Raw genomic sequence first — 113,910 nt, 5'->3', positions numbered from 1 at the left:
ACTCCGGAGAGCACGCACGTCTTCGCGCTGTACTTAGCCCCTGCGTTGGTGCTCACCGGGCTGGGGATCGGCTGCGTCATGCCTCCCACCGCGAGCCTGGCGACAGCGGGCATCGCCGGTCACGAGGTGGGTGCGGCCTCGGCCGCTTACAACGCGGCGCAGCAGATCGGAGCAGCACTCGGCACTGCCTTGCTCAACAGCATCGCGACCAGCGCCGCCGCGTCCCACCCGGATGCGGGCAGCCACGCCGCGAGCGTGCACGGCTACACCACCGCGCTGACCTTCGGTTTCGGCATCCTCGCCGCTGCCGCGCTCATCGCCGCCCCGCTGACCGCCTCCCGCGCGCGTGCCGCCGTCAGCAGTTGAGTCCAAAGGAGACCTCATGTCCGATTTCCCGATGTCCCGAGCCGCGGGGTGCCCTTTCGACCCTCCTCCGGAGCTGGTCCGCCGATTCCGGGAAGCACCGGTTTCGCGGGTGAAGCTGTGGGACGGCAGCGAGCCGTGGGTGGTCACCCGCTATTCGGACGTGCGGGCGTTGCTCGCCGATCCTCGCGTCAGCGTCGATCCCGGGCAGCCCGGATTCCCGCACACGAACGCGGTCAGCCGAGCGCGCGATTCCCGGATGCGGACGTTGATGCAGATGGATGCGCCGGAGCACGTCGCGCAGCGGCGGCTGTTCGCGCCCGAGTTCACGGTGCGGAAGATCGCCGGGCTGCGGCCGCGGATCGAGCGGATCGTCGACGACCAGCTCAGCGACATGCTCGGCGGCCCGAATCCGGCCGATCTGGTGGCGGCGTTCGCGCTGCCGGTTCCTTCGCTGGTGATCTGCGAACTGCTGGGCGTGCCTTATGCCGATCGCGCCTTCTTCCAAGGAGTCGCGCAGACGCTGGTCATGGACCAGGCCGATCCGGCTCTCGCGGTGGCCGCCAGCGAAGAGCTGAACGCGTATCTGGAGGCCTTGATCACCACCAAGGTCGGCGAGCCGTCTGACGACCTGCTCAGCAGGCTGGCCGTCGAGCAATACGCGTCCGGTGGAATGTCGCTGCGGGAGATCGCTGTTGCGGGGCAGCTGTTGCTGGTGGCAGGCCACGACACCACCGCGTCGGTGATCGCGCTCGGACTCGCCGCGCTGCTGGCGAACCCGGAGCAGTGGGAGCTGATCCGGCGCAGCGGCGATCCGGCGCTGGTCGACGGTGCCGTCGAGGAGCTCCTGCGCTACCTCTCGATCACGCACACCGAGGCCCGTCGGGTCGCGCGCGCCGACGTCGAAGTCGGTGGTCAGCTCATCCGGGCGGGCGAGGGCATCATCGCGGTGAAGAGCACCGCGAACCGGGACCCCTCTGTCTTCCCGGAGCCGGACGTGCTCGATGTCGGCAGGAAAGCACGTCACCACGTCGCTTTCGGGTTCGGTGCGCACCAGTGCCTGGGCCAGTCGCTGGCCCGGCTCGAGCTGCAGATCGTCTTCGACGCGCTGCGTCGCGTTCCCGGGCTGCGGATGGCTGTTCCGCAGGCGGACTTGGAGTTCGAGGAGAACGCCGTCTTCTACCGGGTGCGGGAACTGCCCGTCACCTGGTGATCGAGGAGGAGGTGGCGATCACCATCGACGAAACGTCCTGCACGGTTGCGAGGCAGTGAGCCCGGCAGGTGAACGCCAGGCCATCTCGTCGGTTCGACGTGTGCACCGGGTGGACGTTGGAGCATCCACCTGGCGCAGTCACCCTGCGGTGGTTCCGGGCCCGGTTACGACCGCGTCTTCCCCGCAGCTCTTGGTCTCCGGTGGAGGAAGGGAACCTTCCTGTCACCACCGACCCGCTGCGAGCATGGGAACCTTCCTGTCATCACCGACCCGCTGCGAGCATGGGAACCTTCCTGCCACCAGACGTGGGCTGGCAGGAGAGCACCGGTCAGCGGGAGTGCTGCCAGGAGATCGGCTCCGGTCGCGTTGCTGCACCGGCGCGCACGGGCGGTGGTGACGTCGGGTTTCCGCCAGCTTCCGGCATCGGTGCTTCATACGGTCGATCGCTGTGAACGCTGATCCTGTCGCCAAGACGCTCACCGCCTCTCCGCTCCGCACCCCTGTCGTGCTGTTCATGTCCCTCGCGGCCGCTCTCGGCACGTCGACTCTCTACCCGCTGCAGCCCGCGATCGCGGAGGTGGCGGTTTCGCTGGGTTCCCGGGTCACCGCTGTCGGGTTCGCACTCGCCTGCGGGCCGGTCGGGTACCTGGTCGGGCTCAGCTTCCTCGTCCCGCTGGTCGACCGCTGTTCGCCGGGGCGTGTTCTGGCAGCGCAGTTCGGAGTCCTGGCTGCCGCGTCGGCGCTGAGCGCCGCGGTGGGGAACGTGTGGGTTCTGGGGTCGGTGATCGGCGTGGTCGGAGCTTGTTCGGCTGTGGGCGCGGGGCTCAGCTCGGTCGCGGGCCGGCTCGCTCCCCCGCATCGACGCGCGACGGTCCTGGGCGTGGTGACCGCTGGGATATCGGCTGGAATTCTCGCGGGCCGGATCGTCGGCGGGTGGCTCACCGACGAGATCGGCTGGCGCGGAATGCTTCTCGCGTTCGCCGCCGCCTGCGCGGTCGTCGCCGCGTGTTGCCCGGTGGTGCTCCCGGCCGCGCGGGGTGGGAGCGAGCGGGGCTACCTCGCGGTTCTGCGTTCGCTACCGGGCCTGTTCGTCCGGTACGCCGTGCTCCGGATCGCGGCGGTCCGCGGTGCTCTGTGGTTCTTCGCGTTCTGCGCGGTGTGGGCCGGGATCGCGGTGGCTCTTTCCGCGCCCCCGTTCTCCTACTCCGCGGAGCGGATCGGCTGGTACGCCCTGGCGGGTCTGGCGGGCATTCCGGCGACGCAGGTCGCGGGCACCTGGACCGACCGGGTGGGTGCCAGGCGCGTCATCCTGGCGGGCTTGGCGCTGGCCGGGGTTGCCGCGGCGGTCGCTGGGTTCGCGCTCGCGGACACCGCGGTGACGCTCGTCTGCCTTGCGATATTCGACGCCGGTCTCTTCGCCGCTCAGGTCGCCAATCAGAGCACCGTTCTCTCGATCGACCCGGCGGCACCGGCGCGCTTCAACAGCGCGTACATGCTGGTGTACTTCGTCGGTGGGAGTCTCGGCACCGCCTTCGGCGCGGCGGCGGCCGAATGGCTCGGGTGGCCGACCACGGCCGTGATCACCGCAGTGGTCATCGGGGTCGCTGGTGCGATCACCGCGACGGTGCGGGAGTAGACCGCGGTGCCGGGTGGGCGCCGGAGCGCCCACCCGGCGCGGGTCACGCCGCGGTGGCGGAGACGACCCCCTCGTCCGGTTCGCCGATGTCGAAGGGCTCACCTGCTTCGGCTCGCTTCACCAGGGAGGCGGGCGGGTCGAAGCGGGGCCCGTAGCGGTCGGCCAGTTCCCGGGCGCGGGCCACGAATCCGGCCAGGCCGCCGGGGTAGCCGTTCATGTACTGCACGACACCGCCGGTCCAGGCCGGGAAGCCGATGCCGAAGATCGAGCCGATGTTGGCGTCCGGCACCGAGCGCAGCACGCCTTCGTCGAAGCACTTGACGGTTTCCAGCGCCTCCACGAACAGCATCCGCTCCCGGAGGTCCGCGATGTCCACTTCGGACGGGTCGCGGTCGGTGCCGAAGTGCTCGACCAGGCCCGGCCACAGACCGGTGCGCTTGCCGTCGGCGTAGTCGTAGAAACCGGCTCCGCTGGAGCGGCCCTTGCGGTCGAACTCGTCGATCATCCGGTCCAGCACCTGCTCGGCCGGGTGCGGCGTCCAGGTGCCGCCTGCCGCCTCGACAGCGCGGCGGCTCTCGTCGCGGATCTTGCGCGGCAGGGTGAAGGTGAGCTCGTCGAACAGCTGCAGCACCGGCGCCGGGAATCCGGCCTGCGCCGAGGCCTGCTCGATCGACGCCGGGTGGATGCCCTCGGCGAGCATCGACACGCCCTCGTTGAGGAAGGTGCCGATGACCCGGCTGGTGAAGAAGCCGCGGCTGTCGTTGACCACGATCGGCGTCTTCTTGATCTGCTGCACCACGTCGAAGGCGCGGGCCAGCGCCTTGTCGCTGGTGTGCTCGCCGCAGATGATCTCCACCAGCGGCATCTTGTCCACCGGGGAGAAGAAGTGCAGGCCGATGAAGTCCTCGCGGCGGCGCACGCCCTCGGCGAGCCCGGTGATGGGCAGCGTCGAGGTGTTGGAGGCGATCAGCGCGTCACCGTCGACGACGTCCTGGACCTCGCCGTAGACCTGGTGCTTGAGCTTGGTGTCCTCGAAGACCGCTTCGATCACCAGGTCGCAGCCGGACAGCGGTTCCAGCTGGTCGGTGGGCGTGATGCGGGCCAGCAGCGCGTCGGACTTCTCGCGGGTGGAGCGGCCCCGGGAGATGGCCTTCTCCTCCAGCTTCACCGAGTAGTCCTTGCCCTTCTCGGCGGCTTCGAGGGAGATGTCCTTGAGCACCACCTGCATGCCGGCCTTGGCGCAGACGTAGGCGATGCCGGCGCCCATCATGCCGCCGCCGAGGACGGCGACCTTCTTGGCCTGCCAGGTGGGTTCACCGGACGGGCGGCTGCCGCCGGAGTTGATGTGCTGCAGGTCGAAGAAGAACGCCTTGCTCATGTTCTTGGCGGTCTGCCCGCACACGAGCTCCACGAAGTAGCGGCCCTCGATGGTCAGCGCGGTGTCGAAGTCGACCTGCGCGCCCTCGACCGCGGCGGCCATGATGTTCTTCGGCGCGGGCAGCGGGGCGCCCTTGAGCTGCTTGCGCAGGTTCGCGGGGAACGCGGGGAGGTTGGCGGCGAACTTCGGGTTCGACGGGGTGCCGCCGGGGATCTTGTGGCCGGGCTTGTCCCACGGCTGGACCGCGTCGGGGTTGGCCTTGATCCACTCCTTGGCGCGGGCCAGCAGCTGCTCGGGCGTGTCGACCAGCTCGTCGACGATGCCGATCTTCGCGGCCTTCTCCGGGCGCAGCCGCTGCCCCTGCAGCAGCACGTTGAGCAGCGCGTCGGCGATGCCCAGCATCCGCACCGAGCGGACCACGCCGCCCGCGCCGGGCAGCAGGCCGAGGGTCACCTCGGGGAATCCGAAGCGGGCCTTGGGGTCGTTCAGCGCGATGCGGTGGTGGCAGGCCAGCGCGATCTCCAGGCCGCCGCCGAGCGCGGTGCCGTTGAGCGCCGCCACGACCGGGACGCCGAGGGTTTCCAGCCGGCGCAGCTGCTTCTTGACGTTGGTGGTGGTCTCGGTGACGCGCGCGGCGTCGCCGGGGCGCGCCTGGACGAGTTCGCGCAGGTCACCGCCGGCGAAGAAGGTGCTCTTCGCGGAGGTGATGACGACCCCGGAGATGTTCTCGCGCTCGTTCTCCAGCCGCTGCAGGGTTTCGTCCATGCTGCGCTGGTAGCGCTCGTTCATGGTGTTGGCCTGCTGCTGCGGGTCGTCCAGGGTCAGCACGACGATGCCGTCGGCGTCGGAGGACCAGCGGATGGTGTTCTGCTCGCTCATGTGTGATGTGTCCTTCAGCCGATGCGTTCCACGATCGTCGCGATCCCCATGCCGCCGCCGATGCACAGCGTGGCCAGGCCGTAGCGCTGGTTTCGGCGCTCCAGCTCGTCGATCAGGGTGCCCAGGATCATCGCCCCGGTGGCGCCCAGCGGGTGTCCCATCGCGATCGCACCGCCGTTGACGTTGACCTTCTCGTGGCTGACGCCGAACTCCTTCATGAACTTCAGCGGGACGGCGGCGAAGGCCTCGTTGATCTCCACCAGGTCGATCTGGTCGATGCTCAGCTCGGCCTTGGCCAGGGCCTTGCGCACGGCCGGTCCGGGGCCGGTCAGCATGATCGTCGGGTCGGCACCGCTGAGCGCGGCGGCGACGATGCGGGCGCGCGGGCGCAGACCGGTGCGCTCGCCGAGCGCTTCGCTGCCGATCAGGGCGAGGGCCGCGCCGTCGACGATGCCAGAGGAGTTGCCCGCCGTGTGCACGTGATCGATGCGTTCGATCCAGTGGTACTTCTGCAGCGCCACGGCGTCGAACCCGCCGAGCTCGCCGATGTCGGCGAAGGACGACTTCAGCCCGCCTAGGCTGTCGGTGGTGGTGTTCGCGCGGATGTGCTCGTCGCGGTCCAGGACGACCTGGCCGTTGCGGTCGCTGACCGGCACCACGGAGCGGGCGAATCGGCCGTCGGCCCAGGCCTTGGCGGCGCGGGTCTGCGACTCCGCGGCGTAGGCGTCCACCGTGGTCCGGTCGAAACCCTCGATGGTGGCGATGAGGTCGGCGCCGATGCCCTGCGGCACGAACGCCGTGTCGTAGTTCGTCTCGGGGTCCAGCGCCCAGGCGCCGCCGTCGGAGCCCATCGGCACCCGCGACATGGACTCGACGCCGCCGGCCAGCACGGCGTCCTCCCAGCCGGAGCGCACCTTCTGCGCGGCGATGTTGACGGCCTCCAGGCCCGAGGCGCAGAAGCGGTTGAGCTGCACGCCGCTGACCGTCTCCGGCAGCCCGGCGGCCAGCGCGGCGGTCTTGGCGATGTCGCCGCCCTGGTCGGAGACCGGCGAGACGACGCCGAGCACGACGTCGTCGATCAGCGCGGGATCCAACTCGGGATGACGGCGCTGCAGCTCCTGGATGAGGCCCACGACCAGGCTGATCGGTTTGACCCCGTGCAGCGACCCGGTTTTCTTGCCGCGACCGCGCGGTGTGCGGATCGCGTCGTAGACGAACGCCTCGGACATGTGCGGCGTGCCTCCTCGTTGCGGCAGGTACTCCACTCAGAGTGTGACACCAATGCTGTCACAGTCAATGGCTGTCGCACCGCCATCTCGACCGGTTCCAGCCCGACGCGTGACAGCATGGGAACCTTCCTGTCATCCGCAGCCCGCACCGGCCGCGACTCCGCGCAGGTTAGTGTCGGCGGAGGAGGTGACGGGATGACGGACCAGCAGCAGCAGCGGCGGCGGCAGGCGCGGGGCGAGCGGCGCATCGAGCTGCTGCTGGACGCCGCGGCCGAGGTGTTCGGGGAAGTCGGCTACGCCGCTGCCACCACCAACGCGATCGCGTCCCGAGCGGGGTCCTCCCCTGGTTCGCTCTACCAGTTCTTCCCGAACAAGGAGGAGATCGCCCGGGCCCTCGCCGAGCGGTACCTGCGGCAGTTGCAGGAGGCGCACCGCACCGCGTTCGCCGCGGAGAACGCGAGTCTCCCGCTCACCGAGCTGATCGACTCCATCCTGGATCCGATGATCGACTTCAACCTGTCGAACCCGGGGTTCCAGGCTCTGTTCAACACACCGGACGAGGTGGCCCGCAAACCCCTGCACATCAGTGAAGCGGTGATCGACCGGCTGAGCGCGATCTTCGCGGCGCGCGCCCCGGGACTGCCGCGGGACCAGCGGATTCGCACGGCCCGACTGCTGGTCGGGGTGTTCCGGGGCGCGCTGCCGTTGATCACCTCGTCATCGGGCCCGGAGCGATCTGCCGTGCTCGGCGACCTCAAGCGGATCTTCCACGACCACCTGGAGCCCCTGATCGGCGCATGATCCGGGCAGTCCGCCCGCGAGCCCGGACATCACCCGACCGGGGCCGGGCCGGACTCGCTGATCCCGAAGCGGGTGTGAATCCGCTTCAGCGGCGCCGGGGCCCACCAGTTCGCGGCGCCGGCCAGCCGCATGAACGCGGGCACCAGAACCGCTCGGATCAGCGTCGCATCGACCAGCACGGCCAGCGCCAGCCCGACCCCGAGCATCTTCAGGAAGATCACGCCGGAGGACGCGTACGTCGCGAAGGACACGGCGAGGATGGCCGCAGCCGCCGTGATCAGCGGCGCGCTGCGCTCGATGGCCACCGCGACCGCCGTCTCGTTGTCGCCGGTCCGGTCGTACTCCTCCTTGATCCTGGACATCATGAACACCTCGTAGTCCATCGACAGCCCGTAGGCGATGCAGAACATCAGGATCGGGATGCTGGTTTCCAGCGTTCCGGTCGCGGTGAACCCGAGGATCCCGGACAGGTTGCCCTGCTGGAAGATCCACACCAGCGCGCCGAACATCATGGTCAGACTCAGCAGGTTCAGCAGGGTGGCCTTCAGCGGCAGCACCAGGCTTCCGGTCATCAGGAACAGGATGACGAACGTGATGCCGAAGATGACCGACAGCACCAGCGGCAACCGCTCCAGCATCGCTTGCCGGAAGTCCGACAGTTCGGCGGGATACCCGCCCACCTGCACGGCGAACGGCGGGGGGACGTCGCGGACGTCCTGCACGAACCCCAGCGGATCGGCCTCCATCACCGCCGTTTCGGGCACCACCGACAGCCAGGTCCCGGTGTCGCTGGTGAACCGGTCGTGCTCGACCGGGTCGGCCGGCCGGAACTCACCGTCGGCGTACCGGCCGAGCATCGTGTCGACCTGCGCCACTCCCTCCACTCGCGACAGCGCGGTGGCGTACGAGTCGACCTGACCGCGCAGCGCGTCCGGGGCACCGACGTCGGCTGCGATCAGGTGGACGGCGTCGGATTCCTCGATTCCGAAGTTGGCCCGGATCTCCTCCGACACCTGCCTGCTCGATGCCTCCGGTGGCAGGACCCGGTCGTCGGGCAGCCCGAACCGGAGGCCCAGGATCGGCGAGCCGAGCAGCAGCAGCACCGCGACCACCGCGCCGCCGAAGGTGGCCGGGCGCCGCATCACGGTGATCGCCGTGCGGTGCCAGAAGCCCTGTCCGCCGCGCGGACTGCGCCCGCGCACCCCGGCACCGATGCGGCCGCCGACCACGGCCAGCGCCGCGGGCAGGGTGAAGAGCACCCCGACGATGCTGAACAGCACCACGAAGAAGCCCGCGTAGGCGAACGACCGGAGGAAGGGGAACGGGAACAGCAGCAGGCCCAACAGCGAGATCGCCACGGTGAGGCCGCTGAACAGCACCGTCCGCCCGGCGGTCTGCATGCTGACGACGATCGCCTGGTGCGGCGAAACGCCTGCGCGCAGCCCTTCCCTGAAGCGGTTGATGATGAACAGGCAGTAGTCGACGCCGAGCCCCAGGCCCATCGCGAGGGTGATGTTGAGCGCGAAGGTGGAAACTTCGGTGACCGTGGCCGTCAACCGCAGCGCCGCCACCGTGCTCACCATCGCGAACACGCCGGTGCCCAGCGTGAGCAGTGCGGCCGCGAACCCGCGGAACACCAGGACGAGCAGCACGAACACCATCGGGAAGATCAGCATCTCGGCCCGGACGAAGTCCTGCCCCGCCTGCGCCCCGACCTGCCGGAAGACCTCCTCCCGCCCGCCGACACCGACCGCGATGTGGCTGTCGTCCTTGGTGAACTGCGGTGAGAGCTCGCCGAGGATGCCACGCGTCTGCGTGGCGTCGCCCGGCACTCGCGCCAAGACGAGCGCCTGCGCGCCGTCTGCGCTCTTCAGCGCCGGGCTCGCTCCGCGCGACCAGTAGGAGCCGGCTTCGGCCACTTCGGGGCGCGCGGCCAGCTCGCGGGTCAGCGCGAGTCCTGCCGCGACCACGGCCGGGTCGTCGACGTCCCCGCTCTTGGCCGTCACCAGCAGGGCCATGTTCGGCCCTCCAGTGCCGAACTCGCGCTCGAGCACCTCGGCGGCCACCAACGACTCGCTGCCCGGAGCTTCGAAACGGGACAGCGACAGCGCGCTCAGCGCGCCTGCGGCGCTGAGCAGGGCAACCGCGAAGATGACGAGGCTCGCGGCCAGCACCGGCCAGCGACGTCGGATCACGAACCGGCCGAGCCTCGCCAGCATCGGCTCGCGGGGCGGACTGCTGCCGGAATCAAGCATCACGGTCCTTCTCCCAAACAGGTCTGGAGGCGATTTCCACGACGACAGAAAACACGAGCAAACACTCGTGTTTGCAAAATGCGAGTAAACACTCGCAAATGTGAAGTCGGGGTGAAGCCAGCAGAGGAACAGGACCGCGGCGGAGGTGCGGGTGGACAGCCGGGAAGTCATCGACACCGCGCTAGGACGGGGCCGAGGGCAGTGGTTCCGGGTTCGGAGGCAGGCGGCGAAGCATCGACAGGACGTCTTGATCCGGTACCCGCACATCGCGGGCGACTCGACGGCGCCGGTGGCCGAGCACGCCGCGTCGTGCGGGGCGTGATCGGCCACCGAGGATGCCGCCGTCGCCCACGGCGCGGTGGTCTCGTGCCCGGCGCTGTAGAGCTGGAGCGAGAACTTGCCGTTCGCGGTGATGCCGCTGAAGTGGAAGCGCCCGTTCTCGTCGGTGACGGTGACCGGCCTTCACCAGATTCGACGTGCGCGGCGATCCCGGTTCGCCCTCGTCGGTGGAGGAAGGGATTGCCTCACCGGCGCAGGTCCGGCGGCGCGGGTGACAGGAAGGTTCCCATGCTCGCACCGGCTCGGTCGGTGGCCGCGCGGACGGAACCCGGCGGGCTCCGGGAGTGAGAGCTCGGCTTCACCACCAGCGCGAACGGGTCTCCCAGGGCGCGGCCCCGGGTAGGCTCCCGCGGCGGGGAGAGCCGGGTGAGCGGGGAGGCGGAGCATGACCAGGTCCGATGTGCGGAAGGGCTCGGCGAGGTCGAGGTTCTGGTTCGGGATCCTGATCACCATCGTCGCCGGGTGGCTCACCTTCATCTCGGTGCAGATCTACGCGAACCCGGACAACTTCGGCCGCGGCGCGGCGAGTCCCGAAGAGCTCCGCGGCAAGGTCGACGAAGCGCTCGCGGCATCGGACCCGGAGAAGCTACTCGCCGCCTTCGCCCGCGGGGCGGACGCCGACGGCGAATACGCCAAGGCCTACCTCGACAAGTGGAACGCGGTGGAGAAGAGCGGCACCACCGTCGACCTCGTCCGGGCCGGAGACGCGCAGGCCGTGGTGGCGCGGTTCACCGCGGGCGGCACCGCGCTCTGCTCGGGCTGGAACATCGCCTGGGACGGCGAGCGATTCGTGCTGGATCCGGCGCCCGCAATCCTGCCCAGCTCCTGCGGCTGACCGTCGCGCGCTTGCGAGGATGGGAACCTTCCTGTCACCTCAAGCGCCGAGCACCGCCCGGTAGCGGGTGCAGATCGCGGCCACCGCTGCTTCGTCCGGCATGTCGGCTTCGGTGAACATCGCCATCTGCAGGGCGGGCCCGTAGGCGTCGTACTGGTTCATCAGTTCGCGGGTGGCGGGCTGCACGACGAAGTGGATGTGCCCCGGCACGCCGCCCGAGTGCGACCACAGGCACGCGTAGACCTGCTCCGGGAGCAGTACTTCCTCGATCGCGGCGGTCACCCGACGCAGGAGCGGTCCGAGTTCGGCGCTCTCCTCGGCGGTCAGCTCCGCGATGTGCAGGACGTGGCGGCGCGGTTTGACCACCAGCGTGCCGACGCCGAGCGGGCCGATGCAGTGCTCCACCAGCCACAACCGGGTCGCGTGCACCCGGCCGCCCGGGAGGTGGGTCGCGCCGGAGGAAAGGTCGCAGGCCAGGCAGCCGGACTGCCCCTCCTGGTCGGTCAAAGGTCGTCCCCTCGTGGTCGCCGGGTCGCGGCCGCGCTGCGGCGTGACAGGAAGGTTCCCATGCTCGCAGGTCGGTGACAGGAAGGTTCCCATGCTCGCACCGGCGGACATCGCGGCGGCGAGGCCTTCACCGGCCCCGCCGTCGCCGTCGGGTCAGCCGCGCAGCAGTGACTCCACGCCCAGCCCGCGGATCGATGCGTCCAGGACCTGGACCGTGTGCGCCATGGCCAGGTTCTCGCCACGGCGCTCCAGCGCGGTGCGGATCTGCATCGAGCAGCCCGGGTTGGCCGTGACCAGCAGGCGCGCTCCGGTGGCCAGGACGTGGTCGGCCTTGCGATCGCCCAGTTCCCGCGCCGGTTCCGGTTGGAGCAGGTTGTAGACGCCCGCCGAACCGCAGCACAGTTCGCCGCGGCTGATCTCGCGGATCTCCAGGCCGGGGATCGCGCGCAGCAGTTCGCGCGGTTGGGAGCGGATGCCCTGGCCGTGCGCGAGGTGGCAGGCGTCGTGGTAGGCCACCTCGACCGGGAGCGGGTGGCGTTCGGCGACCGGGCCGAGTTCCACCAGCAGCTCGGCGATGTCGCGCACCCGGGCCGAGAACTTCTCGGCTTTCGCCGCGTATTCGGGGTCGTCCTGCAGGAGCCGCGGGTATTCCTTGAGCGTTGAGCCGCAGCCCGCCGAGTTGATGACCACGTAGTCCACGTTGGACCGCTCGAAGACGTCGAGCAGATCGCGCGCGAACTTCACCGCTTCGGCTTCCCGGCCAGAGTGCTCGCTGAGCGCTCCGCAGCAGCCCTGGGCGCGGGGGATCACGACGTCGCAGCCCTCGGCGGCGAGGATGCGGGCCGTCGCGGCGTTGACGTCGGGGAAGAAAGCGCTCTGTACGCAGCCGGTGATCATGCCGATGGTGGCGCGCCGCTTGCCCCGCGCCGGAACCCGGTGGCCGAGCTTGGGCGCGCGCTTGATCGGCGGCGCCAGCGATTCCATCGCCTGCAGGCCTTCGGGCAGCTTCGCCATCAGCCCGGACTTCTTGGCGAGTTTGCCGAGGCCCAGCCGCTGGTAGAGCGCCAGCGGCCCGCGCAGCGCGCTCAGCCGCCGCGGGTACGGGAACAGCGTGAAGATCGCGGTGCGCATGAGGCGCTCCCACTTGCCGCGCTCGTGCCGCCGCTCAACCTGCGCACGCGTTTCGGTGATCAGCGTCCCGTACTGAACACCGGACGGGCAGGCGCTCACGCACGCCATGCAGCCCAGGCAGGCGTCGAAGTGCCCGACCATGGTGTCGGTCAGGGGCTCGCCTTCCAGGCCTTCCTTCATCAGGTAGATGCGGCCGCGCGGCGAGTCCATCTCCTCGCCCCACAGGTCGTAGGTGGGGCAGGTCGGCAGGCAGAACCCGCAGTGCACGCAGTCGTCGACGAGTTCGCGCTGCGGCGGGTGGTGGGCGTCGAAGGCTCCTGGGCGGGCCGGGGTCTCGGTCATCAGATTCCTCCCACGAACCGGCCCGGGGCGAGCCGGTGCTCCGGGTCGAACTGGTCCTTGGTGCGGCGCATCAACGTCAGCAGCCCCGGCGCGACCGGCCCCCACGGGTCGATCTCGGCGAGAACGGCTCGCGGTGCGCGCTCCACCACCGCGTACTCGCAGCGGGCCCGCAGCGCGGTGACGAGTGCGGCGACCGCGGCCGGTTCGGTGTCGGCGGGCAGGCCCGCGTGGAGCACTCCGAGCCCGGCTGCGCCGCGAGTCGTCACCGGGAGCCCGTCTGCGGCGTCCTGGACAGCGGCCAGCAGGTGCGGCAGCTTCGCCGGTTCGGCAGCCACGCGCACGCCGGTTCCGGCCGGCTCGAACGGGTGACTCCCCCACCACTCCGGGGCTTGTTCCAGCACCCGCGCCCCGTGGCCGAGCGCCGCGGCCAGCTCGGCGGCCCGGTCGTGCGTCGCCGTCGGGCGGCCTTCGAGCTGCGCGCACACGGTGATCGGCCCATCGGGCCGGGGGCGGTCGAGCTCGATCGCGGTGGGCACCGCCTGCGAGTGCCGGATCTCGTCGGCCAGGGCACCGGCCGTTGCCGGGTCGGTGGTGGTGGCCGAGATCCAGCGGTGCTCGGCGGCCACCGGGTGGAGGCGGAACACCGCCTCGGTGATCACGCCGAGGGTGCCGAAGGAGCCGGTGTAGAGCTTGCCGATGTCGTAGCCCGCGACGTTCTTGACCACCTTGCCGCCCGCCGTGGTCACCGTCCCGTCGGCGCGCACCACGGTGATGCCGATGAGCAGGTCGCGCACCCCGCCGAAGAGGTGGCGGCAGGGGCCGGAGGTGCCGGTGGCGACGACCCCGCCCACGGTCGCGGTCGGCAGCGGCTGGTCGATCGCGAGCTGCTGACCGGCCGCGCGCACGGTTTTGCCGACCTCGGCGATCGGGGTGCCGGCCAGGGCGTGCACGACGAGATCGCCCGCTGCGTGCTCGACGATGCCGGTCGCCGCGGAGACGTCGAGCAGCAGGTCGACTGCCGTCGGCGCGGCTCCCCAGTCGAGCTTGCTGCCGGAGCCCTTCGGCACCACCCGCAGTCCGTGCTCGGCGGCCACCTTCATCGCCGCCGAGGCGCGTTCGGTGCTGTCCACCGTGGCCACCCATTGTGGACGGACACCGCACACCTCGTCCGGTTCGGCGCCGTCGCGCACGTTATCCGCGCCCAGCGCGGCGGCGAGCGCGTCCTTGGTCGTAGTGGGCATCAGAACTGGTCCGCCAATCCCGCTTCGGTCAGTGGGTGCACGCCGCGGCGGGGCCCGGGAACCTCGCCGCAGAGCCTCGGGGTCGGGAACACCTTGCCCGGGTTGCAGATCCCGGCCGGGTCGAAGGCGCAGCGCACGCGCTGCATGGTGTCCAGGTCGTCGGCGGTGAACATGCGGCCCATGTACTTGACCTTGTCCGCACCGACGCCGTGCTCCCCGGTGATCGAGCCGCCGTGCTCGATGCACAGGTCGAGGATCGCGCCGGAGACCTGCTCGGCGCGCTCGTTGGCGCCGGGCTCGGAGTCGTCGAAGAGCACCAGCGGGTGCAGGTTGCCGTCGCCCGCGTGGAAGACGTTGGCGACGCGCACCCCGGATTCGGCGGACAGCCGGGCGATGCGGCCGAGCACCTCGGGCAGCGCCGTCCGCGGGATCACCCCGTCCTGCACGATGTAGTCGGGGCTGATGCGGCCGACCGCGGCGAACGCGGACTTGCGGCCCTTCCAGATCATCGCCCGCTCGTGGTCGTCGGCGGCGACCCGGATCTCGAATGCCCCGTGCGCCCCGCAGTGCCGCTCCACCTCGGCGAAGGTGTGCTCGACCTCGGCGGCCGGACCGTCCAGCTCGACGACCAGCACCGCGCCCGCGCCTTCCGGGTAGCCGCAGTGCACGGCCTGCTCGGCGGCCTCGATGGCCAGGGCGTCCATCATCTCGATCGCGGCCGGGGTGACGCCGTCGGCGATGATCGCCGACACCGCCGCGCCCGCCTCGTCGGTCGACGGGAACCCGGCGAGCAGCGTCTGCACGGACTCGGGTTTGCGCAGCAGCCGCACGGTGATCTTGGTGACCACGCCGAGGGTGCCTTCGCTGCCGATGAACGCGCCGAGCAGGTCGTAGCCGGCGGTTTCCCGCGCAGGCCCGCCGAGCTCGACCACCTCCCCGTCGGGCGTGACGACTTCGAGCGCGAGGATGTGGTTGGTGGTGAACCCGTACTTGAGGCAGTGCGCCCCGCCGGAGTTCTCCGCGACGTTGCCGCCGACCGAGCAGACCTGCTGGCTGGAGGGGTCCGGCGCGAAGTAGTAGCCGCGGCCCTCCACGGCCCTGGTGACGTCGAGGTTGATCACGCCGGGCTCCACCACGGCGCGCTCGTTGTCCAGGTCGATCTCCAGGATCCGCCGCATCTTCGCGGTCACCACCAGCACGCCGGAGGAGTGCGGCAGCGCCCCACCGGACAACCCGGTGCCCGATCCGCGCGCCACGAAGGGCACCTGGTGCTCGGCGCAGATCCGCACGATGTCGCGAACCTGCTCAGCGGTCTCGGGCAGCACCACCACGGCGGGCACGACGCGGTAGCTGGCCAGGCCGTCGCACTCGTAGGTGCGCAGCTGCTGCGGATCGGTGATCACCATGTTCGGCGGCAGCGCGGCGCGGAACTGCTGCACGACTTGTTCCAGCGCGCGCTGCTCGGTCTCGGTGCTGGTCGACTGCATTGCTCAGCCTCCCGGAGATATTCCGCCTTGCGGAAAACCCGTTCCGTTCAAGGCGGAACCTTATGTTGTTCACAACATAGATACAAGAGGTGGACAAGACTGCCCGCACGATCTGATTGTGCCCCCGGCGGGCGCGCGAAACCCACCTGGCGCGCGCTCCGGCGACAGGAAAGTTCCCATGCTCGCACCAGGCCGACCCGCCGGACAGCGCCGACCGGACACCCTGACGCCGACGACATCGGCCGCACGGAGGCGACAGGAAGGTTCCCATGCTCGCATCCGGATCGATAGAAATGACCGGAAGATCCCTTACGCGCATTCTCGGGAAGTGGATGACAGGAAGGTTCCCATGCTCCACCCCTGAAGTGCCGAGAATGTCCGAGACGTTCCTTTGCGCACACTTCCGGAGGGTGCGGTGACAGGAAAGTTCCCATGCTCGCAGCCCAGAATGCCGGGAAGGACCGAAAGATCCGCTATGCGCATTGCTGCGGTTCGAATGCCGGGAAGGCCCCCTTGATGTCGCCAAATCCCCAGGTAGGCTGTTCCGAACATCATTTCCCGGCGGTCCGGCCCGGAGCGGCAGGACTCCGCGGAATCGGCCGGAACCGACAGCGCCCGAACAACGTCGAAGCCGATGAGACTCGGCAATCAGACGTTCTTACTCGAGGGGGACACCGTGGGTGGCGAGCTGAAGATGACGCCCGGCACGTTGTCCGGGCACGGCAGCGGCTCGGAGAGCTTGGCCGACAAGTTCGGGCAGCTGGCCCAACTGCTGGAGCAGGCGCGGACCGACGACCAGTGCTTCGGTCCGATCGGCAACGCCGTGGGCATCAGCGACAAGTACTTCGAGACGCTGCAGGGCTGCCAGGAGATGGCCCAGAAGGCCCAGCAGTTCCTCACCGAGACCAAGCAGGCGCTCGAAGACACCGTCAAGGACTACGACGAGACCGAGCAGCAGATCATCGAAATGCTGAACAAGGCCGGGGAAGGACTTGCGGGATGAGCGGGCCGGGAACCTTCGAAGAGCTGAACCAGGGCGATGCCACCCGCAAGAACTGGGCAGAGCAGACCCTGACCCGCGGCTCGTCCGCGGCCAACGCCGCCTACGGCATGCGGGACGCGGCGATCAACACAAACGGCGGCAACCTCGCGGACGGCTCAGCCGCACCCGAGTGGACCTCCGCGGTCATCTCGGCGCGCCAGGAGCAGATGGAGCTGCTGTCCAACCCCGGCCAGGCGCTGCTGGACAACGGCCTCGGCTTCCTGGTGTCGATCGTGATGACGCCGCTGATCGAGATCGCCGAGCAGGCCATCGGCGACCCGGAGCAGATGCGCGCCACCGGCAAGGGCTGGGAGCAGGTCGCGCAGTGGCTCGACGAGGTCGCCGAGCAGGAGCCCAAGCGCGCTGAGGCGACCGCCGAGACCTGGGTCGGCGAAGACGGCAACGCCTTCCGCAAGCAGATGACCGAGTTCGGCGAAGGCACCAAGGCGCTGGCCGAGGACGTCCGCGGGCTCAAGGAGACCCTCGACGGCATTGCGGACATGTTCGACATGTTCGTCCAGTTCGTCATCGACCTGCTCACCGAGCTGATCATCAGCCTGATCATCCAGTGGCTGGCCGCGCTCGCCGCGTCGTGGATCACCGCGGGCGCCTCGGTCGGGGCCGCCGGCGCCACGACGACCGCGTCGGTCGGCATCACCGGTGGCCGGATCGCCATGCAGGTCGCGAAGATCCAGGCCCAGCTCTACAAGTGGCTGAAGAAGCTCGAAGAGCTGCTCAACCGGATCCGCGAAACCGGCAGGCTCGGCCGGCTGCTCACCCGGCAGATCTCCAAGAGCAAGATCGAAACGGTGAAGGACCCCAACACCGGTGAGGTGCTGCGCGAGTTCGCCACCTCCAAGACCAGCAACGTCTTCATGAAGAGCCAGGGGCTGCACAAGACCGGTGAGGAGGCGCTGGCCGCCAACCTCGCGGGCAAGGCGATCGGCGGCGTCCTCGGCGGCTCGTCCAGCCTCGTCGGCGCCGGGGTCAACGCCGTTGCCGATACAGTCACGGGTCAGGCGGTCAAGGAGATCCCCAAGGCGATGTACGACGAGGCGGACCAGCGGATCAGCGGCGAGCTCACCCCCGAGGAGAGCAAGGCCGCGCAGGAGAAGGGCTTCTCATAACCGCGATGCGGACGGAATAGCGGATGACCTACAACTTGGAACACCTGGTCCTGAGCGCCAGATCTTGGTGGTGCAAGCCGGGCGAGCCCATCACCTGGGCTTTCCTGGATCCGTTCCACATTCCGCTGTTCGAGGTGGCCGGGCTGGACGAGCACGGCAAGCGCAAGCGCGGCTTGGCGGCCCGGGCGCTGTTCCAGGCCGGTGCGCTGTCGATGCGGGTCTCCGCCGTCTTCAACTCGGTCGACGAGCAGGCCGATGACCGGAACTCGCCGTCGGCCATCGTCTCCGCGCGCGACGCCGACTCCCTGGCCGTGCGAATGAGCGGCACCTCCGGTGACAAGTCGCCCGGTGAGAAGCCGGGGATCCTGGTGGCGACGCCGACCCGGCTGGCGCTGCTGGAGATCGCCGAATTCCCGGAAGGGTCCCGCGACTGGCTCGACAAGGGCATGGACAAGGTCATGCAGGTGACCGGCCCGGTCGGCAGGTTCGCCGACGACTTCGCGGGCGCCATGCACAGCACGGTCAACAGCAAGGGGCGGTTCTTCGACCACGGGGCGCAGGTCCAGACCCCCGAGGTCGTGGAGAAGGCCTGCATCGGCATGGACCAGGTCACCGGGTACGACGTCGGTGAGCGCACCTTCCGGAGGCCGGGCTACGACAAGGACGATCGCAGCGGGAACTACCTGCAGATCACCTTCGCGGACCAGTCCCGACTCGATCTCCGGATTCCGTCGAAGGCCGACCCGAACCGGGCGCTCCAGCTCGCCCGCAACACGCTCGGAGGATCGACTTGGTAGCCAGGCCGGCTGACGTGGTGAAGGTGGCCGAGCACGGCTGGCTGCAGCGCGGTGAGTCGTTCCACCGGATCTTCGAACGCCGACCGGGCTATCTGGCATCCACCGTGGCCGGTCGGACCAGCGTTCCGCACACACCGGTCAACCCGGTGCCGAAGTGCACCCAGGAGGTGTCGGAGACCTACTTGAAGCCCTCCGAACTCACCGCTCGCGGTGACCACTTGGGCGACGAGTGGGTGCACGACTCGGGAATTCGCGGCTGGGCGAGCGCGGCCGACGGCGGTCGGCTGGCCGTCCAGGTCGCCGATGTGCTGGCCGCGGGCAACGGCTACGCCTGGCTGGTCGCGACCGACCAGCGCATCGCGGTGGTCATCCCGGCGCGGTTCGTCGATCTGCCGCCGCACCAGATCCCGCCACCGGCACCGCTGCCCGGACTGAACACGTCGCTGATCACGTGGTGGCAGCAGCCGCCGAACGCGGTGGCCGGGATCCGCGACGTGCTGCTGGGGCGGACGATCGCCGGTGACCCGTTCGTCTCGATCGACTTCGCCGACGGCTCCAACCTGCTGCTCCGCCAGTGACGCTGCCTCCCCGGCGGGACGGGAACGGCGCTCGGCTGACAGGAAGGTTCCCATGCTCCACCGCGCTCGCCGGTGGATGGCAGGAAGATTCCCTTCCTGCACCTCCGCACGCCTGGCGTGACAGGAAGGTTCCCATGCTCGCAGTCCGGTGACAGGAAAGTTCCCATGCTTTCAAGGCGTCACAGGCGGCTGGGGACTCCGGCGGTGGGCGCAGCCGCCTGGCCGAGCCGGTCCAGCGCGCGCTGGACGTGGTCGCCCGGGTAGCGGAAGCGCACCCGGTCCGGGACTGCCAGTCCCGCCGCGCGGAAGCCGCGCAGTCCGGCCGCGACCACCGGCGCTGGGTACGCCGGGCGACCGTGGACGCGGCGCGCCCAGTCCGGCAGGACCGAGTACGCCAGGTGCCCGAGCGGCAGGTAGCCGAGGTTCACCGGGAGCAGCCACCACGGCGCGAACGGGCGGTGCAGGAACCGGTAGATCAGGTCGGAATCGTCGGTGCGGCGCAGCTGCGGTCGCATCCGCGCGAAGTAGGCCGCCATCTCCCGGCCGGATCCGGGCACTTCCGCGGGATCCAGCCCGACCAGTGCGGCCGACCTGCGCTGTTCGTCGAAGTACTGGTCCAGCTGGGCGGTGGTCAGCGGGAAGCCGGCGCGGCGCACCACCCCGGCGAAGGCCGTGACTTCCGCGCAGTGCACCCAGCGCAGCAGCTCGGGTTCGTCAAGCCTGATCTGCTCGCCGGTCCGGCGGTCGATGCCCCGCAGCTTGCGGTGCACGCCGCGAACTCGCGCCGCCGCCGTCTCGGCTTCGGCGGTGGTGCCGTAGGTCGTGGTGGCGACGAAGTCGCCGGTGCGCTGGAGCCGCCCCAGCGGGTCGTCCTGGAACCGCGAGTTCTGCACCACGGCGGCCACCGCTCGCGGGTGCAGCGCCTGCAGGTAGAGGCCGCAGATCCCGGCGATCCACATCGCCGGATCCGCGTGCAGGTGCCAGGTCACGGTGCGCGGCCCGAACAAGCCCTCGTCCACTGGTCAACCGCCCAGCACCAGCAGCGGGATCAGCTGCTCGGCGGCGGTCAGCGATCCGTGCTGGCCGCGCAGCGCGGCCTCGCCCGGCTCGGCCACCGACCGGATCACCTCGGAATCCCGCATGACCGCCAGCACGTCGCCGATGCGCGGGCGCACCGGGTCGGCGACCACCGGGCCGAACCAGCCCTCGTCGATCGCCTGCTCACCGGTCAGCACGAGGCCCTGATCGCCGATCCGCTCCTGCCAGGCGGCGAGCACGTCGCCGAGCGCACCGGGTTCGGCGTAGACGTGCCGGGCCCGCGCTTCGCCGCCGAGCATCCTGACACCTTCCCGCAGCACCGGATCGGTGTCGGCGTCGAAGGCGGTGGCGGGGTCGGCTTCGACCATGCCGTGGTCGGCGGTCACCGCCAGCACCGCGCCCGGCGGCAGCCGGTCGGCGAGCATCGCCACCAGGGCGTCGAGCTGGGTCAGCTGCAGCCGCCACGGCAACGAGCCCGGCCCGTGCACGTGGCCGAGCAGGTCGAGGTGGCCGTGGTAGCCGTAGCACAGTGCCGGGCCGTCGGCGTTGAGCGCGACCAGCATCTCCGCGGCCAGGTCGCCGAACGCGCGCTGGCCGCGGAACTCGGCGCCGCGCATCGCGGCGCGGGTCAGGCCGCTGCCCTCGAACTCGGCGGGCACCGCGGTCCGCACGTCGACCCCGGCCGCCGCGGCGCGGTCGAACACCGTCGCCATGGGCTGCGCCTGCTCCGGCGGCCAGCGATCCAGCAGGCTCCGGCGGTCACCCCGCGATGACCAGCTCAGCGGGTGCAGCAGCCCGCCGGACGGTTCGGCGAAGGTGTAGCCGACGATCCCGTGCTCCCCGGCGCACCGGCCGGTGCCCAGCGAGGTGATGCTGGTGACCGTGGTGGTCGGGAACCCGGCCGTCAGCGGCGGCCGGGTCAGCAGGCTCGCCAGGAACGGGGCGTCCGCGGCGTGGTCGCGCAGCAGGTCGTGGCCGAGCCCGTCGACCAGCAGCACCGCGGCGTTCCGGCACTCCGGGAAGCCGATGGTGTCGGTGAACCCGGCCACGCCCAGCGAGCCGAGCAGGGACGGCAGGACGTCGGGCAGCGCCCGCCCGTTGCCGTCGGGAGCGACGATCCAGTCCATGACATCGAACCTGCCACATGAAGGGGCGGCATCAAGCGTCTACGAGCAAGTCCATCGAGTATTCGAGCTCGAAGACGGGCGTCACGCCTGCGACGTCCAGTTCGCCGGCTTCTTCGTCCTCGTCCTCCGAGTAGTAGCGGACGTCGGCTCCGGGGAAGGCAGCGGAGACCTGTTCGACCGGCTGTTCCTTGCCCTCCTCGCTGAGGAACAGGTAGCCGTCGTTCTCCATCAGGACGTCGATGTCCTCCTCGACCAGCGGGCATTGCGCGTCCTCGCGGGTCAGCCACGCGCCGGAGGCGGCGCGGCCCCAGACCGACACGGTGCGGTTGAGCTCCGTCTCCGGTCCGTCGGGCTCGCTCCAGACCTCGTCGTAGATCTCAACCCGCGCACCGTCGTATGCCGCCATGGGGCGACTGTTGCATTCCCCTTCAGGGCTCGTGAAGGAATGACTCCCAGATGTCGTCAGCAGAGCACATCCGAGGCCAGCACGTTGATGTCGTCGCGGATCCGGTGCGGTGTGCTCGGTGACCCAGCGCCTGGCCGGAGCCATGCTCAGCGCCCAAGCAGGTGATCATCGACGTGCGTCTTTGGCCTGTGAAGCCCGAAGACGCACGTCCAACCAGCTGCCCGAACGCTTTCGACCACGGCAGCACCGCTGGTCGTCAGAACCCCATGGAGCGTCCGATGATCTCCTTCATGATCTCGGTGGTGCCGCCGTAGATGGTCTGGACGCGGGAATCCAGGAACGCCTTGGCGACCGGGTACTCCGTCATGAACCCGTAGCCGCCGTGCAGCTGCAGGCAGCGGTCCACCACGCGCTTGTTCAGCTCGCTGAGCCACCACTTCGCCATCGCGGCGTGCTCGATGTCGAGCTCACCGCGCACGTGGTCCTGCACGCAGCGGTCGGTGAACACGCGGCCGATCTCGACCTCGGTGGCCATCTCCGCCAGTTCGAAGCGGACGTGCTGGAACTTGCCGATCGGTCGGCCGAACGCGGTGCGGTCCTTGCAGTACTCCTTGGTCGCGCCCAGCACCTTCTCGGCGATGGCAGCCGAGGCGACCGCGATCGACAGCCGCTCCTGCGGCAGGTTCTGCATCAGGTAGATGAAGCCCTGCCCCTCCTCGCCGAGCAGGTTGGTGGCGGGCACTCGCACGTCGTTGAAGAACAGCTCCGCGGTGTCCTGCGACTTCAGGCCGATCTTGTCCAGGTTGCGGCCGCGCTCGAAACCGGGCATGCCGCGCTCGACCACCAGCAGGCTGATGCCCTCGTGCCCGGCGTCGGGATCGGTGCGGGCCACCACGATCACCAGGTCGGCGAGGATGCCGTTGGTGATGAAGGTCTTCTGCCCGTTGAGGATGAAGTCGTCGCCGTCGCGCACCGCGCTGGTGCGGATGCCCTGCAGGTCGCTGCCCGCGCCGGGTTCGGTCATGGCGATCGCGGTGATCGTCTCGCCCGAGCAGAAGCCCGGCAGCCAGCGCTGCTTCTGCTCCTCGGTGGCCAGCGCCAGCAGGTAGGGCGCGACGATGTCGTTGTGCAGCGGCGAGCCGAAGCCGGAGACACCCGCGTTGACCAGCTCCTCGTCGAACACGACGTTGAACCGGAAGTCGTCGACACCACCACCGCCGTAGCGCTCGTCGACGGCGAAGCCGAGCAGCCCCTGCGCACCGGCCGCCAGCCAGGCGTCCCGGCTGACCACCCCGGCGGCTTCCCACTCCTCGACGTGCGGCACGAGCTCCTTGTTGACGAACGTGCGCACCGTTTCGCGGAACGCCTCGTGCTCGGGCTCGAACAACTCCCTGCGCATCGGTTCACGCCTCCATTCGATCCGTGCTGGTCATGCGAGGAAGGGAACCTTCCTGTCAACCGCGCCCGCACCGCGGCGCGAGCATGGGAACTTTCCTGTCACCGCGCCCGCACCGCAGTGCGAGCATGGGAACCTTCCTGTCATCCGGCCCGCGGCGCGGCCGGAGGTGAGCATGGGAACCTTCCTGTCACCTCCCCGCCGCGCCCCAGGTCAGCGCTGTGAGCCGAAGGCGCCCGAGTCGAGCAGGTCCTGCGGGATCTTCCAGTCCCGCACCACGGCTTCGGTGTCCGAACCGGGTGTCGCCACCGGTCCCGGCTCGGGGTTCGGGGTGCGGCTGAAGCGCGGGGCCGGCGCCGGTTGCAGCACGCCGTCGCGGCGCACCAGGGATTCGCGGGCCGCCACGTGCGGGTGTTCCGCGGCTTCGGTCATGGACAGCACCGGGGCCACGCACGCGTCGGTGCCGTCGAACAGCTCGGTCCACTCTTGGCGGGTGCGCTGCCGGAAGGTCTCGGCGAAGACCTCCCGCAGCCTCGGCCAGTTCGCCGGGTCGTCGCGGTCGGGCACCACCTCGGCCACGCCCAGCCGTTGCACCAGTTCGGCGTAGAACTGCGGTTCCAGCGCGCCGACCGAGACGTACTCGCCGTCGGCCGTTTCGTAGACGTCGTAGTAGGGGGCGCCGGTGTCCAGCAGGTTCGTGCCGCGCTCGGTCTTCCAGCCACCGGTGCCCAGGAATCCGAACAGCATCGCGCCGAGGTGCGCGGCACCGTCCACGATGGCCGCGTCGACGACCTGCCCGCGGCCGCTCGTGCGCGCTTCCAGCAGCGCCGCCAGCACCCCGACGGCCAGGTACATCGCGCCGCCGCCGAAGTCGCCGAGCAGGTTCGCCGGTACCTGCGGCGGGCCGCCCTGGCGGCCGATCGCGTGCAGCATGCCGGTGAGCGCGATGTAGTCGATGTCGTGACCCGCGGTGGGCGCCAGCGGCCCGTGCTGGCCCCAGCCCGTCATCCGCCCGTAGACGAGTCGCGGGTTGACCACCCAGCACTGCTCCGGCCCCACGCCCAGCCGCTCGGTGACGCCGGGCCGCAGTCCTTCGAGCAGCACATCGGCCTGTTCGACCAGGGCGAGTACGGCTTCCGCGCCGCGCTCGTGCTTGAGGTCGACCTGCACCGACCGCTTGCCGCGGTTGAGCAGATCGCCTTCGCCGCCGGAGGCCGTCGGCCGGTCCACCCGCACCACCTCGGCTCCGAGGTCGGCGAGCAGCATCGCGCAGAACGGCGCCGGGCCGATCCCGGCCAGTTCGACGACCTTGACTCCGGCCAGCGGTCCACCTGTTCGCGTCACGCCACACCTCTCGACGGCCTGTGTCGCGCAGCACACGAAGCGCGACGCAGTTAGTGTTACATAGTTGGTGTAACAGACGTCAAGGTTTCGCGGGCAGGAGCGACGGCTCCGACCGGTTGATAGGCGAGCACGTCTCCGGTCGGCCCGTTGCGCTCTTCGATGACGACGATCTCGACCGGTTCGCCGTGCTCATCGCGAGCGAGCCCGATCGAGGCCCGGACCAGACCTGGCGCGTCCTGGCCGCGCAGCCGGGTGATCTCCCGGTCCACCAGCGCTCGAGCGTCTTCGGCGACGGGAATCCGCCGGGTCACCCACTTCTCGGCGACCGGTTCGGGGTGCCCGACTACCGCGACGATCTCGGTCAACGCGCGATCCCGCTGGATGCCGGGAGCCCGCTCGTCGACGGCGGCCTTCGGAACGGCCGCGACCTGCTGAACGTAGTGATCGCGTGCCGCGGCGGTGGTCCACAGCGATTGGAGGAACAGCGCGGGTTGCGCCGGAGCGCGCAGCACCGAGAACCGGAGCAGCCCGTCCGTCCGGGGCATCACCTCCAGGGCGCGGCGAGCGGCCGCGTCGGCCTCCTCCGCTGTGGGCAACAGCCACCAGCTGTCGATGCGGGCCTGCGCGTCGTCGTGGTGGGCGGCGGCGGAGACCGGCCGCGTCCGGATCTGCTGATCAGTCATGACACCACCTTGAAAGCTCGACGTTGGTAGAAGTCAATGGCATCGCGGAGGAAAGTGGTGGCATGCGGGAAACCGTTGGCGCATCGCTCAGAACCTGCCCCGGACAGCCAGCGGGCACTACTCCAGCAACGCCTCCAACGACGATTCGAACTGCGCCCGCCGGTCCTCCGGTGTCCGTGCGGCTGCGTACTGCAGGACGATCGGGCCGCGGCTGAAGGCGTCCGGGCCGAACCGCGCGGCGAACCGCGTCGCCGCGGATTCGTCCGCGAAGGACAGCACCGACACCACGTCGGTCGTGATCAGCTGCGCGCAGCCCAGCTGCGGGCAGCTCCGCTCCGAGTTGTCCCGCGGGTGCGGCACCGGCAGACCATCGCGCACGAACTGGTCGACGACCTGCTGCGCCGCCGATTCCGAGCCGCCACCGCAGGCCGCCGTCACCAGGCACGCGCCCAGCAGGACAGCGGTGAACCCCCGCATCATCCGATCCTCGCTTTGAACCGGGCGGCCCAGCGCCGCCTCACCGAACATTGATCGCGAACCGAGCGCAACCGGTTACCCGACGAACGGGTGAACCCAGTGAGCCGCATTCAGCGCGGGAGACGGCTCTCCCTTCGTCGGGTCCTGCGCACGAGCGCGGTCACCGCGAGGACCAGGAGCCACACGAACGCGATCCCGCAGAGCAGTGCGCCTGCGGGTGCTGCCCAGAGCGAGTAGGCATAGCGCTGATCCGCTGGAGCGGGCGTGGCCAGGCCGACATCGGTGAACGCCGAGGTCGTCGGCACGTCCCTCGGAGTGCTCCACGGCTCGTGGATTCCCACCACCCGTCCCGCGATCGCGGAAACGGGGATGCTGCCCCGCCCTTCCTGGTCGCGATGAACCCGGGAGTCCGCGGAGTTCGCCCGCCAGTCACCGAGGACGAAGACCATGCCCTCGGGCACGGCCTCCTCGAACGGCAGCTGCTCGGCCTGCACGCCCGACGGATCGTCGTGGCGGACGTAGTCCTCGGAGATCGACGTGCCGTTGACCTGGATCCGGCCGTGCTGGTCGCAGCAGGAGACCGCGTCCCCACCGATCGCGACGACTCTCTTGACGAAGGACTCGTCGAATGACCAGGACGACCCGTCGAAGACGACGACGTCACCGCGCTGCACGTCGCGACCACCGGCCACAGCGACGATCACTTCCTCGCCGGGCTGCACGGTGTGGCTCATGTCGGGAGCCGAGACCGGGTAGATCGCGTAGTTGGCCCACAGCACGGTCGACGCCCCGACGCAGACCAGCAGACCGACGGCCATGACTGCTGAAGCCAACGTCCACGAAACCCAGCGGGTGGGGCCGGACCTCGTCGAGCGTCGGCGGTCGTCCACCGCGACCATGTGCGCACCTTCCCTCAAAAGCGCCGCGCCGGCTGGTTCCTCGGCGATCCGACCGCCAGTCGAGGGAAGCACCACGAGAGCGCCCTGCCCTGGCCGGGATGACGAAGACGCGGTCCGCACCTGGCGGTCTCGCAGCTGTGAAACATCAGACTATCCAACACCTCCAGCCATTTTCGCCCGCCACCGCAGGGGAATTCGAGTCACGGAGCTCAGCACCGCGGAGGAGGCTGCGCGTCCCCCTGGGGTAACGCCCCGGCGCGGCGCTCGATATAGGCATCGCTGACGAGAGGCCAACCGTGATCGAAATTCGGGAAGCGCGCGCCGAAGACGCACCGAGCAGCGGGGTGGCAGCCGAGCCCCGGCTTGTTGCTGGGGCGCCTGTCGGGCAACCCGTGCTTCGTCGCGGAAGCGAACGGCGGCCGGGTCGTCGGGTTCGCCGAAGGACGCTTTCGCGGCTCGACGTTCGACGGGGGCCGCATCTACAACGAACGCTTCGGGGAGTTCGCCGAACTCCCCCCTCCGCACTGCAAGCTCGACTGGATCTGCGTTGCCGATGACGTGCGGCGGCGCGGTGCCGGCCGCGAGCTCTTGCACCGGTTCGCCTCCGAAGCCCTGCAAGCCGGGTGCTCGCACATCGCCCTCAAGGCCGACGAGTCTTCGGATAACTCGGGCCGCAAGGCGTTCTTCACCGGCTTCGGGTTCTACGCGCTGGATCCGGAGCTCCCGGACCACCTGCTGGGCACGGACCTGGCCTCCTTGGTCGAGCGGACCGGGTAGTTCGACGCTCTGGCCGCGACGAGGCCCGCGCGGGCGCGTCGGAGCAGGTCAAGGGCCTGCCGTATATGACAGCGTTGGTGTTACAGCAGTTGAGGAGTACCGTTGCGGGCATGCTCCGAACTGCGGACGAAGAGCTCACCATCGACGAACTGGCCGCCCGCGCCGGAGTCACCGTGCGGACCGTCCGGTTCTACTCCTCGCGCGGTCTGCTGCCGCCGCCCCGCTTGCGCGGCCGACTCGGCCTCTACGGCGGCGACCACTTGGCGCGGCTCGACCTCATCCGGGAGCTGCAGGCGCTCGGCTTCACGCTGTCGGCGATCGAACGCCACCTCGCGCGCCTGCCCGAGGACGCCTCCCCCGATGACCTCGCCCTGCAGCGCGCGCTCATAGCGCCGTGGACCGACGAGCACGCCGAAGACCTGGAGCGCCACGAGCTCGACCGGCGCGCTGGTCGGCACCTGGAGGACGAACTGGTCGACCAGCTGATCGACCTCGGCATCCTGCAGCGGATCCCGGGCTCCACCGCCTTGCGGGCGCCCAGCCCGGCGATGCTCGGAGTCGGGCTGCAGATCCTCGACCTCGATCTGCCGTCGGAGATGCTGGTGCAGGCGAAGGCGATCGTCGAGCAGCACACCGCGCAGATCGCCGCCGAGCTGCGCGAGCTGTTCGCCGCGAACGTGCTGCGCCCCTACGTCGAGCGCGGCCGCCCGGAGGACGAGCGGGAACGGGTCCGCGCCACGACCGACCAGCTGCGCCCGCTGACGATCCAGGTGCTGGTCAACGGGTTCCAGCGGGCCGTCAACGACGTCATCCGCGACCACGTCTGAGCCGCCCGGTACTGAAAGACCTTCCGTTTCAGCTGGTCAGGAGCCGTGCGCGTTTTGGGGTGTCATAGCACCGCAAAGCACTCACGGGCCGCCACCAGCGGAAACGGCCCGGGCCACCGCACCGGCACCGCTGCGCAGCGCGACGCGAACGGAAAGGATCGTTGAGCCTGCTGGGCGATTGAAGGCTCGGCCGCTGGCCAACCCGGCCTCCCGTGCGGTTTCATCGCGTGACGACCATCACGTCGCACCGGGTGCGTCGAGGGGAGCTCAGCCGCGATGAGCCATTCGGAAGCATGGGCGACCGCAGCGCTGGAGACGACTGTCCCGCAGTTGTTCTCGCGCAACGTCGCGCAGTTCCCGCAGCAGCCCGCGCTGACCGACGGCGATCGGACGCTGACCTGGGAGCAGGCCCAGCAGGAGGTCCAGGTGCTGGCCGCCGGTCTCGCCGCGCTCGGCCTGCAACGCGGCCAGACCGTGCTGATCATGGTGCCGAACCGGCTCGAGCACTGGCTGATCGACGTGGCGGCCACCCACCTCGGCGCCGTGCCCAGCACCCTCTACCCCACGCTCAGCCAGGACCAGGTGCACTACATCGCCCACCACAGCCGCGCCAGGATCGTGGTGCTCGACGGAGCCGATCAGCTGCGCCGCTGGTCGAAGACACTGCGCAACGCCTCCGCCATCGAGCACGTCGCGGTGCTCGACGAGCAGGTGATGGTCTCGGCCGACGAGCGGTTCCGGACGTGGGACCGGCTCCGGGCGCTCGGCGTGCAGCGCTTGCGCGAAGATCCCGAGCTGGTGCAGCGAGCCTCGGCGGCGACCAGCCCGGCGGACCCGGCCGCGATCCTCTACACCTCCGGCACCACGGGCGAGCAGAAGGGCGTGGTGCTGACCCACCGCAACATCTGCTTCGCCGCGGCGTCCCTGCACCAGGCCACGCGAGCCGAACGGCACGCGGCGCGGATCTGCTACCTGCCGCTGGCCCACATCGCCGAGCGCATGGTGGGGATCTACGCGGCCATCCACGACGTCGCCCACGTGCACTTCTGCGCCGATCCGAAGCAGCTGCCCGCGACGCTGGCCCGCGCCCGGCCGGCGCTGTTCTTCGCCGTCCCGAGGATCTGGGAGAAGCTCGCCGCCGCGCTCCGCGACATCCCGGCCGAGCAGCGCGCCTCGCAAGCGCGGCGGCTGCGCTCCCGGCTCGGGCTCGACCGCGCCACGTGGCCGGCCAGCGGCGCCGCCCCGATCGACCGGGAGCTGGTGGAGCTGTTCAGCACCATCGGCGTGGACATCTTCGAGCTGTGGGGCATGACCGAGACGTCCGGCTGCGCGACCACCAACCACGCGGGGGCCAACCGCCCCGGCACGGTGGGCCGCGCGGTTCCCGGAGTGGAGGTGCGGATCGGCGACGACGGCGAAGTGCTGGTGCGCGGCCCGCTGGTGTGCGCGGGCTACCTCGAACCGGACGGGGTGATCCGCCCGGCCGCCGATGCCGACGGGTGGCTGCGCACCGGTGACATCGGAGTCCTCGACGAGGACGGTTTCCTGAGCATCACCGACCGCAAGAAGGAGCTGATCATCTCCGCAGGCGGCAAGAACATCGCGCCCACCGCGGTCGAGAACGCGCTGCGCGCGCACCCGCTGCTCGGCCACGCGCTGGTGTTCGGCGACCGCCGCCCCTACCTGGTCGCGCTCCTGGTGCTCGACGAGGACGCGGCGCCGAAGTGGGCGCGCGAGCGCGGGATCTCCTTCACCTCCCTGCGCGAACTGGCCGAGCACCCGGCGGTCCAGTCCGAAGTGGCCACCGCGGTGGCTGCCGCGAACGCCCGGCTGAACCGGCCGGAACAGGTCAAGCAGTACCGGATCCTCGCCCACTCGTGGGGCGTCGAGGGCGGCGAGCTGACCCCGACGCTGAAGCTCAAGCGCCGCGTGATCCACGAGAAGTACGCCGACATCATCGACCAGCTCTACGCCACCTGACCGCGGCGCGGGCGGGAGCATGGGAACCTTCCTGTCATCCGCACGCCCGCGAGCGCGAGCATGGGAACCTTCCTGTCACCGAGATGCGAGCATGGGAACCTTCCTGTCATCCCGGCGCGGGCCTGCGCAGGGGAACTTCCCTGTCACGCCGGTGCGAGCATGGGAACCTTCCTGTCACGGCGGAGTCGGCGGTGAGTTCCGGGCGCAACCCGAGTCCAACTTCCGGAAGGACCGTTCGCGGGCCGTGGCCCGCGCGAACCGCAAAGGACTCCGATGACCATCGAACCGATCATCATCACGTCGGACATCGATCGCTTGCAGGGCTTCTACCGGGCGGTGTTCGGCGCCGAGGAGAGCTCGCGCGTGCCAGCCGAGGGCACCGTCTTCTTCCTCGGCCTGCAGGTCCGCGGCGCCGGGCTCGGGCTCGTCCAGGACGACGCGGCCGAACCCGGCGAGCCGGGCCGGGTCCTGCTCAACTTCTTCGTCGACGATGTCGACGAGGTGCTGGCACGGGTCGCGCCGGCCGGCGGCGAGGTGCTGGGGCCGCCCAACGACATGCCGTGGGGCCAGCGCGTGGCGCACGTCAAGGACCCGGACGGCAACGCGGTGAACCTCACCCAGCCGATCTGACGGCCCCGCAGCTCACTCCTGCTCGGACTCGGCCCACCTCGTCGGCTCGCCGGTGATCACCAGGCAGATCACCGTGATCAGCGCACCGACCACCAGGTACGCGGCGATGGGCCAGGACGCCCCGCCGGAGGAGCTCAGCAGCGCCGTCGCCACCACCGGCGACAGCCCGCCGCCGAGCACCGAGCCGCTCTGGTAGCCCAGGGACACCCCGGTGTAGCGGACCTTCGTGGCGAACAGCTCGGCGCAGAACGCCGCCATCGGCCCGAACACCGCCGCCGAACCGGCGTAGCCGAGGGTCATCGCCAGCACGATCAGCGCCGGGTTCGCGGTGTCCAGCAGCCAGAACATCGGGAAGGCGTACACCGCGAGGAAGATCCCGCCGCCGAGCATGACCTGGGTGCGGCCGAGGCGGTCCGAGAGGTGGGAGAACAGCAGGATTCCGGCGATCTGCGCGGCCGATCCGCACAGGCTGCCCAGCAGCATCAGGTCGCGGGTCGCGCCCAGCTTCTCGGTGCCGTAGGTCAGCAGGAACGTGGTCAGGATGAAGATGAACGTGTTGAAGCCCAGGTTGACCCCGGCCGACAGCACGATCTGCCGCCAGGAGCGCGCGAACGCCTCGGCGACCGGCAGCCTGGCGCGCTCGCCGCGCTGGCGGATCTTCGCGAACTCCGGGCTCTCGGCCAGCCGCAGCCTCACGTACAGGCCGACTCCGACCAGCACGAGGCTCACCAGGAACGGCAGTCGCCACCCCCAGGTGAGGAACTGGTCGCCGGAGATGGCGGTGGCCCCGGCGAACGCGCCGGTGGCCAGGAACATCCCGGTCGGCGAGCCCAGGAACGTCCACCCGCCGTACCAGCCGTGCCGGTGCGGCGGGGCGTGCTCCACCGCCATCAGCACCGCGCCGCCCTGCTCCCCGCCGAGGAAGAAGCCCTGGACCACGCGCAACGTCACGAGCAGCAGCGGCGCCCACACGCCGACCTGGTCGTAGGTGGGCAGCAACCCGATCAGCGCGGTGCACACACCGGTCACGCTCAGGGTGATCACGAGCATCCGCTTGCGGCCCACCAGGTCGCCGAAGTGGCCGATGACCGCGGCGCCCAGCGGCCGGGCGAGGAACCCGGCCCCGAAGGTGGCGAACGCCAGCAGCGCGCCCACCCACGGGTCGCCGGAGGGGAAGAACAGCTTGTTGAACACCACGGCGGCCGCGGTGCCGTAGATCAGGAAGTCGTAGAGCTCGATCGTGTTGCCGACCGCGCTGGCGAACGCGGCCTTGCGCACCGCGACGCGGTCCGGGCCCGCGGGTGCCGATGCCATCTGGTCTCCTGTCCATCGCCGAGGCCCCCGGGAGCGGTCGTCGCGACGCACGACGACCCGGGCCCGGGATCACAATGGCCAGTGATCCGCGAAAGGTCCACCACCTTTTCGCGCATCACCCCTCGGACGAGCGATGTCGAACAAGGTCGAATTGTCCTGTTCAGTGACCGTTCGTGCAGCAAACCTGCCTGGGCGAACCCCTTTCCGGTGGTCCAGCGCCGCGATGTGCGGCGCTTTGGACGACTGCGGCGATAAAGGGAAGCGGAATGCCTCTCCAAACCCAGGAGGACTGACGAGATGGTTGAAACACGGCTCACCGGCCGCATCTTCCTCGCCGCAGCCACCCTCGCGGGCACTGCACTCGCCCCGGCGCTGGCCAACGCGGAACCCGCGGCCGAAGCGAACTGGAGCACCCTGAACCTCACGGTCAGCAGCGCGAATCGCGACGAGGTCCCGCGGAACGCCGTGCTGAACTGTCATCCGGCGGGCGGTACGCACCCGCACGCCGCATCCGCCTGCCAGACGCTCAACGCGGTCGGCGGCGATCTCACCAAGCTCACCGAAGCGCAGAGCACCTGCAACTTCATCCACAAGCCGGTGACCTACACCGCGCGCGGCACCTGGCAGGGACGGCCGGTCACCTTCGAGAAGACCTACTCGAACAAGTGCATCGCGGACGCCTCCACCGGCAAGGTGTTCGCCTTCTGAGCAGTGCGCCGGGCCCCGCCGCCGCGCGGGGCCCGGCACCGCTCCGGCACGGGTCGTCACGTTCCGCACCCGGGTTACCGTGAGCCCATGGCATCCGACCGGGAAGAGCATTCGCGCTGGCCCAAACGGCTCTACGAGCAGGGCGACGAACCCGATCCCCGGTTCACCCTCGCCAACGAGCGCACCTTCCTGGCCTGGATCCGCACCGCGCTGGCGCTGATGGCGGGCGGCGTGGGCATCGAAGCGCTCAACGCGGTCACCGGCCACCCGAATCCACTCCGGACCGCGCTGGCGGTGGCGCTGCTGCTCGCCGGGGTGCTCTGCAGCGCAACGGCTTTCACGCGGTGGATGACCACCGAGCGCGCTTTGCGGCAGGGCCGCCCGCTGCCCGCGCCGCGCCTGGCACCGGTGCTCGGGTACGGGCTGGGCGTGATCGGGGTGGCCTCCTGCGTCCTGCTGCTGCTCACCGGGATCTGATCATGGCGCAACGGCCCGACGGCCCGTGGGATCCGGGCTTGCAGATCGAGCGCACCACCCTCGCCTGGTTGCGAACAACGCTCGCGTTCATCATCGGGCTGCTGGTGCTGCTGCGGCTCATGGGCCACGTGAACGTGCTGGCCGCGCTGGTCTGCGCGGCACTGGCGCTACCGCTCGGGCTGACCATCGGTTGGCTGCTCTGGCGCCGCCACCTCGACGGCGAACGCCGCCTGCGCGAACGAGCGCCGCTTCCCGGCGGAGCACTGCCGGCGGCGGTGACGGCGCTGGCCGTGGTGGCGGGCTGCTCCGGCCTGGCCTTCGTGCTCTTCGCCTGACTCCGGTGTGGACGGTCGCGCGAGCATGGGAACCTTCCTGTCAGCACAACCCGTCGCGCAGCCCTGCGAGCATGGGAACCTTCCTGTCATCCCGCCCGCGACTGCGGCTCGCCGACCAGGCCGGGCCAGGCCGACATCGCGCAGTCGATGATCGCGTGCGCGGTCTCGCGGGAGCAGCCGTCGCGGGCCTGGATCGACAAGCCCTGCAGGACGGCCAGGTAGAACGAGGCGATCGCCTCGAGATCGGCATCTTCCGGGACGTCCCCCTCGGCGACCGCGCGGTCCAGCCGCGCGCGGACCGCCCGGTGGTCGTCCCTGCGGCATTCGGCGAGGAAGTCCTGGACGCGCTGGTTGTCCGGCCCGCAGTTGGTCGCCGCGAGCACGACCATGCAGCCGCGCGGCGTGCCCGGGTCCACATAGGCGTCGGCGTTGTCGCGCAGCATCGCCTCGATCGCCTCACGCGCAGTCGGGTGCTTCCGCAGCGAATGCTCCCCCACCGCTTCATCGGCGCTGTTGTAGAGGGCGATCGTCTCGCGGAAGAGGTTCTCCTTGGAGCCGAAGGCGGCGTAGAGGCTCGGTGAGCTGATGCCCATCGCCGTCGTGAGGTCGGACAGCGACGTCGCCTCGTAGCCCCTTTCCCAGAACAGCTCCATCGCGGCCCGCAGTGCGGTTGCGCGGTCGAAGCTGCGCGGTCGACCTGGCGACGGCATCTCGTCCTCCTCGCGAACTCCGGCGCGGTCATCATCGCCGACCCGTTCTGCGTTGACGCCCCAGGGTAGCCCGTGCTAGCCATTTATATGTCGTTCGATACAGAATAATGAGGTGCTCATGACGTCTCTAGCGGGCAAGGTTGCTCTGATCACCGGCGGCGGGCGCGGGATCGGGGCCGGGATCGCCGAACGGCTGGCCGCCGACGGCGCCGACGTCGCGATCACCTACAACACCGGTGCCGAGCGGGCCGACGCCGTCGTCGCCAAGATCACGGGAACCGGTCGCCGCGGGCTGGCGATCGCCGCACCCGCCACCGACGCCGCAGCGGTGGCGAACGCGGTCCAGCGCACCGCCGACGAGTTCGGCCGGCTGGACGTCCTGGTGAACAACGCCGGGATCTACACCTACGGCACGATCGACGAGCTGACCCTCGACCAGTTCGACGAGATCGTCGCCGTCCACGTGCGCGCGGTGTTCGTGGCGGTGCGGGCCGCCATCGCCCACCTGCCCGAAGGCGGGCGGATCATCAACATCGGGAGCAATCTCGCCGAACGGGTTCCCGGCCCCGGCCTGAGCCTGTACTCGCTGAGCAAGTCCGCGCTGGTCGGCTTCACCAAGGGCCTCGCCCGCGACCTGGGCCCGCGCGGCATCACGGCCAACGTGGTCCAACCCGGCTCGACCGACACCGAGATGAACCCGGCCGACGGGCCCGACGCCGACGCCGAACGGGCGCTGACCGCGCTCGGCCGCTACGCCGCGCCCGCCGACATCGCGGCGACCGTCGCCCACCTCGCCGGGGAATCCGGTCGCAACATCACGGGCACCTCGATCACCGTCGACGGCGGCGCCAACGCCTGAACCCGGAGGAAACCGAAATGGCCTGGTTCTTGCTCATCGTCGCCGGCCTGCTCGAAATCGTCTGGTCGCTGGCGTTGAAGCACGCCGAAGGCATGACGCGGCTGTGGCCGGCGGTCGTGGGAATCGCGGTCGCCATGGTGAGCCTCGGCCTGCTGTCGGTCGCGCTGAAGCACCTGCCGGTCGGCAGCGCCTACGCGATCTGGGTCGGCATCGGCACGATCGGCGTCGCGGCCGTCGGAATGCTCGCCTTCGGTGAACCGGCGACGTGGCCGCGCCTGGCGTTCCTGGCGCTGATCCTGATCGGCATCGCCGGCCTCAAGTTCGTCGAAGCCTGACCTCGGGGCCTTCCTGCCGCCCCTCTGGTGACAGGAAGGTTCCCATCCTCACGTCAACGGCGCGGGCGGTGACAGGAAGGTTCCCATCCTCGCACCGCCCGCACCGGGGTCAGCACTCGATGACGTTGACCGCGAGCCCGCCGCGGGCGGTCTCCTTGTACTTGACCTTCATGTCGCGGCCGGTCTCGCGCATCGTCTTGATCACCTTGTCCAGCGAGACGAAGTGGTTGCCGTCGCCGCGCAGCGCCATCCGCGCCGCGGTGATCGCCTTGACCGAGGCCACCGCGTTGCGCTCGATGCACGGGATCTGCACCAGACCGCCGATCGGATCGCAGGTGAGTCCGAGGTTGTGCTCCATCGCGATCTCAGCGGCGTTCTCCACCTGGCGCGGCGTGCCGCCGAGCACCTCCGCCAGCCCGGCAGCGGCCATCGAGCACGCCGAACCGACCTCGCCCTGGCAGCCGACCTCGGCCCCGGAGATCGAGGCGTTCTCCTTGAACAGCACCCCGACCGCGCCCGCCGCCAGCAGAAACCGCACCACGCCGTCGTCGTTCGCGCCGGGCACGAACCGGGTGTAGTAGTGCAGCACCGCCGGGACGATGCCCGCCGCACCGTTGGTCGGGGCCGTCACGACCCGGCCACCGGCCGCGTTCTCCTCGTTCACCGCGAGCGCGAACAGGGTGACCCACTCCAGCGGGTCGTCCTGGCCGGTCAGCGCCGCGGCCAGCTCCGCCGCCCGCCGCTTGACCTTCAGCCCGCCGGGCAGCTCCCCGGTGTTGCGGCAGCCGTTGTCCACGCACTCCTGCATGACGTGCCAGATGTCCAGCAGTTCCTTGCGGACCGCGTCCTCACCGCGCCACGACAGCTCGTTGGTCAGCATGACGCCGCTGATGGACAGCCCGGACTCGGCGGTGCGGTCGAGCAGTTCCGCTCCGGTGCGGAACGGCAGCCGCAGCTCGGTCTCGTCCGGTTTGATCCGGTCGGCGCCGGTCTCCTCCTCGTCGACGACGAAACCGCCGCCCACCGAGTAGTACACCGCGCTGTCCAGCTCGGTGTCCCCGGCGAACGCGGTGAACCGCATCCCGTTCGGGTGCACCGGCAGGGACCTGCGTCGGTGCATCACGAGATCGCGGTCCGAGCTGAACCGGATCTCGTGCGTGCCGTCCAGGCGCAACCGCCCCGTCGCGCCGATCTCGGCGACCCGGTCCGCCACCGCGGCCGGATCGACCGTCTCCGGGTTGTGGCCCTCCAGGCCCAGCAGCACCGCCTTCGGGCTGCCGTGTCCGTGCCCGGTGGCCCCCAACGAGCCGAACAACTCCGCTTTGACCCTTGTGACCTGCGGAATCAAGTCGGCATCGAGCAGTCTCCGCGCAAATCGCTTGGCCGCTCGCATCGGCCCCACGGTGTGCGAACTGGACGGTCCGATGCCCACTGAGAACAGGTCGAAGACACTGATCGCCATTGATCGCCTCCGCTGCTGCCCGGCTCCGCTACTGCTCGATCAGTTCGGCGTACTGCTGAGCGGTGAGCACAGCACCGGTACCGGTGGCGCGCACCTCCAGCAGCCAGCCGCCGGCGAACGGCTCGGCGTTGACCAGCGCCGGGTCGTCCACGACGGACTCGTTGACCGCGACGACCTCACCGGTGACCGGGGCGAACAGGTCGCTCACGGACTTGGTGGACTCCAGCTCACCGCAGGTCTGCCCGGCCTCGATCTGGTCGCCGACCTCCGGGAGCTGCACGAAGACGATGTCGCCGAGGGCGTCCGCGGCGTGCTGGGTGATGCCGATGCGGACCAGCTCGTCGCGGTCCTCGATCCACTCGTGTTCTTCGGTGTAGCGCAGGTTCTCGGGCAGGGACATGGTGGGAGGCTCCATAGCGGTCTGGAGGGCGCGAGCGCGCCCGGAATGAGCTGGGCCTCCCCCTCTGTTTCGGGACCTGAGAGCTTCGCCGCTGATCAGCGGCTTGCACCGTGGGTGGCGCGTCAGCTGTGACGCGCGCTTTCCAGAGTTGCCTCGCCCGAACGGTCATGGGTGCCTGAGAGTTTGTGGGGAGTCTTGCTCCTTCGGCGCCCTGCAGTGCGCAGGGTCTCTCCCGCACGGGGTCGACGGCCGGTATGCGATTGTCGAATTGCTCCCGCAACGATAAACGGGCCCGCTCTGGTGTCACAATGCCCTCCCCGGCCGCCAGGCGGCCGCAGGTTCTCTGGAGGCCGGTGATGCTGGACGTCCGGGCGCTGGTCCAACGGGTCGGGCCGACCCTGCTGCGCGCGGTGGCGGTCCCGGAATCGACCCCGTGCGTCGGCGACGTCGTCATCGCCGAACCCGGTCAGCACCCGACGGTGGTCGACGGTGATCTCGTGCTGGGCGTCGCCGTCGCCGACCGCGAGCAGGCGGCGGCGCTGGTGCGCATCTGCGGCGATCAGGGCGCTGCGGCGGTGCTGCTGAAACCGCCGGTCTCCGATGACGAGCAGGTCGTCTCCGCCGCCGCGGAGACCGGTGTCGCGCTGGTCGAGGTGCGGCCGGAGACCGCGTGGGCGCAGCTGGTCTGGTTGATCCGGGCGGCGCTGGCCCGCACCGGCCTCGACGAGGCGGACGCGCGGAGCTCCGGGGTCGGCGACCTGTTCCGGCTCGCCGACGCGGTGGCCGACGTGGTGGACGCGCCGGTCACGATCGAGGACGCGCACTCGCAGGTGCTGGCCTACTCGGCCCGGCAGGACCTCACCGATCCCGCCCGGGTCTCGACGATCATGGGCCGCAGGCAGCCCGACGACGTGCTGGCCAAGTTCCGGGCGCGCGGCACCTTCCGCAAGCTCAGCAAGGGCAGCTCGGCGATCTTCGTGCCCGCCCAGCAGGACGGCACGCTGCCCCGGCTGGTCGTGCCGATCAGGATGGGCGGCGAGCTGCTCGGATCGATGTGGGCGGTGGTGCCCGACGAGGTCTCCGAGGAGCGCGCGACGGCGTTCGCCGACACCGCGCCGCTGGTCGCGCTGCAGCTGCTGCGCTGGCGAGCCGTCGCGGACGCCGAGCGGCGGCACAGCGCGGAGCAGGTGCGGCTGCTGCTCGAAGGCGGCGATGGCTGGCGGGTCGCGGCCCACGAGCTGGCCGTCCCGAACGAGCAGCACCGGGTGATCGCGATCGAGATGCCCGCCTCGGCAGGCCCCGCCGAAGGACACCGGTTGGCGCTGTGGGAGTGGATCACGCGCGGGATCGGGCGCCGACCGCTGGTCACCGAGATCGGCGCCATGCTCTACGCGGTGGTGCCCGACCGCGACCGAGGCGGCTGGCTGGAGCTGCGCACCGCGCTCGCTTCGCACGACATGTCGCCGCGGCCGCTGATCGCGGTCGGCACCGCGGTCGCGGTCGCCGAACTGCACCAATCGCGATCGCAGGCCGAAGAGCTGGTCAGCCTGCTGCGCACCGGCCACCTCCAGGAACGCGTGGCGGTGTACGAGGACTACTGGCACCTGCTGGTGCTCAGCCGCATGGCAGGCGCGGCGACCGATGCGGGCATCGGCTCGCTGGGGCCGCTGGCGACCCTGCGCGAGCACGACCGCACCCAGAGCACCGAATACCTGGCGACGCTGCGCGCCTGGCTGCGCCACCCCGGCGACCCACGGCAGGCGAGCCACGAACTGCGCGTCCACCCGAACACCTTCCGGTACCGGATGAAGCGCCTCACCCAGCTCGTCGACATCGACCTGGACGACCCCGACGTCCGCTCCGCCCTCCACGTCCAGCTGCTCGCCGAGCGCTGGGCCCAGCACGGCTGAGAGCAGGGGAACCTTCCTGTCATCCCGGTTCCGGCCGTCGGTTTCGGCGATGCGAGCAAGGGAACCTTCCTGTCACTGCGAGCCCGTCGGCCGCGGGTGCGGGCAGTGCGAGCAAGGGAACTTTCCTGTCATCGGTGGTGCGGAACCGCGCTTCGGGACCAGCCCACCGCGCGGCTTCGCGGCGGCGCTCGGTTTGTGCTGCGAGCACAAACGCGCCGGGGCAATCTCATCGCGTGGGAATGATGCGCCCCCGGCATCGGCGGCGGATCGTTGTGCGCAACACAGGAGACGAAAGGATTTCCCCGTGAAGATCGCCGTGCCGCGCGAGATCAAGAACAACGAGTACCGGGTCGCGATCACCCCTGCGGGCGTGCACGAGCTCAGCAGCCGCGGGCACGACGTCTTCGTCGAGACCGACGCGGGTGCGGGCTCCTCGATCCCGGACGAGGACTTCCTCTCCGCGGGCGCGAAGGTCCTGCCCAGCGCCGATGACGTGTGGGCCGAGGGCCAGCTCGTGCTCAAGGTCAAGGAGCCGATCGCCGAGGAGTACCCGCGGCTGCGCCGTGACCAGGTGCTGTTCACCTACCTGCACCTGGCCGCCTCCGCGGAGCTCACCGACGCGATGCTGGACTCCGGTATCACCGGCATCGCCTACGAGACCGTGCAGACCGCGAACGGCGCCCTGCCGCTGCTCGCGCCGATGAGCGAGGTCGCGGGCCGGCTCGCTCCGCAGGTCGGTGCCTACTCGCTGATGCGCCCCAGCGGCGGCCGCGGCGTGCTGCCGGGCGGCGTGCCCGGTGTGCACCCGGCCCGCGTCGTGGTGATCGGTGGCGGTGTCGCGGGCCTCAACGCCGCGCGCGTCGCGCTGGGCATGGGCGCCGACGTGGAGCTGCTGGACACCAACGTGGACAAGCTCCGCGAGATCGACCGCGACTTCCACGGCCAGATCCGCACCGTGACCTCCAACCGCTACACCGTCGAGCAGGCGGTGCGCGCCGCCGACCTGGTCATCGGCGCGGTGCTGATCCCGGGGGCGAAGGCCCCGACGCTGGTCTCCAACCACCTGGTGTCGGAGATGAAGCCGGGCAGCGTGCTGGTGGACATCGCGATCGACCAGGGCGGCTGCTTCGCCGACTCGCGTCCGACCACGCACGACGACCCGACCTACCGCGTGCACGACTCGGTCTTCTACTGCGTGGCGAACATGCCGGGCGCGGTCCCCAACACCTCGACCCACGCGCTGACCAACGTCACGCTGCCCTACGTGCTGCGGATCGCCGACCAGGGCTGGCAGCAGGCGTGCCGCGCGGACGCCGCGCTGGCGGGCGGGCTCAACACCCACGACGGCAAGCTCGTCAACGCCCCGGTCGCCGAGGCGCACGGCCGCACCAGCACCCCGATCAGCGACGTCCTGTCCTGACCGATCTCCCGGATGAACCCCGTCACCGCACGCCGGTGGCGGGGTTCGCCGCGTTCCGGACGGGTGCGGCTGACAGAAAGGTTCCCTTGCTCGCACGCCACCGGAGGGAAGGTCCCCTGCTCACGGGTCGGCGGGTGCGGCTGACAGGAAGGTTCCCTTCCGCAGTTCAGCGGGCCGACCGTGACAGGAAGGTTCCCTTGCTCGCGTCGCAGCCTCGCCGCGGGCAGGCAGAAGCGCCCGGACCGGATGGTCGCCGGTCGGGCGGGGAACGATCACGTGGTTGCACGGCGTGGTGGACGCTGAATGCGAAGAGGTCTCAAACAGCCGAACGGGGCGGCCCGCTCAACCAGCCTGGGGGTCACCGGGAGCAGGCCGCCACCGTCAGTGTAGGGCACGATCGCCCATTTGCCGACGCCGCGAGCACCCACTCGGCGGGCATTTTCGAGCCGAATCGATAACCACTCGATGGAGTGAGGTCGAGTCCCTGCTTGTGCAGGCGTGGCGCCCGACTGCCGATGTCACCCGTTGGGACCAGCCCGGCGGACCCGTTCAGCGGGCTGCCGCAAGCGCTACGACGGGAGGCGAAGTGGTGGACACGCCGTTACGCAAGGCCGTTCTCGACCGGCTCGACAACCTCGACCGGGTGGTGACCGACGATGACGCCGAAGTGCTCCTCCCCCTCGCCCGCGCCGAGCTCTACCGGCTCACCTCGGGGTTGCGGGCGCTGCTCGACGAGCACCAGCCCGGAGAGGACGGCAGGTGCCCCTCGTGCCAGGGAACGCTGCGCAGTCGGCCGTGGCCGTGCACGGTGTGGTTGACCGCGCACCGGCAGCTCATCGGCGACCACTCCGGCCGACCGGCCCGCACGACGCGGCTGGACGCGCTGCGGCGGAGGTTGACCCGCAGACCCGCTCAGGAGGAATCCGACGTGGAAGTCATCCCGCAACCGATCGTCTCCTCGGCCGGATCCGGCCCCAGCGACTGGGACACCAACGAGTTCACCCGACCCGATCTGACCGTCGGTCCGCCGCCCGAACCGCCGGTGGGCGGGCACCTCGAGACCGATCACCGCAAGATCTACCGCGCGGCGGTGATCGATCGCGGCATCCAGTGGCCGTAGCCGCACCCGTTGTGAGCTGGGCAGGAAAACCACCACTCCGCACCTGCACCCCGACTTCGTCCGGCAGGATGGACGGCGTCGGGTGAACAGGTGATGTTGGAGGGTGTGTGCACGACGGCAGCGGCCGGATCATCGTGCGAGGTCTCAGCAAGAGCTACGGGCCGGTGCACGCGGTCCAGAACCTCGATTTCACGGTGCGGCCAGGCACGGTTACCGGGTTCCTCGGCCCCAACGGGTCCGGGAAGACCACGACGCTGCGCATGATCCTCGGCCTGGTGACGCCCACCGCGGGCACCGCCACGATCAGCGGTCTGCCGTTCCACCAGCTGCCCAACCCCGCGACGGTGATCGGCGCCGTCCTCGACGCGCAGAGCTTCCACCCGGGCCGCACCGCGCAGAACCACCTGCGCTGCTACGCGGCGGCCATGAACGTGCCGGACGAGCAGGCCGACCGGGCGCTCGAACTCGTCGGCCTGGCACCCGCCGCGAAGCGCAAGCCCAGCGGCTTCTCGCTGGGCATGCGGCAGCGGCTGGCCCTGGCCACGGCGCTGCTCGGCGATCCGCAGGTGCTCGTGCTGGACGAACCGGCCAACGGGCTCGACCCGGAAGGCATCGCCTGGCTGCGCAACTTCCTGAAGGCCTTCGCCGCGAGCGGCCGCACCGTGCTGATGTCCAGCCACTTCCTCCGGGAGATCGAGCACACCGTGGACCAGCTGGTGGTCATCAGCCGCGGGCAGTGCGTCTACGACGGCAGCATCGAGCAGCTGCGCGCCGCCCAGCAGTCGCGCGCGCTGGTGCAGGCCGCCGACCCGGGTGCGCTGGCCGAGAAGCTGCAGGAGGCCGGCTACCGCATCGAGTACGTGCCGGACGGGCGGTTGGCGGTGCTCGAAGCGGATTCCCGCACGGTCGCCGACCTCGCGCTGAACGCCGGGATCGCGCTCTACGGCATGCAGGACGAGCGGATCGGCCTGGAGCAGCTGTTCTTCCAGCTCACCAACGGCCAGTACGCGGGCGTCCCGCAGGCCGTGCCCGGAGCCCAGGCGTGGGCCCGGCCGACCGGCCCGCAGCCCGACGACCAGCGCGGACTCGGGGGGCGCATGTGATGGGCGCGCTGATCAAGGCGGAGTTCCGCAAGACCTTCACGACCAATCTGTGGTGGGCGCTGCTCATCCCGGTCGCGGTGATCGGGTTCGGCGCCGGCTGGATGGGCACCAGCTTCGTCGGATTCCTCAACAGCATCCAGCAGCTGGACCGGCCGGTGCCGCTGGCACTGCTGTCGGTGGCCATGTCGGCGAACTTCAGCACCATCTTCGGCGCCCTGTTCGGTGCGCTGTGCGTCGCGGGCGAATACCGGAACAAGACCATCACGACCAGCTTCCTGACCAGCAATCCGCGCAGCGCGGTGCTCATCGCGAAGCTGGTCCTGGCGGCGGCCGTCGGCGCGGTGTACGGGCTGGTCAACGTGCTGTGCGCGAGCCTGGGCGGGCTCGTCGGCGCGAGCCAGGACATCGGGCAGTTCGGCGACATCGGCGACTGGCTGAGCGTCGGCGCCACCTGCGTGCTCGCGATGGTGCTGTGGACGCTGCTCGGAGTCGGGTTCGGCGCGCTCGTCGCGAACGCGGTGCTGGCGATCATCCTGCCGCTGGTCTACAAGTTCGTCGTCGAGTTCATCGTCTCGATGGCGCTGGTGAGCTCCAACGTCTCCGGCATCGGCCCGTACCTGCCGGGCTCGGCGGGCAACGGGATCGTGTCCAACCTGGCGGTGCCGCTGTTCATCGCGGCAGTGGCCGGACCGGACGAACCGGACGTGCCGCGGGTGGCCTTCGAGCTCCTGCACGTGTTCTTCGGCGGCCACTACGGGCACGCGTGGTGGGCGAGCATGCTCACCTTCCTGGCCTACACCGCCGTGTTCATCGCCGGTGGCTGGTGGGCCAGCCGCCGCCGCGACATCGCCTGAGCCGACGCGAGGATGGGAACCTTCCTGTCACCGGCACGCCCGCTGACGTGAGGATGGGAACTTTCCTGTCAGCCCACCGATGCCCTGGGCATGGGAACCTTCCTGCCACGGCACGGGCGCTGACGTGAGGAAGGGAACTTTCCTGTCACCGGCGCGGGCGCGGGGTGACAGGAAGGTTCCCATGCTCCACCGGTTGGTGAGGTCACACCGCGGGGTTGGGCGGACTGCGTGGTCGGTGGGTCGGCATAACCTTGCTGCGTGAGCGACTCCGGTAATCCCCGCCCGTCATCCGGCGGCTGGATCCGTCGCCTCTTCGCCGCTTGTCGACGGCACCCGGTCGCCCTGGCGCTGGCGATGGGCGCGTCGGTCACCGCCGTCGGCCTGGAGGCCCTGGTCCCGCTGCTGACCAAGCTGGCGGTGGACGACGCCGTCGCCAACACCACCGACCGGTTGTGGTGGATCGTGGTCGTCCTGCTCGTGCTCGGCGTGTTCCGCTTCGGCGCGGCGTTCGTCCGCCGCTACAGCGCCGGGCGGCTTGCGCTCGACGTGCAGCACGACCTGCGGCGCGCGGTGTTCGGTGCGATGCAGCGGCTGGACGGCGGCAAGCAGGACGCGTTGCGCACCGGGCAGGTGGTGTCGCGGTCGATCAGCGATCTGCAGCTGGTGAACTCGCTGCTGTCGATGGTGCCGCTGGCGGCCGGGACCGCCGTGCTGGCGCTGTTCGCGATCATCGCGATGCTGTGGCTGTCGCCGCTGCTCACCGTCGTCTCGCTGATCGTCGCTCCGCTGATCGCGGTGGTCTCCGCGCGCAGCAAGAAGCGGTTGTTCCCGGCGACGTGGTCGGCGCAGCAGCGCGCCGCCGACATCGCTCAGCACGTCGAGGAAACCGTCACCGGTGTCCGGGTGGTCAAGGGCTTCGGGCAGGAGGACCGCGAGGTCGGGCGGCTGGAGACCCGGGCGCGGCGGCTGTTCGGCGAGCGGCTGCGCGCTGCCCGCATGACCTCCACACCGGCGGCGAGCCTGGCCGCGCTGCCGTCGGCGGGCCAGGTCGGGGTGCTCGGGCTCGGCGGCTGGATGGTGCTGCAGGGGCAGGTCAGCCTGGGCACGTTCGTGGCCTTCGCCGGTTACGTCGCGATGCTCGGCGGTCCTGCTCGGATGCTGTCGAGCGTGGTGATCCAGGCGCAGCTCGCCCGTGCCGGTGTCGAGCGGATCCACGAGCTGATCGACTCGCAGCCCGAGGTGCAGGAGAAGCCCGGTGCGGTGCGGTTGCCGGAGGGCCCGCTGGAGGTGCGGTTCGACGAGGTGACCTTCGGCTACACCCGGGACCAACCGGTGCTCTCGGAGGCTTCGCTGCAGGTGCGGCCGGGTGAGACGGTGGCGCTGGTGGGCCCGGCCGGTTCGGGCAAGTCGACGGTCTCGCTCCTGCTGACCCGCTTCTACGACGTGCACTCGGGCAGCGTCGCGATCCGGCCAGCGGAGGACGGCGCCGCTGCCCACGACATCCGCGATCTGCGGCTGGACTCGCTGCGCAGCGCTGTCGGGGTGGTGTTCGAGGAGGCGTTCCTGTTCTCCGACACCATCCGCGGCAACATCGCCTACGGTCGCCCGGACGCTTCGGAGGCCGACGTGATCGCCGCGGCGAAGGCCGCGGAAGCGCACGAGTTCATCACCTCGCTGCCGGACGGCTACGCCACCGAGGTCGGCGAGCGGGGCCTCACCCTCTCCGGTGGTCAGCGGCAGCGCGTCGCGCTCGCTCGGGCGCTGCTGTCGAACCCGCGGATCCTGGTGCTCGACGACGCCACATCGGCCGTCGACCCGGCCACCGAAGCCGCGATCCACGACACCCTGAGCTCGGTGACCGCCCAGCGCACGACGCTGCTGATCGCGCACCGCCGCTCGACGCTCGCGCTGGCCGACCGGATCGCCGTGCTCGACGAGGGCCGGGTCGTCGACGTGGGCACCGAGGCGGAGCTGACGCAGCGCTGCGAGCTGTTCCGGGCGCTGCTGGCCGGTCCCGGCGACTCCATCGACGACCGCCGAGACGGCTCGCTGACCTCGAACGACGCGGGCATCACGCCGGAGCTGTGGCCGGAGCCGGACGAGTCCGAGAGCGGTGGATCGATGCCGCCGACGCCGGAGCTGGTCGAGGGCATCCGGAAGCTGCCGCCGGCGACCGACCGGCCGGACCTGCGCGACGAGGACCCCACCGCGCCTGACCCGGACTTCAAGCTCTCCAGGCTGCTGCGGCCGATCCGCTGGGGCCTGCTGCTGACCGTGCTGCTGGTCGCCGGTGACGCGCTGACCTCGATCGCGCTGCCGTCGCTGGTGCGCCAGGGCATCGACGGCGGCATCAGCACCGGCAGCGTCGACGTCCTGTGGTGGGCGACCGCGCTGGCCGGGCTGATCGTCTGCATCGGGTGGCTGGTGGTCAAGCTGCAGACCGTCATCACCGCGCGGACCGGAGAGACCCTGCTCTACCTGCTGCGGTTGCGCAGCTTCGCGCACCTGCAGCGGCTCGGCCTGGACTACTACGAGCGCGAGCTGGCCGGCCGGATCATGACGCGGATGACCACCGACGTCGACGCCCTGTCGACGTTCTTGCAGACCGGGTTGGCGACGTTCGTGGTCAGCGTGCTCACCCTGTTCGGCATCGCCGGTGCGCTGCTGGTCACCGACGGTTCGCTGGCCCTGGTCGCGATGGCGGTGCTGCCGGTGCTGCTGGTGGCGACGCTGATCTTCCGAAGGGTCTCCTCGGTCGCCTACGCCGAGGCGCGCGAGCGGGTCAGCACGGTCAACGCGGACCTGCAGGAGAACGTCTCGGGCATGCGGGTGGCGCAGGCGCACCGGCGCGAAGGCCACGCGGCGAAGGTGTTCGCGCAGCGCAGCGACGCCTACCGACGTTCGAGGCTGCGCGCCCAGCGCTACATCGCGACCTACTTCCCGTTCGTCGCGCTGCTGTCCGAGATCGCCCAGGCCGCGGTGCTCGGCGTCGGTGCCGCGCGGGTCGCCTCGGGTGACCTGACACCGGGTGTGCTGGTGGCGTTCCTGCTCTACCTCGGGTTGTTCTTCGCACCCGTGCAGCAGCTGTCCGGCGTCTTCGACGGCTACCAGCAGGCGATGGTCGGGCTGCGGCGCATCGGTGACCTGCTGCGCACCCCGACCTCCGTGCCCCAGCCGACCGATCCGGCACCGGTGCCCGAGCGGCTCAGCGGCGAGGTCGAGCTCCGGTCGGTGTCGTTCCGCTACTCCGGGACCGAGCAGTTCGCGCTGCGCGACGTCTCGCTGCGGGTGCGCGCCGGTGAGACGGTCGCGCTGGTCGGCGCCACCGGTGCGGGCAAGTCGACGCTGATCAAGCTGATCGCGCGGTTCTACGACGTCACCGACGGCGCGGTGCTGATCGACGGGGTGGACGTGCGCCACTACGACTTGGCGGCGTTCCACCGGCGGCTGGCGGTCGTGCCGCAGGAGGGGCACCTGTTCACCGGCGATGTCGCCGACAACATCGCCTACGCGCGCCCGGGCGCCGAGCCAGCCGAGGTGGAGGGCGCGGCGCGGGCGGTCGGGGCGCTGCCGGGCATCGCGATGCTGCCCAGCGGCTTCCGCCAGCAGGTCGGCGAGCGCGGCCGCGGCCTGTCCGCGGGCCAGCGGCAGCTGGTCGCGCTGGCCCGCGCGGAGCTGGTCGATCCCGACGTCCTGCTGCTCGACGAGGCGACCGCGGCGCTGGACCCGGCGACCGAGTCGATGGTGATCGCAGCCAGTGATCAGCTCGCCGCGCAGCGCACCACTTTCGTGGTCGCGCACCGGCTGGCGACCGCGGCCCGCGCGGACCGCATCGTGGTCGTCGACGACGGCCGGATCGTCGAGCAGGGGTCGCACGCCGAGCTCCTCGACGAGGACGGCCACTACGCGCGCCTGTGGCGAGCGGCGGACGCGACCGGCGACCGGCACGCGACCGCCGACAGGTCCAGCATCGCCTGACGGCGCTGCGAGCATGGGAACTTTCCTGTCACCCACCGGCCGGGGCACGCGGCGGTTACGTGAGGAAGGGAACCTTCCTGTCAGCCGAATCCCCAGCGCAGCTGGGCCGTAGCTGCGAGGAAGGGAACCTTTCTGTCATTCGCCCCGCCCCGGAACGCGCGGCGGCCGCGTGAGGAGGGGAACCTTCCTGTCAGCCCGCTCCCCCGGCGTGGCGAGCCCGGGCTGCAAGCATGGGAACTTTCCTGTCATCCACCGCGCCGGGCGGCGGTGCGAGCACGGGAACCTTCCTGTCACGGTCCGCGACAGCGTCGGCACTGCGAGATACTGGTGTTGCCGCTGGTGAGACGCGTCACCCGGCCGGTTCCGGGATCCGGGAAACCTGGTCACGGGTCGGGAACACAGCGTGTCGTTGAAACGTCATACTGGTTACGGGCGACAACCCAGATGGAGTATTGGCAAGCGACGCCGAATCGCGAACGAGGCATGTTGTGCGGCCGTTGATCTTTCACGTGAGCCGAACCGGGCCGATCCCGGCGCAAGCTGGGCTTTCCTGATCGATTTTGTGACCGAGGTCGTCAGCCGAACGGCCGTCCTGTGTGCCAACCTCGCGAATCGGACCGCTAGCCTGGTACCCGAGTGTGTCTGTAAATCACGAGCATATGGATCGAGGCGAACGCCAGCCGTGTCCAGCAGCCCTGCGTCACAGTTCGGCCCCAACGAGTGGTTGATCGAGGAGATGTACGAGCGGTACCTCCAAGATCCCACTTCCGTAGACTCGGCGTGGCACGAATTCTTCGCCGACTACCAGCCGGGCCAGGCAGCCACCGAGAACACCGCTGCTGCGGCCGCCGCTGCAGCGGCCCCGACCACCACCGCCACGCGCGCAGGTGGGACCAACGGCCAGGTCCCGACCGCCGCACCGGCCGCACCTCCGGCGAGCAAGCCGGCCGCTGCGCCCAAGCCGTCGCCGCAGCAGGCCGCGAAGGCCGCTCCGGTCAAGGAGCCGCAGGCCAGCGGTGACGTCAAGACGCTGCGCGGCGCGGCGGCTGCGATCGCCAAGAACATGGACCAGTCGCTGACCGTGCCGACCGCGACGAGCGTGCGCGCGGTGCCGGCCAAGCTGCTGTTCGACAACCGCATCGTCATCAACAACCACCTGAAGCGGAACAAGGGCGGGAAGATCTCCTTCACCCACCTGATCGGCTACGCGCTGGTCCGGGCGGTGCGGGACTTCCCGAACATGAACCGCCACTACGGCGAGGACGCCAAGGGCAAGCCCGCGGCCATCACGCCGGAGCACATCAACCTGGGCCTGGCGATCGACCTGCCGGGCAAGGACGGGTCGCGCAACCTCGTGGTCGCCTCCATCAAGGGCTGCGAGGACATGACGTTCCACCAGTTCTGGCAGGCCTACGAGGACATCATCCGCAAGGCGCGCAACAACGCGCTGACCGCGGACGACTTCGCGGGCACCACGATCTCGCTGACCAACCCGGGCCCGTCGGGCACCAACCACTCGGTGCCGCGGCTGACCAAGGGCCAGAGCGCGATCATTGGCGTCGGCGCGATGGACTACCCGGCCGAGTTCCAGGGCGCCAGCGAGAAGGCCCTGGTCGACATGGGCATCAGCAAGATCGTGACGCTGACGTCCACCTACGACCACCGGGTCATCCAGGGCGCGGAGTCCGGTGACTTCCTGCGCAAGATCCACCAGCTGCTGCTGGGCGAGGACAACTTCTTCGACGACATCTTCGCCTCCCTGCGCATCCCGTACGAGCCGGTGCGCTGGACGCAGGACATCCCGGAGGGCGCGGTCGACAAGACCGCCCGCGTGCTGGAGCTGATCGACGCCTACCGCACCCGCGGTCACCTGATGGCGGACATCGACCCGCTGAACTACCGGCAGCGGCGGCACGAGGACCTCGACGTCCTGTCGCACAGCCTGACGCTGTGGGACCTGGACCGGGAGTTCGCCGTCGGCGGGTTCGCGGGCAAGGAGCACATGAAGCTCCGCGACGTGCTGGGCGTGCTGCGCGACTCCTACTGCCGCACCGTCGGCGTGGAGTACATGCACATCCTGGAGCCCGACGAGCGCGAGTGGCTGCAGCAGCGGGTCGAGAAGCCGCACACCAAGCCGGACCCGACCGAGCAGAAGTACATCCTGTCGAAGCTCAACGCGGCCGAGGCCTTCGAGACGTTCCTGCAGACCAAGTACGTCGGGCAGAAGCGGTTCTCGCTGGAGGGCGCGGAGACCGTGGTGCCGCTGCTGGACGCGGTGCTGGACACCTCCGCGGCGCACGAGCTCGACGAGGTCGTCATCGGCATGCCGCACCGCGGTCGGCTGAACGTGCTGGCCAACATCGTCGGCAAGCCGATCTCGCAGATCTTCCGGGAGTTCGAGGGCAATCTGGACCCGGGTCAGGCGCACGGCTCCGGTGACGTCAAGTACCACCTCGGCGCCGAGGGCAAGTACTTCCGGATGTTCGGCGACGGCGAGACCAAGGTGTCGCTGACCTCCAACCCGTCGCACCTGGAAGCCGTGGACCCGGTGCTGGAGGGCATCGTCCGCGCCAAGCAGGACATCCTGGACAAGGGCCAGGAGGGCTTCACCGTCCTGCCGGTGCTGCTGCACGGCGACGCCGCCTTCGCCGGCCAGGGCGTGGTGGCCGAGACGCTGAACCTGTCGCTGCTGCGCGGTTACCGCACCGGTGGCACGGTGCACGTGATCGTCAACAACCAGGTCGGTTACACCACCGCGCCGGAGCACTCCCGCTCCAGCAAGTACTGCACCGACGTGGCGAAGATGATCGGCGCGCCGGTCTTCCACGTCAACGGTGACGACCCCGAGGCCTGCGTCTGGGTCGCGCGGCTGGCCGTGGAGTACCGCCAGGCGTTCGGCAAGGACGTCGTGATCGACATGGTCTGCTACCGGCGCCGTGGTCACAACGAGGGCGACGACCCGTCGATGACCCAGCCGAAGATGTACGACGCGATCGACAAGATGCGCAGCGTCCGCAAGGTCTACACCGAGTCCCTGATCGGCCGCGGCGACATGACCGTCGAAGAGGCCGAGAAGGCGCTGAAGGACTACGCCGCTCAGCTGGAGCACGTGTTCAACGAGGTCCGCGAGCTGGAGAAGCACCCGCCGACGCCGAGCCCGTCGGTGGAGTCCGAGCAGCAGGTGCCGCGCGGCCTGGCGACGGCGATCTCGCGGGAGACCGTGGAGCGCATCGCCGAGGCGCAGATCGACCTGCCCGAGGGCTTCACCCCGCACCCGCGGGTCAAGCCGGTGCTGGAGCGCCGCGCCAAGATGGGGCGCGAGGGCGGCATCGACTGGGCGTTCGGCGAGCTGCTGGCGTTCGGTTCGCTGGTGATGGAGGGCCGCGGGGTCCGGCTGACCGGCCAGGACAGCCGCCGCGGCACGTTCGGCCAGCGGCACTCGGTGCTGATCGACCGCAAGAACAACACCGAGTACACGCCGCTGCAGAACCTGTCGGAGGACCAGGCGAAGTACCTGGTTTACGACTCGGCGCTGTCGGAGTTCGCGGCGCTGGGCTTCGAGTACGGCTACTCGGTGGCCAACCCGGACGCCCTGGTGCTGTGGGAGGCGCAGTTCGGCGACTTCTTCAACGGCGCCCAGTCGATCATCGACGAGTTCATCTCGTCCGGTGAGGCCAAGTGGGGCCAGCGCTCCGACGTGGTCATGCTGCTGCCGCACGGCCACGAGGGCCAGGGCCCGGACCACACCTCCGGTCGCATCGAGCGCTGGCTGCAGCTGTGCGCCGAGGGCTCGATGACGGTCGCGATGCCGTCGACCCCGGCGAACTACTTCCACCTGCTGCGGCGGCACGCGCTGGACGGCATCCACCGCCCGCTGGTGGTGTTCACGCCGAAGTCGATGCTGCGGTTGAAGGCCGCGACCAGCCCGGTCGAGGACTTCACCGAGGGCAAGTTCACCTCGGTGATCGACGACCCGACGCAGCCGGACCCGGCGAACGTCCGCAAGATCGTGATGTGCACCGGCAAGCTGTACTACGAGCTGGCGGCGCACCGCGACAAGGAGGGCATCACCGACACGGCGGTCGTCCGGCTGGAGCAGCTTTACCCGCTGCCGCACCGCAAGCTGGGCGCGCTGCTGGAGCGGTACCCGAACGCCACCGAGGTCCGGTGGACCCAGGAGGAGCCGGCCAACCAGGGTGCCTGGCCGTTCCTGGGCCTGGCGCTGCCGGAGCTGTTCCCGCAGCTGGTCGGCAAGCTCCAGCGGGTCTCGCGTCGTCCGATGGCCGCCCCGGCCACCGGTATGGCCAAGGTCCACGAGGTCGAGCAGGCCGAGGTCGTGCGCAACGCCTTCGCCTGATCCACGGCTGCGAACGGGCCGTCGGTTCTTCGGAACCGGCGGCCCGTTTTCGCACGTCGGGGGCGTGGGTGACAGGAAGGTTCCCATGCTCGCAGCACCGGATCGCGGAGCCTGGTGCATCCGGGCGGCGCGGGCATGGGTACCTTTCTGTCACCCGGGTGCGGTGCGGTTCCCCGCGCCGCACCCGGGTTCGCGTTTCGTACTCTGCTGTTCTGGCCACCCCGATTCCACGGCCAGAACGCGAAAACCCCTAGGAGGAAGCGGTGTACTTCACCGACCGCGGCATCGAGGAGCTTGAGGACCGTCGCGGTGACGACTCGGTCACCTTGTCGTGGGTAGCCGATCGGATGCGCGCCTTCGTCGACCAGAACCCCGAGTTCGAGGACGCCACCGAGCGGCTGGCCACGTTCCTCGCCCGCGACGACGCCGACGACGAGTGACGGCGCGAGCAGCTGCCGGATGAGCCCCGATCCGACCACGAGAGTGGCGGCGGGGCTCTTTTCCGTTTTCGGGCCAGCGTCGTGCTCCTAGGCCGAGGCGCAGCACGTTGCGCCGGTCGTTGATGAGGACGACGTCGGTTCTCCCGTGGCGCACGCCCACGAACGGGTTCGAATGCATGACGGCGGCCCGAGCCGGCGAGAACGGCCGCCGCTGATCGCGACGCACCCGTTGCACGCCGTGATCCGCTCTTGCTAACCTCCAATCCGATTGTAAAATGCAATCGGATTTTGGAAGAGCCACGGGACTTCAGGAGATCGCTTCCCCATGCGCAAGCTCATCTCGTTCACCGGCATCAGCCTCGACGGCTACTACAAGCGCACCAACGAGGCTTTCGACTTCCCCAACGTCGACCAGGAGTTCTTCGACTTCTGCAACCGGCAGAACGCCTGCATCGACACGCTGGTGTTCGGGCGCGAGACCTACGAGCACATGGCCGCGCACTGGCCGAACGCCACCGAAGGCGACCCCGAGATCATCGAGTTCATGAACAGCATGCCCAAGGTCGCGGTGTCCTCGACGCTCGAGCGGGCCGACTGGAACAACACCACGCTGGTCCGCGACGACCTCGCCGGGGCCATCAAGGAGCTGAAGGACCGCCCCGGCAAGGAGATCGCGCTGTTCGGCAGCGTGCAGCTGACCGCGAGCCTGCTGGAGCTGGGACTGATCGACGAGCTGCGCATGATCGTCTTCCCGCTCCTCCTGGGCGAAGGCGTCCCGGTGTACTCGACGCTGGGCGGCCAGGTCGAGCTCGAACTCCTGCGGACCACGAGCTTCCAGTCCGGCAACGTCCTGCTGACCTACCGGCCCGCCTGACACCGGGTCGGCTTCGCGGCCGGGATGACAGGAAGGTTCCCATCCTCACACCGGCGGGCGAGCCGGTGACAGGAAGGTTCCCCTGCTCGCATCAAAGGTGGTGGCGGGTGAGGCTGCGGCGGAGCCGGTAGAGGTTGCGCGCGGCCGCGGGCTGGCCGTGGTTGGGGCTGGTGGCGGCGCTGCGCTCGTCGGCCCACTCCTCGTAGACCAGGACGCGGCTGCCATCGGTGCTGATGTGGAAGTGGGCCGCTCGCAAGCCCAACGGGAGGTCGGGCGGAGTCCCGAGCCGGGCCTGCGCCTCGGCCACCAGCCGCTCCGCGTGCTCCGGCCCGTCGGCCTCCGAGACGAACGCCGCGACGACCTCGCCGCCCGGCCCGTCGGCGACGATGCTGCCGCGCAGGCGGTACCTGACCAGTCCGGGCCGTTCGATGCCCGGGACCGCCTCGTCGATGCCGCGCACCAGGGTCGGCCGGTAGGTGCGGACGAACTCGCGGTGCGCTTCGTCGTCGGTCCACTGCGCGTAGTTCAGGACGGCCTCACCGTCCAGGCTGACGAAGCAGTTCAGCGACAGGAAGGCCTCCGGCCAGGGCGCGGCCTTCCACTCCTCGATCGTCGCGTCCACCGCGGCGCGCTGCCGCTCCGGCGTGCCCACCAGCCACGGGCTCACCAGGATCGTGCCGACATCGGTTCGGGTGATTTCCGGCAACACGATTCGGTCAGGATTCATCGGACGCTCCGCGTGATCGGCGAGGGGTTGCCCGACCATCCTCGAACTTCCAGTTTGGTGGAGGTCAAGCCCGCAATCGGGATGGCAGGAAGGTTCCCTTCCTCGCAGCGGCCGGTGCGCCGGTGACAGGAAGGTTCCCATCCTCGCCCCTGCCCCGGCCGCTGTGCAGCGCTGCTAACCAGCCAGTGCAGAAAGTCGAGATGGACGGCCCGCCGGGGTCGGGCCAGACTCCGTTTGCGACACAGCCATCGAGAGCGGAGGAACCGTGCGCGCACTGGTGAAGACCTCGCCCGCGCCGGGCTTGGAGCTGGCCGAGGTCCCCGACCCGACGCCTGGCCCCAACGACGTCGTGGTGCGCGTGCTGCGCACCGGGATCTGCGGGACCGACCTGCACATCGCCTCGTGGGACGAGTGGGCCGCCCGGACCGTGCCGACACCGCTGGTCGTCGGCCACGAGTTCGCCGGGGAGGTCGTGGCCACCGGCAGCGCCGTCACCCGGGCCGCGGTCGGCGACTTCGTCAGCGGCGAGGGCCACATCGTGTGCGGGAAGTGCCGCAACTGCCAGGCCGGGCGCAGGCACCTGTGCGCGAACACCAAGGGGCTCGGCGTGCACCACAACGGGGCGTTCGCCGAGTTCGCGGTGCTGCCCGAGCAGAACGTGTGGGTGCACCGCGGCGAGATCGATCCCGACGTGGCGGCGATCTTCGATCCGTTCGGCAACGCCGTGCACACCGCGCTCAGCTTCCCGGTCGTCGGCGAGGACGTGCTGATCACCGGCGCCGGGCCGATCGGGCTGATGGCCGCCGCGGTGGCCAAGCACGCCGGTGCCCGGCACGTGGTGATCACCGACGTCAGCGAGCACCGGCTGGAGCTGGCCCGCAAGATCGGCGTCGACCTGGCGGTGGACGTCTCCACGACGCGGCTCGCCGAGGCGCAGCAGCAGCTGGGGATGAGCGAGGGCTTCGACGTCGCGATGGAGGTCTCCGGTCAGCCCGACGCGCTGCGGGAGACCGTGGCGAACATGTCGCACGGCGGCCGGATCGCGATGCTCGGGCTGCCCGCCGCCGAGTTCCCGGTGGACTGGAGCGCCGTGGTGCTGAAGATGCTCACCGTCAAGGGCATCTACGGGCGCGAGATGTTCGAGACCTGGTACTCGATGTCGGTGCTGCTGGAGTCCGGGCTGGACCTGACGCCGGTGATCACGCACCGCTTCCCCTACACCGAGCACGCCGAGGCTTTCGAGACGGCTCGCAGCGGACGCTGCGGGAAGATCATCCTCGACTGGACAGCGAAGGGTTCCGCCTGATGTACACGATCGCCGAGGGGCTGCGCGCCGAGCTGGACGAGATCCGCGCGGCAGGCCTGTACAAGGACGAGCGGGTGCTGGAGTCGCCGCAGAGCGCCCGGGTGGGCGTCGCCGACGCGGAGGTGCTGAACTTCTGCGCGAACAACTACCTGGGGCTGGCCGACCACCCCGCGCTGCTGGGCGCCGCCGAGCAGGCCCTGTCGAAGTGGGGCTTCGGGATGGCCTCGGTGCGGTTCATCTGCGGCACGCAGGCCCCGCACAAGGAACTGGAGCGGCGGCTGTCGCAGTTCCTGGGCACCGACGACACGATCCTGTACAGCTCGTGCTTCGACGCCAACGGCGGGCTGTTCGAGACGCTGCTCGACGAGCGGGACGCGGTGATCTCCGACGAGCTCAACCACGCGAGCATCATCGACGGCATCCGGCTGTGCAAGGCCCGCCGCGGTCGCTACCGCAACCGGGACATGGCCGATCTGGAGCGGCTGCTGCAGGAGAACGCCGATGCGCGGCGCAAGCTGATCGTCACCGACGGCGTGTTCTCGATGGACGGCTACCTGGCGCCGCTGGACGAGATCTGCGCGCTCGCCGAGAAGTACCAGGCGCTGGTCGTGGTGGACGACTCGCACGCGGTCGGCTTCACCGGCCCGAACGGCGCCGGCACGCCCGAGCTGTTCGGGGTGACCGACAAGGTCGACGTCGTGACCGGCACGCTGGGCAAGGCCCTCGGCGGCGCCAGCGGCGGCTACGTGTCGGGTCGCGCGGAGATCGTGGAGCTGCTGCGGCAGCGGTCGCGGCCGTACCTGTTCTCGAACTCGCTGGCCCCGTCGATCGTGGCGGCCTCGCTGGCCGCGCTGGACCTGGTGGCCTCGCAGCCGGAGCTGCGGCAGCAGCTGCAGGACAACAGCGAGCTGTTCCGGCGTCGGATGACCGAGGAGGGCTTCGACCTGCTGCCCGGTGAGCACCCGATCATCCCGGTGATGATCGGCGACGCCGCCGAGGCGGCCCGGATGGCGGATCTGCTGCTGGCCGAGGGCGTCTACGTGATCGGCTTCTCCTACCCGGTGGTGCCCAAGGGCAAGGCGCGCATCCGCACCCAGATGTCGGCCGCGCACACCGCGGCTGACGTGGAGCGGGCGGTGGCGGCGTTCGTCGCGGCCCGCGCCAGGATGGTTAGCATCGACGGGTGATTGACCCGCGGCGGCTGCTGATCCTCCGCGCGCTCGCCGACCACGGCACGGTGCGCGCGGCGGCCGAACGGCTCTACCTGACGCCGTCGGCGGTGTCGCAGCAGCTGACCGCGCTGGAGAACGAGGTCGGGCAGCCGCTCCTGGTGCGCCAGGGGCGGCGGGTCCGGCTGACCGCCGCCGGTGAGCTGCTGGTGGAGCACGCCAAGGCGGTGCTGGCCGAGCTGGAGCGGGCCGAGGCGAGTCTCGCGGCGTGCGCGGCGGGCACCGTGGGCACTGTCGAGGTGGCGTCGTTCGCCTCGGCCATCACGCAGGTGGTGGCTCCGGCGATCGTGGCGCTGCGCGGGCGCGCGCCGGACGTGCGGGTGCTGGTGCGCGACGCCGAGGCGCACAACAGCCTGATGATGCTGCTGGCCGGGGAGATCGACATCGCGATCTCGATGGAGTACACCTCCACTCTGCACGCCGATGCGCGCCGGGTGACCCGCTTCCCGCTCTACGCCGAGCCGTTCGACGTCGTGCTCCCCGCCGGTCACGCGCTCGCGAACGCGCCGGAAGTGGCTCTGGGCGAGCTGCGCGAGGCCGAGTGGATCGCGCCGCTGCCGGGCAACCCGTGCCGTGCGGTGGCGCAGGTGTCCTGCGAGAACGCGGGTTTCGTCCCGGCCATCACGCACACCTCCGACGACTTCCGCGCGGTCGAGGCGCTGGTGGCGGCGGGCACCGGGGTGGCGCTGGTGCCGCGCACCGCGATCTCCGGTGATCTCGGCGCGGTGTCGCGGCCGGTGGCGGGCAAGGCACCGACCCGCCGGGTCTTCGCGGCTGTCCAGTGCGGGCGGGACGAGCACCCGCTGGTGCGCGTGGTGCTTGACGCGCTGCTGGAGCACCCGGGCGCGGAGTGAGTCAGCCGAGCAGTTCCTCGAACCCGCCCAGCGGGTTCTCCCTGGTGGGCAGGGCCGCGACGAACGGCAGCAGCTCGCGCTTGGCGACCTCGTGGATCCGGCGCAGCTCGGCGACCGGCTCGGGGTGGTCGTCCACCCGCAGGTCGAGGTGCGGGTGCGGTGCACCGGTGTTGACGTGCAGCGCGGCGCTCTGCTTCCCGCGCCGGTCGCCGCCGGCCCGCTGACCGGCTTCGAGGGCGGCGAGCAGTCGCTCGTGCAGCGGTTCGCCCGCGGTCGCTTCGAACCGCTCGGCCATGGCGTCCACGGTTCGCGCGTCCACCAGCATGTTCCCCGCGACGGCGTAGCCCGGGCCCACCCGGTGGCCGCGCCACGGGTGGGTCTCCGAGCCGGTGTGAGCGGCCGCGCGGCCGTGCCGGTCCACGACCGCGACCTGCCGGGCGTCCGCGCCCGGGTCCGATGCGATCAGTTCGTGCAGCGTCGCTTCGGCGGAGTGCGTGCGGAGCAGCTCCAACCCGTCTGCCCCGAGCAGCGGGTTGATCAGCGCCTGGGTCGCGACGGCTCCGGAATCGGCGTGCACATGGACGGCCAGCGACCCGATCGCGGGCATCCGCGTGCTGATCGCGATACCTGCGCAGCCGGCGGCCACGTCGTACGCGGCGATCGAGAACGTGCCCGCGTACAGGCCTTTCACCTGCGGTGTTGTCCGTAGGGCACGGCCCGCACGAGCGTCACTTCCGCCGTGCCGCCGTTCGGGACCGCGTAGGTGCGCCGCTCGCCCTGCTTGGCTCCGGAAAGCGCCGCGCCGAGCGGCGATTCCGGCGAGTAGACGTCGAGGTCGTCATCGGCGCCGCCACGCGCGCCGAGCAGGAACGTCTCGGTGTCGCCGTCCTCGAAGCGGACCGTGAGGACCATGCCGGGTTCGGCGATGCCGTCGTCCGGCGGCGCTTCACCGACCACCGCATCGCGCAGCAGCTCCTGGATCTCCCGGATGCGGGCGCGGCGCTGCGCCTCCTCCTCACCCTCGCTCTCGGTGCGGCGGGCGAGCAGGTCGTCGAGCTCCGCGCGCAACCGGGCATGGGCTTCCTTGGTCAGCCAGCGGGGTTGAGCAGTGGTCATCGTTTCCTCGGTTTCGATCGTTGGGTGGCAAGTCCTGGACGCGTTCGAATTCGCAGCACCTGGAGTGCATCGCGGCAGCTCGGAAGAGGAGCGCGGCGTTTCGGCGCGGGGTGCCGGAATCGGCGGGGCGCTCAGCGGGAGGCGGGTTTCGCTTCCGGCGAGCAGCAGCTCCGCATCGGCCGGGAACAGCCGACCGCGAACGACCGGTCGGGCACGCGGCGGTCACGACGGACATGTGCGATATCGCCGACCATGACCAGCCCTCCCGTGCATCGACACCGGCGTTCCACTCCGAGGATGGCCGAGCCCGGAGAAACGCCCATTGTCGTGTCCGGACAAAAACGTGATCGAAATTGTCCGGTCCGTCCAGCTGTCAACGGACCGGATTGTGCTTACGCGCGCGAGGCGGCGTTCACGTCCCGATGCTGAGGGCGAGCGTCGCGGTGGCGAAGCCCAGGAACAGCCCGGGAGCGGTGAGCGTGGCGTACTGGCGGGCGCGCACGTGGGCGATGATGGCGCCGACGTAGAACAGGACGAGCCCGACCGCCGCGGCGATGCCGATGAACCGCACGCCCAGCAGTCCTACCAGGAGGCCGAGCGCCCCCGCGGCTTTGAGCGATCCGAGCATCGGGAGCCACGACGCGGGCACTTGCACGGCCGCCGAGTTGGCCAGGACGAACTTCGCCCGGGCCAGATCGGCGGCGGCGATCCCGGCGTTGAACAGGATCGTGATCGACGTGACGATCAAATAGGCGGTGAGCACTGGTTCCCTCCTCCGCAGCAGCTGACTCCCCCAGCCTCTCCACCGACGCCGTTTGCGTCCAATACCTGCACCTATAACCTGGTGGCATGGATGTCGACACGCGGCTGCTGCGCTACTTCGCCGCAGTGGCGGAAGCGGGCAGCCTGACCCGCGCCGCGGAGCTCCTGTTCGTCTCCCAACCCGCGCTGACCAAGCAGATCAAGCAGCTGGAAGCGCTGCTCGGCGTCCAGCTGTTCACCCGCTCCCGCACCGGCATGGCCCTCACCGGCCCCGGCCGCACCCTGGCCGCGCGGGTGCCCGGACTGCTGTCCGGCTGGGACGAGGCGCTGCGGGAAACGCGGAGCTCGGCCAGCCGGGAAGCGCGGGTCCTGCGAGTCGGCTTCCTCGCCAGCGCGGCCAACGAGGCGACCCAGCGGATCGTCGCGGCGTTCGGCCGGCTCCGCCCCGGCTGGCGGGTCGACATGCAGCAGGCCTCGTGGTCGAACCCGACCGCCGGACTGGCCGACGGGGACGTCGACGTGGCCCTGCTGCGGCTGCCGTTCCCGGGCGAGGAGGCGCTGCGGGTGGCGGTCCTGCTCACCGAACCCCGCTGGGTGGCGCTGCCTTCGACGCATCCGCTCGCCGCGCGCGAGCAGATCGCGTTCCACGAGCTGCGCGACGAACCGTTCGTGGCGGCTCCCGAGGAGACTGGCTGGTGGCGGGACCACTGGCTGGGCGTGGAAGAGCGCGGCGGCCACCCGGCCCGCATCGGCGCCGTCGCCGACCAGCCCGACGCCTGGCTCAGCGCGATCGCCAACGGCTACGGCGTCGCGCTCGCCCCGGAATCCTCCGCCCGCTTCTACGCCCGCCCCGGCGTCACCTACCGCCCGGTCACCGGCGTCGGCCCGAGCCGGGTCGGCGTCGCCTGGGCACCGGCCGACGACGCCAACCCGGTCGTCCAGGACTTCGTCCGCTGCTGCCTCGACCACGCCCCCGGAACCGGCTGAGCGCAGCCGCGAGCATGGGAACCTTCCTGTCATCCCGAGGCCGACGATGCGAGGAAGGGAACCTTTCTGTCACCGGCGACCGGCTGCTCCGAGCGGGATCTTCACCGCCACCCGCTCGCCTGAGCATGGGAACTTTCCTGTCACCGGCGACCGGTTGCGAGCATGGGAACCTTCCTGTCACGCACCACACCTGAACAGGCGTTTCGCGCCGGTCAGGCGACCAGGAGCGTCCGGCCCGGCGAGGTGCGGGCCTCGACGGAGGCGTGCGCTTCGGCCGCGCGCTCCAGCGGGAACGTCCGGCCGATGGTCGGCTTGATCCGCCCGGCCGCGGCTTCCGCCAGGGCGCGCGCTGCCATCACGCGCAGTCCTCCGACATCCGGCTGCTTGTCGAGCAGCCCGATCACGGTCAGCTCGCGGCGCTTCGCCTCCGCCTCGTCGTACTCGGCGAAATCGCCACCGGGCGCGCCGTAGGTGAAGACCCGGGCACCGTCGTTGACCGCTCCGAACGCATCGCTGCCGGTCCGGCCGCCTGCCCCGTCGAGTACCACGTCGACGCCACCACCGGTCAGCTCGCGCACCTGCTCGACCCAGTCGGCGTCGGTGTAGTCGACCGCGTCCGCGCCGAACGAGCGCACCAGCTCCAGCTTCACCTCGCCCCGCGCCAGGCCGATCACCTGCGCACCGGCGGCGCGCGCCAGCTGCACCAGCAGCGATCCGGCTCCGCCGACCGCCGTCGTGACCAGGACGCGGTCCCCGGGCCGGATGCCGGCGGCTTCGGCCAACCACACCGCGGTGGCCCCGTCGTGCAGCAGCGATGCCGCTTCGTGCGCCGTCAACCCGTCCGGAACGGCGATCAGCGCTGCTTCGTCCACCGCCACGAGCTCGGCGTAGGTGCCGCTGTTCCCGGTGCTGGCGATGACGGTCCGCCCCAGCCAGCACGGATCGACGTCCGCCCCGACGGTCACCACTTCACCGGCCACACCGTCACCGGGCACGTACGGCGGATCGAACCCGAAGAAGTCCTCGCCCCAACCGCCGCGCAACTGGGTGTCGAGGAACAGGACGTCCACTGCGGACATCCGCACCACCACCTGTGCCGGGCCCGGTTCCGGAGCGGCCGCCTCGACCACCGACAGCACTTCCGGTCCACCGAACCGGGTCACTTCCACCGCACGCATCTCCGACTCCGTCCTCCGTAGGTGAGATCAGCCTCGAACTTCGACATAACTGGAAGTCAAGAAGATCCGGAAAACTTCCTCTGAACCACTCCCGTGAGTGGCGATGGTCGCTCTTATCACCATCACCACTCACGAGACCGGCACCGACCCAATCGCGCTTTCGAGTCATCGAGGTTGTCCACAACGGACGCAGTTGTCCACAGATTCACGGGGCCCTCTGGCGCCGATGGCGTTCCGCTCGGATCTTGGGTTCATGTCAACGAATCCGAAATGGTCCATCGACGCCCTCCGCTCGCACGAGGATCGCGAGCGGTGGCGGAAGCTCGTCGATGCGCAGTCCGGCGTCGTGAGCACCACGCAACTGGCCGACCTCGGCGTTTCCCGGAACGCGCTCCGAGCTCAACTCGCAGCGCAGCGGTGGCGGCGCGTCCTGCCCGCGGTGTACGCGGTCTTCACCGGACCGCTCCCGAGATCGTCTCTGATCTCAGCGGCACTGCTGTACGGCGGGCCGTGGGCAGTGCTCAGCCACCGCACCGCGGCCGAGGAGTGGGGAATGCTCCCGGCCGAAGCGGATGCCCCGGTGCACATCACCGTGCCATACGGCAATTCGGCGGTTTCACAAACACCCTTCGTCCACGTTCACCGGTCTCGCGCGTTCAAGCACATCGTCGCGCCGTCAGACCCACCACGCACGAACCGCGAGGACACCGTCATCGATGTGGCAGCCAGCGAACCCTCCGCAGAAGCGGCGCGGAACACGTTCATCCAACTCGTCGGCTCGAACCGGATCCCGATCGCGCTGGTGCACGACCAGCTCGAACGGAGGCCACCGTTCCGCCGCGCGAAGGTGCTCAAGAACGCGCTGGAGATGATGCTCGGAGGCGCGGTCTCGGCGTTGGAGGCCGAGTACCTGGTCCAGGTCGAACGTGCGCACCGCCTGCCCGCGGGCCTGCGCCAAGTGCCGTTCGACGTGGACGGAATCGTGCTGTGGGAGGACGTCGCTTACGACTCGGCCGGAGCACAGGTCACGGTTCGCCTCGACGGCCGCGAGTTTCACGCCACGGACCGGGTCGCCTTCCGGGACCGACGTCGTGACAACGCTGCGGAACTGGCTGGTCGCGCCCGCCTCGTGTACGGCTGGCACGAGGTTCACAACACTCCGTGCGCGGTCGCTGCCGAGGTGGCCGAGGTCCTCGTCCGCGAGGGCTGGCGCGGGAGTGCTGGACCGTGTCCGCACTGCCGGTGAACAACCTCGTGAGTGGCAATGGTTGCTCTTTCCACCATCGCCACTCACAAAGCCTGATCAGCGGATTCGCCGGCCCTTGCGCCAGACGGCGTGGGTGAGCGGCACGCCGGGGCGGTAGGCGAGCCAGGTCGTGCTCGGCGCGTCCAGGACGTGCACGTCCGCGCGGGCGCCTTCGCGCAGCACGCCGACCGCGCCTTCGCCGGAGTCGCGACGCAGCGCCTTCGCACCACCCAGGGTCGCCGCGCGGACCGCTTCTTCCACGGTCATCCGCATCTGCAGGACCGCCGTGGTCACGCAGTAGGCCATGGAGGAGGTGTAGGAGGAGCCCGGGTTGCAGTTGGAGGCCAGGGCCACCGTCGCGCCCGCTTCGAGCAGCGCTCGGGCATCCGGCAGCGGTTGGCGGGTCGACAGGTCGCACGCGGGCAGCAACGTCGCGACCGTCTCCGAACCCGCCAGCGCGTCCACATCGGACTCGCTGAGGTAGGTGCAGTGGTCCACGCTGGCCGCGCCGAGCTCGACGGCCAGCTGCACACCCGGCCCCTGCTGGAGCTGGTTGCCGTGGACGCGCAGTCCCAGGCCGCGCGCCTTCGCCGCCTCCAGCACCCGCCGGGACTGGTCGGCGTCGAACGCGCCGTGCTCGCAGAAGACGTCGCACCAGCCCACGTGCGGGGCCACCGCGTCGAGCATCTCCCCGCACACCAGGTCCACGTAGCTGTCCGCGTCGGTGCCCGGCGGCACCAGGTGCGCACCGAGGAAGGTCACCTCGTCGGCTTCGGCGGCCAGTTTCGCCGAGCGCAGTTCGTCGGCGACCGTCAGGCCGTAGCCGGTCTTGGTCTCCGCGCAGGTGGTCCCCTGGGCGGCGGCTTCGTCGAGGTGGGCGCGCAGGTTCGCCGCCAGCTCCTCGTCGGTGGCCGCGCGGGTGGCGTCCACGGTCACCGCGATGCCGCCCGCCTGGTAGGGCCGGCCCGCCATGCGGGCGGCGAACTCCGCGGTGCGGTCCCCGGCGAAGACCAGGTGGGTGTGGCTGTCGACCCAGCCGGGCAGGACGGCGCGGCCCGCCACGTCGATCCGCTCGTCGGCGTCGGGCGCCTTCGCCGCCGGGCCGACCCAGGCGACGCGGTCGCCGTCCAGGACCAGGGCGGCGTCGGCGAGCGTGCCGAGCGCCTCGTCGTTGGTGGTCAGCTCACCGATTCCGGTAATAACAGTGGTTGCCATCGCTAGCTGGTCCTCGCTCCTAGTACTCGCAGGTCGGCGATCGCGTCGCGGAGCTCCCGCGCGGTGTCGACGGCGCGGTGCGCCCGGTCGTGCACGATGCGCTCCCCGTCGGCGATCACTTCTCGCACGTCAGCGGCCCGCGCGACGGCCGGGACGGCTTCGGGTGCGGCACCGGCCAGGCGCGTCGAGCCGAGGTCGATCGCCACGAAGTCGGCGCGGGCGCCCACTTCCAGCCGACCGGCGTCGGTCCAGCCGAGGGAGCGGTGGCCGGCTTCGGCGGCCGCGTCGAGCAGGTCCCCGGCGGCGAAGTGGCCGCGGGTCTCGGTGGCCAGCCGCTGGTAGGACTCGATCGCCTGCACCTCGGCGAACGGGTCGATCACCGAGTGCCCGTCGCTGCCGATCGACAGCCTGCTCCCGGCGACCCGCAGCTGCGGGGCCGGGCCGATGCCGTCGGCCAGGTCGGCTTCGGTGGTCAGGCACAGGCACACCCCGGTGCCGCTGCCGCCGAGCAGCGCCACGTCACCGGCGCTCAGGTGGGTGGCGTGCACGGCGGTGGTGCCCGGGCCGAGCGCGCCGTGGGAGTCCAGAAGCTGCGTCGGCGTGCAGCCGTGCGCGGCCAGGCACGCTTCGTTCTCCGCGCGCTGCTCGGAGAGGTGGACGTGCAACGGCTTGCCGCGCGCCCAACCGACGACCTCCGGGATCGCCGCGTCCGGCACCGCCCGCACCGAGTGCACCGCAGCGCCGAGGCGAACCCGTTCGTCCACTGTGAACTCGTCCACTCGGGACACCCAGCCCGCCGCGTCCCGGTCGGAGAACCGGAGCTGCACGCCTTCCAGATCACGGCCGAAACCGCCCGCCAGGTAACAGGTGTCCAGCAGCGTCAGCCGGATTCCCACGTCCCGCGCGGCCTGCGCCAGCGCTTCGCCCATCGCGTTCGCCTCGGCGTAGCGGGTTCCGCCCGCGGCGTGGTGCAGGTAGTGGAACTCACCGACGCAGGTGATCCCGGCCAGCGCCATCTCCGCGTACACCCCGCGCGCGAGCCGGTAGTAGCTGTCCGGCTCCAGCGCCGCCGCGACCTGGTACATCTGCTCGCGCCAGGTCCAGAAGGTGCCGCGCGAGCCGGTGTGCCAGCCGCGCAGCGCCCGGTGGAAGGCGTGCGAGTGGGCGTTGGCGAGGCCCGGCAGCACCATTCCCGGCAGCTGCTCGGCACCTGCCGCCGGGACGTCGACCGCCACCGCGGTGATCCGGCCGCGCTCCACCTCGAACCGCACGCCCGGCTGCGGCCCCTGCGGTAACCAGGCCCATTCGCACCAGTACGTCGTCATCACTCACCCCACCAGACTCTCTCTTGGTCCGCAGCCGCGACGCCTGCGAACGCCTTCAGCTGCCGCGAGCGCGCAGCGCTCAACCCGCACTCGCAACCGGATCTCGGACGCTTCCTGGCTCCCGCAGCCCGGGGAACGTCTGAGATGCCGCCACCCGAACCGAGTCCGGGATCAATGGTCCAGGTGTTCCAGAACGCGCGCGAGCGCATGCGCACCTTCGGTGCAGTCGTCGTCCTCGGCGTGCTCCTCCGGGGCGTGGCTGATGCCGGTCGGGTTGCGCACGAACAGCATCGCGGTCGGGACCTCGGCGGCGAGGATGCCCGCGTCGTGCCCGGCGCCCGTGGCCAGCACCGGTGCGCCGTCCAGAAGTCCGCTGAGCCGGTCGCGGAACGCCGGGTCGAAGTGCACCGTGTCGCCGTAGGACTCCTCGACGACCTCCACCTCGCAGCCCTCGGCGGCGGCGAGTTCCCGCGCCGCACCGGTCAGGTCCGCCACCATCGATCGGGTGTCGGCGTCCTGCGGCGACCGCGCGTCCAACCACACGTCCACAGTGGAGGCGATCACGTTGGTGCCGCCCGGTGTCGGCACCAGCCTGCCCACCGTCGCCCGGCCGTCGGCGACCGATCCGGCCGCCCGGCGCGCGGCGACCACCAGCTCCGCGGCGGGCAGCATCGGGTCGCGCCGGTCGGCCAGCAGGGTGGCGCCCGCGTGGTTGCCCTGGCCGCTGAACCGGAACCGCCACCTGCCGTGCGACAGGATCGATGAGGCCACCGCGACCGGCCGGTCCAGGTCGATCAGCCCGCGCCCCTGCTCCACGTGCAGCTCGACGAACTGCCCGATGCGCCGCAGCGCCTCCTCGTCGCGCCCCACCCGGGACGGGTCCGCGCCCGCGGCGCTCATCGCCTCGGCGAAGGTCACGCCGCTCGGATCGCGCAGCGCGCGGGCTCGGTCGGCGTCGATCGTCCCGGCCAGCAGCCGCGAACCGAGGCACGGGACGCCGAACCGGCCGCCTTCCTCCTCCGCGAACACCACCACCGCCAGCGGTCGCCGCGGCCGGAAACCCCGCTCCTGCAACAGGTCCACGGCGCTCAGCGCGCTGACCACGCCCAGCGGCCCGTCGAAGGCACCGCCACCGGGCACCGAGTCCAGGTGGCTGCCGGTCACGACCGCGTCGTCGCCCGGTTCGCCCCACCACGCCCAGATGTTGGCGTTGCGGTCGGTGGTGACCTGCAGGCCCCGCCGCTCGGCCTGCTCGACGAACCACTCGCGCAGCTGCCGCTCGGCGTCGTCGAAGACGTGCCGCGAGAACCCGCCCCGCCGCCGGTCCGCACCGACCCCGTCGATCGCCGCCAACAACGCACCTGGTGAAACCACCTCGACCCCTTCCTGAACGCGGTCCCCCGGTTCCCGACCGGCCCGGGGCAGAACAACTGTCGAACCCGGCGAAGTGCGCGAAATCGCCGAAGCGGCCCCGCGGAGACGGGCGGAATCGCCACGTCCCCGCCGGGGCCGCACCGCATCACACCAGCGGCGTCCGGACGCCGCGTTCCGCCGCGACCTCCTCCGCGCGCGGGTAACCCGCGTCGACGTGGCGGATGACGCCCATGCCCGGGTCGTTGGTCAGCACCCGCGCCAGCTTGCGCCCGGCGAGCTCGGTGCCGTCGGCGACGGTGACCTGACCGGCGTGCAGCGAACGGCCCATGCCGACGCCGCCGCCGTGGTGCAGCGACACCCACGTCGCGCCGGATGCCGTGTTGACCAGCGCGTTCAGCAGCGGCCAGTCGGCGACCGCGTCCGAGCCGTCGGCCATCGCCTCGGTCTCCCGGTACGGCGAGGCCACCGAACCGCAGTCCAGGTGGTCGCGGCCCAGCACCAGCGGCGCCTTGAGCTCGCCGGAGGCCACCATCTCGTTGAACCGCTCCCCGGCCGCCGCGCGCTCGCCATAGCCGAGCCAGCAGATCCGCGCCGGCAGGCCCTGGAACGACACCCGCTCGCCTGCCATCCGGATCCACCGGGACAGGTGCTCATCCTCGCCGAAGAGCTCCAGGATCGCCCGGTCGGTCGCCGCGATGTCGGCCGGATCGCCGGACAGCGCCGCCCACCGGAACGGGCCCTTGCCCTCGCAGAACAGCGGCCGGATGTAGGCGGGCACGAAGCCCGGGTAGGCGAACGCGCGCTCGTAGCCGGCCAGCTGCGCCTCACCGCGCAGCGAGTTGCCGTAGTCGAACACCTCCGCGCCCGCGTCGAGGAAGCCGACCATCGCTTCCACGTGCTTGGCCATCGACTCGCGCGCCCGCTCGGTGAACTCCTCGGGCTTGGCCGCTGCGTAGTCGGCCCAGTCCTCCAGCGCCACGCCCAGCGGCAGGTAGGACAGCGGGTCGTGCGCGGAGGTCTGGTCGGTGACGATGTCCACCGGCACGCCGCGGCGCAGGATCTCCGGCAGCACCTCGGCCGCGTTGCCGATCACCGCGACCGAGTACGCGCGCCGCTGCTCCTTCGCCGCAACGGCCTTGGCGATCGCGTCGTCGAGATCCTCGGCCACCTCGTCCAGGTAGTTGTGCCGGACGCGGCGGTGCGCCCGCTCCGGGTCGCACTCCACGACCAGCGCCACGCCGTCGTTCATGGTCACCGCCAGCGGCTGCGCGCCACCCATGCCGCCGAGCCCGGCGGTGAGCGTCAAGGTGCCCGCCAGGGTGCCGCCGAAGCGCTTGGCGGCCACCGCGCCGAACGTCTCGTAGGTGCCCTGCAGGATGCCCTGCGTGCCGATGTAGATCCACGAGCCTGCGGTCATCTGCCCGTACATCATCAGGCCGAGCGCGTCGAGGCGGCGGAACTCGGTCCAGTTCGCCCAGTCGCCGACCAGGTTGGAGTTGGCGATCAGCACCCGCGGCGCCCACTCGTGGGTCTGCAGCACGCCGACCGGCTTGCCGGACTGCACCAGCAGCGTCTCGTCCTCGCGCAGGTCGGTCAGCTCGCGCACCATCGCGTCGAAGGACGCCCAGTTGCGGGCCGCCTTGCCGGTGCCGCCGTAGACGACCAGGTCATCGGGCCGCTCGGCGACCTCCGGGTCGAGGTTGTTCTGCAGCATCCGCAGCGGTGCTTCGGTGCTCCAGCTGCGCGCGGTCAGCGTCGTGCCGCGCGCAGCGCGCACGGGTCGGGCTTGGCTCATGACAACCCTCCGGGTCACAGGAACTCGGCGACGGTGTCGCGCACCGCGCCGGAGCGGATCAGTTCTTCGGCCGCGGCGATCTCCGGCGCGATGTGCCGGTCGGAGCCCGGGCCGGGCACGCGGGTGCGCAGCAGGTCCCGCACCGCGGCCGTGGCCGGGCCGGGTTCCAGCGGGGCGCGCAGGTCGAGGGCGCGGGCGGCGGTGAGCAGCTCGACGGCCAGCACGCTGACCATCGCGTCGATGCCGCGGCGGAGCTTGCGGGCCGCCGACCAGCCCATCGACACGTGGTCCTCCTGCATCGCGCTGGTGGGGATCGAGTCCACCGAGGCGGGCACCGCGAGCCGCTTGAGCTCGGAGACCAGACCGGCCTGGGTGTAGTGCGCGATCATGTGCCCGGAGTCCACGCCCGGGTCGTCGGCCAGGAACGCGGGCAGCCCGTGCGAGCGGGCCACGTCGAGCATCCGGTCGGTGCGGCGTTCGGCCATGCTGGCCACGTCCGCCAGCGGGATGGCCAGGAAGTCCAGCACGTAGGCCAGCGGCGCGCCGTGGAAGTTGCCGTTGGACTCCACGCGCCCGTCGTCGAGCACGACCGGGTTGTCGATGGCCGCGGCCAGCTCGCAGTCGGCGACGGCCTCGGCGTGGGCGACGGTGTCGCGCGCCGCGCCGTGCACCTGCGGGGAGCAGCGCAGCGAGTACGCGTCCTGCACGCGCGTGCAGTCCGGGCCGCGGTGGCTGGCCACGATCGGCGATCCGGCCAGCAGCGCGGAGATGCGCGCCGCCGACACCGCCTGCCCCGGGTGCGGGCGCAGCCGCTGCAGATCGGCGGCGAAGACCCGGTCGGTGCCCAGCAGCGCCTCGACGCTCATCGCCGCGGTCACGTCCGCCACGTCCAGCAGGGCCTTGATGTCGTGCGCCGCGAGCACCAGCATGCCGAGCATGCCGTCGGTGCCGTTGGTCAGCGCCAGGCCTTCCTTCTCCACCAGCGTCACCGGCTCGATCCCGGCCGCGGCCAGCGCCTCGGACGCCGGGCGCCGGACGCCCTCGGCGTCGAAGACCTCGCCCTCACCGGTGAGCGCCAGCGCCACCGCGGCCAGCGGCGCGAGGTCGCCGGAGCAGCCCAGCGAGCCGAACTCGTGCACCACCGGCACGATGCCGGCGTTGATCATCGAGGTCAGCGCGTGCGCGGTCGCCGGGCGGACCCCGGTGCGACCGGTGGCGACGGTGTGCAGGCGCAGCAGCATCTGCGCGCGCACCACTTCCGGTTCCACCGCCGGGCCGGTGCCCGCCGCGTGCGAGCGCACGAAGGCCTGCTGGAGCGCTGCGCGCCGGTCCGCCGGGATGTGCCGGACGGCCAGCGCGCCGAACCCGGTGGAGATCCCGTAGACCGGGCGCTGTTCGGCGGCCAGCGCCTCGACGTGCTTGCGGGTGGTGGCGATGCCCTGCTCGGCGAGCTGGGTCAGCACCACCCGGGCCCCACCGCGGGCGACCGAGATGACCTGGTCGCGGCCGAGCGGTTCCGGGCCGAGGTTCAGGGCGTTGTCTTCCATGCCTCCATACCAGCGCCCGGAGACGTTTCGCAGAAGCCCGGATAGAGTGACAACGTCTGGTATCCCAGACAGCCCGATGCGTTCGAGGAGGTGCTGTGAGCAGCAGCGACGTGCCCGCGCTGCGGCGGGGCCTGGCCGTCCTGCGGCTGCTGGCCGGGCGGGCCGGACCGGTGTCGGCCGGCGTCATCGCCCGCGATCTGGAGCTGCCGCGCTCCACCACCTACCACCTGCTGGCGGAGCTGGTGGCGGCCGGATTCGTCACCCACCTGCCCGAGGAACGCCGCTACGGCCTGGGCATGGCGGCCTTCGAGCTCGGCTCGGCCTACCTCCGCCACGACCCGCTGGAGCGGCTGGCCGGGCCGCTGCTGCGCCGCCTGGTCGACGAGGTCGGCGCCACCGCGCACCTGGGCGTTCTGCACGGCGGTGAGTCGCTGTACCTGATCAAGGAGCGCCCGTCGCAGCCGCAGACGCTGGTGACCGACGTGGGCGTGCGCCTGCCCGCCCAGCTCACCGCGTCCGGCCGCGCGATGCTGGCGCACCTGCCCGCGGCGCAGGTGCGCGCCCTGCTGCCCTCCAACGAGCGGTTCGTCCGCCGCACCGACCGAGGCCCGCGCAACCTCCCCGAGCTGCGCCGCCTGCTCGCGACCGAGCAGCGCCTCGGGTGGGCCGTCGAGGACGGTTTCGTGACGGCTGGTTTCGCCTCGGTGGCGAGCCCGGTGTTCGACCACGGCGGCCGCCCGATCGCGGCGATCAGCGTGACCTTCCGGCACATCTGCGAAGGCCCGTGCGCCGAGACCTGGCCCGACCTGGCAGCCCAGGTCCACCGCACGGCGGCCGAGCTCACCACCCGGATCAGCGGCCGCACCGCCTGACGGCACCGTGGCCGCCGCGCGGACCCCGGATCCGACCGTTGACAGGCACCGACGCACCGCCCGTCCGCCCAGCTGGACGCGGTGCTCGGCGACGCACCGGTCCTCAACGAACGCTGCAGAATCCGTCCGCGCGGACCAGGACGAACACGCCGCCCGAACGGAAGACCTGAGTGCTCGGTGCGGCCGCGAGGCGGGATCGGGCCGGGCCCAAGGCGGTGGGCAGTCACCTTGAGGGGTGACGCAATTTCAATTGAAATTGCGGAAGTTCACCCCTCACTCGGTGGCGACGCCTCTGTCCAGGGGCTCGCTGCCCGGTGGCCGGGCGTCCCGGGCCCGCACCCGACCCGGTGTCACCGGCGCTGACCTCCGAAGACGCCCGAAGGGCGCCTCCGCGTGGTGGAGGCGCCCTTCGAGGCTCGGGTTCACAGGCCCGCGGTGGCGATGAACTCCTTGGCCAGGTCTGCCGGGTTGGCCTTGTCCACTTCCAGGCGGCGGTTGAGGTCCGTCAGCTTCTCGGTGGTCAGCGCCTGCGACACCTTGTCCAGCGCCGCACCCTGCTCCGGGGTCAGCTTCCCCTTGTGCACCAGCGGAACCACGTTCTGCGCCGGGAACATGTTCTTCGGGTCGTCCAGCTTCACCAGGTTCTTCTCCGCGATCTGCGAGGACGTGGTGAACAGGTTCGCCACCTGGATCTGCCCGTCGGTCAGCGCGTTCACCGTGATGGTGCCCGCCTCGACCGGCCGGATCTCCTTGAACTTGCAGCCGTAGTCCTCGGCGATCTTGGCCTCCCAGCGCGACTTCCACTCCGCCGGAGCGCCCAGCACCAGCTCACCGCAGCGCGGCCCGAGGTCGGCCATCGAGCGCAGCCCGCTGTCCGCGGTGGCGGCGGTGACGGTCAGCACGTCGGAGTCCTCCGCCGGGGACTGCGCCAGCAGTTCCATCTCACCGGGCACGGTCTTCGCGAGCTGGTCGTAGACCTGCTGCGACTCGGTCGCGGTGGCCTGCGGGTCCAGGTACGCCAGCAGGTTCCCGGTGTAGTCGGGCACCACCGAGAGCTCCCCGTTGCGCACCGCGTTCACGTAGAACTCGCGGGCGCCGATGCGCGGTTTGGTCTGCACGTCGGCGCCGGTGGTCTTCAGCGCCTCCGCGTAGATGTGCATCAGCAGCTCGCTCTCGGCGAAGTCAGCCGAGCCGACCACGAGCGTCCCGCCCTGGTTCCCGCTGGCCGCCAACGGGTCCTGCGATCCGCAGCCGGTCAGCAGCAGCGCCGCCGCGGCAGCGCACGCCAGAAACCGCTTCATCAGTCCTTACCTCCTCGTCGGGCGGCGAGCTGCAGACCGCGCGGCACCAGCAGCCGGGTCGCACCGGCCAGCACCAGGTCGAGCAGCACCGCGAGGACCGCGATCACGATCGCGGCCGAAGCCATCTGTGCGTAGTCACTGATCTTCAAGCCGTCCAGCAGGATCCGGCCCAGCCCGCCGAGCCCGACGTAGGCGGCGACGGCCGCGGTGGCCACCACCTGCAGCATCGCGCTGCGCACCCCGCCGAGCACCAGCGGCAGCGCGGTCGGCAGCTCCACCTGCCACAGCCGCTGCGCGGCGGTCATGCCCATGCCGCGAGCGGCGTCCACCGCGTCGGCCGGAGCGCTGCGGATCCCGGCGTAGGTGCCGGACAGGATGGACGGGATCGCCAGGATCACCAGTCCGGCCAGCGCGGGCAGCTCACCGAGCCCGAAGCCCAGCACCAGCAGCGTCACCAGGCCCAGGGTGGGCAGCGCGCGCATCGCGTTGCCGACACCGACGACCAGCACCGCACCCCGTCCGGTATGTCCGATGTAGACACCCAGCGGGACCGCCACCAGCGAGGCCGCCGCCACCGACACCACGCAGTAGTAGAGGTGCAGCAGCGTTTGCGCCAGGATCCCGCCCGGCCCGGTCCAGTGCGCCGGGTCGGCCAGCCAGGCGATCAGCTCGCCGATCACGCCGCGCTCACCCCCGCTCGCGCCCACGGCGTGGCCAGCCGCCACAGCAGCACCAGCAGCAGGTCCACCACGAGCGCCAGCAGCAGCGTCAGCACGATGCCGATGACGATCTGCTCCGGGTAGTCGCGCTGGAAGCCGTCGGTGAACAGCCTACCCAGCCCGCCGATGCCGACCAGCGCGCCGACGCTGACCATGCTGATGTTGCTGACCGAGGCCACCCGCACGGCGGCGGCCAGCACCGGCACCGACAGCGGCAGCTCCACGGTGAGGAACCGCCGGGCGGGCCGGTAGCCCAGCGCGGTGGCGGCGGCGACGACGTGCACCGGCACCGAGTCGAGCGCGTCCTTGACCGGGCCGACCAGCAGCGCCGCGGTGTAGAGGGTCAGCGCGATGACCACGTTGACCGACGACAGCAGCGGCGTGCCCAGCAGCCCGGGGATGATCACGAACAGCGCCAGCGACGGGATCGTGTAGACGACGTTCGCGGTGCCCTGCAACGCGCCGCGCAGCCAGCGCACCCGCTGCGCCAGCCGCCCCAGCGGCAGCGCCAGCAGCACGCCGAGCAGCAGCGGAAGCAGGGCCAGGTAGATGTGCTCGGTGAGCTGTTCGAGCACCAGCTCCCGGTTGCTCGGGCTGCCGAAGTAGTCGATCACGGCAGCCCCTCGGGGCGGCGGTGCCGCTCGATCACGCCGAGCACGTGCTCGGCGGTGACCACGCCGACGTATCCGCCGTCGCCGTCGACCACCACGCCCAGCCCGGTCGGCGCCGACAGCGCGGCGTCCAGCGCGCCGCGCAGCGGAGCGCCCCGCGAGTACAGCGAACCACCCGCCACGAGCCGGTCTTCGCTCAGCGGACCGTCCACTTCGGTCTCCGGCGGCAGCCAGCCGCGCGGCCGGCCGGCGTCGTCGAGCGCCAGCCGCCACTGCTGCTGCCGGTCCACCCGGGTGCCGAGCTCGACGGTGTCCACCGGCTGCGGGCTCAGGCTGTCGGAGTCCACGAAGGACAGTCGGCGGTAGCCGCGGTCGCGGCCGACGAAGGCGGTCACGAAGTCGTCGGCCGGTTCGGCCAGCAGGTCGTCGGGCTCGGCGTACTGGGCGAGGTGGCCGCCCTGCCGCAGCACCGCGACCTTCTCCCCGAGCTTGATGGCCTCGTCGATGTCGTGGGTGACGAACAGGACCGTCTTGTCCAGCTCGTCCTGCAACCGCAGCAGCTCGTCCTGCAGGCCCTCGCGCACCACCGGGTCGACGGCGCTGAACGGCTCGTCCATCAGCAGCACCGGCGGATCGGCGGCCAGCGCCCTGGCCACCCCGACGCGCTGCTGCTGTCCGCCGGAGAGCTGCGCCGGGTAGCGCTTGGCCAGCTCGGGCTGCAGCCCGACCAGCTCCAGCAGCTCACCGGCGCGCTGCCGGGCCTCCTGCTTGCTGCGGCCGTGCAGCAGCGGCACGGTCGCGATGTTGTCCAGCACGGTGCGGTGCGGGAACAGTCCCGCCTGCTGGATCACGTAGCCGATGCCGCGGCGCAGCTCCGCCGGGTCGCGCTCGCGCACGTCGGTGCCACCGACGAGCACCTTGCCCGACGACGGCTCGATCATCCGGTTCACCATCCGCATCAACGTGGTCTTCCCGCAACCGGAAGGACCCACCAGCACGGTGATGGTGCCCGTCCGCACCGACAGGCTGAGCTCGTGGACGGCGACGGTGCCGTTCTGGTACTCCTTGCGCACGGCCTGGAACTCGATCAAGCGAGCCCCCTCACGTTTCGGTCCGTTCCGCGAGCGGCGCGAGCCGCTCGCTCTTCTCGGTGAGCAGGCTCGCCACTCGCGCCGCCGCGGGTTCTCAGCGTCCGTCCGGCGAGGACAGCCCCGACGCCGCGTACTGGACGTACATAAGGAGGGGATCCTGCGGTCCAGGCGGGCGCTGCGGATCCGCCACCCGCACCGCCCCGCGAAACGACCACTGGAAACACCCCCTAGTCGCGGTCCCCCTCAAACCCGGCCGACCCTAGCTCGATCGGACGCATCCTGCGATCGCCGAGACCTACGCGTGATCTTGTTCCGCCTGGTGGGAGCGCAGGCCCGGACCTGGCCACGTAAGCTGATTCACCCCATGACTGCTCCGCATGCCACTCCAGGTCCTTCCGACGCCGTGCAGGCGCTGCTCACCGACGCCGGCGTGCTCGCGCGCCGCCTGCGCGAGGTCCTCGCCCAGCTCACGGGCGATCCCGTCGAGCTCGACGAGCTGATCCGCCGCACCGCGGTGGCGCGGCGCACCGTCGAGGACCTGCTGGCCGCGATCGGCCCCGACCTGGAGACCACCGGCAGCGCCCACCGGCTCGCCCCGCGGGTCCGCGACCGCTACCGGGAGCACTTCGCGCTGGACGAGCTGGGCGCGGTGCCCGCGGCGACCGGGCAGCTGGCGCTGATGCGCGAGTTCGTCGAGAGCGGGCCGAAGCCCGCGGCCGCGCTCGACCACGTCACCGCCACCCCGGAAACCGCGCTGCGCCGCGCGGAATGGCTGCGCGACAACTACGACCTGAGCGGGGCCAACGTGCTCTGCCTCGGCGACCACGACCTGACCTCGCTGGCGCTGGGCCTGGTGGCGCCGTCGGTGTCGGTGACCGTCGTGGACGTCGACGAGCGGATCCTGCAGCACATCGACGCGGTGTCGGCCGAGCGCGGTTTCGGCGTCCGCACGCTGCACGCCGACCTGCGCTTCGGGTTGCCGCCGGTGCTGGAGGGCTGGGCCGACCTGGTGTTCACCGACCCGCCCTACACCCCGGAGGGCATCGGCCTGTTCGCCACCCGCGCCGCCGAATGCCTGGCCGGGCTGCAGAGCAGGCTGCTCGTCGCCTACGGCTACAGCCCGCGGACGCCCGCGCTGGGGCACAAGGTGCAGCAGGAGCTGCTGCGGCTGGGCATGGTGTTCGAGGCGATCCTGCCGCGGTTCCACCGCTACTTCGGCGCGCAGGCCATCGGCAGCGCCAGCGACCTGTACGTGTGCCAGCCGACCGCGCACACCCGCAAGCTCGCGCTGCGCCAGGCGCCCGGCATCTACACGCACGGCCCGCAGTCCGTGGAGGCCCGGGAGGCGGCCGCACCGCCGGAGTTCCTGGCCGCGATCGGTGAACGGCTGGGCAGCCCGGTCACCGCGCTGCACGATCCGGGCTGGACGCGGCCGGCCCGGCGGCAGCCGTCGGTGTACGACCTGCGCTCGGACCCGGGGCCGTGGTTGCTGCGCATGCTGCTGGCCGCCAACGCCGACCGGGTCGCCTTCGTGGTCGGCAACAACCACCCGGACATCACCAGCGAACGCGCCCAGCGCGCGCTGTCCGGACTGGTCGCGGCGAAGTACCGGCTGCGCTTCCACCGCAGCACGCCGGACGCCAAGCACGCCGTCGTGGTGGCCGAGCTGGTGGAGGCGGACTCGGTGGCCGGCTACCTGCTGCAGCGGGCGCACGGCAAGCTCGGCAACGTCTGGCGCGAAGGTTTGATCGCGCACGTCGACCCGGAGCTCACCAAGCGCGCGGCCAAGGAGCGCACCGCCGCGCTCGCCCCGGTGCTGGACGACCTGGACCTGCGCCTGATCGACCTGCCCCGGCACCGCCTCGAAGAACTCCTGCCGCACCTCTGAGCGGCTCCCGCGTGCGGTGCGGCCTCGCCCCGCACCGCACGCGAAAACAATTCCGGCTTCAACGAAGGCGCAATTGTTTCATCGCGCCAACCACTTTCGCCCGGCATATTCCACAAAGCGGTCGACCGATTTGAACAGTCCGCCGACCCCGCGCGGCGGTATTCGAATAAACATTCATGAAACGATCTCCATGAATGCGCTGCTCCATCGGTGGACATTCTTACCGGGAATGTTGTCTATTTTGGTCGAGGCCAATTAATGTGATGGCTGCACGACGTCGTGCAGCGCTGCGCACAAACATCGCTCCATTCGTCTCTCGTAACGGGAAGGAGGTGCGCACATGTACTCCAAGCCGAAGTTGCAGAAGCTCGGAGCGTTCGAGCGGCTGACGATGCACAGCCGGCCGTCCAGGAAGGACAAGGCCCATCGCCGCCGTCCGCGCCACGTCCTGCTCTGATCGCAGGTGAGCACCGCAGTGGCGCGAGTCCGGCTCGCACGAAGGCTCGCGCCACTGCGGCGCCACCCATCCGAACCGGGGAGACAGCTTCACCGATGAAATCGAGTCGTTCTCGTGAATGGCTGGTCGCACTTCCCGACCACCCAGCCGCCGCGGCGGCGATCGCCGCTCTCGACCCGACAACACAGCGGGTTAATCATCCTTCGGGCAGGCCGTGGCTCGTCGGGGAATGGGAATCGACCGATCTCCGGACCGAATCGGCCGGCCGGACGTCGATCGCCATTCTCGGACCGGCTTCGGCCACTCCGCAACGGCTGGCGCGAATAGCGGAGCGAACGACGGATGCCGTCGCGCTGGACGAGCTGTCGTTCGCCGGTTGCTTCCACCTGATCGCTTCGGTCGGCGGCGTGGTGCGGATCCAGGGCAGCCTGTCCGGGCTGCGTCGCGTCGTGCACGCCGAGATCGGCGGAATCACCGTCGCGGCGACCCGCGCGGACGTGCTGGCCGCGCTGTCGAACGCGGAGCTCGACAGGCGGCGGCTGGTGCTGCGCTTCCTGCTCTCCGAGATCCCGCTGCACACCATGAACGCGCCGCTGTGGCAGGACGTGCACGCCGTCGACGAGGACTCCTGCCTGCTCCTCACCCCGGACGGCCGCGCTCGATCCCGGCGCCGGTGGCAGCCGCCACCGGACGACCAGCCGCTGCACAAGGCCGCCGAGGCGCTCCGCACCGCGCTCGTCGACTCGGTCCGGACCCGGGTGACCTCCGGGCCGACCGTGACCGCGGACCTGTCGGGCGGCCTGGACTCGACGACGCTGTGCTTCCTCGCCGCCCGGGACGGGCGGCCGCTGACCGCGCTGACCAAGCTCGCCGCCGACGTAGGCGACGACGACCCGCAGTGGGCGGACCTGGCCGCCGAGCACCTCCCCGGCCTGCGGCGGATCACCATCCCCTTCACCGACATCCCGGCGCACTACAGCGACGTGCTCGAACCGCTGCCGCCGACCGAGGAGCCGTTCCCCGGGGTGGAGGACCGACCGATGTACCGCGCGATGGCGGCCCGCCTCGCCGCGGCCGGATCGCAGATGCACCTCACCGGCGACGGCGGCGACGAAACCCTGATGGGTGGCGCCACCGGCGTCTTCGAGCTGCTGCGCCGCCGTCCCCTGACCGGGTTGCGGTACCTGCGGGCCTACCGCGCGCTGGAGCACTGGCGATGGCGCGACATCGCCATGTACGCGCGCGAGCGGCGCGAGGCCTACCCCGAGTGGCTGGCCCGGCGCGCCCGCAGCATCATCGCCTCGCCGCTGGACGAGGAGGGAGCCACGAACCTCGTGCAACTGCCGCCGTGGGCCACGCCGGAGGCGGTCGCGCTCGCCCGGGAACTGCTGCTGGAAGAAGCGGAGCGCACGCGGCAGCGCGGGCACAACTGGACCGCCCACCACACCGTCCTGGGCGTCCAGCTGTGCGCGAGCCTGGTGCGCGCGGCCAGCCCGCTCTACGCCGCCGAGGGCATCCGCCTGAACTCCCCGTACCTCGACGATGCCGTGCTGCACGCGTGCATGACCGCTCGCGCGCACGAACGCCGCACGCCGTGGGCGTACAAGCCGCTGCTGGTGGCCGCGATGCGCGGGATCGTGCCGGACCGGTGCCTGGCGCGCTCGACCAAGGCCGAGGGGTCCAATGTGGAGCACGCCGGTCTGCGCACCAACGCGGAGAAGTTGGTGGCGCTGTGCGAGGACTCGCGGCTCGGCCGCCTCGGCCTGATCGATCCCCGGGTGCTGCGGGAGGTCTGCAGCGGTTTCCAGATGCGGATGTTCACCCCGTACGCGATCTCCACCACCGCCAGCACCGAACGGTGGCTGCGCGATCAGGAGCAGCTCGTCACCACGGAGGCCAAGCCATGACGATCCGGCTGCGCGACCACGTGTCGCTGACCGACGCCGAGGACGGCAGCGGCGTGCTGCTGGACGAAAGATCCGGCCAGTACTGGCATTTGAACGAGAGCGGCCTCCGCACTCTGCGGATGTGCCTGGACGGCGCGGAGGAGCCGGCCATCGCGCGCGCTCTGCTCCCGGAGGCGGACGGCGACCAGGAGCAGGCCGTGCGCGATGTCCGCGCCGTCATCGAGGAACTCCTGCGCGCGGGTCTGGTGGTGCGATGAGCACGCCGGAAACGCTGTTCGCCGCGGAGCGGCCGCCGCTGCGCACCCGGGTGGCCGCGCGGGTCGCGGTGGCGATCGCCCTGCCGATGGCGCACCTGTCCCCGCGGCGGATCCGGCACGTCCTGTCCTTCGCCCGGCGCGGTGCACCGCCTGCCACCTACGCCCAGGCCAGCGCCGCGAGATCCGCAGTCATCGCGGTCAGCACCACCTGCGCGGGCAAGGGATGCCTGCCCCGCTCGATCGCCACCGCGCTGCTGTGCCGGGTGCGCGGTTGCTGGCCGACGTGGAAGGTCGGCGTCCGCGCCGCCCCGTTCGGGGCCCACGCCTGGGTCGAAGCAGCGGGCTGCGCCGTCGACGAGGGCGAGCAGGCGCAAGCCTTCCTGCCCCTGATGGCCGTGGAACCAGTCACCGATGAAACGAGGAAGTCCTAAGTGCTGAACATGATTCGCCCCAACCGGGCAGCCGACCTGGACGGTGCGGACGACGAACCGGAGGACGCCGGCGGGAAGGTCGACTGGCGTCACCTGGTCCGGATCACCCGCGGGCACCGGGCCGTGATCGCCGTGGCCATGGCGCTCGCGCTGCTCGGCGGGGTGATGGGCCTGGTGCAGCCGCTGCTGGCCGCCCGCACGATCGAGGCGTTCTCCGCCCAGCAGCCGTACCTGGCGGTGCTGGGCCTGCTGGCCGTGGTGTTCGTGGCCGAGGCGGTGATCACCGGGTTCGGGCACTACCTGCTGGAGCGCACCGGTGAGGGCATCGTCCTGGGGCTGCGGCTGCGCATCGTGGACCGGCTGCTGCGCTGGCCGATGCGGCGCTACCAGCAGCACCGGATCGGCGACCTGCTCACCCGCACCACCAGCGACACCACGCTGCTCCGCGACTCGCTTGCCTACGACCTGGTCGAGGCGAGCGTCGGCGTGTTCATCGTGATCGGCGGCATCGCCATGATGCTCTGGCTGGACGCGACGATGTTCTTGATCGTCATCGCCATCGTCGGCGCGATCGGCGGCCTGACCATGCTGCTGCTGGCGGGCATCCGCCGCGCGATCCACGACGCGCAGGACAGCCTCGGCGGCATGAGCGCGGAGCTGGAGCGCGCGCTGTCGGCCATCCGCACCGTGCGGGTCATGCGGGCCGAGGACCGCGAGCGCGACCGGATCGGTGACCTGGCCCGCCAGGCCTACGCGCACAACCTCCAGGCCGCCAAGCGCAACGCCGTGATCAACCCGGCGATGACGCTGGCGGTGCACGGCGCGATGATCACCGTGCTCGTCGTGGGCGGGTTGCGGGTGGCCAGCGGCGCCGCCCAACTGCCCGAGCTCATCGGTTTCCTCCTCTACGTCACCTACATCGCGACTCCGCTGTCGAACCTCTTCGACGTGTTCGCCACCCTCCAGCAGGGCCTGGCCGCGCTGCAGCGGGTGGAGGACATCGCGCAGCTGCCGACCGAGGCCGAGGAGGTCGCCCGCCCGGCGGTCCAGGCCCGCAGCTCGAACGCCGACCCGGAGGCCCCGGCGATCGAGTTCCGCGGCGTCGGCTTCGCCTACGAGCCCGGCCGCCCGGTCCTGCGGGACGTTTCCTTCCGCGTCGCCCGCAACAGCCACGTCGCGCTGGTCGGCCCGTCGGGCGCGGGCAAGTCCACGATCTTCGCCCTCATCGCCCGCTTCTACGACCCGCAGACCGGGAAGATCCTGCTCGACGGGCGCGATTGCGCGCGTGAGATGACCGTCGACGAGTGCCGCGCGGCGATCAGCATCGTCGAGCAGAGCGCGCCGGTCATGCACGGCAGCCTGCGCGACAACATCACCTACGCCAAGCCCGATGCCACTGCCGCCGAAGTCGACCGCGCGGTGCGGCTGGCCAGCCTCGAAGACCTCGTCGCCCGGCTGCCGCAGGGCCTGGACACGCCCGTGGGCGAGCACGGCAGCGCCCTCTCCGGCGGCGAGCAGCAGCGGGTGGCGATCGCCCGCGCCCTGCTGCCCAGACCGCACCTGCTGCTGCTGGACGAGCCGACCTCGCACCTCGACGCCGCGAACGAGGCCGCGCTCACCCGCACCATCGAGCACATCACCTCCGAGTGCACGCTGCTGGTGATCGCGCACCGCCCGTCCACCATCCAGGCGGCCGACGACGTCGTCGTGCTCGGCGACGGCCGCGTCCAGGCCACCGGCAGCTACCCGGAGGTGAAGGCCCTGCTCAGCAGCGACGCACCGATCGGCACCTGATGGGGGTCAGCGCCGCCGGAGGCGGATCGCGTCGACGCGCACCAGGGCTTCGCACTGCCGCTAGCCGTCGCTCTTGAGGCGGACGGTGGTGAAGCGGAGGAACTGCTGGACGAGCGGTCCCATCGCCAGCGCGATCAGCACCGTGCCGACGCCGACCGTGCCGCCGAGCAGCCAGCCGGCGGCCAGCACGACCAGCTCGATCGCCGTGCGCACCATCCAGATCGGCTTCCCGGACAACCGGACCGCGCCGGTCATCAGGCCGTCGCGCGGCCCGGAACCGAACCGGGCGCCCAGGTAGACCGCGTCGAAGAAGGTCAGCATCAGCACGCCCAGCAGCAGGTAGCCGACCTGCTGCGGCAGCGAGGTCGGCGCGGGCACGAACAGTGCGGCGACGTCGGCCGCGGCGCCGACCATGACCACGTTGAGAACCGTGCCGAGGCCGGGCAGCTCGCGCAGCGGGATCCAGCACAGCAGGACGACCACGGCCGTCAGGCTCGTCGCCAGGCCGAACGAGATCCCGCTGCGCACCGACAGCCCCTCGGCGAGCACGGCCCAGGCCGACGCGCCCAGGGCCGAACCGACCAGGAACGTCAACGCCGTGCCGTAGCCGACGAGCCCCACCAGCAGCTGAACCAGCCGCCAGGCCTTCTTCTCCGCCCGGAACTGCTCGACGGCCGTCATCCGCCGGGCAACGAACCGGCCGTGCTTCACCCCAGTCACAGATTTCCTCAACGCCTCGGCCGCTCCGGAGATCCGCGACGCCGCGGATCGATGCGCCTCCGATCTTGGGCCAGCGGCCCACCGGCGAAAAGGTCCAGAGCGGAGGAGCTGGCCTTCAAGCCGCCGGGATGGTCATCGGGCCGCGGGCGATGAGGTCGCGGAAATCGCGGGCCGGGACGGCGCCGGAGAACAGCCAGCCCTGGTAGGCGTCCACGCCGACGCCGGAGAGCACGTGGAACTGGGTGGCGGTCTCCACGCCTTCGGCCACGCACTGCCTGCCCATCGCGCGCGCCATGTCCACCACCGCGCGTGCCACGGCGAAGTCCGAGGCGTCACCGCCGACACCGGCGACGAACCGGCGGTCCACCTTGATGATCTGCGCGGGCAGGTCCTTGAGCCGCGCCAGCGAGGAGTAGCCGGTGCCGAAGTCGTCGACCGCGAACCGCACGCCCCGCGAGACCAGCTCGCCCATCTCGTGCCGGGTCCGCGACGGCAGATCGACCAGGGCCGTCTCCACCAGTTCCAGGATCACCCGGTCCCAGGAGATGCCGGTCTCGGCGACGATGTCGGCGACCGCGTCGACGAACTCCGGCCCGCCCGGCACCAGCCCGGCCAGGTTCACCGCCACGCCCACCGGGCGGCCGCCGCGCACCGGCCAGGTCGCCGCCTCCCGCAACGCGGTCCGCAGCACCCAGCGGTCCAGCTCGCGCAGCAGATCGCCCTGCTCCGCGACGGGCAGGAAGGCGTCCGGGGCGAGCATGCCGCGATCCGGGTGCGGCCAGCGCACCAGCGCCTCGGCGGTGACCACCACGCCATCGGCGTCGACCACCGGCTGGTAGTGCAGGGCCAGGCCGTCGCTGTTCAGCGCCTCCCGCAGCTGGCCCTCCAGGTGCAGCTGGCGGTCCGCGGAGGCCATCAGCGCCGGGCTGGCCAGCGAGACCTTGCCGGTGCCGCGGCCCTTGGCCTCGAACATCGCCGCGTCGGCGAAGCGCAGCAGGTCCTCGCCGCCGGAGGCGCTGCCGTCGGGCACCGCGGCGCCGATCGAGGCGGAGACCCGGATCAGCTGGCCGTGCACCGGAACCGCGGTGCGCAGCAGCCCGGACACCCGGTTGGCCAGCGAGTCGACACCGCCGACCGCCTCGATGTCCGAGCAGATGATGACGAACTCGTCGCCGGAGAGCCGGGCCGCCGTGCACCCGTCGGGCAGCCCGCCTTCGAGTCGGCGCGCCAGCGCCACCAGCAGCTCGTCGCCCGCGTCGTGGCCCAGCGAGTCGTTGACCCGCTTGAAGTTGTCGATGTCGCAGAACAGCACCGCGACCCGGTCCGAATCGGCCCGCCCCAGCAGCTGGTAGAGCAGGTCCTTGACCGCGGTGCGGTTCGGCAGGCCGGTCAGGTCGTCGTGGGTGGCCTGGTAGCGCAGCGCCTCGGCGGCCCGCCGCCGCTCGGTGATGTCCTGGAACACCACCAGCCAGAAGTGGGTGCCGTCGTCCTGCACCGACGCCGAGGTGCGCAGCTCGCAGTACACCGGTTCGCCGTCGGCGCGCACCAGCACCCGCTGCGGCACCCGGCGGCGGATGCCGGAGTTCTCCGCCGGGGTGGGCAGACCGGTGTTCTGCTCGTCGGGGTGGGTGATGTCCTTCGCGGTCATCCCGCGCAGCTGCTCCAGCTGGTAGCCCAGCAGGTCGCACAGCGCGTCGTTGGCGTCGACCAGCCGCTCGGCCCGGTCGAACAGGCCGATGCCCACCGGGGTGATGCTGACCAGATCGGTGAACCGCTGGCTGGAGCGCTCCATGCGGGTCACCACGGCCCGCTGCTCGGTGACGTCCTGGGCGGTGCCGACCAGCACGTCCTGGCCGTCGGCGTCGGTGATGGCGGTGCCGTGCAGCCGCAGGATCCGGGTGGTGCCGTCGATGCGCAGGTAGCGGTGCTCGACCTCGATCGGGTCGTGCTCCTCGATCAGCGGCCGCCAGGCCCGGCGCACCCAGCCGCGGTCGTCGGGGTGCACGCGGTCCAGGTAGCTCTCGAAGGTGATCGGCGCGTTCGCGGGCTTGCCGATGATCTCGTGCAGCATGTTCGACAACCGCATGACGCCGGACCGCGGGTTCCACTCCCAGGTGCCGAGGCGGGCGATCCGCTGCGCGTCCTGCAGCTTGCGCCGCTCGTCGCGGAGCTGCCGCTCCAAGGCCCGGTGCTCGGTGACGTCCTGCACGGTGCCCTGCACCCGCTCGACCCGGCCTGCCCGGTTGTACTCGGCCCGCCCGGTGCACAGGTAGACGCGCTTGCCGCGGCGGTCGCGCAGCTCCACCTCCAGCAGCTCGTCCTCCGGGGCGGTGAGCACGTCCAGGTAGAACTGCTGCGCCCGCGCCACGTCGTCGGGGTGGGTCGCGTCGATCATCGCCGTCACGCCCACGGCCTCCTGGCCGCCGGGATCGCCGAGGAACTCGGCCAGCACCGGGCTGCGGTAGAGCTCGCCGGTCTCCGGGTAGAATACCCAGCTGCCGACCTTGGCGATCCGCTGCGCCTCGATCAGCCACCGCCGCTCGTTGCCGTCGGCGGCTTCGGCGGCGTCGTGCCCGGCGTCGGCCAGGTCGGAGACGTCGACCAGCACGGTGACCCGCAGCCGCTCGTCCTGGATGTGCGGCCAGCTCATCGGGCGGACCGGGTAGCTGCCGCCCCTGGCCCGCAGCAGCGAGACGGGGCCGTCGCGGGTCACCAGGTCCGCGAGGCGGCAACCGATCAGCGCCGCGGGCGTGGTCTCCCCGGCCAGCTTCGCCGCCTGCTCGGTGGCCCGGACGACGATGCCGTCCGGGGTGCTCAGCAGCGCCGGCGCCGCGGGCAGCGGCAGCAGCGCGAACTCCTCGGAGCGGGCACCGGCCAGGCCGAGACCGCCGGAACTCGTCCGGGTCCTCTCGCTCCGCTCGGTCAACAGCACCCCTCCTGCGTCGCAGCCGCGCGACCGCTGCCCCGGGTTGCACCGCACCCCACTGACGAGTGATCTGCAACACAACAGGTCGTGCGGCTGACAATACCGGTCTCCGCACCGGCGGTAACGCCATGGTGCCGCGACCGGAACCGGATTCCCTGGAGAGGTGACAGCCGTCCCCCGACATGATGACGCGAACCACCGAAAGTCCACAACCGTCGACACAACGGGGCCGGGGAGACGATCGGTCTCCCCGGCCCCGTTCGGTCCGGCTCGGCGCAGTCCGGCCCCACCGCTATCCCGTGGTCCGTCGTGCGCATCGGTGCGATCAGGCCTTGGCGACGCCCTCGGCGCGAGCCGCCTTGGCCACGGCGGCGCTGACCTCCGGCGCCACCCGCGGGTCCAGCGGGCTGGGCACGATGTAGTCCGCGCTGAGGTCGTCGGCGGCGACCGCGGCGATCGCCTCGGCGGCCGCGACCTTCATCCCGTCGGTGATCTTGCGGGCGCCGACGTCCAGCGCGCCCTTGAAGATGCCCGGGAAGGCCAGCACGTTGTTGATCTGGTTCGGGAAGTCGCTGCGCCCGGTGGCCACCACCGCGGCGTGCCGGCGAGCGACGTCGGGGTGGATCTCCGGGTCCGGGTTGGACAGCGCGAAGACGATGGCGTCATCGGCCATCGTGGCCACCAGCTCCTCCGGCAGCTGCCCGACCGACACGCCGATCACGACATCGGCGCCGCGCAGCGCCTCGGCAGGCCCGCCGGTGATCCCGCTGGAGTTGGTGAAACCGGCCAGCTCCTGCTTGATCGGGGTCAGGCCATCCCGCCCGGAGTGGATCACACCGCGCGAGTCCAGCACCGTGATCTCGCCGACCCCGGCGGTGTGCAGGATCTTCGCGCAGGCCACCCCGGCCGCACCGGCACCCGAGATCACCACGCGCATCGAACCCAGCTCACGACCGACCACCTTGGCCGCGTTGCGCAGCGCCGCCAGCGCCACGACCGCCGTGCCGTGCTGGTCGTCGTGCATCACCGGGCAGTCCAGCGCCTCGGAAACCCGCCGCTCCAGCTCGAAGCAGCGCGGCGCGGAGATGTCCTCCAGGTTCACCGCGCCGAACGACGGGCGCAGCCGGACCAGGGTCTCCACGATCTCGTCGACGTCGGTGGTGTCCAGCACCAGCGGGATCGAGTCCAGTCCGGCGAAGGTCTTGAACAGCGCGGACTTGCCCTCCATGACCGGCAGCGAGGCCCGCGGCCCGATGTCGCCGAGCCCGAGCACCGCGGTGCCGTCGCTGACCACGGCCACCAACCGCTGCGTCCAGGTGTAGCGGTCGACGAGCTCCGGGTCGGCGGCGATCGCGCGGCTGACCTGCGCCACACCCGGCGTGTAGGCGATCGAGAGGTCGCGCGCGCTGGCCAGCGGCGCGGACACCTCGACACCCAGCTTGCCGCCCTCGTGCGCGGCGAAAATTTCTTCGTTGGTCAAATCGGCACCACTGTCGGTGCGGTCGTTGACGGCGGTCACGGCGTCCCTCCTGTAGCCATGCCTTCGGCCCGGGAACGGTCCGGGCCGGGCCAGTGGGCGGCGCGGAGCCGCCCGGGTTACGCCACCGCACCGGGCTTTCCGGCCGGCGGTGTGTGAATGAACCGAGCACAGCTGCCCCGGTCGGACAGCGGCTCGGCGGACGCTGCGGTTCGAACAGTGTGCCAGGCCCCCAGATCAATGTCAGCGACCGGGATCACACAATCTCACCAGCAGCTTCAACAAAAAGTCAACGCCCAGTGGCAGTACGGGCGTCCGGTTTTGATTCGAAAAGGGCAGTACGTACGTACGGTTTTCAAGAATTTCCGCCAGCAGAACGAACGTCATATTTTCCGACGTCCTTTGCGGCACGTGTGTCCCGTTGACCGCGACCCCTCCGAAACCCCTCGAAAACCCGCACCGACCGGCCCCATAGGCTTTCGGCCGTGCAGGCACGTCGACTTGAGAACACGGGCGCGTTCGAGTTCATTCCGAAGGCCTTCCCCGACCACCGCGGCCTCTTCGTCGCGCCGTTCCAGGAGGCCGCGCTCGTCGAAGCCCTCGGACACCCGCTGCGGGTCGCCCAGACCAACCACAGCGTGTCCTCCCGCGGCGTCATCCGCGGCGTGCACTTCTCCGACGTGCCGCCCGGCCAGGCCAAGTACGTGTACTGCCCGCGGGGAGCGCTGCTCGACGTGGTGGTCGACATCCGGGTCGGCTCGCCCACCTTCGGCAAGTGGGACGCGGTGCGCCTGGACTCCGACGAGTACCGCGCCGTCTACGTGCCCGAGGGCCTCGGCCACGCCTTCGTCGCGCTCACCGACGACACCGCGATGAGCTACCTCTGCTCGACGGCCTACAACCCCGGCGCCGAGCACGGCATCAACCCGCTCGACCCGGCTCTCGCGCTCCCGTGGGACGTCCTGGACTGCGAGCCGGTCCTGTCCGAGAAGGACCGTCACGCCCCGAGCCTCGCCGAAGCGGCGGAGCGGGGCCTCCTACCGGACTACGAAACCTGCCTCGCGCATTACGAAACTCTGCGCTGACCTGCGATTCAGCGCAGGCGTCCCGGGTTCGGCCACAGCCGCCAGCGGACGACGCCGAGGACTTCCGCCGGCCCCAGCTCCCGCGAGTCGGTCGAACCGAAGCTGTTGTCGCCCTCCACGTGCCAACCGCCGCCATCGCGGCGCACCGCGCGCTTGATCGACAGCTGCTCCGGCCGCTGCGCCCAGCGGACCAGGACGACGTCGCGCACCCGGGCACGACCGCGCAGCCGCAGCAGCACGACATCGCGATCCCGCAGCGTGGGAACCATCGACGGACCCCGCACCAGCAAGCGGCGCCATGGCCACCGGCCGAGGGATTTCACTGCCACCTCCAGTAGGACGCCGGGGATCTTCCAGAGTAGGGTCGGCGCTGTCGGAGCACTCACTGTCAGGGAGGAATCATGCGACTGCTGTCGCGAATCCTCAGCCCTCGCCTGGAGGCGACCGCGCACTGCGATCTTCCGTGCGGCGTGTACGACCCGGCCCAGGCGCGCATCGAGGCTGAGTCGGTCAAGGCGATCCAGGAGAAGTACCAGGCCAATGAGGACCCGGAGTTCCGCACTCGGGCGATTCTGATCGCCGAGCAGCGCTCCGAGTTGGTCAAGCACCACCTGTGGGTGCTGTGGACCGACTACTTCAAGCCGCCGCACTTCGAGAAGTACCCGCAGCTCCACGAGCTGGTCAACAAGGCCACCAAGGCGGCCGGCGCCACCGGCACCAAGGGCTCGATGGACCCGAAGAAGGGTCAGGAACTGCTGGACTACATCGCGGAGATCGACAAGATCTTCTGGGAGACCAAGCAGGGCTGAGGCACCGGCTTCACCGAGGCGCCGACCAGCGAAACCCTTCGCCGGTCGGCGCCTTTCTCGTCCTTCCGGTCCCCGAGAACGCCCAGCGCTGGAGCGCCGAGGCGACCAGCCCCGAGAAGGCCACTGCCACCGGGAGGCCGAACAAGACGAGGAGCATGCTGCATGCTCGCGCGGAGTGGCGGACTGCGCTGGCACAGCACTGGGTCTTCGGTCGGCGGGCCGTCGGGCGAGCGCCCGCACCCGAGAATTCGGTGGCATTCCGGCACTGGAACGTCCACTATCGACTGTCATGGACGTTTCCGGACCGGAGCGGCTCGGGCGGCACGGACTTTCCGATGGGCGGAACCTGGCCTGGGCCGAGTGGGGGCCGCAGGAGGGGACGCCGGTCGTGCTGTGCCCCGGCGCCGCGACCAGCCGTCATCTCGGGTTCGGCACCGACGTCGTCGACGCGCTCAACGTCCGGCTGATCTCGGTGGACCGGCCCGGGCTGGGCGCGTCCGATCCCGCACCGGGCCGGACGCTGGACAGCTTCGCCGACGACATCGCCGAGCTGCGGCGGGCGGTGCTGGGCTCGGCCGAGCTCGCCGTCGTCGGCTACTCGGCGGGCGGGCCGTTCGCGCTGGCCTGCGCCGCGGCGGGCGTTGCGGCGCGGGCCGCCGTCGTCGCCGGTGCCGACGAGTTCGCGTCCTTCGACAGCGGGCTGCCGGATGACCTGCGGAGCATGGTCGAACTGGTGGCCGCCGACCCGGCCGCCGCCGAGCAGTCCTTCGCCGAGTTCGGCAGCGCCGACGCGCTGTGGCAGCTCATCACCAGGTTCAGCCCGGACGTCGACCTCGCCGTCTACCGGTCACCGGGATTCGAGCCGGTCTTCCGGCAGGCGATGGCCGAGGGGTTCGCGCAGGGACCGGCCGGTTACGCCCGCGACACCGTCCTGGCCATGGGCCGCTGGCCGTTCGACGTCGCCGACATCCGGATCCCGGTGGATCTCTGGTACGGCGCGCTCGACACCAGCCCCAGCCACTCCCCCGACCACGGCGTGACGCTGGCCCGGCGCATCCCCGCCGCTCGGCACCACGTGGTGGCGGATGCGGGCGGTTCGCTGCTGTGGACGCACGCCGAGGAGATCCTGCGCGGCCTGGTGGGCACCGCCCGCTGAGCGGCCGGTGCCCCGCGGTTCAGCGGCCCAGGAACCGCTCCGCCTTGTCCTCGACATCGGCCAGCGCCTGCTCTGCGTCCGCGGTTTCGAGGTCGTGGACGAGCACGAAGTCCGCGTCGGTGATCCCGCAGAAGTTCGAAATGCCGACCCGCAGCTGCAGATCCATCATCTCCGCGAGCCCCACCTCCGCGTAGCCCTCGCTCGACCCGCCCGCCAGGCCCAGCCACAGCATGCGCTTGCCCGCCAGCCGCGGCTCGCTGCGCCCGTAGGCGAAACCGTAGTTCCACACGCGGTCGATCCAGCCCTTGAGGATCGCAGGCAGGGAGAACCACCACACCGGGAAGACCACCACGATCACGTCCGCGGCGTCGACCCGGGCCATGTGGGCGCGGACCTCGGGCGAGTAGGTCTTCTCCCGGTCGGCCCAGTCCGGTTCGTCGGCGGGGGTCACGCGCGGGTCGAAGTCCTCGGCGTACAGGTCGAGCAGGTCGACCTCGTACTGCGCCGCTTTCAGCTTGCGGTGCACCAGGTCAGCGCTCCGGGCGGTGACCGAGTCGCTCCGCGGGTGCGCGAGGACGACGAGCGCACGGCCTCCCGGCTGGGAATTCATGGTGAAGATCTCCTGTCTGCTTGTAAACGTCGAATGGGCTTGCAGAACTGCGCGATTCCCGTCCGCGCAGCGTGAAATCCGTTCGCCGGAACGCTTTTCAGCCGTCCAGGCGGACGAGCATCTTCCCGGTGTTGGCACCCCGCAGCACGCCCAGCAGCGCCTCCGGCGCGCTCTCGATGCCGTGCTGCACCGTGGTCTCGGTGCGCAGGGTTCCGTCGCGCAGCCAGTTCGCGGCCTTGCCGATGTACTCCGGGAACCGGTCGAAGTGCTGGCCGACGAGCATGCCGCGCATCGCGATCTCCTTGATGGCCAGCTGGAAGTAGTTCTTCGGCCCCGCGGGCGGTGCGCCGTGCGCGCTGATGGCGCCCACCAGCGCGATCCGGCCGCCGCCGCGCATCGCGTCGATGGCGGCTTCCAGCTGCTCACCGCCGACGTTGTCGATGTAGACGTCGATGCCGTCCGGCGCGGCGACGTCGAGCTGCTCGGCGACCGAGGCCGACCGGTAGTCGACGGCGGCGTCGAAACCGAACGTCTCGCGCAGCTTGCGGGCCTTGACCGGGCCCCCGGCCGATCCGATCACCTTCGAGGCGCCGAACTGGCGGGCCAGCTGCCCGGCCACGCTGCCGACCGCGCCGGCCGCGGCGGAGACGAACACCACGTCACCTGGGCGCACCGGGGCGATCTCGGTGGTGGCGACGTAGGCGGTCAGCCCGGTCGTGCCCAGCGGGCCGAGGTAGTCCTGCTCCTCGGCGACCGAGGTGTCGAGCACCTCGACCGCGGCCGCGTCCAGCACGGCGTACTCGCGCCAGCCGAGCCAGTGCCGCACCGCGGTGCCGACCGGCACCTCCGCGGAGTCGGAGGCGACGACCCGCCCGATCGCGGGACCGTCGAGCGCTTCGCCCACCTGGTACGGCGGCAGAAAGGTGACCGCCGGGTCCATCCGGTCCCGCATGTAGGGGTCGACCGACATCCAGGTGTTGCGCACCAGCACCTGCCCGGCACCGGGCTGCGGGATCGGTGTCTCGACCAGTTCGAAGTCCTCCGCCCGGAGCTCACCGCCCGGGAGCGACCGCAACCGGATCTCGCGACCGGTGTTCGGCTGTGCGTCGTTCATGGCCTGTCCTCTCGCTGGAGTTGGCCCCAGCCTGGGCGGCCCCGGTTGCGGTTCGCTTCGGATCCGCTTGCGGCCGACCATCACCGCAGGTCACCGAGTACTGTCGGCACGTGCGTTTCGGAGTGCTGGGCCCGCTCGCGGTGTGGACCGACGACGGCACTCCGGTGCCCGTCCCGGAGGCGAAGGTGCGGGCCCTGCTCGCCGACCTGCTCGTCACGCCCGGCCGCTTCGTCTCCGCCGACCGGCTGGTCGAAGACCTCTGGGGTTCGGCACCGCCCGGCAAACCGGTTCCGACGCTGCGCGCCAAGATCTCGCAGCTGCGCAAGGCGCTGGACTCCGCCGAGCCGGGAGCGCGCGCACTGCTGGAGTTCCGCTCCGGCGCCTACCGGCTCGACATCGACGCCGAAGCCGTCGACGCCGGGCGCTTCGCCGCGTTGAGCGCGCAGGCCAGGACCTCACCCGATGCCAGGGCCCGAGCAGCGGCGCTGGCCGGTGCCCTCGACATCTGGCGCGGCGAGGCGTTCGCGGAGTTCGCCGACGCGCCCTTCGCAGCGCCCGCCCGCACCCGGCTGCACGACCAACGCCTCGCCGCGCAGGAGGACCACGCCGCTGCGCGCCTCGAACTGGGCGAGCACACCGGAGTCGCCGCGGACCTGGCCGAGCTGGTCGCGCGCCACCCGCACCGCGAGCGGCTGCAAGCCCTCCACCTGCGCGCGCTCTACGGTTCCGGGCGGCAGGCCGAGGCTCTGGAGTCCTACCAGCGGGTGCGGGCCCGCCTCGCCGACGAGCTCGGCATCGACCCGGGCCCCGAGCTGTCGGCACTGCACAGCTCGATGCTCCGGCAGGAACCGGCGCTCACCGCCACCGCGCCCGGGCACAACCTCCCCGCCGCCGTCTCGGAGCTGATCGGCCGCGACGGCGACCTGGAGTCGGTGCGCGAGCGGCTGAGCGCGGGACGCCTGGTGACGCTGACCGGCCCGGGCGGGGTCGGCAAGACGCGGCTCGGCCTGGAAATCGCCCGCGCCGCAGCGGAGTCCTTCTCCGACGGCGCGTGGCTGGTCGAGCTCGCCGCCATCGACACCTGCTGCGCGGTCACCGAAGCCGAGGTGGCCGATGCCATCGCGGCCGTGCTGGGGCTGCGCGACGAGGTCGCCGGTTCCCCGCGCGACGGCGCCGCCCGCCTGGCCGAAGCCCTGCGCGGCAAGAACCTCCTGCTCCTGCTCGACAACTGCGAGCACGTCATCGACGCGACCGCCGCGCTGGCCGACCGGCTGCTGGCCGCCGCACCCGGCGTGCGGCTCCTCGCGACCAGCCGGGAACCGCTGCACCTGCCCGGCGAACAGCTGTGGTCGGTCCAGCCGCTGGCCCTGCCCGACGGTGAAACTCCCGCGGCGGTCCGCGATTCCAGTGCCGCGCAGTTGTTCCTGGCCCGCGCGGCCGCGGCCGGGTTCGACCAGCGGGACGACGACGCCGCGGTGATCGCCGCGATCTGCCACCGCCTCGACGGCCTGCCGCTGGCGCTGGAGCTGGCGGCCTCCCGGGTCCGCGGCCTCGGTCTGCGCGAGCTCGCCGCCCGCCTGGACGACCGCTTCGACCTGCTGACCGCCCGCAACCGCCGCGCGCCCACCCGGCACCAGACCCTGCGGGCGGTCATCGACTGGAGCTGGGGCCTGCTCGACGAGCAGGAGCAGATCGTCCTGCGCCGCCTCTCGGTCTTCGCCGACGGGTGCACGCTCGACGCCGCCGAGGCGGTCTGCGCGAACGACCCGAGCACCCTGCTCGACGTGCTCACCGGCCTGGTCGACCGCAGCCTGGTGACCGTCGGGTTCCCCGAGGGGCGCCCGCGCTACCGGCTGCTGGAATCGGTGGCCGCCTACTGCCGGGAACGCCTCGCCGAAGCCGAGGAGACCGGCGCCGCGCGGCAGCGGGCGCGCCGCTACCACGCCGAGCTGGCCGAACGCGCCGAAGCCGGGCTGCGCAGCAGCGAGCAGCCGGTCTGGCTGCGGCGGCTCGACCTGGAGCTGCCGAACCTCCGCTCCAGCCTGGACGATTCGGTCCGCCAGGGCGACACCGCGGCGACGCGCCACTTGGCCGCGGCCGCGTCGTGGCACCTGTTCCTGCGCGGCCGGTTCCGGGAAGCGCACCAACTGCTGGCGGGCGCCGGCACCGACCCGGTGGTGGCGGCGTGCCGGGATTCCCTGGCCGTGCTCTCCGGCGCGGCGCGCGACGTCGCCCGGGAGCGGCCCGAGATCACCGATCCGGTCGCCAGGGCAAGGGCCGAGTGCTTCCTCGAATTCGTCCACCTCGACGTCGGCGACTACACCGGGCCGGCGCACACCCTGGAACGGGCGCTGCGGACCTTCCGGCAGGCCGGGGACCGCTGGGGCGAGGCCGCGGCGCTAACCAACCGGGCCCGCCGCGGGATCGTGCGCGGTGAGCTCGCCGCTTCCCGCCAGGACGCGACGACGGCGAAGGCGCTGTTCGACGAGCTCGGCGACCAGTGGGGGCAGTTGCAGGCGGCCGAGCTGCTGGCCAGGGTCGCCGAGATCACCGGCGACTACGCGATGGCCGCGCGCACGCACCGCGACGGGCTGCGCATCGCCGAAGAACTCGGCCTCGCCTCCGAGGCGGCCAACAAGCTGTCCGGGCTGGGCCGCATCGCGCTGCTCACCGGAGACCTCGAAGCCTCCGAAGCCCACCACCGCCGCGCGGCCGACCTCGCCGCGGCGGCCCGCAACGAGCAGGGCCTGGTCTACGCCGAGTTCGGCCTCGCGCTGACCGCCCGCCGCCAGGGACGCCTGGACGACGCCGAGCAGCTGTGGCAGCGCCAGCTGCGGTGGAGCCGCCGCGCCGGTGACCACCCCGGCGTCGCCCTGGCGCTGGCCGAACTCGGCTTCATCGCCGAACAACGCGCCGACGCCGACACCGCGACCCGCCTCCACACCGAAGGCCTCGCCACCGCCGAGAGCACCGAAGACCCCCGCGCGATCGCCTTGGCCCTCGAGGGCCTGGCCGGTGCCAAAGCGCTCCTCGGCGACACCGAAGCCGCCGCGCGCCTGCTCGGAAGAGCCGCGGTGACCCGCGAATCGGTCGGCGCACCGCTCCCCCGGGCGGAACGCGCCGACGTCGACCGCATCACCGCCCGAGCCCGCGAAGCCGCCCCGGAGCTCTTCGCCGCGGCCTACGCGGAGGGGCGCGCCGAGCAGCACCTGTCCTGATCGGTGGGGTGCCCGTCCTTGAGGACGTGCACGGCTGCGGCCAAGCTCGATGACGTGGACAGACACCGCGTGGTCATCGTGGTCTACGACGGCGTCCAGCTGCTCGACGTCGCGGGCCCGCTGGAGGTGTTCGACGGCGCCGCGCACCTGGTCGACGACGGCTACGAGGTGCGGCTGGCCTCGCTGAGCGGCCGCGACGTGGTCACCTCGTCGCGGGTCCGGCTGGGCGTGGACAGCGCCCTCCAGGACGTCGACCGAATCGGCACCCTCGTCGTGGCGGGCGGCTGGCGGTTCCGCGAAACGGCCGACGATCCCGAGCTGGCCCGGCAGCTGCGCCGCCTGTCCGGTCTCGCCCGCCGGACGACCTCTGTCTGCACCGGGGCGTTCATGCTGGCCGAAGCCGGGTTGCTGGACGGGCGCCGGGCCACCACGCACTGGGCGAAGTGCGACGAGCTCGCCGAGTCCTACCCGGGCGTCGAGGTGCAGCCGGACGCGATCTACGTCCGCGACGCCTCCGTGCTCACCGCGGCCGGGGTGACCGCCGGCGTCGACCTCGCGCTCGCCCTCGTCGAGGACGACCACGGCCCGGAGATCGCCCGCACGATCGCCAAGTGGCTCGTGGTGTTCCTCCAGCGCCCCGGCGGGCAGTCGCAGTTCAGCGTGTGGAACTCGGCGGAACCGGTCCGCGACCGCGCGCTGCACGACCTGCTCGGCGAGATCGCCGCGAACCCGGCGGGCGACCACCGGGTCACGGCGATGGCCGACCGGCTGGCCATGAGCCCGCGGCACTTCACCCGCCTGTTCACCAGGGAAGTCGGCACCAGCCCGGGCCGCTACGTCGAGCGGGCGCGCGTAGAAGCGGCGTGCGCGATGCTCGAAACCGGTCGGCGCGGCATCGCGCGGCGCTGCGGCTTCGGCAGCGCCGAGACCATGCGCCGCGCCTTCGTCCGCCAGCTCGGGATCCCGCCCAGCGCCTACCGGGACCGCTTCCGCACCACCGGCACCGACGAGATCTGAGGAGACCACTGTGGACATCGCATTCGTCCTCTACGACGAGTTCACCGCGCTGGACCTGATCGGTCCGTACGAGGTCCTCGCCGGACCCGACAGCGTCACCCCGCACTTCGTCGCGGCGAGCCGCGACACGGTGGTCTGCGACTCCGGCCTGCCGATCCGGCCGACGACGACGTTCGCCGAGCTGACCGGCCCGGACGTCGTCGTGGTCCCCGGCAGCTCGCAGTGGCGCGCCGCCCTGGAGCGCACCGAGCTGACCACCTGGCTGGCCGCCGTGCACCCGACCACCACCTGGACGGCGTCGGTGTGCACCGGATCGACCCTGCTGGCCAAGGCGGGCATCCTCGCCGACCGGCCGGCGACCACGCACTGGGCGGTCCGCGACGTCCTGGCCGAGCTCGGAGCGCAGGTCCGCACCGACCGCGTGGTGGTGGACGGCGACGTGATCACCGGCGCCGGGGTGTCGGCGGGCATCGACATGGCGCTGCTGCTGGCGGCGCGGATGTGGGGCGAGGACAGCGCGAAGCTGATCCAGCTGGCCCTGGAGTACGACCCGCAGCCGCCGTTCGACTCGGGATCGCCCGACAAGGCCGGCCCGGAGCTGGCGGCGGCGGTTCGCGAAGGGGTGCTCCCCGCCTAGCGCGGTTACGCTCTGGCCGTGGCACAGGACGAGCACCGCATCTACCTCCTCCGACACGGCACCACCCAGTGGTCCCAGACCGGCCAGCACACCAGCCGGTCCGACATCCCGCTCACCGTCGAGGGCGAACTGCGGGCCCGCCAGGCCGGGCAGACCCTGACCGCGCTGCGCCCGGCCGGGCCGGTCGTCGTGCTGGCCAGCCCGCGCCGGCGCGCGCAGCGCACGGCGGAGCTGGCCGGGCTGGACGACATCACCACCGAACCGCTGCTCGCGGAATGGGACTACGGCGACTACGAGGGCCTGACCACCCCGGAGATCCGCGAGCAGGTCCCGGACTGGACGGTGTGGACGCACCCCTGCCCGGGCGGCGAGTCCGCGGAGCAGGTGTCGGCCCGCGCCGACGAGCTGCTGGTCCGCATCGCCGACACCGCCTCCGACGTGGTGCTGGTAGGCCACGGCCACTTCAGCCGCTGCCTGATCGCCCGCTGGCTGGGCCTGCCCGCGGTCGCCGGCGTGGGTTTCGCGCTGGATCCGGCCGGGATCACCGTGCTCGGCCGCGAGCGCGGAGCCCCGCAGGTGGTGCGCTCCAACATCCCGCCTTGGCAGCAGGGCTGACTCTTCAAGCGCATCTTGCGCGGCGGTGCGGGCAGCGGAACCTCGGCGTCCTCCGGACGCATGCCGGTGCAGAGCCGCGCGGGGCTGCCGCCGGGCGCGAATATGCTGGCCCGGTAGGCAGAAACCCGTGGAGGTATCGATGATCCGCCGTGCGACCGAAGCCGACGTCCCGGCCATGGTCGAGCTGGTGCACGAGCTCGCGCTGTACGAGAAGGCGCCCGAGCTGTGCCACCTGACCGAGCAGCAGCTGCGCGCGGCGCTGTTCGGGCCGGACCCCGCGCTGTTCGGGCACGTGGCCGAAGTGGACGGCGCGGTGGTGGGGCTGGCCCTGTGGTTCCTGAACTTCTCCACCTGGGAGGGCGTGCACGGCATCTACCTGGAGGACCTGTTCGTGCAGCCCCAGCAGCGCGGCAGCGGCCTGGGCAAGGCGCTGCTGCAGGCGCTGGCCAAGGAGTGCGTCGACCGCGGCTACGCGCGGCTGGAGTGGCAGGTCCTGGACTGGAACAAGCCGGCGATCGACTTCTACAAGGCGGCGGGCGCGATCCCGATGGACGAGTGGACGGTCTTCCGCCTCACCGGCGAGCCGCTCCGCGCTTTCAGCGCCTGAAGCCGCGAACGGGCCCTAGTCCTCGCGGTCCGCGTCGGGGGCGGCGTTGCCGTAGTACGACCAGCGCCGTCCCTCCCGGTTGAACATGAACCAGAGGACAGCGATCGCCGGGACCGCGAGGGCCAGCCCGATCACCGGCTGGCCCGACGGGCCCATCGCGTACCACGCGGTGCCCAGCAGCATCAGCTGCAGCAGCAGTGCCGGGGTGCGCGCCCAGTGCTTGCCGTTGAGCATGCCGAGGCCCGCCGCGAGGACTCCGGCCGACAGCAGCGCGAAGTAGCCGGCCTCCCCGTAGGTCTGGGCGCTGCCGAACTCCCCCACCCCGCCGGAGCCGGTGTTGGTGCCGCGGACCAGCAGCGCGACGACGAAGATCAGCCCCGCCACGGCCTGCAGCGTGGTCAGTACGCCGGCGATGCGCACGGTGCGCGGGACAGCTTCGATCGACACGGTCGCGGTTGCCCTTCCGGAAAGCGGAATCGGTGACTCTGCGTATGCCCCATCGATGGTAATACCGCCTGAATGACGCATGGCTGCGACCACTGTCACGCGCAATGATCGGCTCATGGCTGCCACGGCGATCGCGGATATCGGGGTGTCCGCGCCGTCCGTGCGCCCGACCGGCCCGGGTGGACGGCGAACGGATGCGCTCCGGGGTTGCGCGTCCGGCTCCCACCGGGTCCCGGCGGAGGTCAGCGGCGCGGCGCACCCGTTCCCGGTGCTTCAGCCGGCCCGCCCCGCCCGCGTCGGGCACCGCAGCTGGTGGGAGCACCGATCGCGGCGGGAGGAGGCCCTGCGGGAGAGCTGAACCACTGGTCTCGCCTAGGCTGCGGGTGTGCGCGCCGTACTCGTCGTCAACCCGCAGGCGACGTCCACCACTGCGGCTGGCCGGGATGTGCTCGCTCACGCGCTGGCCAGCGAGCTGAAGCTGGACGTCGTCGAAACGCAGTACTGGGGCCACGCCTCCGACACCGCCCGCGCGGCCGTCGAGGACGGCGTGGACCTGGTGATCGCGCACGGCGGCGACGGCACGGTGAACGAAGTGGTCAACGGCATGTTCTCGGCCGGTGACGTGGGCGACCGGGCGATGCCGACGCTGGGCGTGGTGCCCGGCGGATCCGCCAACGTGTTCGCCCGCGCCCTCGGGCTGCCGAGGGATCCGGTCGAGGCCACGCACCGCCTGCTGCGCGCGGTGGCCGAGCGCAGCGGTCGCTGGGTCGGGCTCGGCCGCGCCGATGAGCGATGGTTCACCTTCAACGCGGGTGTGGGCTGGGACGCAGAAGTGGTCGCCGAGGTGGAGCGGCTGCGCTCGAACGGCCGGAACGTGACTCCCGCCCTCTACGCCCGCACCGCGCTCGCCTGCTACTTCCGGATGGCCCGCGCGGAGCCGAAGCTCACCTTGCGAATTGGTGACGAATCGCAGGTCGGCGGATTGCACAGCGTGTTCGTCTCGAACACCGACCCCTGGACCTACCTCGGCTCCCGACCGGTGCGGATGAGCCCGGAGACCAGCTTCGACACCGGTCTCGGCGTCTTCGCGCTGCGGAACATGCGCACTTACCCTGTGTTACGACATGTAGCGGAAATGCTACGCGGTAGAGCGAAACCACACGGAAGTAACCTAATTCAACGTGCGGACGTGGCCCATCTCCGCGTAACCTGTACGGAGCCGTTGCGCCTGCAGGTCGACGGCGATTGCCTGGGTGAGCGTTCGGAGATCGAGTTCCTCTCAGTCCCGGAAGCTCTCCGCGTCGCCGTATAACCTTCTCGTAACGGATGGACGTAGTTACCGACTCGCGACCCCCGTCTGCGACCGGTGACACACCGAAACCCCTGGTCAAGTCCTGTCGATCTTTCAGGTGAGTTCCCTCACCGCGCGAGATCGAACTCTTGACATCGCGGCAGTTCGTGAAAGCATTCACAAGCACACGGACTCCGTGCAAGCATTCACAAACACCCCGAACACGTACGAGCGGCGCGCGTTGGCGCGCCTAGCGAGGAGCAAGGAACGATGGACTGGCGCCACGATGCGGTTTGCCGTGACGAGGACCCGGAGCTGTTCTTCCCCGTCGGGAACAGCGGTCCTGCCGTGCTGCAGATCGCCGAGGCGAAGGCCGTTTGCCGCCGTTGTCCCGTCGCCTCCGAGTGCCTGGCATGGGCACTGGAGAGCGGGCAGGACGCCGGCGTCTGGGGCGGTATGAGCGAGGACGAGCGGCGTGCCCTCAAGCGGCGCAACGCTCGCACCCGGGCCCGCACCAACGCCTGAGTAGCGAAACTCGCTGAAGACGCAGCGGGTCGATCGCACCCCCGGTGATCGACCCGGCGTCTTCGCCCCGGTCGCGAAGAACGGCCATCGCACCGAAAGATACCCGTACACCCCGACGAGACCCCCGGCCGATCCGCGTCGATGTCGGCCCCGGAAGAACCGCCCAGCTCACAGCTCGTTCGAGCAGGCGGATCCGGGAACCCGACCCGATCGGCCGCGATGCGACACCGCCCGACCGGTCGCATCACCAGGATCGACGCACCGCGCGGCGCCCGACCTACCGGGCAGACGTCAGCGCCGGTACTTCAGCGGAACGCGCAACACCGCCTCCGTACCCCGCTGCCGCCCGCGACCGCGCAAGCTCAACGACCCTCGGAGCTCCGATTCCACGAGGGTCCGCACGATCTGCAGGCCGAGGCGTTCGGCGCGCTCGAGGGAGAAACCCTTCGGCAGGCCACGACCGTCATCCGAGATGACGACGTCGAGCCAGCGCGCCGAACGCTCCGCCTGCACCACGACTTCACCGCCCTGCCCTTCCGGGAAGGCGTGCTCGAAAGCATTCTGCACCAGCTCGGTGAGGACCATCACCAGCGGGGTCGCCAACTCGGCGGACACCACCCCGAACCGGCCCTCGCGGCGCACCTTCACCCCGGTCTCGGCCACGGCGACATCGCTCATCATCGGGATCACGCGGTCCACCACGTCGTCGAGGTCGACCCGCTCGTCCACCGACATCGACAGCGTTTCGTGCACCAGCGCGATCGAGGTCACCCGCCGCACCGACTCGTCCAGCGCGAGGCGCGCCTCGTTGTTCCCGGTCCGCCTCGACTGCAACCGCAGCAGCGCGGCCACCGTCTGCAGGTTGTTCTTGACCCGGTGGTGGATCTCGCGGATCGTCGCGTCCTTGGACATCAGCGCGCGGTCCCGCCGCTTGACCTCCGTGACGTCGCGCACCAGCACCAGCGCACCCGCCTGCTGCCCGCGCGGGCGCAGCGGCAGCGCCCGGAACAGCACCGTCGCACCGCGCGCCTCGGCCTCGATGCGCATGCTGGGCTGCCCGCCCATCGCGCGCCGCACCCGCTGCGCCACCTCGTCGGCGTCGAACGGGTCGTTGAGCAGCGACCGGGTCAGCGGGGCGAGCTGGGCGCCGACGAGATCCGCGGCGTGGCCCATCCGGTGGTAGGCCGACAGCGCGTTCGGGCTGGCGAACACGACCGTGCCGGAGCTGTCGAGGCGGATGAGGCCGTCGCCCACCCGCGGGCTGGTGTGCACGTCGGGCGCCGGTTCCGGGGTCGGGAAGGTGCCATCGGCCACCATCTGGCACAGGTCGGCCGCGCTGCCCAGGTAGGAGATCTCCAGCGGGCTCGGCACCCGCGGCACCGCGAGGTTGGTGTCGCGGCTGAGCACCGCGACGATCTCGTCGCCCAGCCGGACCGGGATCGTCTCGCGGCGCACCGGAACGCCGAGGTGCCAGCGCGGGTCCTCCTCGCGGCAGATCCGGCCCTCCAGGGCCGCGCGCCGCAGCTGCGGGTGCTCCTCCTCGGTGACCTCGGTGCCCACCACGTCCTCCGGATGGGCGGTGGGGGCCGTCGTCGGCCGGGCCTGGGCCACGCACAGGAAGCGGCTTTCCGGGGTCTCCTGCGGGCCGATCGGCACCCACAGCAGGAAGTCTGCGAAGGACAGGTCCGACAGCAGCTGCCACTCGGCGACCACGAGCTGCAGGTGGTCGGCGGCGGTACCGGACAGCCCGGTGTGCTCGGCGAGCAGATCACTCAGCGTGGACAAGATCAGCCCCTCCCCCCCGGCCCGGCCGGGTTCGACCCGCGACCGCGATCCGGTCACCCAAGGAAAGCATGACCGGAACCACCCGGCGGCGGCAGGTGGCGGGCATGTCAAACTGGATGCTTGAAACCCCAGCGGAGACGGGTCGGCCTCGACGCCCGACCGGTCGCCGGACTGGCTGGAAACCGAGCTTGAGGAGATGCCGATGGGTAAGCGCGCCCGCAAGAAGAAGGACCGCAAGAAGAACAAGGCCAACCACGGCAAGCGCCCCAACTCGTGAGCGCCGGCGGCACCGGCCGTCGAACGTGCGAATGGCCCCGGACCAGACAGGTCCGGGGCCATTCGACGTGATGGGGTCATTCCGAGGATGAGATCCGCTTGGCCCGCACTTCGACGGAGGTGCCGTCCGGGCCGCGCTCCACGGTGACCTCGGCCTTGCTCAGAACCGCTTCGCGGATCGAGGAGCGCAACCGCTCCTTCAGTTCCGTCGGCGCGTGCTCACCGCTGCACTTGCGGTGCAGCAGGGCTTTGATGTGCTCCTCGATGCCGAAGTGCTCCAGGCAGCTCCCGCAACCGTCGAGGTGCTCCTGCACCGCGGCGCGGCGCTGCTGGTCGCACTCGTTGTCCAGGAACAGCCACACCTCGGCGAGGATGTCCTCGCAGGAAGCCTCGTCCGAACCACCGCAGTTCATGAAGTGCTCACCTCCCGCTTGGTCTCCCGCAGGAAACCGCGATCACGGGCGACATCGGTGAGCATCTCACGCAGCTGCCTGCGACCGCGGTGCAGCCTCGACATGACGGTGCCGATGGGCGTGCCCATGATCTCGGCGATCTCCTTGTAGGCGAAGCCTTCGACGTCGGCGAGGTAGACCACCATGCGGAATTCCTCGGCCAGCTGCTGCAGCGCGGCCTTCACATCGGTGTCCGGCAACCGGTCCAGCGCCTCGACCTCCGCCGAGCGCAGCCCGCTGGAGGTGTGGTTCTCCGCCTGCGCGAGCTGCCAGTCGGCGATCTCGTCGGTCGGCTGCTGCTGCGGCTGGCGCTGCCGCTTGCGGTAACCGTTGATGTAGGTGTTGGTGAGGATGCGGTACAGCCAGGCCTTCAGGTTGGTGCCCTGGGTGAACGACTTGAACGCGGAGAACGCCTTGAGGTAGGTCTCCTGGACCAGGTCCTCGGCGTCCTGGGCGTTGCGGGTCATCCGCAGCGCCGCGCCGTAGAGCTGGTCCAGCAGCGGCATCGCGTCCTGCTCGAAACGCGCGGCACGCTGCTCGTCGGTCTCCGCGGTGCGGTCGGAGTCGTCCGGTCTCCCGGTCACGTCCGGGCGCTCTGGGGTGCTTGGCACCGGGCTCCTTTCCCGCCGCCTGGACGAAGTGACAACAGGCGACGAACCCATGCGTTCGTTCGCATGGTCCAGGTCCGAGGATACGCGTGCCCGCGTCCGACTACCCGTCGGTGACAACCGTGCGCGCTCGGGGCGGTCCAGCACGCAGGTGTTCGTCGATTCCATGGTCACGTCCCCTGCAACGCGACACCCGCGGCCTGTTATTCCGGCCTTCTAGAGTGACGCGCATGGCAGGTAAGGGCACTCCCGCTACGGCGCTGTTGGCCAAGCGCGAGGTCGCGCACGAAGTGCACGCGTACGACCACGACCCGCGTGCCGAGTCCTTCGGCCTGGAGGCCGCCGAGGCGCTCGGCCAGCCCCCGGAGCGGGTCTTCAAGACGCTGGTCGCCGAGGTGGACGGCAAGCTCGTGGTCGGTGTGGTGCCGGTCACCGGGCAGCTCGACCTCAAGGCACTCGCGGCCGCGGTGGGCGGGAAGAAGGCGAAGATGGCCGAGGTCGCCGCGGCCGAGCGCGCCACCGGCTACGTCGCGGGCGGCATCTCCCCGCTGGGGCAGAAGAAGCGGCTGCCGGTCGTGATCGACTCCTCGGCGACCGGTTTCGACACGATCTACTGCAGCGCGGGGCGGCGCGGCCTGGAGATCGAACTCGCCGCCGCGGACCTCGTGCGGCTGCTCGACGCGGTGCTCGCCGACATCGCGGGCTGACGCCGCGCAGGAGGAGCGGCCCGGCGGACGATGACGGGCCGCTCCCCCGGCGCTGGTGCCACTGCCGCGCAACAGTCGCACCGGGGATCCGGGCAGGCAGGGGGAACGTCCTGTCCGGGAAGCGGAGGAGACGACGCGAGTTCAGCTGTCGGAACCGATTCGCGCTCGCGAGCGGCGAACTCCCCGCTGATCGTCCGAGTCAGGCGTGAACGGGGCAACGCCGTTGATTTCAGATGATGATTCCCGCAGTTGAGCGCCGTCCCGGATCACTCGTTCAGGGGCACCGGGGATGACAGGAAGGTTCCCTTCCTCGCATTGCCGCGCGGCGGATGACAGGAAAGTTCCCATGCTCGCACCTGCACGCGCCACGGATCGCTCCGCCGATGCGCATGTCCGGGCACTGCGAGATCAACGGAACCGCGAAGAATCCGATGTGGATGGAGAGCGCTGACAGCGGCTGCTCGACCAAGCGAATCCGGAGCCCGCGAGCGCTGCGCGGAGGCCCGGCCTGGCGCCGGTCAGTCGAGCAGGCGGAGGACTCGGACCAGCCACTCCTGGGTGGCCCGGTGGACCGCGTCGACGTCGGCCTTCAACGAGTGGTCGCCGGGAACCAGCACCACCTCGCGGTTCTGCGACGGCTCGGGCTGCCCGAAGGCGTCGCGCTCGCCCTGCACCACCAGCACCGGCGCTTCGACCCCGTCGAGCTCCGGCAGCCGGGACTTCTCCGGCTTGCCCGGCGGGTGCACCGGGAACGCCAGGCACAGCACCGCCGAGGCCGCACCGGCCTCCGCGGTGCGGCACGCCACCCGCGCGCCCGACGAACGGCCGCCGAAGATCAGCGGGAGATCGGCGAACCAGCGCTCGCCGAGGTCCTGCGCCACGGCGAGCCACGCCGCGTCCAGCTGCTTGGCCGGGGCCGGTGCTCGCCGGCCCGCCACCCGGTACGGCTGCTCGACGAGCGCCACGTGCACACCGGCCTCGGTGGCCGCGCGGGTCGCGGCGACCAGGTCGGGCGTGGCGATGCCGCCACCCGCGCCGTGCCCGAGCAGCAGCGCGGCGCGCCCCTCCTCGGCACAGTGCAGTTCGGCCCGGGCCGGGCCGTGCGGGGTCTCGACGTCGACGCTGGTCATGACTCGAACAGCGCTGCCTGCTCGGCGGGCTCGGGCACCGGTTCGACCTGCCGCAGCAGGTCCGGGTGGTTGTTGCGCATGCTGTTCACCTCGATGGAGACGGGGTGGAGCGCCAGCTCGTCGAGCATCCCCTCGTCCGGGGTCAGCAGCTCGCCGATCTCGGTCCGCCGCGGATCGAGCCAGTCCGCCCAGCGCTCCCGCGGCAGCACCAGCGGCATCCGGTGGTGGACATCGGCCAGCTCGCCGACGGCGTCGGTGGTGACCACCGCGCAGGTGACCAGCGGGCGGTCGGTCGAATCCGGCGCCCACCAGGCGGAGAACACCGCGGCCATCGCCAGGCTCGCGCCGTCCCGGTGCCTGCACAGGAACGGCTGGCGCCGCCGGTCACCCGGCTTCCACTCGTACCAGCCGGTCGCGGGCATCAGGCAGCGCCGCCGTCGCGCGGACTCGGCGAAAGCGGGCTTCTCGGTGATCGACTCGGCCCGGGCGTTGATCATCGGCGGCCCGTTGCCGGGCTCCTTCGCCCAGGTCGGGATCAGTCCCCACCGCACCGGGCGGATGCTGCGCTCGGCACCGCGCTGGACCACGATCGGCACCGTCTTCGTCGGGGTCACGTTGAAGTCCGCGGCCACCTCACCACCAGTGCGGTCGGCTGCCTCGAACTCCTCGGCCAACGCCGCCGGATCGTGCTGGACGGCGTAACGACCACACATCAGAACTCACCCCGCGTCGTGCTCCACCTCGGGCCGGTTCAGCTCGGCCCGGGGTCCAAACCTACCGCCTGCGGTTGCGGGTCGAGCGGCACGCGTTCGACGAGCTCGGCACCGTTGTTGCGGACGTTGTTGACCGTGGTGGACACCGGGCGTAGCTCCAGCGCGGCCACCAGTTCCTCCGACGGCGGGGCGAGCAGATCGGTGACGTCCGGCTGGTCCGGGTCGAGCCAGTGCTCCCAGGCCGCGGGCGGCAGCAGCAACGGCATCCGATCGTGCACCTCCGACAGCTGCCCGACCGCGCTGGTGGTCAGCACCGAGCAGGTCACCAGCGGCTCGGCGTCCTCGACCTGCGGATCGCGCCAGGTCGCGAAGATGCCCGCCATCGCCAGGCTGGAGCCGTCCGGGGAAGTCATGAAGAAGGGCTGCTTGCGGTCGCCCTCGCGCTTCCACTCGTACCAGCCGTCGGCGGGCAGCAGGCACCGGTACCGCTTGATCGACGTGCGGAACGCGGGCTTGGTCGTCACCGTCTCGGACTTAGCGTTGATCATCCGGCTGCCGATGGACTTGCTCTTGGCCCACATCGGCACCAGGCCCCAGCGCATCACGCGGATGCTGCGCTCGGTCCGCTCCAAGTCCCGCTCACCGGCGTCGTCCTGCGGATGCCGCTGCACCACGGTCAGCACCCGCTTGGTCGGCGCGACGTTGAAGTCCGCGCCGGGAGCGGCTCCGCCGGTGCTGTCCAGCGCGGCGAACTCGGCCGCGAGCTTGCCCGGATCCTTCGTGGAGGCGTACCTACCGCACATGCCCGGCCGAACCTCCGTCACCTCGTGGTGGTGTGTCGAACCCATCCTTGCAGTCCGGATCGCCGCAGGCGAGCGACGCGAGCAGATCTCCGCGCGCTTCGCGCCGGATGACAGGAAGGTTCCCATCCTCGCAGCGCCGAGCGGGTCGGATGACAGGAAAGTGCCCATCCTCGCGTTGCCGTGACAGGAAAGTTCCCATGCTCGCACCGCCGACCGAGGCGCCTGACAGGAAAGTTCCCATGCTTTCAACCCCCGCCCGCGCCACAGCTGCCACGGCGGGCCACTCGGCCAACACGCGGTGCTCAACGCGCCCCCGGCGCTGAATTCGCCGGGCGAGGTGGGGGATCATTGCCTCATGACCCAGCTCTGGCCTGCTCCTACCGCCACCGGCGCGGTGCGCGCGACCGTCCCGGTGCCCGGTTCGAAGTCGATCACCAATCGGGCCCTGGTGCTCGCCGCGCTCGCCGAAGGCCCTTCGACGCTGCGGGCTCCGCTGCGCAGTCGGGACACCGAGCTGATGGCCGGCGCGCTGCGCGCGCTCGGCGTCGGGGTGCAGGACGGGCCGGACGGATCGTGGCAGGTCACTCCCGCCGCGCTGCGCGGACCGGCCGAGGTCGACTGCGGGTTGGCCGGCACCGTCATGCGATTCGTGCCGCCGATGGCCGCACTCGCCTCCGGGCTGATCACCTTCGACGGGGATCCGCACGCCCGGAAGCGCCCGCTCGGCACGGTCCTGGACGCGCTGCGCGCGCTCGGCGCCGACGTCGACGGCGATGCGCTGCCGTTCCAGATCCGCGGCGCCGGGAAGCTGCCCGGCGGCTCGGTGACCATCGACGCGTCCGCGTCCTCGCAGTTCGTCTCCGGGCTGCTGCTGTCGGCGCCGCGGTTCGAGCAGGGCGTCGTGGTCCGGCACGTGGGCGAGCCCGTGCCGTCGCTGCCGCACATCGAGATGACGGTGGCGATGCTGCGCGCCGCCGGTGTCGAGGTCGACGACCGGGAAGCCGACACCTGGCGCGTGCTCCCGGGGCCCGTCCGGGCGCTCGACCTGGACGTCGAGCCGGATCTGTCCAACGCCACACCGTTCCTCGCCGCCGCTGCCGCCACCGGCGGAACCGTGACCGTCCCCGGCTGGCCGGCGCGGACCACGCAGGCCGGGGACGCGATCCGCGACATCCTCGCCCGGATGGGCGCGCAGGTGCAGCTCACCGACGAGGGCCTGACCGTCTCCGGCCCCGCCGAGCTCGACGCCGTCGACCTCGACCTGCACGACGTCGGCGAGCTCACCCCCACCGTCGCCGCGCTGGCCGCGCTCGCGAACGGCCGTTCCCAGCTGCGCGGCATCGCGCACCTGCGCGGGCACGAGACCGACCGGCTCGCCGCGCTGCAGACCGAGCTGACCAAGCTGGGCGGCGCCGTCGAGCAGACCGAGGACGGGCTGGTCATCGAGCCCCGGCCGCTGACCGGCGGGAGCTGGCACTCCTACGCCGATCACCGGATGGCCACCGCCGGTGCGATCCTCGGGCTGCGGGTTCCCGGGGTGCTGGTCGAGGACATCGCCACGACCGGCAAGACGATCCCCGACTTCCCGGGGATGTGGTCGGCGATGCTCGGAGGCGCGGTGTGAGCTCGGAGGCGAACCGATGAGCAAGCGGGGCTGGAGCCACCTCGACGAGTCCGACGTGCGGGTGCGCCCCGGGCGGGGCAGCCGACCGCGCAGCAAGCAGCGCCCGAAGCACGCCGACGCCGAGGCCGCCATGGTCGTCGCCGTCGACCGCGGCCGCTGGACCTGCGCGCTGGACGGTTCTCCGGACCGGATCGTCACCGCCATGCGCGCCCGCGAACTCGGCCGGACCCCGGTGGTCGTCGGCGACCTGGTGGACCTGGTCGGCGACACCTCCGGGAAGCCCGACACGCTGGCCCGGATCGTGCGCGTCTCCGAGCGGAGCAGCGTGCTGCGCCGCACCGCCGACGACACCGACCCGTACGAACGGGTGGTGGTGGCCAACGCCGAGCAGCTGGTCATCGTCACCGCGCTCGCCGACCCGCAGCCGCGACCGGGCTTCATCGACCGCTGCCTGGTCGCCGCCTACGCCGGCGGGCTCTCACCGGTGCTCTGCCTGACCAAGGCCGACCTCGCCGACCCCGGCGAGTGGATCAAGATCTACTCCTCGCTGGACATGCCGATCACGATCACCCGCCTCGGCGAAGATCCCGCGCAGCTGCGCGAGCTGCTCGCCGACCGGGTGTCCGCGCTGGTCGGCCACTCCGGCGTCGGCAAGTCGACTCTGGTCAACCAGCTGGTCCCGACCGCCGACCGGGCGACCGGCGAGGTCAGCGGGGTCGGCAAGGGACGGCACACCTCCACCTCGGCGGTCGCCCTGCCGCTGCCGGAGCGGGGCTGGGTGGTCGACACCCCGGGCATCCGCTCGTTCGGGCTGGCGCACGTCACCGCCGACGACGTGATCGCGGCTTTCGAGGGCTTCTCGGCAGCTGCCGAGGAATGCCCGCCGAACTGCGGGCACCTCGGTGGATCCGACGACCCGGACTGCCACCTGGACACCTTCGCGGCCGACGGCGGCGGGCTGGAGCAGCTCGCCTCGCTGCGCCGCCTGCTGCGTTCCCGCGCCGGGCTCGACGACGCCTGACACCGGAAAACCCCAGTATTTCCTCCTTTAGAGCGGCGATCGTCCCCTGTGGCGTGACGACTTCGTTGTTAGCGTGGTCGCGTGGCCGGTGTGAGAAGTTGATGTTTCCGCAGCTCACGCAGGCCGTCGTGCGGTTCCCGCCGCACGAGCCCAAGAGCCGACAACGGCCCGAGGAGCGTGCCCGATGTCCCGAGCCCGCACCAGGACCGCGGTGATCTCCGCTGGTCTCGCCCTGATCGCAGCAACCGCCGGATGCGCCGGAGAACCCCCGGTGCCGACGAACGCACTGGCCGCCAACCCAGATCCCCGTCCCGCAGCCGACGCCGTGCTGTCCCAGGTGATCAGCAAGATCAGCGAACGCGGCAGCACCCGCAGCGAGGTGCGCGGAAGCCTCGGCGTGGTCGGCGAGCTCACCGCCGACGGCGTCGTCCGCTACCGCGGCCCGCAAGCCGATCTCGCGCTCGACGGCCAGACCCGCAACGTCCGGAACCAGCCGCCGCAGCGGCTCAACCTGTCCATCGTGGACGGCGTCGGCTACCTGCAGACGCCGCTGGCCCGCCCGGCGCCGGACAAGCCCTGGCTGCGCATCTCCCCCGGTGCGGGCGATTTCGGTTCCAAGCTGCTCGGGCCAGCCCTGGACCAGGTGCACGAGGCCGTCGACCCGCGCGCCACCTTCAGCGGTGTCGAGCGGGCCACCCGGATCCAGAGCAGCGCGCCCGACCAGGTCGACGGCAGGCCCGCGACCCGCTACGAGCTGCGCATCGTCACCGCGCAAGCCGCCGACGTGGCCACCGATCCGCAGCAGCGGACCCGGTACCGCAAGGCCGCGGACTCCGGCGAACCCGAGCTGGAGTACCAGCTGTGGCTGGACGAATCCGGGCTGCCCGCGCGGTTCGCGGCCACCGGCCAGGTCGCCCAGGCCGGCCAGGTGTCGCTGACCTCGACCTACCGCGACTGGGGCGCACCCGTCGAGATCCCGGTGCCCCCGGCTTACCAGATCGGCGTGTTCCAGGAGGGCCCGCCGCGCTGACACCGACATAGCCCACATTCGCCGCGAAAGCACAACTGACCGGATCAGCGCGCTGCTACGTTCCGAGTATTGATCTGTCCATTCAGAGAGGACCACTCGTGCGTCGCATCGCCACCGCCCTCACCGCTGCCGCGCTGGCAGCCACCCTCGGGGCGTGCAGCCAGGGCGGAACGCCCACCGGAACGCCCGCCGCCGGGGACACCGCCCCGATCAAGGACATCTCGTCGCTGGTCAAGACGGCGAAGACCAGCATGGACGAGCAGAAGACGGTCACCGTCTCCTTCGCGGGCACCGGGCCGATCGCCCAGCTGTACGCCAGCATGAAGTGCGAGGTGGACGTCGAGAAGACCGCGATGGGCTGCACCGGCGGTCCCTCCGAGATGGTGGTCACCACCGACGGCATCTTCATGAAGAGCCCGCAGCTGGCGCAGCTCGGCGGTGACCCGAGCAAGCCGTGGCTGAAGGTGCCCGCGAACGACGAGATGGCCCAGCAGTTCGGCGAGCTGGGCAAGATCGGCGACTTCGAGGCCATGCTGCCCGCCGGCTCCACCATCACCTCGACCTCCGAGGAGCAGGTCGACGGCAAGGACACGACCCGCTACGAGGTCACGACCGACCTCCAGCAGGCGTCCGCCAACGCCAGCGGGGCCCAGCAGGCGGGCCTGAAGATCATGCTGGACTCGGGCGTCACCGAGCTCAAGCAGACCGTCTGGGTCGACTCCGACGGGCTGCCGGTGAAGATCGACTCGACCACGCCGGCGCTGAAGTTCCAGGGCCAGGAGATCCCGGAGAGCCAGCTGAGCATGCGCTACTCGGACTGGGGCAAGCCGGTGCAGATCACCGTGCCGCCCGCCGAGCAGGTCCAGGACATGCCGAGCATCCCGGGCATGCCCGGCTGATGCCGGCCGGCCTCCGCCGGGCGGTCCGGCACCGCCCGGCGGAGGCACCGCACTACATGAGCTCCAGCAGGAACGGCACTTCCTGCGGCGCGTACCAGGCGAGTTCGTGGTCCTCGGCGTCGCCGAGCGCGAACTCGGCATCCGGATCGCCGAGATCGGCGGCGTCGATCACCTCCGCCGCCGCGCGCACCGCGTCCTCCGCTTCCGCCGCGTCCACGTGCACCGCGGCGATCTGCTTCCACTGAACCGGCCCGGAGACCTTCACCACCGCGTGGTCCAGGTCCGGGCGCAGCGTCACCTCGTCCACGTCGGCGGAGATCACGACGCGGCGCGGTTCGGGCTTCTCCTCACCGGCGATCAACCGCAGCGACGCACGCGCGGCCTCCCGCATCGCGGCGTACTCGAGCTCTTCGGTGTCACCGCTGGCGTAGGACTCGCGCAGGGCGGGCGTCAGCGCGAACGCGGTTCCTCCCAGCGGCTGCAGCTGCTTGTCTTCCGCCAGTTGCCGAAGCATCGGCAGCGTGGCAGGCAGGTAAACCCTCATGCCTCGACCATCCTCATCATTTCCTCTACTGCCACTGCATCACCGACAAGGCTCGCAGAACGCGCGGTGCGGGCACGCCCTCACCCCTCGACCGTGCCGATCATCTCGTCCACCGCTTCTCCGATCATCGCCGCCAGCACGTCCACATCGGGCATCGCGTCCCGATCCGCGTTCAGCCCGAAGTAGACGCCGCCGTCGTAGGAGGTCACGCCGATCGACAGCGACTGGTTCTTCGCCAGCGGCACCACCGGGAACATCTCCACCATCCTCGCCCCCGCCGCGTACAACGGCACCTGCGGTCCGGGAACGTTCGTCACCAGGACGTTGAACAGCCGGTCCGAGAGCTGGTTGGCGACACGCGCCCCGAGGGCGTGCAGCGTCGGCGGTGCGAACCCGGACACCTTCGCCAGAGCCCCGGCCGCCACCGACTGGCCGGATTCGGCGTGCGCTCGCATGGCATGGCTGACCTGGTGCAACCGGACCGTCGGGTTGCCCTCCCCGACCGGCAGGTCCACCAGGTACGCCGAGACCTTGTTGCCGACCGAGCCGACCGGCAGGCTGCCCGTCTCCGGGTAGGTGGCCCGCGCCTCGGCGTCGTCGGAGCGCACCGACACCGGGACCATCGCGCGAACCGTGGTCGACGGCGCGACCACTTCACCGCGCGACATCAACCAGTTCCGCAGCGCGCCGGTGACGACCGCCAGCACCACGTCGTTGACCGTGCTGCCGTGCGCCCGCCGGACCGCGCGGAAGTCGTCGAGCTTCGCCCGCGCCACCGCGAACCGGCGCTGCGTCGAAGTAGGCGCGTTCAACGGTCCGCTGGGCGCGGGCACCACGGCGGTGCGCAGGGCCGACGCCACTCCGCCCAACGCACGGGAGACCTTCTGCACCGTGGCCGTCACGTCCACCATCGCCGCGCGGACGTTCTCGACCACCTCGCCCGGACGCTGCACGGCATCGGTCACCGCCTCCACCACCAGCTCGGCGGCGCTCGGTTCCGGGCGCGGCATCCACAGCTCGTCGGGATCCGGGATCTCCCGGTTGCGCGCCACGTCGAAGATCACCTGGCCGATGTCGATCGCGCCGATGCCGTCCACCATCGCCTGGTGCGTCTTGGTGATCACCGCCACCCGGTTCTTCGACAGGCCCTCCACCAGGTACACCTCCCAGAGCGGGCGGGTGTGGTCGAGCTTGCGCGACATCAACCGGGCGGCCAGGTCGTGCAGCTGCTCATCGCTGCCGGGCTTGGGCAGCGCGGAGCGGCGGACGTGGTAGGTCAGGTCGAAGTCCTGGTCGTCCACCCACACCGGCCTCGCCAACCTGCCCGGGACCTGCTGCACCCGCTGCCGGTAGCGCGGCACCAGACCCAGCCTGCGGTCGATCAGCGACAGCACCCGGTCGTAGTCGAAGCCGCTGCGCGGGCGCCGGAACACCGCGACACCACCGACGTGCATCGGCGTGGTGTAGTCCTCCAAGTAGAGGAAGGACGCGTCGACGGCGGAGAGACGATCGGGCATGCCGCGATCCTGGCACACATCCGCCGGAGCCCGAGGGCTCCAGTCGTCTGCCGCGCCGCACCGCATGTGACACTTGCTTCCGTGACCAGCGAAGTTTCCCCGAAAGACCGATTCCTGACCGTTTACGGCCGCAAGCCCGTGCTGGAGGCGCTGGCCGACCGCGACCTCCGCGTCGACAAGGTGGTCCTGGCCGAGGGCCTGCGGGGACCGGTGATCGAGGAGATCAAGGAGGCCGCGGCCGACCGCGCGGTCCGCGTCCAGCGGGCCAGCGCGCACCGGGTGAAGGTGCTGGCCGGCAACGGCCGCCACGACCAGGGCGTGCTGGCCGACGTGGTGGCCCGCAAGATGCGCCCGCTCTCCGATGCGCTCGAAGACCCGGCCAAAGCCCCGGGCACGATCCTGCTGCTGGACGGGCTGACGACACCCGCCAACGTCGGCATGATCCTGCGCACCGCGACCGCCGCCGGGATCGACGGCATCGTGGTGCCGCACCGCGGCGTCGCCGGCCTCGACCCGCTGGTCATCAAGGCCTCGGCCGGAGTCGCGTTCCACGCGCCGGTGCTGCGCTCCCGCACCGCGGGCGAAGCCGCGGAGATGCTCAGCGACGCGGGATATCCGCTGTACGCGCTGGAGGCCGACGCCACCGACACCATCTACAACACCGACTTCGGTTCGCGTGCGGTGTTCGTGCTGGGCAGCGAGACCGCAGGGCTGTCCGAGGAGGTCCAGTCCCGGATCGCCCAGCCGCTGGCCATCCCGATGGCCGGCGACGTGGAATCGCTCAACGTCGCCAGCGCCGCCGCGGTGCTCTGCTTCGAGCTCCTCCGCCGCAAGCTGTCCTGACACCGGAGTTCCTCGTGCGGGAAACCCGGTCAGCCCGGGTTCCCCGCACGAGGATGATCAGGAGCGGAAACCATCCGCGTAAAAAGGGGAGAGGCCCCTCTTTCAGCCGGTCGGAACCGGTGAAAGAGGGGCCTCTCTCAATTAGTGTGTCGGCGGTGTCTTACTCTCCCACACTCTGTCGAGTGCAGTACCATCAGCGCTGGGGAGCTTAGCTACCGGGTTCGGAATGGGACCGGGCGGACCCTCCCCGCCATCGCCACCGACAACCCTCACCCCCACCCAACAGGGCAGGAAA

Annotated in this window: 104 protein-coding genes, 1 rRNA gene and 2 riboswitches (1 of these 107 only partly in view); of the genes, 56 read left to right on the top strand and 49 right to left on the bottom strand. The window is 71.0% G+C overall.

Translation table 11 applies throughout. The annotated features are described in order from the left end of the window. The 3 genes from C4T78_RS33040 to C4T78_RS33030 form a co-directional block, all read left to right on the top strand. A protein-coding gene (locus tag C4T78_RS33040; RefSeq protein ID WP_235863784.1) for an MFS transporter crosses the window boundary here: on the top strand, positions 1-366 show its end. 996 nt of this gene lie to the left of the window's left edge; only the last 366 of its 1,362 coding nucleotides appear in the window; its start codon lies off the left edge, out of view; it ends in the stop codon at positions 364-366. 16 nt (positions 367-382) lie between these two features. Beyond that, the gene (locus C4T78_RS33035) at positions 383-1,576 is read left to right on the top strand and encodes a cytochrome P450 (protein WP_093357032.1); all 1,194 of its coding nucleotides are present in this window, start codon (positions 383-385) and stop codon (positions 1,574-1,576) included. 448 nt (positions 1,577-2,024) lie between these two features. Continuing rightward, on the top strand, positions 2,025-3,212 hold the full coding sequence (locus C4T78_RS33030) for an MFS transporter (RefSeq protein ID WP_235863783.1): 1,188 nt from the start codon (positions 2,025-2,027) through the stop codon (positions 3,210-3,212). A gap of 43 nt (positions 3,213-3,255) precedes the next feature. Here C4T78_RS33030 and C4T78_RS33025 read toward each other — a convergent pair whose 3' ends face one another. Then, on the bottom strand, positions 3,256-5,469 hold the full coding sequence (locus C4T78_RS33025; protein WP_093357030.1) for a 3-hydroxyacyl-CoA dehydrogenase NAD-binding domain-containing protein: 2,214 nt from the start codon (positions 5,467-5,469) through the stop codon (positions 3,256-3,258). A gap of 14 nt (positions 5,470-5,483) precedes the next feature. Next, a complete protein-coding gene (locus C4T78_RS33020) occupies positions 5,484-6,698 on the bottom strand; it encodes an acetyl-CoA C-acetyltransferase (RefSeq protein ID WP_093157826.1) in 1,215 nt (404 codons plus the stop codon). A 195-nt stretch (positions 6,699-6,893) separates the two neighbouring features. Between C4T78_RS33020 and C4T78_RS33015 the strand changes: the two genes are divergently transcribed. Beyond that, the gene (locus C4T78_RS33015) at positions 6,894-7,499 is read left to right on the top strand and encodes a TetR/AcrR family transcriptional regulator (protein ID WP_093357029.1); all 606 of its coding nucleotides are present in this window, start codon (positions 6,894-6,896) and stop codon (positions 7,497-7,499) included. 29 nt (positions 7,500-7,528) lie between these two features. On the opposite strand, the gene C4T78_RS33010 is transcribed toward C4T78_RS33015, so the two are convergent. Next, entirely contained in the window at positions 7,529-9,754 is a 2,226-nt protein-coding gene (locus C4T78_RS33010) for an MMPL family transporter (protein WP_093357028.1), read from the bottom strand. Between the two features lie 724 nt (positions 9,755-10,478). Between C4T78_RS33010 and C4T78_RS33005 the strand changes: the two genes are divergently transcribed. Continuing rightward, complete coding sequence (locus C4T78_RS33005) at positions 10,479-10,928, top strand: hypothetical protein (protein ID WP_093357027.1); 450 nt, start codon at positions 10,479-10,481, stop codon at positions 10,926-10,928. Between the two features lie 39 nt (positions 10,929-10,967). Here the strand turns inward: C4T78_RS33005 and C4T78_RS33000 are convergent, their stop codons facing one another. The 4 genes from C4T78_RS33000 to C4T78_RS32985 all read right to left on the bottom strand — a co-directional run bounded on the left by C4T78_RS33000 (position 10,968) and on the right by C4T78_RS32985 (position 15,636). Next, positions 10,968-11,435 (bottom strand): HIT family protein, encoded by a 468-nt coding sequence (locus C4T78_RS33000; protein WP_093357025.1) that lies wholly within the window; start codon positions 11,433-11,435, stop codon positions 10,968-10,970. A gap of 153 nt (positions 11,436-11,588) precedes the next feature. After that, positions 11,589-12,908 (bottom strand): (Fe-S)-binding protein, encoded by a 1,320-nt coding sequence (locus C4T78_RS32995; RefSeq protein WP_093357023.1) that lies wholly within the window; start codon positions 12,906-12,908, stop codon positions 11,589-11,591. Then, positions 12,908-14,149: an FAD-binding oxidoreductase gene (locus C4T78_RS32990; RefSeq protein ID WP_093357022.1), complete on the bottom strand. Its 1,242-nt coding sequence runs from the start codon at positions 14,147-14,149 to the stop codon at positions 12,908-12,910. The genes C4T78_RS32995 and C4T78_RS32990 overlap by 1 nt, the downstream gene beginning before the upstream one ends. Then, positions 14,149-15,636, bottom strand: coding sequence for an FAD-linked oxidase C-terminal domain-containing protein (locus tag C4T78_RS32985; RefSeq protein ID WP_093357020.1), 1,488 nt, complete (start codon positions 15,634-15,636; stop codon positions 14,149-14,151). The genes C4T78_RS32990 and C4T78_RS32985 overlap by 1 nt, the downstream gene beginning before the upstream one ends. A 676-nt stretch (positions 15,637-16,312) precedes the next feature. Between C4T78_RS32985 and C4T78_RS32980 the strand changes: the two genes are divergently transcribed. From C4T78_RS32980 to C4T78_RS32965, 4 genes are read left to right on the top strand one after another with little or no spacing between them, the layout of a single operon-like run. After that, on the top strand, positions 16,313-16,639 hold the full coding sequence (locus C4T78_RS32980) for a hypothetical protein (protein ID WP_093157835.1): 327 nt from the start codon (positions 16,313-16,315) through the stop codon (positions 16,637-16,639). Continuing rightward, positions 16,636-17,805, top strand: coding sequence for a WXG100 family type VII secretion target (locus tag C4T78_RS32975; protein WP_093357019.1), 1,170 nt, complete (start codon positions 16,636-16,638; stop codon positions 17,803-17,805). The genes C4T78_RS32980 and C4T78_RS32975 overlap by 4 nt, the downstream gene beginning before the upstream one ends. A 23-nt stretch (positions 17,806-17,828) precedes the next feature. Continuing rightward, complete coding sequence (locus C4T78_RS32970; protein WP_093357017.1) at positions 17,829-18,602, top strand: hypothetical protein; 774 nt, start codon at positions 17,829-17,831, stop codon at positions 18,600-18,602. Continuing rightward, positions 18,596-19,180 carry a hypothetical protein gene (locus tag C4T78_RS32965; RefSeq protein WP_143185998.1) on the top strand — a complete coding sequence of 195 codons (585 nt, stop codon included), beginning with the start codon at positions 18,596-18,598 and terminating at the stop codon, positions 19,178-19,180. The genes C4T78_RS32970 and C4T78_RS32965 overlap by 7 nt, the downstream gene beginning before the upstream one ends. Positions 19,181-19,359: 179 nt before the next feature. Here C4T78_RS32965 and C4T78_RS32960 read toward each other — a convergent pair whose 3' ends face one another. The 8 genes from C4T78_RS32960 to lepB all read right to left on the bottom strand — a co-directional run bounded on the left by C4T78_RS32960 (position 19,360) and on the right by lepB (position 26,550). Continuing rightward, complete coding sequence (locus tag C4T78_RS32960) at positions 19,360-20,199, bottom strand: oxygenase MpaB family protein (protein ID WP_093357015.1); 840 nt, start codon at positions 20,197-20,199, stop codon at positions 19,360-19,362. A 3-nt stretch (positions 20,200-20,202) separates the two neighbouring features. After that, positions 20,203-21,345, bottom strand: coding sequence for an alkaline phosphatase family protein (locus tag C4T78_RS32955; protein WP_093357013.1), 1,143 nt, complete (start codon positions 21,343-21,345; stop codon positions 20,203-20,205). A 31-nt stretch (positions 21,346-21,376) separates the two neighbouring features. Then, the gene (locus C4T78_RS32950) at positions 21,377-21,751 is read right to left on the bottom strand and encodes a hypothetical protein (protein ID WP_093357012.1); all 375 of its coding nucleotides are present in this window, start codon (positions 21,749-21,751) and stop codon (positions 21,377-21,379) included. 256 nt (positions 21,752-22,007) lie between these two features. Then, positions 22,008-23,150 (bottom strand): acyl-CoA dehydrogenase family protein, encoded by a 1,143-nt coding sequence (locus C4T78_RS32945; protein WP_093357011.1) that lies wholly within the window; start codon positions 23,148-23,150, stop codon positions 22,008-22,010. A 210-nt stretch (positions 23,151-23,360) separates the two neighbouring features. Continuing rightward, the gene (locus C4T78_RS32940; protein WP_093357010.1) at positions 23,361-24,491 is read right to left on the bottom strand and encodes a CaiB/BaiF CoA transferase family protein; all 1,131 of its coding nucleotides are present in this window, start codon (positions 24,489-24,491) and stop codon (positions 23,361-23,363) included. Between the two features lie 56 nt (positions 24,492-24,547). Next, entirely contained in the window at positions 24,548-25,174 is a 627-nt protein-coding gene (locus C4T78_RS32935) for a hypothetical protein (protein WP_093357008.1), read from the bottom strand. A gap of 117 nt (positions 25,175-25,291) precedes the next feature. Next, positions 25,292-25,651, bottom strand: coding sequence for a hypothetical protein (locus C4T78_RS32930; RefSeq protein ID WP_143185997.1), 360 nt, complete (start codon positions 25,649-25,651; stop codon positions 25,292-25,294). 110 nt (positions 25,652-25,761) lie between these two features. After that, positions 25,762-26,550 (bottom strand): signal peptidase I, encoded by a 789-nt coding sequence (lepB, locus tag C4T78_RS32925; protein ID WP_093357006.1) that lies wholly within the window; start codon positions 26,548-26,550, stop codon positions 25,762-25,764. Positions 26,551-26,913: 363 nt separating this feature from the next. Between lepB and C4T78_RS32920 the strand changes: the two genes are divergently transcribed. The 4 genes from C4T78_RS32920 (at position 26,914) to C4T78_RS32905 (ending at position 30,764) form a co-directional block, all read left to right on the top strand. After that, the gene (locus C4T78_RS32920; RefSeq protein WP_093357004.1) at positions 26,914-27,327 is read left to right on the top strand and encodes a GNAT family N-acetyltransferase; all 414 of its coding nucleotides are present in this window, start codon (positions 26,914-26,916) and stop codon (positions 27,325-27,327) included. 110 nt (positions 27,328-27,437) lie between these two features. Further along, positions 27,438-28,154, top strand: coding sequence for a MerR family transcriptional regulator (locus C4T78_RS32915; protein WP_093357003.1), 717 nt, complete (start codon positions 27,438-27,440; stop codon positions 28,152-28,154). Positions 28,155-28,430: 276 nt separating this feature from the next. Next, positions 28,431-30,134 (top strand): AMP-dependent synthetase/ligase, encoded by a 1,704-nt coding sequence (locus C4T78_RS32910; protein WP_093357001.1) that lies wholly within the window; start codon positions 28,431-28,433, stop codon positions 30,132-30,134. Between the two features lie 273 nt (positions 30,135-30,407). Then, entirely contained in the window at positions 30,408-30,764 is a 357-nt protein-coding gene (locus C4T78_RS32905) for a VOC family protein (protein ID WP_093357000.1), read from the top strand. A 12-nt stretch (positions 30,765-30,776) separates the two neighbouring features. On the opposite strand, the gene C4T78_RS32900 is transcribed toward C4T78_RS32905, so the two are convergent. Further along, positions 30,777-32,078, bottom strand: a complete 1,302-nt coding sequence (locus C4T78_RS32900) for an MFS transporter (RefSeq protein WP_093356999.1) — start codon at positions 32,076-32,078, stop codon at positions 30,777-30,779. A 297-nt stretch (positions 32,079-32,375) separates the two neighbouring features. On the opposite strand from C4T78_RS32900, the gene C4T78_RS32895 reads away from it, so the two are divergent. The 3 genes from C4T78_RS32895 to C4T78_RS32885 all read left to right on the top strand — a co-directional run bounded on the left by C4T78_RS32895 (position 32,376) and on the right by C4T78_RS32885 (position 33,598). Beyond that, a complete protein-coding gene (locus tag C4T78_RS32895; protein ID WP_093356997.1) occupies positions 32,376-32,786 on the top strand; it encodes an SSI family serine proteinase inhibitor in 411 nt (136 codons plus the stop codon). Between the two features lie 87 nt (positions 32,787-32,873). Beyond that, positions 32,874-33,263 carry a YidH family protein gene (locus C4T78_RS32890; RefSeq protein WP_093356996.1) on the top strand — a complete coding sequence of 130 codons (390 nt, stop codon included), beginning with the start codon at positions 32,874-32,876 and terminating at the stop codon, positions 33,261-33,263. A 2-nt stretch (positions 33,264-33,265) separates the two neighbouring features. Next, positions 33,266-33,598 carry a DUF202 domain-containing protein gene (locus tag C4T78_RS32885; RefSeq protein WP_177247752.1) on the top strand — a complete coding sequence of 111 codons (333 nt, stop codon included), beginning with the start codon at positions 33,266-33,268 and terminating at the stop codon, positions 33,596-33,598. Between the two features lie 86 nt (positions 33,599-33,684). On the opposite strand, the gene C4T78_RS32880 is transcribed toward C4T78_RS32885, so the two are convergent. Continuing rightward, entirely contained in the window at positions 33,685-34,308 is a 624-nt protein-coding gene (locus tag C4T78_RS32880; protein ID WP_093356995.1) for a TetR/AcrR family transcriptional regulator, read from the bottom strand. Between the two features lie 118 nt (positions 34,309-34,426). Between C4T78_RS32880 and C4T78_RS32875 the strand changes: the two genes are divergently transcribed. Then, positions 34,427-35,167, top strand: coding sequence for an SDR family NAD(P)-dependent oxidoreductase (locus C4T78_RS32875; RefSeq protein ID WP_093357176.1), 741 nt, complete (start codon positions 34,427-34,429; stop codon positions 35,165-35,167). Positions 35,168-35,184: 17 nt separating this feature from the next. After that, positions 35,185-35,502: a DMT family transporter gene (locus tag C4T78_RS32870; RefSeq protein ID WP_093356994.1), complete on the top strand. Its 318-nt coding sequence runs from the start codon at positions 35,185-35,187 to the stop codon at positions 35,500-35,502. 109 nt (positions 35,503-35,611) lie between these two features. On the opposite strand, the gene C4T78_RS32865 is transcribed toward C4T78_RS32870, so the two are convergent. Together C4T78_RS32865 and gcvH are read right to left on the bottom strand one after the other, a co-directional pair. Further along, positions 35,612-36,964, bottom strand: coding sequence for an L-serine ammonia-lyase (locus tag C4T78_RS32865; RefSeq protein WP_093356992.1), 1,353 nt, complete (start codon positions 36,962-36,964; stop codon positions 35,612-35,614). Positions 36,965-36,992: 28 nt separating this feature from the next. After that, the gene (gene gcvH / locus C4T78_RS32860) at positions 36,993-37,364 is read right to left on the bottom strand and encodes a glycine cleavage system protein GcvH (protein WP_093356991.1); all 372 of its coding nucleotides are present in this window, start codon (positions 37,362-37,364) and stop codon (positions 36,993-36,995) included. A gap of 54 nt (positions 37,365-37,418) precedes the next feature. Then, positions 37,419-37,516: riboswitch (glycine riboswitch) on the bottom strand. Next, positions 37,517-37,609: riboswitch (glycine riboswitch) on the bottom strand. It lies immediately after the preceding riboswitch. Positions 37,610-37,720: 111 nt separating this feature from the next. Here gcvH and C4T78_RS32855 point away from each other — a divergent pair. The 9 genes from C4T78_RS32855 (at position 37,721) to C4T78_RS32820 (ending at position 53,420) form a co-directional block, all read left to right on the top strand. Next, a complete protein-coding gene (locus C4T78_RS32855; protein WP_093356990.1) occupies positions 37,721-39,274 on the top strand; it encodes a PucR family transcriptional regulator in 1,554 nt (517 codons plus the stop codon). A gap of 304 nt (positions 39,275-39,578) precedes the next feature. Further along, positions 39,579-40,694, top strand: a complete 1,116-nt coding sequence (ald, locus tag C4T78_RS32850; RefSeq protein WP_093356988.1) for an alanine dehydrogenase — start codon at positions 39,579-39,581, stop codon at positions 40,692-40,694. A gap of 589 nt (positions 40,695-41,283) precedes the next feature. After that, on the top strand, positions 41,284-41,814 hold the full coding sequence (locus C4T78_RS32845; protein ID WP_093357174.1) for a hypothetical protein: 531 nt from the start codon (positions 41,284-41,286) through the stop codon (positions 41,812-41,814). Positions 41,815-41,921: 107 nt separating this feature from the next. Further along, a complete protein-coding gene (locus C4T78_RS32840) occupies positions 41,922-42,917 on the top strand; it encodes an ABC transporter ATP-binding protein (protein ID WP_093356987.1) in 996 nt (331 codons plus the stop codon). Next, positions 42,917-43,771, top strand: coding sequence for an ABC transporter permease (locus C4T78_RS32835; RefSeq protein WP_093356985.1), 855 nt, complete (start codon positions 42,917-42,919; stop codon positions 43,769-43,771). The genes C4T78_RS32840 and C4T78_RS32835 overlap by 1 nt, the downstream gene beginning before the upstream one ends. Before the next feature lie 258 nt (positions 43,772-44,029). Then, on the top strand, positions 44,030-47,749 hold the full coding sequence (locus C4T78_RS32830; protein ID WP_177247751.1) for an ABC transporter ATP-binding protein: 3,720 nt from the start codon (positions 44,030-44,032) through the stop codon (positions 47,747-47,749). A gap of 736 nt (positions 47,750-48,485) precedes the next feature. Further along, on the top strand, positions 48,486-52,106 hold the full coding sequence (locus C4T78_RS32825; protein ID WP_235863794.1) for a multifunctional oxoglutarate decarboxylase/oxoglutarate dehydrogenase thiamine pyrophosphate-binding subunit/dihydrolipoyllysine-residue succinyltransferase subunit: 3,621 nt from the start codon (positions 48,486-48,488) through the stop codon (positions 52,104-52,106). Between the two features lie 263 nt (positions 52,107-52,369). Then, positions 52,370-52,546 (top strand): DUF6104 family protein, encoded by a 177-nt coding sequence (locus C4T78_RS36665; protein WP_093157878.1) that lies wholly within the window; start codon positions 52,370-52,372, stop codon positions 52,544-52,546. 325 nt (positions 52,547-52,871) lie between these two features. Further along, the gene (locus tag C4T78_RS32820) at positions 52,872-53,420 is read left to right on the top strand and encodes a dihydrofolate reductase family protein (protein WP_093356981.1); all 549 of its coding nucleotides are present in this window, start codon (positions 52,872-52,874) and stop codon (positions 53,418-53,420) included. A 91-nt stretch (positions 53,421-53,511) separates the two neighbouring features. Here the strand turns inward: C4T78_RS32820 and C4T78_RS32815 are convergent, their stop codons facing one another. Beyond that, on the bottom strand, positions 53,512-54,147 hold the full coding sequence (locus C4T78_RS32815) for a hypothetical protein (protein ID WP_093356979.1): 636 nt from the start codon (positions 54,145-54,147) through the stop codon (positions 53,512-53,514). Positions 54,148-54,412: 265 nt separating this feature from the next. On the opposite strand from C4T78_RS32815, the gene tdh reads away from it, so the two are divergent. The 3 genes from tdh to C4T78_RS32800 are packed head-to-tail and all read left to right on the top strand — an operon-like array spanning position 54,413 to position 57,536. Further along, on the top strand, positions 54,413-55,453 hold the full coding sequence (tdh, locus tag C4T78_RS32810; RefSeq protein WP_093356978.1) for an L-threonine 3-dehydrogenase: 1,041 nt from the start codon (positions 54,413-54,415) through the stop codon (positions 55,451-55,453). Continuing rightward, positions 55,453-56,640 (top strand): glycine C-acetyltransferase, encoded by a 1,188-nt coding sequence (locus C4T78_RS32805; RefSeq protein WP_093356976.1) that lies wholly within the window; start codon positions 55,453-55,455, stop codon positions 56,638-56,640. The genes tdh and C4T78_RS32805 overlap by 1 nt, the downstream gene beginning before the upstream one ends. Next, a complete protein-coding gene (locus C4T78_RS32800) occupies positions 56,637-57,536 on the top strand; it encodes a LysR family transcriptional regulator (protein WP_093356974.1) in 900 nt (299 codons plus the stop codon). Before C4T78_RS32805 ends, C4T78_RS32800 begins: the two co-directional genes overlap by 4 nt. A 1-nt stretch (position 57,537) precedes the next feature. Here C4T78_RS32800 and C4T78_RS32795 read toward each other — a convergent pair whose 3' ends face one another. The 3 genes from C4T78_RS32795 to C4T78_RS32785 all read right to left on the bottom strand — a co-directional run bounded on the left by C4T78_RS32795 (position 57,538) and on the right by C4T78_RS32785 (position 59,415). Continuing rightward, positions 57,538-58,227: a DUF1028 domain-containing protein gene (locus tag C4T78_RS32795; RefSeq protein ID WP_218161705.1), complete on the bottom strand. Its 690-nt coding sequence runs from the start codon at positions 58,225-58,227 to the stop codon at positions 57,538-57,540. Next, the gene (locus C4T78_RS32790; RefSeq protein WP_093356973.1) at positions 58,224-58,652 is read right to left on the bottom strand and encodes a GreA/GreB family elongation factor; all 429 of its coding nucleotides are present in this window, start codon (positions 58,650-58,652) and stop codon (positions 58,224-58,226) included. Before C4T78_RS32790 ends, C4T78_RS32795 begins: the two co-directional genes overlap by 4 nt. 412 nt (positions 58,653-59,064) lie before the next feature. Then, on the bottom strand, positions 59,065-59,415 hold the full coding sequence (locus C4T78_RS32785; RefSeq protein WP_093356971.1) for a DoxX family protein: 351 nt from the start codon (positions 59,413-59,415) through the stop codon (positions 59,065-59,067). Between the two features lie 86 nt (positions 59,416-59,501). Here C4T78_RS32785 and C4T78_RS32780 point away from each other — a divergent pair, with 86 nt between their 5' ends. Continuing rightward, on the top strand, positions 59,502-60,401 hold the full coding sequence (locus tag C4T78_RS32780) for a LysR family transcriptional regulator (protein WP_093356970.1): 900 nt from the start codon (positions 59,502-59,504) through the stop codon (positions 60,399-60,401). A gap of 212 nt (positions 60,402-60,613) precedes the next feature. On the opposite strand, the gene C4T78_RS32775 is transcribed toward C4T78_RS32780, so the two are convergent. Continuing rightward, positions 60,614-61,579 (bottom strand): zinc-binding dehydrogenase, encoded by a 966-nt coding sequence (locus C4T78_RS32775; RefSeq protein WP_093356968.1) that lies wholly within the window; start codon positions 61,577-61,579, stop codon positions 60,614-60,616. Positions 61,580-62,159: 580 nt separating this feature from the next. On the opposite strand from C4T78_RS32775, the gene C4T78_RS32770 reads away from it, so the two are divergent. Further along, entirely contained in the window at positions 62,160-62,825 is a 666-nt protein-coding gene (locus C4T78_RS32770) for a putative endonuclease domain-containing protein (RefSeq protein ID WP_235863782.1), read from the top strand. A gap of 57 nt (positions 62,826-62,882) precedes the next feature. Here the strand turns inward: C4T78_RS32770 and hutI are convergent, their stop codons facing one another. The 5 genes from hutI to hutH all read right to left on the bottom strand — a co-directional run bounded on the left by hutI (position 62,883) and on the right by hutH (position 70,081). Next, entirely contained in the window at positions 62,883-64,040 is a 1,158-nt protein-coding gene (gene hutI / locus C4T78_RS32765) for an imidazolonepropionase (protein WP_093356966.1), read from the bottom strand. Positions 64,041-64,042: 2 nt separating this feature from the next. Continuing rightward, the gene (locus C4T78_RS32760) at positions 64,043-65,365 is read right to left on the bottom strand and encodes a formimidoylglutamate deiminase (RefSeq protein ID WP_093356965.1); all 1,323 of its coding nucleotides are present in this window, start codon (positions 65,363-65,365) and stop codon (positions 64,043-64,045) included. A gap of 171 nt (positions 65,366-65,536) precedes the next feature. Continuing rightward, entirely contained in the window at positions 65,537-66,739 is a 1,203-nt protein-coding gene (locus C4T78_RS32755) for an allantoate amidohydrolase (protein ID WP_093356963.1), read from the bottom strand. 145 nt (positions 66,740-66,884) lie between these two features. Next, entirely contained in the window at positions 66,885-68,534 is a 1,650-nt protein-coding gene (hutU, locus tag C4T78_RS32750; RefSeq protein ID WP_093356962.1) for a urocanate hydratase, read from the bottom strand. Positions 68,535-68,548: 14 nt separating this feature from the next. Further along, positions 68,549-70,081 (bottom strand): histidine ammonia-lyase, encoded by a 1,533-nt coding sequence (gene hutH / locus C4T78_RS32745; protein WP_093356961.1) that lies wholly within the window; start codon positions 70,079-70,081, stop codon positions 68,549-68,551. Positions 70,082-70,176: 95 nt separating this feature from the next. On the opposite strand from hutH, the gene C4T78_RS32740 reads away from it, so the two are divergent. Continuing rightward, entirely contained in the window at positions 70,177-70,953 is a 777-nt protein-coding gene (locus tag C4T78_RS32740) for an IclR family transcriptional regulator (RefSeq protein WP_093356959.1), read from the top strand. A 422-nt stretch (positions 70,954-71,375) separates the two neighbouring features. Here the strand turns inward: C4T78_RS32740 and C4T78_RS32735 are convergent, their stop codons facing one another. The 4 genes from C4T78_RS32735 to C4T78_RS32720 are packed head-to-tail and all read right to left on the bottom strand — an operon-like array spanning position 71,376 to position 74,675. Then, positions 71,376-72,254: an ABC transporter substrate-binding protein gene (locus C4T78_RS32735; RefSeq protein WP_093356958.1), complete on the bottom strand. Its 879-nt coding sequence runs from the start codon at positions 72,252-72,254 to the stop codon at positions 71,376-71,378. Continuing rightward, entirely contained in the window at positions 72,254-72,934 is a 681-nt protein-coding gene (locus C4T78_RS32730; RefSeq protein ID WP_093157978.1) for an ABC transporter permease, read from the bottom strand. The genes C4T78_RS32735 and C4T78_RS32730 overlap by 1 nt, the downstream gene beginning before the upstream one ends. Continuing rightward, positions 72,931-73,587 (bottom strand): ABC transporter permease, encoded by a 657-nt coding sequence (locus C4T78_RS32725; RefSeq protein WP_093157906.1) that lies wholly within the window; start codon positions 73,585-73,587, stop codon positions 72,931-72,933. The genes C4T78_RS32730 and C4T78_RS32725 overlap by 4 nt, the downstream gene beginning before the upstream one ends. Continuing rightward, positions 73,584-74,675 carry an ABC transporter ATP-binding protein gene (locus tag C4T78_RS32720; RefSeq protein WP_093356957.1) on the bottom strand — a complete coding sequence of 364 codons (1,092 nt, stop codon included), beginning with the start codon at positions 74,673-74,675 and terminating at the stop codon, positions 73,584-73,586. Before C4T78_RS32720 ends, C4T78_RS32725 begins: the two co-directional genes overlap by 4 nt. Positions 74,676-75,039: 364 nt before the next feature. Between C4T78_RS32720 and C4T78_RS32715 the strand changes: the two genes are divergently transcribed. The 6 genes from C4T78_RS32715 to C4T78_RS32695 all read left to right on the top strand — a co-directional run bounded on the left by C4T78_RS32715 (position 75,040) and on the right by C4T78_RS32695 (position 81,409). Next, a complete protein-coding gene (locus C4T78_RS32715; RefSeq protein ID WP_093356955.1) occupies positions 75,040-76,563 on the top strand; it encodes a bis-aminopropyl spermidine synthase family protein in 1,524 nt (507 codons plus the stop codon). Between the two features lie 340 nt (positions 76,564-76,903). Continuing rightward, a complete protein-coding gene (locus C4T78_RS36215) occupies positions 76,904-77,020 on the top strand; it encodes a lasso RiPP family leader peptide-containing protein (protein WP_121505364.1) in 117 nt (38 codons plus the stop codon). 95 nt (positions 77,021-77,115) lie between these two features. Beyond that, positions 77,116-78,927, top strand: a complete 1,812-nt coding sequence (locus tag C4T78_RS32710; RefSeq protein ID WP_218161704.1) for an asparagine synthase-related protein — start codon at positions 77,116-77,118, stop codon at positions 78,925-78,927. Further along, complete coding sequence (locus tag C4T78_RS32705; protein WP_093356954.1) at positions 78,924-79,184, top strand: lasso peptide biosynthesis PqqD family chaperone; 261 nt, start codon at positions 78,924-78,926, stop codon at positions 79,182-79,184. Before C4T78_RS32710 ends, C4T78_RS32705 begins: the two co-directional genes overlap by 4 nt. Next, complete coding sequence (locus C4T78_RS32700) at positions 79,181-79,615, top strand: lasso peptide biosynthesis B2 protein (protein ID WP_093356953.1); 435 nt, start codon at positions 79,181-79,183, stop codon at positions 79,613-79,615. Before C4T78_RS32705 ends, C4T78_RS32700 begins: the two co-directional genes overlap by 4 nt. Before the next feature lie 9 nt (positions 79,616-79,624). Then, on the top strand, positions 79,625-81,409 hold the full coding sequence (locus C4T78_RS32695) for an ABC transporter ATP-binding protein (RefSeq protein WP_093357169.1): 1,785 nt from the start codon (positions 79,625-79,627) through the stop codon (positions 81,407-81,409). Between the two features lie 60 nt (positions 81,410-81,469). Here the strand turns inward: C4T78_RS32695 and yczE are convergent, their stop codons facing one another. From yczE to C4T78_RS32680, 3 genes are all read right to left on the bottom strand, one after another. Beyond that, positions 81,470-82,129, bottom strand: coding sequence for a membrane protein YczE (gene yczE, locus C4T78_RS32690; RefSeq protein ID WP_235863781.1), 660 nt, complete (start codon positions 82,127-82,129; stop codon positions 81,470-81,472). A 115-nt stretch (positions 82,130-82,244) separates the two neighbouring features. Next, positions 82,245-85,061 carry a sensor domain-containing protein gene (locus C4T78_RS32685; RefSeq protein WP_177247750.1) on the bottom strand — a complete coding sequence of 939 codons (2,817 nt, stop codon included), beginning with the start codon at positions 85,059-85,061 and terminating at the stop codon, positions 82,245-82,247. 319 nt (positions 85,062-85,380) lie between these two features. Next, positions 85,381-86,574, bottom strand: coding sequence for an NAD(P)-dependent malic enzyme (locus C4T78_RS32680; RefSeq protein ID WP_093356952.1), 1,194 nt, complete (start codon positions 86,572-86,574; stop codon positions 85,381-85,383). Between the two features lie 443 nt (positions 86,575-87,017). Between C4T78_RS32680 and C4T78_RS32675 the strand changes: the two genes are divergently transcribed. Next, positions 87,018-87,617: a dTDP-4-dehydrorhamnose 3,5-epimerase family protein gene (locus tag C4T78_RS32675; RefSeq protein WP_093356950.1), complete on the top strand. Its 600-nt coding sequence runs from the start codon at positions 87,018-87,020 to the stop codon at positions 87,615-87,617. An 8-nt stretch (positions 87,618-87,625) separates the two neighbouring features. Here C4T78_RS32675 and C4T78_RS32670 read toward each other — a convergent pair whose 3' ends face one another. Continuing rightward, positions 87,626-87,940, bottom strand: coding sequence for a S24/S26 family peptidase (locus C4T78_RS32670; protein WP_093356949.1), 315 nt, complete (start codon positions 87,938-87,940; stop codon positions 87,626-87,628). A 78-nt stretch (positions 87,941-88,018) separates the two neighbouring features. Between C4T78_RS32670 and sodN the strand changes: the two genes are divergently transcribed. Then, positions 88,019-88,426, top strand: a complete 408-nt coding sequence (sodN, locus tag C4T78_RS32665) for a superoxide dismutase, Ni (RefSeq protein WP_093157921.1) — start codon at positions 88,019-88,021, stop codon at positions 88,424-88,426. A 289-nt stretch (positions 88,427-88,715) separates the two neighbouring features. Next, positions 88,716-89,582, top strand: coding sequence for an alpha/beta fold hydrolase (locus C4T78_RS32660; RefSeq protein ID WP_093356947.1), 867 nt, complete (start codon positions 88,716-88,718; stop codon positions 89,580-89,582). A gap of 19 nt (positions 89,583-89,601) precedes the next feature. On the opposite strand, the gene C4T78_RS32655 is transcribed toward C4T78_RS32660, so the two are convergent. Together C4T78_RS32655 and C4T78_RS32650 are read right to left on the bottom strand one after the other, a co-directional pair. Next, positions 89,602-90,192, bottom strand: coding sequence for an NAD(P)H oxidoreductase (locus C4T78_RS32655; RefSeq protein ID WP_093356946.1), 591 nt, complete (start codon positions 90,190-90,192; stop codon positions 89,602-89,604). A gap of 97 nt (positions 90,193-90,289) precedes the next feature. After that, on the bottom strand, positions 90,290-91,306 hold the full coding sequence (locus C4T78_RS32650) for an NADP-dependent oxidoreductase (protein ID WP_093356945.1): 1,017 nt from the start codon (positions 91,304-91,306) through the stop codon (positions 90,290-90,292). 110 nt (positions 91,307-91,416) lie between these two features. On the opposite strand from C4T78_RS32650, the gene C4T78_RS32645 reads away from it, so the two are divergent. The 5 genes from C4T78_RS32645 (at position 91,417) to C4T78_RS32625 (ending at position 97,400) form a co-directional block, all read left to right on the top strand. Then, positions 91,417-94,524, top strand: a complete 3,108-nt coding sequence (locus C4T78_RS32645; RefSeq protein WP_093356944.1) for an AfsR/SARP family transcriptional regulator — start codon at positions 91,417-91,419, stop codon at positions 94,522-94,524. Between the two features lie 54 nt (positions 94,525-94,578). Continuing rightward, positions 94,579-95,541, top strand: a complete 963-nt coding sequence (locus C4T78_RS32640; protein ID WP_093356942.1) for a GlxA family transcriptional regulator — start codon at positions 94,579-94,581, stop codon at positions 95,539-95,541. Between the two features lie 10 nt (positions 95,542-95,551). Then, a complete protein-coding gene (locus tag C4T78_RS32635; RefSeq protein ID WP_093356941.1) occupies positions 95,552-96,178 on the top strand; it encodes a DJ-1/PfpI family protein in 627 nt (208 codons plus the stop codon). A gap of 18 nt (positions 96,179-96,196) precedes the next feature. Then, positions 96,197-96,793: an acid phosphatase gene (locus C4T78_RS32630; protein WP_093356939.1), complete on the top strand. Its 597-nt coding sequence runs from the start codon at positions 96,197-96,199 to the stop codon at positions 96,791-96,793. Between the two features lie 139 nt (positions 96,794-96,932). Continuing rightward, the gene (locus C4T78_RS32625; RefSeq protein ID WP_093356938.1) at positions 96,933-97,400 is read left to right on the top strand and encodes a GNAT family N-acetyltransferase; all 468 of its coding nucleotides are present in this window, start codon (positions 96,933-96,935) and stop codon (positions 97,398-97,400) included. 15 nt (positions 97,401-97,415) lie between these two features. Here C4T78_RS32625 and C4T78_RS32620 read toward each other — a convergent pair whose 3' ends face one another. After that, positions 97,416-97,847: a hypothetical protein gene (locus C4T78_RS32620; protein ID WP_093356936.1), complete on the bottom strand. Its 432-nt coding sequence runs from the start codon at positions 97,845-97,847 to the stop codon at positions 97,416-97,418. 385 nt (positions 97,848-98,232) lie between these two features. Between C4T78_RS32620 and C4T78_RS32610 the strand changes: the two genes are divergently transcribed. Beyond that, positions 98,233-99,159, top strand: a complete 927-nt coding sequence (locus C4T78_RS32610; RefSeq protein WP_093356933.1) for a diacylglycerol/lipid kinase family protein — start codon at positions 98,233-98,235, stop codon at positions 99,157-99,159. A gap of 249 nt (positions 99,160-99,408) precedes the next feature. Further along, on the top strand, positions 99,409-99,663 hold the full coding sequence (locus tag C4T78_RS32605; protein ID WP_093157940.1) for a WhiB family transcriptional regulator: 255 nt from the start codon (positions 99,409-99,411) through the stop codon (positions 99,661-99,663). 291 nt (positions 99,664-99,954) lie between these two features. Here C4T78_RS32605 and C4T78_RS32600 read toward each other — a convergent pair whose 3' ends face one another. Further along, positions 99,955-101,448, bottom strand: a complete 1,494-nt coding sequence (locus C4T78_RS32600) for a PAS domain-containing sensor histidine kinase (protein WP_093157942.1) — start codon at positions 101,446-101,448, stop codon at positions 99,955-99,957. Between the two features lie 202 nt (positions 101,449-101,650). On the opposite strand from C4T78_RS32600, the gene C4T78_RS37475 reads away from it, so the two are divergent. After that, positions 101,651-101,725 carry a 50S ribosomal protein bL37 gene (locus C4T78_RS37475; protein WP_103908190.1) on the top strand — a complete coding sequence of 25 codons (75 nt, stop codon included), beginning with the start codon at positions 101,651-101,653 and terminating at the stop codon, positions 101,723-101,725. A gap of 76 nt (positions 101,726-101,801) precedes the next feature. Here C4T78_RS37475 and rsrA read toward each other — a convergent pair whose 3' ends face one another. Both rsrA and C4T78_RS32585 read right to left on the bottom strand, forming a co-directional pair. Further along, positions 101,802-102,137, bottom strand: coding sequence for a mycothiol system anti-sigma-R factor (rsrA, locus tag C4T78_RS32590; protein WP_093157943.1), 336 nt, complete (start codon positions 102,135-102,137; stop codon positions 101,802-101,804). Continuing rightward, the gene (locus C4T78_RS32585) at positions 102,134-102,787 is read right to left on the bottom strand and encodes a sigma-70 family RNA polymerase sigma factor (protein WP_093157945.1); all 654 of its coding nucleotides are present in this window, start codon (positions 102,785-102,787) and stop codon (positions 102,134-102,136) included. Before C4T78_RS32585 ends, rsrA begins: the two co-directional genes overlap by 4 nt. 227 nt (positions 102,788-103,014) lie before the next feature. On the opposite strand from C4T78_RS32585, the gene ybaK reads away from it, so the two are divergent. After that, positions 103,015-103,491: a Cys-tRNA(Pro) deacylase gene (gene ybaK, locus C4T78_RS32580; RefSeq protein ID WP_093357163.1), complete on the top strand. Its 477-nt coding sequence runs from the start codon at positions 103,015-103,017 to the stop codon at positions 103,489-103,491. Positions 103,492-104,009: 518 nt separating this feature from the next. On the opposite strand, the gene C4T78_RS32575 is transcribed toward ybaK, so the two are convergent. Genes C4T78_RS32575 through C4T78_RS32565 form a run of 3 tightly spaced genes read right to left on the bottom strand, consistent with a single transcriptional unit; the run spans position 104,010 to position 106,137 of the window. Next, entirely contained in the window at positions 104,010-104,621 is a 612-nt protein-coding gene (locus tag C4T78_RS32575; protein WP_093356932.1) for an alpha/beta hydrolase family protein, read from the bottom strand. Beyond that, complete coding sequence (locus tag C4T78_RS32570; protein WP_093356931.1) at positions 104,618-105,334, bottom strand: SOS response-associated peptidase; 717 nt, start codon at positions 105,332-105,334, stop codon at positions 104,618-104,620. The genes C4T78_RS32575 and C4T78_RS32570 overlap by 4 nt, the downstream gene beginning before the upstream one ends. Positions 105,335-105,372: 38 nt before the next feature. Beyond that, the gene (locus C4T78_RS32565) at positions 105,373-106,137 is read right to left on the bottom strand and encodes an SOS response-associated peptidase (protein WP_093356930.1); all 765 of its coding nucleotides are present in this window, start codon (positions 106,135-106,137) and stop codon (positions 105,373-105,375) included. Between the two features lie 355 nt (positions 106,138-106,492). On the opposite strand from C4T78_RS32565, the gene aroA reads away from it, so the two are divergent. The 4 genes from aroA to C4T78_RS32545 all read left to right on the top strand — a co-directional run bounded on the left by aroA (position 106,493) and on the right by C4T78_RS32545 (position 110,711). Continuing rightward, complete coding sequence (gene aroA, locus C4T78_RS32560; RefSeq protein ID WP_093356928.1) at positions 106,493-107,761, top strand: 3-phosphoshikimate 1-carboxyvinyltransferase; 1,269 nt, start codon at positions 106,493-106,495, stop codon at positions 107,759-107,761. 16 nt (positions 107,762-107,777) lie between these two features. Continuing rightward, entirely contained in the window at positions 107,778-108,782 is a 1,005-nt protein-coding gene (gene rsgA / locus C4T78_RS32555) for a ribosome small subunit-dependent GTPase A (RefSeq protein ID WP_093356927.1), read from the top strand. Between the two features lie 184 nt (positions 108,783-108,966). Then, positions 108,967-109,812 carry an SCO4651 family lipoprotein gene (locus C4T78_RS32550; RefSeq protein ID WP_093356925.1) on the top strand — a complete coding sequence of 282 codons (846 nt, stop codon included), beginning with the start codon at positions 108,967-108,969 and terminating at the stop codon, positions 109,810-109,812. A 98-nt stretch (positions 109,813-109,910) separates the two neighbouring features. Beyond that, entirely contained in the window at positions 109,911-110,711 is an 801-nt protein-coding gene (locus C4T78_RS32545) for an SCO4651 family lipoprotein (RefSeq protein ID WP_093356924.1), read from the top strand. A 52-nt stretch (positions 110,712-110,763) separates the two neighbouring features. Here C4T78_RS32545 and C4T78_RS32540 read toward each other — a convergent pair whose 3' ends face one another. Together C4T78_RS32540 and C4T78_RS32535 are read right to left on the bottom strand one after the other, a co-directional pair. Continuing rightward, complete coding sequence (locus C4T78_RS32540; protein ID WP_093356923.1) at positions 110,764-111,255, bottom strand: DUF6912 family protein; 492 nt, start codon at positions 111,253-111,255, stop codon at positions 110,764-110,766. A gap of 80 nt (positions 111,256-111,335) precedes the next feature. Continuing rightward, positions 111,336-112,772 (bottom strand): WS/DGAT/MGAT family O-acyltransferase, encoded by a 1,437-nt coding sequence (locus C4T78_RS32535; RefSeq protein WP_093356922.1) that lies wholly within the window; start codon positions 112,770-112,772, stop codon positions 111,336-111,338. 81 nt (positions 112,773-112,853) lie between these two features. On the opposite strand from C4T78_RS32535, the gene C4T78_RS32530 reads away from it, so the two are divergent. Then, entirely contained in the window at positions 112,854-113,615 is a 762-nt protein-coding gene (locus C4T78_RS32530; RefSeq protein WP_093157960.1) for a TrmH family RNA methyltransferase, read from the top strand. A gap of 147 nt (positions 113,616-113,762) precedes the next feature. Here the strand turns inward: C4T78_RS32530 and rrf are convergent. Then, a 5S ribosomal RNA gene (rrf, locus tag C4T78_RS32525) occupies positions 113,763-113,879 on the bottom strand. Positions 113,880-113,910: the final 31 nt, after the last annotated feature.

Origin of the sequence: Saccharopolyspora kobensis (genome assembly GCF_900108315.1) — a bacterium.
In the GTDB taxonomy this organism is placed as follows: Bacteria; Actinomycetota; Actinomycetes; order Mycobacteriales; family Pseudonocardiaceae; genus Saccharopolyspora; species Saccharopolyspora kobensis.
The sequence above is the reverse complement of the archived record's forward strand: the minus strand, read 5'-3'. Positions and strand labels throughout refer to the sequence as shown.

Excerpts from the sequence above, each read along its gene's own strand:
- C4T78_RS33035 (WP_093357032.1), top strand. The coding sequence starts at position 383 with ATGTCCGATTTCCCGATGTCCCGAGCCGCGGGGTGCCCTTTCGACCCT.
- C4T78_RS33025 (WP_093357030.1), bottom strand. The coding sequence starts at position 5,469 with ATGAGCGAGCAGAACACCATCCGCTGGTCCTCCGACGCCGACGGCATC.
- C4T78_RS33020 (WP_093157826.1), bottom strand. The coding sequence starts at position 6,698 with ATGTCCGAGGCGTTCGTCTACGACGCGATCCGCACACCGCGCGGTCGC.
- C4T78_RS33015 (WP_093357029.1), top strand. The coding sequence starts at position 6,894 with ATGACGGACCAGCAGCAGCAGCGGCGGCGGCAGGCGCGGGGCGAGCGG.
- C4T78_RS33010 (WP_093357028.1), bottom strand. The coding sequence starts at position 9,754 with ATGCTTGATTCCGGCAGCAGTCCGCCCCGCGAGCCGATGCTGGCGAGG.
- C4T78_RS33005 (WP_093357027.1), top strand. The coding sequence starts at position 10,479 with ATGACCAGGTCCGATGTGCGGAAGGGCTCGGCGAGGTCGAGGTTCTGG.
- C4T78_RS32995 (WP_093357023.1), bottom strand. The coding sequence starts at position 12,908 with ATGACCGAGACCCCGGCCCGCCCAGGAGCCTTCGACGCCCACCACCCG.
- C4T78_RS32990 (WP_093357022.1), bottom strand. The coding sequence starts at position 14,149 with ATGCCCACTACGACCAAGGACGCGCTCGCCGCCGCGCTGGGCGCGGAT.
- C4T78_RS32985 (WP_093357020.1), bottom strand. The coding sequence starts at position 15,636 with ATGCAGTCGACCAGCACCGAGACCGAGCAGCGCGCGCTGGAACAAGTC.
- C4T78_RS32975 (WP_093357019.1), top strand. The coding sequence starts at position 16,636 with ATGAGCGGGCCGGGAACCTTCGAAGAGCTGAACCAGGGCGATGCCACC.
- C4T78_RS32970 (WP_093357017.1), top strand. The coding sequence starts at position 17,829 with ATGACCTACAACTTGGAACACCTGGTCCTGAGCGCCAGATCTTGGTGG.
- C4T78_RS32955 (WP_093357013.1), bottom strand. The coding sequence starts at position 21,345 with ATGGACTGGATCGTCGCTCCCGACGGCAACGGGCGGGCGCTGCCCGAC.
- C4T78_RS32950 (WP_093357012.1), bottom strand. The coding sequence starts at position 21,751 with ATGGCGGCATACGACGGTGCGCGGGTTGAGATCTACGACGAGGTCTGG.
- C4T78_RS32945 (WP_093357011.1), bottom strand. The coding sequence starts at position 23,150 with ATGCGCAGGGAGTTGTTCGAGCCCGAGCACGAGGCGTTCCGCGAAACG.
- C4T78_RS32935 (WP_093357008.1), bottom strand. The coding sequence starts at position 25,174 with ATGACTGATCAGCAGATCCGGACGCGGCCGGTCTCCGCCGCCGCCCAC.
- C4T78_RS32930 (WP_143185997.1), bottom strand. The coding sequence starts at position 25,651 with ATGCGGGGGTTCACCGCTGTCCTGCTGGGCGCGTGCCTGGTGACGGCG.
- lepB (WP_093357006.1), bottom strand. The coding sequence starts at position 26,550 with ATGGTCGCGGTGGACGACCGCCGACGCTCGACGAGGTCCGGCCCCACC.
- C4T78_RS32915 (WP_093357003.1), top strand. The coding sequence starts at position 27,438 with ATGCTCCGAACTGCGGACGAAGAGCTCACCATCGACGAACTGGCCGCC.
- C4T78_RS32910 (WP_093357001.1), top strand. The coding sequence starts at position 28,431 with ATGAGCCATTCGGAAGCATGGGCGACCGCAGCGCTGGAGACGACTGTC.
- C4T78_RS32905 (WP_093357000.1), top strand. The coding sequence starts at position 30,408 with ATGACCATCGAACCGATCATCATCACGTCGGACATCGATCGCTTGCAG.
- C4T78_RS32900 (WP_093356999.1), bottom strand. The coding sequence starts at position 32,078 with ATGGCATCGGCACCCGCGGGCCCGGACCGCGTCGCGGTGCGCAAGGCC.
- C4T78_RS32895 (WP_093356997.1), top strand. The coding sequence starts at position 32,376 with ATGGTTGAAACACGGCTCACCGGCCGCATCTTCCTCGCCGCAGCCACC.
- C4T78_RS32890 (WP_093356996.1), top strand. The coding sequence starts at position 32,874 with ATGGCATCCGACCGGGAAGAGCATTCGCGCTGGCCCAAACGGCTCTAC.
- C4T78_RS32885 (WP_177247752.1), top strand. The coding sequence starts at position 33,266 with ATGGCGCAACGGCCCGACGGCCCGTGGGATCCGGGCTTGCAGATCGAG.
- C4T78_RS32880 (WP_093356995.1), bottom strand. The coding sequence starts at position 34,308 with ATGCCGTCGCCAGGTCGACCGCGCAGCTTCGACCGCGCAACCGCACTG.
- C4T78_RS32875 (WP_093357176.1), top strand. The coding sequence starts at position 34,427 with ATGACGTCTCTAGCGGGCAAGGTTGCTCTGATCACCGGCGGCGGGCGC.
- C4T78_RS32870 (WP_093356994.1), top strand. The coding sequence starts at position 35,185 with ATGGCCTGGTTCTTGCTCATCGTCGCCGGCCTGCTCGAAATCGTCTGG.
- C4T78_RS32865 (WP_093356992.1), bottom strand. The coding sequence starts at position 36,964 with ATGGCGATCAGTGTCTTCGACCTGTTCTCAGTGGGCATCGGACCGTCC.
- gcvH (WP_093356991.1), bottom strand. The coding sequence starts at position 37,364 with ATGTCCCTGCCCGAGAACCTGCGCTACACCGAAGAACACGAGTGGATC.
- C4T78_RS32855 (WP_093356990.1), top strand. The coding sequence starts at position 37,721 with ATGCTGGACGTCCGGGCGCTGGTCCAACGGGTCGGGCCGACCCTGCTG.
- C4T78_RS32835 (WP_093356985.1), top strand. The coding sequence starts at position 42,917 with ATGGGCGCGCTGATCAAGGCGGAGTTCCGCAAGACCTTCACGACCAAT.
- C4T78_RS32825 (WP_235863794.1), top strand. The coding sequence starts at position 48,486 with ATGTACGAGCGGTACCTCCAAGATCCCACTTCCGTAGACTCGGCGTGG.
- C4T78_RS32820 (WP_093356981.1), top strand. The coding sequence starts at position 52,872 with ATGCGCAAGCTCATCTCGTTCACCGGCATCAGCCTCGACGGCTACTAC.
- C4T78_RS32815 (WP_093356979.1), bottom strand. The coding sequence starts at position 54,147 with ATGAATCCTGACCGAATCGTGTTGCCGGAAATCACCCGAACCGATGTC.
- C4T78_RS32805 (WP_093356976.1), top strand. The coding sequence starts at position 55,453 with ATGTACACGATCGCCGAGGGGCTGCGCGCCGAGCTGGACGAGATCCGC.
- C4T78_RS32790 (WP_093356973.1), bottom strand. The coding sequence starts at position 58,652 with ATGACCACTGCTCAACCCCGCTGGCTGACCAAGGAAGCCCATGCCCGG.
- C4T78_RS32780 (WP_093356970.1), top strand. The coding sequence starts at position 59,502 with ATGGATGTCGACACGCGGCTGCTGCGCTACTTCGCCGCAGTGGCGGAA.
- C4T78_RS32775 (WP_093356968.1), bottom strand. The coding sequence starts at position 61,579 with ATGCGTGCGGTGGAAGTGACCCGGTTCGGTGGACCGGAAGTGCTGTCG.
- hutI (WP_093356966.1), bottom strand. The coding sequence starts at position 64,040 with ATGGCAACCACTGTTATTACCGGAATCGGTGAGCTGACCACCAACGAC.
- C4T78_RS32760 (WP_093356965.1), bottom strand. The coding sequence starts at position 65,365 with ATGACGACGTACTGGTGCGAATGGGCCTGGTTACCGCAGGGGCCGCAG.
- hutU (WP_093356962.1), bottom strand. The coding sequence starts at position 68,534 with ATGAGCCAAGCCCGACCCGTGCGCGCTGCGCGCGGCACGACGCTGACC.
- hutH (WP_093356961.1), bottom strand. The coding sequence starts at position 70,081 with ATGGAAGACAACGCCCTGAACCTCGGCCCGGAACCGCTCGGCCGCGAC.
- C4T78_RS32735 (WP_093356958.1), bottom strand. The coding sequence starts at position 72,254 with ATGAAGCGGTTTCTGGCGTGCGCTGCCGCGGCGGCGCTGCTGCTGACC.
- C4T78_RS32715 (WP_093356955.1), top strand. The coding sequence starts at position 75,040 with ATGACTGCTCCGCATGCCACTCCAGGTCCTTCCGACGCCGTGCAGGCG.
- C4T78_RS36215 (WP_121505364.1), top strand. The coding sequence starts at position 76,904 with ATGTACTCCAAGCCGAAGTTGCAGAAGCTCGGAGCGTTCGAGCGGCTG.
- C4T78_RS32710 (WP_218161704.1), top strand. The coding sequence starts at position 77,116 with ATGAAATCGAGTCGTTCTCGTGAATGGCTGGTCGCACTTCCCGACCAC.
- C4T78_RS32705 (WP_093356954.1), top strand. The coding sequence starts at position 78,924 with ATGACGATCCGGCTGCGCGACCACGTGTCGCTGACCGACGCCGAGGAC.
- C4T78_RS32700 (WP_093356953.1), top strand. The coding sequence starts at position 79,181 with ATGAGCACGCCGGAAACGCTGTTCGCCGCGGAGCGGCCGCCGCTGCGC.
- C4T78_RS32695 (WP_093357169.1), top strand. The coding sequence starts at position 79,625 with ATGATTCGCCCCAACCGGGCAGCCGACCTGGACGGTGCGGACGACGAA.
- sodN (WP_093157921.1), top strand. The coding sequence starts at position 88,019 with ATGCGACTGCTGTCGCGAATCCTCAGCCCTCGCCTGGAGGCGACCGCG.
- C4T78_RS32660 (WP_093356947.1), top strand. The coding sequence starts at position 88,716 with ATGGACGTTTCCGGACCGGAGCGGCTCGGGCGGCACGGACTTTCCGAT.
- C4T78_RS32655 (WP_093356946.1), bottom strand. The coding sequence starts at position 90,192 with ATGAATTCCCAGCCGGGAGGCCGTGCGCTCGTCGTCCTCGCGCACCCG.
- C4T78_RS32650 (WP_093356945.1), bottom strand. The coding sequence starts at position 91,306 with ATGAACGACGCACAGCCGAACACCGGTCGCGAGATCCGGTTGCGGTCG.
- C4T78_RS32625 (WP_093356938.1), top strand. The coding sequence starts at position 96,933 with ATGATCCGCCGTGCGACCGAAGCCGACGTCCCGGCCATGGTCGAGCTG.
- C4T78_RS32605 (WP_093157940.1), top strand. The coding sequence starts at position 99,409 with ATGGACTGGCGCCACGATGCGGTTTGCCGTGACGAGGACCCGGAGCTG.
- rsrA (WP_093157943.1), bottom strand. The coding sequence starts at position 102,137 with ATGAACTGCGGTGGTTCGGACGAGGCTTCCTGCGAGGACATCCTCGCC.
- ybaK (WP_093357163.1), top strand. The coding sequence starts at position 103,015 with ATGGCAGGTAAGGGCACTCCCGCTACGGCGCTGTTGGCCAAGCGCGAG.
- C4T78_RS32575 (WP_093356932.1), bottom strand. The coding sequence starts at position 104,621 with ATGACCAGCGTCGACGTCGAGACCCCGCACGGCCCGGCCCGGGCCGAA.
- C4T78_RS32570 (WP_093356931.1), bottom strand. The coding sequence starts at position 105,334 with ATGTGTGGTCGTTACGCCGTCCAGCACGATCCGGCGGCGTTGGCCGAG.
- C4T78_RS32565 (WP_093356930.1), bottom strand. The coding sequence starts at position 106,137 with ATGTGCGGTAGGTACGCCTCCACGAAGGATCCGGGCAAGCTCGCGGCC.
- aroA (WP_093356928.1), top strand. The coding sequence starts at position 106,493 with ATGACCCAGCTCTGGCCTGCTCCTACCGCCACCGGCGCGGTGCGCGCG.
- rsgA (WP_093356927.1), top strand. The coding sequence starts at position 107,778 with ATGAGCAAGCGGGGCTGGAGCCACCTCGACGAGTCCGACGTGCGGGTG.
- C4T78_RS32550 (WP_093356925.1), top strand. The coding sequence starts at position 108,967 with ATGTCCCGAGCCCGCACCAGGACCGCGGTGATCTCCGCTGGTCTCGCC.
- C4T78_RS32540 (WP_093356923.1), bottom strand. The coding sequence starts at position 111,255 with ATGAGGGTTTACCTGCCTGCCACGCTGCCGATGCTTCGGCAACTGGCG.
- C4T78_RS32535 (WP_093356922.1), bottom strand. The coding sequence starts at position 112,772 with ATGCCCGATCGTCTCTCCGCCGTCGACGCGTCCTTCCTCTACTTGGAG.